This window comes from Paenarthrobacter nicotinovorans (assembly GCF_007670255.1).
In the GTDB taxonomy this organism is placed as follows: Bacteria; Actinomycetota; Actinomycetes; order Actinomycetales; family Micrococcaceae; genus Arthrobacter; species Arthrobacter nicotinovorans_B.
In genome coordinates, this window is sequence record NZ_SZVS01000007.1 from 111824 (window position 1) to 222506 (window position 110683).

The 110683-nt window shown below is 63.9% G+C and carries 110 protein-coding genes, 4 tRNA genes and 1 riboswitch (2 of these 115 cut by a window edge); of the genes, 58 read left to right on the forward strand and 56 right to left on the reverse strand.

Going from position 1 to position 110683, the window contains the following annotated elements:
* Positions 1-375 carry the 3' portion of a 5-oxoprolinase subunit C family protein gene (locus FDP28_RS12470; protein ID WP_144661759.1) on the forward strand. It extends 399 nt beyond the left edge of the window, so only the last 375 of its 774 coding nucleotides appear in the window; its start codon lies beyond the left edge, outside the window; its stop codon occupies positions 373-375.
* Between the two features lie 10 nt (positions 376-385).
* Here FDP28_RS12470 and FDP28_RS12475 read toward each other — a convergent pair whose 3' ends face one another.
* Entirely contained in the window at positions 386-820 is a 435-nt protein-coding gene (locus FDP28_RS12475) for a VOC family protein (RefSeq protein WP_144661760.1), read from the reverse strand.
* 46 nt (positions 821-866) lie between these two features.
* Positions 867-2222, reverse strand: a complete 1356-nt coding sequence (locus FDP28_RS12480) for a DUF445 domain-containing protein (RefSeq protein WP_144661761.1) — start codon at positions 2220-2222, stop codon at positions 867-869.
* 50 nt (positions 2223-2272) lie between these two features.
* Here FDP28_RS12480 and FDP28_RS12485 point away from each other — a divergent pair, with 50 nt between their 5' ends.
* From FDP28_RS12485 to FDP28_RS12500, 4 genes are read left to right on the forward strand one after another with little or no spacing between them, the layout of a single operon-like run.
* A complete protein-coding gene (locus FDP28_RS12485; protein WP_144661762.1) occupies positions 2273-3160 on the forward strand; it encodes a glycerophosphodiester phosphodiesterase family protein in 888 nt (295 codons plus the stop codon).
* A gap of 43 nt (positions 3161-3203) precedes the next feature.
* Positions 3204-3638 carry a DoxX family protein gene (locus tag FDP28_RS12490; protein ID WP_144661763.1) on the forward strand — a complete coding sequence of 145 codons (435 nt, stop codon included), beginning with the start codon at positions 3204-3206 and terminating at the stop codon, positions 3636-3638.
* The gene (locus FDP28_RS12495) at positions 3635-4393 is read left to right on the forward strand and encodes an AzlC family ABC transporter permease (protein ID WP_144661764.1); all 759 of its coding nucleotides are present in this window, start codon (positions 3635-3637) and stop codon (positions 4391-4393) included. Before FDP28_RS12490 ends, FDP28_RS12495 begins: the two co-directional genes overlap by 4 nt.
* On the forward strand, positions 4390-4701 hold the full coding sequence (locus FDP28_RS12500; RefSeq protein WP_144661765.1) for an AzlD domain-containing protein: 312 nt from the start codon (positions 4390-4392) through the stop codon (positions 4699-4701). Before FDP28_RS12495 ends, FDP28_RS12500 begins: the two co-directional genes overlap by 4 nt.
* A 30-nt stretch (positions 4702-4731) precedes the next feature.
* On the opposite strand, the gene FDP28_RS12505 is transcribed toward FDP28_RS12500, so the two are convergent.
* A complete protein-coding gene (locus FDP28_RS12505; RefSeq protein ID WP_144661766.1) occupies positions 4732-5361 on the reverse strand; it encodes a TetR/AcrR family transcriptional regulator in 630 nt (209 codons plus the stop codon).
* A 91-nt stretch (positions 5362-5452) separates the two neighbouring features.
* Here FDP28_RS12505 and FDP28_RS12510 point away from each other — a divergent pair, with 91 nt between their 5' ends.
* From FDP28_RS12510 to FDP28_RS12520, 3 genes are read left to right on the forward strand one after another with little or no spacing between them, the layout of a single operon-like run.
* Entirely contained in the window at positions 5453-5785 is a 333-nt protein-coding gene (locus tag FDP28_RS12510; RefSeq protein ID WP_144661767.1) for a thiamine-binding protein, read from the forward strand.
* Positions 5786-5825: 40 nt separating this feature from the next.
* Positions 5826-6497: an O-methyltransferase gene (locus tag FDP28_RS12515; RefSeq protein ID WP_144661768.1), complete on the forward strand. Its 672-nt coding sequence runs from the start codon at positions 5826-5828 to the stop codon at positions 6495-6497.
* Entirely contained in the window at positions 6498-7001 is a 504-nt protein-coding gene (locus tag FDP28_RS12520; protein WP_144661769.1) for a GNAT family N-acetyltransferase, read from the forward strand.
* Between the two features lies 1 nt (position 7002).
* On the opposite strand, the gene FDP28_RS12525 is transcribed toward FDP28_RS12520, so the two are convergent.
* A complete protein-coding gene (locus tag FDP28_RS12525) occupies positions 7003-7221 on the reverse strand; it encodes a hypothetical protein (protein ID WP_144661770.1) in 219 nt (72 codons plus the stop codon).
* 117 nt (positions 7222-7338) lie between these two features.
* Here FDP28_RS12525 and FDP28_RS12530 point away from each other — a divergent pair, with 117 nt between their 5' ends.
* Positions 7339-8214: a spermidine synthase gene (locus FDP28_RS12530; RefSeq protein ID WP_144661771.1), complete on the forward strand. Its 876-nt coding sequence runs from the start codon at positions 7339-7341 to the stop codon at positions 8212-8214.
* An 81-nt stretch (positions 8215-8295) separates the two neighbouring features.
* Here FDP28_RS12530 and FDP28_RS12535 read toward each other — a convergent pair whose 3' ends face one another.
* The gene (locus FDP28_RS12535) at positions 8296-9192 is read right to left on the reverse strand and encodes a LysR family transcriptional regulator (protein ID WP_144661772.1); all 897 of its coding nucleotides are present in this window, start codon (positions 9190-9192) and stop codon (positions 8296-8298) included.
* Between the two features lie 137 nt (positions 9193-9329).
* Here FDP28_RS12535 and FDP28_RS12540 point away from each other — a divergent pair, with 137 nt between their 5' ends.
* A complete protein-coding gene (locus tag FDP28_RS12540) occupies positions 9330-10709 on the forward strand; it encodes an MFS transporter (RefSeq protein ID WP_144661773.1) in 1380 nt (459 codons plus the stop codon).
* A gap of 4 nt (positions 10710-10713) precedes the next feature.
* Positions 10714-11463, forward strand: a complete 750-nt coding sequence (locus FDP28_RS12545; protein WP_144661774.1) for a 3-hydroxybutyrate dehydrogenase — start codon at positions 10714-10716, stop codon at positions 11461-11463.
* 90 nt (positions 11464-11553) lie between these two features.
* On the opposite strand, the gene FDP28_RS12550 is transcribed toward FDP28_RS12545, so the two are convergent.
* A complete protein-coding gene (locus tag FDP28_RS12550) occupies positions 11554-12990 on the reverse strand; it encodes an amino acid permease (RefSeq protein WP_144661775.1) in 1437 nt (478 codons plus the stop codon).
* 259 nt (positions 12991-13249) lie between these two features.
* Between FDP28_RS12550 and FDP28_RS12555 the strand changes: the two genes are divergently transcribed.
* A complete protein-coding gene (locus FDP28_RS12555; RefSeq protein WP_144661776.1) occupies positions 13250-15295 on the forward strand; it encodes an ALF repeat-containing protein in 2046 nt (681 codons plus the stop codon).
* A 156-nt stretch (positions 15296-15451) separates the two neighbouring features.
* A complete protein-coding gene (locus FDP28_RS12560) occupies positions 15452-16261 on the forward strand; it encodes an IclR family transcriptional regulator (RefSeq protein ID WP_144661777.1) in 810 nt (269 codons plus the stop codon).
* A 38-nt stretch (positions 16262-16299) separates the two neighbouring features.
* Here FDP28_RS12560 and FDP28_RS12565 read toward each other — a convergent pair whose 3' ends face one another.
* Entirely contained in the window at positions 16300-16743 is a 444-nt protein-coding gene (locus FDP28_RS12565; RefSeq protein ID WP_144661778.1) for an SRPBCC family protein, read from the reverse strand.
* Positions 16744-16906: 163 nt separating this feature from the next.
* Between FDP28_RS12565 and FDP28_RS12570 the strand changes: the two genes are divergently transcribed.
* From FDP28_RS12570 to FDP28_RS12580, 3 genes are all read left to right on the forward strand, one after another.
* Positions 16907-18637 (forward strand): urocanate hydratase, encoded by a 1731-nt coding sequence (locus FDP28_RS12570; protein ID WP_144661779.1) that lies wholly within the window; start codon positions 16907-16909, stop codon positions 18635-18637.
* A complete protein-coding gene (gene hutH, locus FDP28_RS12575; protein WP_144661780.1) occupies positions 18638-20230 on the forward strand; it encodes a histidine ammonia-lyase in 1593 nt (530 codons plus the stop codon).
* A gap of 197 nt (positions 20231-20427) precedes the next feature.
* Entirely contained in the window at positions 20428-20676 is a 249-nt protein-coding gene (locus FDP28_RS12580) for a hypothetical protein (protein WP_144661781.1), read from the forward strand.
* A gap of 89 nt (positions 20677-20765) precedes the next feature.
* On the opposite strand, the gene FDP28_RS12585 is transcribed toward FDP28_RS12580, so the two are convergent.
* The 5 genes from FDP28_RS12585 to FDP28_RS12605 form a co-directional block, all read right to left on the reverse strand.
* A complete protein-coding gene (locus tag FDP28_RS12585) occupies positions 20766-20987 on the reverse strand; it encodes a hypothetical protein (RefSeq protein WP_144661782.1) in 222 nt (73 codons plus the stop codon).
* A 218-nt stretch (positions 20988-21205) separates the two neighbouring features.
* Positions 21206-21276: transfer RNA gene (locus tag FDP28_RS12590), tRNA-Cys, on the reverse strand.
* A 64-nt stretch (positions 21277-21340) separates the two neighbouring features.
* A complete protein-coding gene (locus FDP28_RS12595) occupies positions 21341-21820 on the reverse strand; it encodes a hypothetical protein (protein WP_144661783.1) in 480 nt (159 codons plus the stop codon).
* 52 nt (positions 21821-21872) lie between these two features.
* On the reverse strand, positions 21873-22823 hold the full coding sequence (hutG, locus tag FDP28_RS12600; protein ID WP_144661784.1) for a formimidoylglutamase: 951 nt from the start codon (positions 22821-22823) through the stop codon (positions 21873-21875).
* An 87-nt stretch (positions 22824-22910) separates the two neighbouring features.
* The gene (locus FDP28_RS12605; RefSeq protein ID WP_144661785.1) at positions 22911-24353 is read right to left on the reverse strand and encodes an NCS2 family permease; all 1443 of its coding nucleotides are present in this window, start codon (positions 24351-24353) and stop codon (positions 22911-22913) included.
* 114 nt (positions 24354-24467) lie between these two features.
* Between FDP28_RS12605 and FDP28_RS12610 the strand changes: the two genes are divergently transcribed.
* Both FDP28_RS12610 and FDP28_RS12615 read left to right on the forward strand, forming a co-directional pair.
* Positions 24468-25100: a copper resistance CopC family protein gene (locus tag FDP28_RS12610; protein WP_144661786.1), complete on the forward strand. Its 633-nt coding sequence runs from the start codon at positions 24468-24470 to the stop codon at positions 25098-25100.
* Between the two features lie 174 nt (positions 25101-25274).
* A riboswitch (cyclic di-AMP (ydaO/yuaA leader) is annotated at positions 25275-25439 on the forward strand.
* 3 nt (positions 25440-25442) lie between these two features.
* The gene (locus tag FDP28_RS12615) at positions 25443-26228 is read left to right on the forward strand and encodes an NlpC/P60 family protein (RefSeq protein ID WP_144661787.1); all 786 of its coding nucleotides are present in this window, start codon (positions 25443-25445) and stop codon (positions 26226-26228) included.
* A 113-nt stretch (positions 26229-26341) separates the two neighbouring features.
* Here FDP28_RS12615 and FDP28_RS12620 read toward each other — a convergent pair whose 3' ends face one another.
* The gene (locus FDP28_RS12620; protein ID WP_144661788.1) at positions 26342-27022 is read right to left on the reverse strand and encodes an FAD-dependent monooxygenase; all 681 of its coding nucleotides are present in this window, start codon (positions 27020-27022) and stop codon (positions 26342-26344) included.
* 416 nt (positions 27023-27438) lie between these two features.
* On the opposite strand from FDP28_RS12620, the gene FDP28_RS12625 reads away from it, so the two are divergent.
* Together FDP28_RS12625 and FDP28_RS12630 are read left to right on the forward strand one after the other, a co-directional pair.
* On the forward strand, positions 27439-28476 hold the full coding sequence (locus tag FDP28_RS12625; RefSeq protein ID WP_144661789.1) for a universal stress protein: 1038 nt from the start codon (positions 27439-27441) through the stop codon (positions 28474-28476).
* Between the two features lie 50 nt (positions 28477-28526).
* Positions 28527-31178 carry a PEP/pyruvate-binding domain-containing protein gene (locus FDP28_RS12630; RefSeq protein WP_144661889.1) on the forward strand — a complete coding sequence of 884 codons (2652 nt, stop codon included), beginning with the start codon at positions 28527-28529 and terminating at the stop codon, positions 31176-31178.
* On the opposite strand, the gene FDP28_RS12635 is transcribed toward FDP28_RS12630, so the two are convergent.
* The gene (locus tag FDP28_RS12635; RefSeq protein WP_144661790.1) at positions 31175-32095 is read right to left on the reverse strand and encodes a cation diffusion facilitator family transporter; all 921 of its coding nucleotides are present in this window, start codon (positions 32093-32095) and stop codon (positions 31175-31177) included. The genes FDP28_RS12630 and FDP28_RS12635 overlap by 4 nt on opposite strands.
* 10 nt (positions 32096-32105) lie before the next feature.
* Entirely contained in the window at positions 32106-32567 is a 462-nt protein-coding gene (locus FDP28_RS12640; RefSeq protein ID WP_144661791.1) for a metallopeptidase family protein, read from the reverse strand.
* Positions 32568-32659: 92 nt separating this feature from the next.
* Between FDP28_RS12640 and FDP28_RS12645 the strand changes: the two genes are divergently transcribed.
* Positions 32660-33583, forward strand: a complete 924-nt coding sequence (locus FDP28_RS12645; RefSeq protein ID WP_144661792.1) for a PfkB family carbohydrate kinase — start codon at positions 32660-32662, stop codon at positions 33581-33583.
* A gap of 40 nt (positions 33584-33623) precedes the next feature.
* On the opposite strand, the gene FDP28_RS12650 is transcribed toward FDP28_RS12645, so the two are convergent.
* Positions 33624-34565, reverse strand: a complete 942-nt coding sequence (locus tag FDP28_RS12650; RefSeq protein WP_144661793.1) for a DMT family transporter — start codon at positions 34563-34565, stop codon at positions 33624-33626.
* 245 nt (positions 34566-34810) lie between these two features.
* Here FDP28_RS12650 and FDP28_RS12655 point away from each other — a divergent pair.
* From FDP28_RS12655 to FDP28_RS12665, 3 genes are all read left to right on the forward strand, one after another.
* A tRNA-Glu gene (locus tag FDP28_RS12655) sits at positions 34811-34883 on the forward strand.
* Between the two features lie 84 nt (positions 34884-34967).
* Positions 34968-35041 (forward strand) — tRNA-Asp (locus FDP28_RS12660).
* Between the two features lie 46 nt (positions 35042-35087).
* Positions 35088-35163: transfer RNA gene (locus FDP28_RS12665), tRNA-Phe, on the forward strand.
* Positions 35164-35445: 282 nt separating this feature from the next.
* Here the strand turns inward: FDP28_RS12665 and FDP28_RS12670 are convergent.
* Both FDP28_RS12670 and FDP28_RS12675 read right to left on the reverse strand, forming a co-directional pair.
* A complete protein-coding gene (locus tag FDP28_RS12670) occupies positions 35446-36174 on the reverse strand; it encodes a hypothetical protein (protein WP_144661794.1) in 729 nt (242 codons plus the stop codon).
* Between the two features lie 241 nt (positions 36175-36415).
* Positions 36416-37051 carry a DUF6318 family protein gene (locus tag FDP28_RS12675; RefSeq protein WP_144661795.1) on the reverse strand — a complete coding sequence of 212 codons (636 nt, stop codon included), beginning with the start codon at positions 37049-37051 and terminating at the stop codon, positions 36416-36418.
* A gap of 169 nt (positions 37052-37220) precedes the next feature.
* Between FDP28_RS12675 and FDP28_RS12680 the strand changes: the two genes are divergently transcribed.
* The 7 genes from FDP28_RS12680 (at position 37221) to FDP28_RS12710 (ending at position 40774) form a co-directional block, all read left to right on the forward strand.
* Positions 37221-37739 (forward strand): hypothetical protein, encoded by a 519-nt coding sequence (locus FDP28_RS12680; protein ID WP_260842459.1) that lies wholly within the window; start codon positions 37221-37223, stop codon positions 37737-37739.
* Between the two features lie 77 nt (positions 37740-37816).
* On the forward strand, positions 37817-38263 hold the full coding sequence (locus tag FDP28_RS12685; RefSeq protein WP_144661796.1) for an Asp23/Gls24 family envelope stress response protein: 447 nt from the start codon (positions 37817-37819) through the stop codon (positions 38261-38263).
* Positions 38260-38451, forward strand: a complete 192-nt coding sequence (locus tag FDP28_RS12690) for a DUF2273 domain-containing protein (RefSeq protein ID WP_144661797.1) — start codon at positions 38260-38262, stop codon at positions 38449-38451. The genes FDP28_RS12685 and FDP28_RS12690 overlap by 4 nt, the downstream gene beginning before the upstream one ends.
* Positions 38448-38828, forward strand: a complete 381-nt coding sequence (locus FDP28_RS12695) for a hypothetical protein (RefSeq protein WP_144661798.1) — start codon at positions 38448-38450, stop codon at positions 38826-38828. Before FDP28_RS12690 ends, FDP28_RS12695 begins: the two co-directional genes overlap by 4 nt.
* Positions 38825-39478, forward strand: a complete 654-nt coding sequence (locus tag FDP28_RS12700; protein ID WP_144661799.1) for a DUF6286 domain-containing protein — start codon at positions 38825-38827, stop codon at positions 39476-39478. The genes FDP28_RS12695 and FDP28_RS12700 overlap by 4 nt, the downstream gene beginning before the upstream one ends.
* Positions 39475-40086, forward strand: a complete 612-nt coding sequence (locus FDP28_RS12705; RefSeq protein WP_144661800.1) for a hypothetical protein — start codon at positions 39475-39477, stop codon at positions 40084-40086. Before FDP28_RS12700 ends, FDP28_RS12705 begins: the two co-directional genes overlap by 4 nt.
* 1 nt (position 40087) lies before the next feature.
* Positions 40088-40774, forward strand: a complete 687-nt coding sequence (locus FDP28_RS12710; RefSeq protein WP_144661801.1) for a DNA alkylation repair protein — start codon at positions 40088-40090, stop codon at positions 40772-40774.
* A gap of 4 nt (positions 40775-40778) precedes the next feature.
* On the opposite strand, the gene FDP28_RS12715 is transcribed toward FDP28_RS12710, so the two are convergent.
* Complete coding sequence (locus FDP28_RS12715) at positions 40779-41180, reverse strand: helix-turn-helix domain-containing protein (RefSeq protein WP_144661802.1); 402 nt, start codon at positions 41178-41180, stop codon at positions 40779-40781.
* A 290-nt stretch (positions 41181-41470) separates the two neighbouring features.
* Here FDP28_RS12715 and FDP28_RS12720 point away from each other — a divergent pair, with 290 nt between their 5' ends.
* The 5 genes from FDP28_RS12720 (at position 41471) to FDP28_RS12740 (ending at position 46213) form a co-directional block, all read left to right on the forward strand.
* Positions 41471-42763 carry an ABC transporter substrate-binding protein gene (locus tag FDP28_RS12720; RefSeq protein ID WP_144661803.1) on the forward strand — a complete coding sequence of 431 codons (1293 nt, stop codon included), beginning with the start codon at positions 41471-41473 and terminating at the stop codon, positions 42761-42763.
* An 86-nt stretch (positions 42764-42849) separates the two neighbouring features.
* Positions 42850-43869: a carbohydrate ABC transporter permease gene (locus tag FDP28_RS12725; protein WP_373458807.1), complete on the forward strand. Its 1020-nt coding sequence runs from the start codon at positions 42850-42852 to the stop codon at positions 43867-43869.
* A 1-nt stretch (position 43870) separates the two neighbouring features.
* Positions 43871-44755, forward strand: a complete 885-nt coding sequence (locus FDP28_RS12730; protein WP_144661804.1) for a carbohydrate ABC transporter permease — start codon at positions 43871-43873, stop codon at positions 44753-44755.
* Positions 44752-45021: a hypothetical protein gene (locus tag FDP28_RS12735; RefSeq protein WP_144661805.1), complete on the forward strand. Its 270-nt coding sequence runs from the start codon at positions 44752-44754 to the stop codon at positions 45019-45021. Before FDP28_RS12730 ends, FDP28_RS12735 begins: the two co-directional genes overlap by 4 nt.
* Before the next feature lie 133 nt (positions 45022-45154).
* The gene (locus FDP28_RS12740) at positions 45155-46213 is read left to right on the forward strand and encodes a LacI family DNA-binding transcriptional regulator (protein WP_144661806.1); all 1059 of its coding nucleotides are present in this window, start codon (positions 45155-45157) and stop codon (positions 46211-46213) included.
* On the opposite strand, the gene FDP28_RS12745 is transcribed toward FDP28_RS12740, so the two are convergent.
* From FDP28_RS12745 to FDP28_RS12765, 5 genes are all read right to left on the reverse strand, one after another.
* The gene (locus FDP28_RS12745; RefSeq protein WP_144661807.1) at positions 46210-47094 is read right to left on the reverse strand and encodes a DUF8083 family protein; all 885 of its coding nucleotides are present in this window, start codon (positions 47092-47094) and stop codon (positions 46210-46212) included. The genes FDP28_RS12740 and FDP28_RS12745 overlap by 4 nt on opposite strands.
* Before the next feature lie 36 nt (positions 47095-47130).
* The gene (locus FDP28_RS12750; protein WP_144661808.1) at positions 47131-47937 is read right to left on the reverse strand and encodes an exodeoxyribonuclease III; all 807 of its coding nucleotides are present in this window, start codon (positions 47935-47937) and stop codon (positions 47131-47133) included.
* 81 nt (positions 47938-48018) lie between these two features.
* A complete protein-coding gene (locus tag FDP28_RS12755; RefSeq protein ID WP_144661809.1) occupies positions 48019-48585 on the reverse strand; it encodes an HdeD family acid-resistance protein in 567 nt (188 codons plus the stop codon).
* 26 nt (positions 48586-48611) lie between these two features.
* Positions 48612-49238 (reverse strand): response regulator, encoded by a 627-nt coding sequence (locus tag FDP28_RS12760; RefSeq protein ID WP_144661810.1) that lies wholly within the window; start codon positions 49236-49238, stop codon positions 48612-48614.
* On the reverse strand, positions 49235-50440 hold the full coding sequence (locus FDP28_RS12765; protein ID WP_144661811.1) for a sensor histidine kinase: 1206 nt from the start codon (positions 50438-50440) through the stop codon (positions 49235-49237). Before FDP28_RS12765 ends, FDP28_RS12760 begins: the two co-directional genes overlap by 4 nt.
* 185 nt (positions 50441-50625) lie before the next feature.
* On the opposite strand from FDP28_RS12765, the gene FDP28_RS12770 reads away from it, so the two are divergent.
* Both FDP28_RS12770 and FDP28_RS12775 read left to right on the forward strand, forming a co-directional pair.
* The gene (locus tag FDP28_RS12770) at positions 50626-51198 is read left to right on the forward strand and encodes a GlcG/HbpS family heme-binding protein (RefSeq protein WP_144661812.1); all 573 of its coding nucleotides are present in this window, start codon (positions 50626-50628) and stop codon (positions 51196-51198) included.
* A gap of 10 nt (positions 51199-51208) precedes the next feature.
* Positions 51209-51940 (forward strand): ankyrin repeat domain-containing protein, encoded by a 732-nt coding sequence (locus FDP28_RS12775; protein WP_260842460.1) that lies wholly within the window; start codon positions 51209-51211, stop codon positions 51938-51940.
* Positions 51941-52019: 79 nt separating this feature from the next.
* Here FDP28_RS12775 and FDP28_RS12780 read toward each other — a convergent pair whose 3' ends face one another.
* From FDP28_RS12780 to FDP28_RS12790, 3 genes are read right to left on the reverse strand one after another with little or no spacing between them, the layout of a single operon-like run.
* Positions 52020-53234, reverse strand: coding sequence for an acetyl-CoA acetyltransferase (locus FDP28_RS12780; RefSeq protein WP_144661813.1), 1215 nt, complete (start codon positions 53232-53234; stop codon positions 52020-52022).
* Entirely contained in the window at positions 53231-53935 is a 705-nt protein-coding gene (locus FDP28_RS12785; RefSeq protein WP_144661814.1) for a CoA transferase subunit B, read from the reverse strand. The genes FDP28_RS12780 and FDP28_RS12785 overlap by 4 nt, the downstream gene beginning before the upstream one ends.
* Before the next feature lie 33 nt (positions 53936-53968).
* Positions 53969-54685 (reverse strand): CoA transferase subunit A, encoded by a 717-nt coding sequence (locus FDP28_RS12790; protein ID WP_144661815.1) that lies wholly within the window; start codon positions 54683-54685, stop codon positions 53969-53971.
* 174 nt (positions 54686-54859) lie between these two features.
* Here FDP28_RS12790 and FDP28_RS12795 point away from each other — a divergent pair, with 174 nt between their 5' ends.
* Positions 54860-55624, forward strand: coding sequence for an IclR family transcriptional regulator (locus FDP28_RS12795; RefSeq protein WP_144661816.1), 765 nt, complete (start codon positions 54860-54862; stop codon positions 55622-55624).
* A gap of 9 nt (positions 55625-55633) precedes the next feature.
* On the opposite strand, the gene FDP28_RS12800 is transcribed toward FDP28_RS12795, so the two are convergent.
* The gene (locus FDP28_RS12800; protein ID WP_144661817.1) at positions 55634-56206 is read right to left on the reverse strand and encodes a GNAT family N-acetyltransferase; all 573 of its coding nucleotides are present in this window, start codon (positions 56204-56206) and stop codon (positions 55634-55636) included.
* Between the two features lie 480 nt (positions 56207-56686).
* On the opposite strand from FDP28_RS12800, the gene FDP28_RS12805 reads away from it, so the two are divergent.
* Positions 56687-57382 carry a fasciclin domain-containing protein gene (locus FDP28_RS12805; protein ID WP_144661818.1) on the forward strand — a complete coding sequence of 232 codons (696 nt, stop codon included), beginning with the start codon at positions 56687-56689 and terminating at the stop codon, positions 57380-57382.
* Between the two features lie 82 nt (positions 57383-57464).
* Here FDP28_RS12805 and FDP28_RS20570 read toward each other — a convergent pair whose 3' ends face one another.
* The 10 genes from FDP28_RS20570 to purU all read right to left on the reverse strand — a co-directional run bounded on the left by FDP28_RS20570 (position 57465) and on the right by purU (position 71075).
* Positions 57465-57638, reverse strand: a complete 174-nt coding sequence (locus tag FDP28_RS20570) for a hypothetical protein (protein WP_186313620.1) — start codon at positions 57636-57638, stop codon at positions 57465-57467.
* Positions 57639-57684: 46 nt separating this feature from the next.
* Positions 57685-59703, reverse strand: coding sequence for a BCCT family transporter (locus FDP28_RS12810; protein ID WP_260842461.1), 2019 nt, complete (start codon positions 59701-59703; stop codon positions 57685-57687).
* A 347-nt stretch (positions 59704-60050) separates the two neighbouring features.
* Positions 60051-60851 (reverse strand): IclR family transcriptional regulator, encoded by an 801-nt coding sequence (locus FDP28_RS12815; protein WP_144661820.1) that lies wholly within the window; start codon positions 60849-60851, stop codon positions 60051-60053.
* A gap of 76 nt (positions 60852-60927) precedes the next feature.
* Positions 60928-62163 carry a molybdopterin molybdotransferase MoeA gene (locus FDP28_RS12820; RefSeq protein ID WP_144661821.1) on the reverse strand — a complete coding sequence of 412 codons (1236 nt, stop codon included), beginning with the start codon at positions 62161-62163 and terminating at the stop codon, positions 60928-60930.
* Between the two features lie 122 nt (positions 62164-62285).
* Positions 62286-63503 (reverse strand): formaldehyde dehydrogenase, glutathione-independent, encoded by a 1218-nt coding sequence (gene fdhA / locus FDP28_RS12825; RefSeq protein ID WP_144661822.1) that lies wholly within the window; start codon positions 63501-63503, stop codon positions 62286-62288.
* A gap of 160 nt (positions 63504-63663) precedes the next feature.
* Entirely contained in the window at positions 63664-65982 is a 2319-nt protein-coding gene (locus FDP28_RS12830) for an FdhF/YdeP family oxidoreductase (protein ID WP_144661823.1), read from the reverse strand.
* 11 nt (positions 65983-65993) lie between these two features.
* The gene (locus tag FDP28_RS12835) at positions 65994-66881 is read right to left on the reverse strand and encodes a bifunctional 5,10-methylenetetrahydrofolate dehydrogenase/5,10-methenyltetrahydrofolate cyclohydrolase (protein ID WP_144661824.1); all 888 of its coding nucleotides are present in this window, start codon (positions 66879-66881) and stop codon (positions 65994-65996) included.
* Positions 66878-67504, reverse strand: coding sequence for a cyclodeaminase/cyclohydrolase family protein (locus tag FDP28_RS12840; protein WP_144661825.1), 627 nt, complete (start codon positions 67502-67504; stop codon positions 66878-66880). Before FDP28_RS12840 ends, FDP28_RS12835 begins: the two co-directional genes overlap by 4 nt.
* A 116-nt stretch (positions 67505-67620) precedes the next feature.
* On the reverse strand, positions 67621-70113 hold the full coding sequence (locus FDP28_RS12845) for a GcvT family protein (RefSeq protein ID WP_144661826.1): 2493 nt from the start codon (positions 70111-70113) through the stop codon (positions 67621-67623).
* Between the two features lie 44 nt (positions 70114-70157).
* Complete coding sequence (gene purU / locus FDP28_RS12850) at positions 70158-71075, reverse strand: formyltetrahydrofolate deformylase (protein ID WP_144661827.1); 918 nt, start codon at positions 71073-71075, stop codon at positions 70158-70160.
* Between the two features lie 131 nt (positions 71076-71206).
* Here purU and FDP28_RS12855 point away from each other — a divergent pair, with 131 nt between their 5' ends.
* The 3 genes from FDP28_RS12855 to FDP28_RS12865 all read left to right on the forward strand — a co-directional run bounded on the left by FDP28_RS12855 (position 71207) and on the right by FDP28_RS12865 (position 73213).
* The gene (locus FDP28_RS12855) at positions 71207-71887 is read left to right on the forward strand and encodes a GntR family transcriptional regulator (RefSeq protein ID WP_144661828.1); all 681 of its coding nucleotides are present in this window, start codon (positions 71207-71209) and stop codon (positions 71885-71887) included.
* A 181-nt stretch (positions 71888-72068) separates the two neighbouring features.
* Entirely contained in the window at positions 72069-72983 is a 915-nt protein-coding gene (pdxS, locus tag FDP28_RS12860; RefSeq protein WP_144661829.1) for a pyridoxal 5'-phosphate synthase lyase subunit PdxS, read from the forward strand.
* Between the two features lie 2 nt (positions 72984-72985).
* A complete protein-coding gene (locus FDP28_RS12865; protein WP_144661830.1) occupies positions 72986-73213 on the forward strand; it encodes a hypothetical protein in 228 nt (75 codons plus the stop codon).
* A 21-nt stretch (positions 73214-73234) separates the two neighbouring features.
* On the opposite strand, the gene FDP28_RS12870 is transcribed toward FDP28_RS12865, so the two are convergent.
* Positions 73235-74167: a LysR family transcriptional regulator gene (locus tag FDP28_RS12870; protein ID WP_144661831.1), complete on the reverse strand. Its 933-nt coding sequence runs from the start codon at positions 74165-74167 to the stop codon at positions 73235-73237.
* 169 nt (positions 74168-74336) lie between these two features.
* Between FDP28_RS12870 and FDP28_RS12875 the strand changes: the two genes are divergently transcribed.
* Both FDP28_RS12875 and FDP28_RS12880 read left to right on the forward strand, forming a co-directional pair.
* Entirely contained in the window at positions 74337-75641 is a 1305-nt protein-coding gene (locus FDP28_RS12875) for an aromatic ring-hydroxylating oxygenase subunit alpha (RefSeq protein ID WP_144661832.1), read from the forward strand.
* Entirely contained in the window at positions 75638-77056 is a 1419-nt protein-coding gene (locus FDP28_RS12880) for a ferredoxin reductase (RefSeq protein WP_144661833.1), read from the forward strand. Before FDP28_RS12875 ends, FDP28_RS12880 begins: the two co-directional genes overlap by 4 nt.
* Before the next feature lie 72 nt (positions 77057-77128).
* Here FDP28_RS12880 and FDP28_RS12885 read toward each other — a convergent pair whose 3' ends face one another.
* Positions 77129-78394: a helix-turn-helix transcriptional regulator gene (locus FDP28_RS12885; protein ID WP_144661834.1), complete on the reverse strand. Its 1266-nt coding sequence runs from the start codon at positions 78392-78394 to the stop codon at positions 77129-77131.
* Between the two features lie 149 nt (positions 78395-78543).
* Here FDP28_RS12885 and hxlB point away from each other — a divergent pair, with 149 nt between their 5' ends.
* Together hxlB and hxlA are read left to right on the forward strand one after the other, a co-directional pair.
* A complete protein-coding gene (gene hxlB, locus FDP28_RS12890) occupies positions 78544-79134 on the forward strand; it encodes a 6-phospho-3-hexuloisomerase (protein ID WP_144661835.1) in 591 nt (196 codons plus the stop codon).
* Positions 79135-79201: 67 nt separating this feature from the next.
* Positions 79202-79825 (forward strand): 3-hexulose-6-phosphate synthase, encoded by a 624-nt coding sequence (gene hxlA, locus FDP28_RS12895; protein ID WP_144661836.1) that lies wholly within the window; start codon positions 79202-79204, stop codon positions 79823-79825.
* A 39-nt stretch (positions 79826-79864) separates the two neighbouring features.
* Here the strand turns inward: hxlA and FDP28_RS12900 are convergent, their stop codons facing one another.
* Complete coding sequence (locus FDP28_RS12900; protein WP_144661837.1) at positions 79865-82036, reverse strand: amylo-alpha-1,6-glucosidase; 2172 nt, start codon at positions 82034-82036, stop codon at positions 79865-79867.
* 245 nt (positions 82037-82281) lie between these two features.
* On the opposite strand from FDP28_RS12900, the gene FDP28_RS12905 reads away from it, so the two are divergent.
* From FDP28_RS12905 to FDP28_RS12930, 6 genes are all read left to right on the forward strand, one after another.
* A complete protein-coding gene (locus FDP28_RS12905) occupies positions 82282-82626 on the forward strand; it encodes a hypothetical protein (protein ID WP_144661838.1) in 345 nt (114 codons plus the stop codon).
* Positions 82627-82743: 117 nt separating this feature from the next.
* A complete protein-coding gene (locus FDP28_RS12910) occupies positions 82744-84135 on the forward strand; it encodes a cryptochrome/photolyase family protein (protein ID WP_144661839.1) in 1392 nt (463 codons plus the stop codon).
* 139 nt (positions 84136-84274) lie between these two features.
* A complete protein-coding gene (locus FDP28_RS12915; protein ID WP_144661840.1) occupies positions 84275-85774 on the forward strand; it encodes a CoA-acylating methylmalonate-semialdehyde dehydrogenase in 1500 nt (499 codons plus the stop codon).
* Positions 85774-86850, forward strand: coding sequence for an enoyl-CoA hydratase/isomerase family protein (locus FDP28_RS12920; protein WP_144661841.1), 1077 nt, complete (start codon positions 85774-85776; stop codon positions 86848-86850). Before FDP28_RS12915 ends, FDP28_RS12920 begins: the two co-directional genes overlap by 1 nt.
* Positions 86851-86860: 10 nt before the next feature.
* On the forward strand, positions 86861-87784 hold the full coding sequence (gene mmsB / locus FDP28_RS12925) for a 3-hydroxyisobutyrate dehydrogenase (protein WP_144661842.1): 924 nt from the start codon (positions 86861-86863) through the stop codon (positions 87782-87784).
* A 45-nt stretch (positions 87785-87829) separates the two neighbouring features.
* On the forward strand, positions 87830-88609 hold the full coding sequence (locus FDP28_RS12930) for an enoyl-CoA hydratase (protein ID WP_144661843.1): 780 nt from the start codon (positions 87830-87832) through the stop codon (positions 88607-88609).
* A gap of 23 nt (positions 88610-88632) precedes the next feature.
* On the opposite strand, the gene FDP28_RS12935 is transcribed toward FDP28_RS12930, so the two are convergent.
* The 4 genes from FDP28_RS12935 to FDP28_RS12945 form a co-directional block, all read right to left on the reverse strand.
* Positions 88633-89829: an MFS transporter gene (locus FDP28_RS12935; protein ID WP_144661844.1), complete on the reverse strand. Its 1197-nt coding sequence runs from the start codon at positions 89827-89829 to the stop codon at positions 88633-88635.
* A 167-nt stretch (positions 89830-89996) separates the two neighbouring features.
* Entirely contained in the window at positions 89997-90662 is a 666-nt protein-coding gene (locus FDP28_RS12940; RefSeq protein ID WP_144661845.1) for a TenA family protein, read from the reverse strand.
* A 129-nt stretch (positions 90663-90791) separates the two neighbouring features.
* A complete protein-coding gene (locus FDP28_RS20790) occupies positions 90792-90926 on the reverse strand; it encodes a hypothetical protein (protein WP_260842462.1) in 135 nt (44 codons plus the stop codon).
* Between the two features lie 76 nt (positions 90927-91002).
* Positions 91003-91884: a hypothetical protein gene (locus tag FDP28_RS12945; protein WP_144661846.1), complete on the reverse strand. Its 882-nt coding sequence runs from the start codon at positions 91882-91884 to the stop codon at positions 91003-91005.
* A gap of 287 nt (positions 91885-92171) precedes the next feature.
* Between FDP28_RS12945 and FDP28_RS12950 the strand changes: the two genes are divergently transcribed.
* The gene (locus tag FDP28_RS12950; RefSeq protein WP_144661847.1) at positions 92172-93515 is read left to right on the forward strand and encodes an HNH endonuclease; all 1344 of its coding nucleotides are present in this window, start codon (positions 92172-92174) and stop codon (positions 93513-93515) included.
* Between the two features lie 17 nt (positions 93516-93532).
* On the opposite strand, the gene FDP28_RS12955 is transcribed toward FDP28_RS12950, so the two are convergent.
* Both FDP28_RS12955 and FDP28_RS12960 read right to left on the reverse strand, forming a co-directional pair.
* Complete coding sequence (locus FDP28_RS12955) at positions 93533-94039, reverse strand: MarR family winged helix-turn-helix transcriptional regulator (protein ID WP_144661848.1); 507 nt, start codon at positions 94037-94039, stop codon at positions 93533-93535.
* A 39-nt stretch (positions 94040-94078) separates the two neighbouring features.
* Positions 94079-95797 (reverse strand): AMP-binding protein, encoded by a 1719-nt coding sequence (locus FDP28_RS12960; RefSeq protein WP_144661849.1) that lies wholly within the window; start codon positions 95795-95797, stop codon positions 94079-94081.
* Positions 95798-95929: 132 nt separating this feature from the next.
* On the opposite strand from FDP28_RS12960, the gene FDP28_RS12965 reads away from it, so the two are divergent.
* A complete protein-coding gene (locus FDP28_RS12965; RefSeq protein WP_144661850.1) occupies positions 95930-97147 on the forward strand; it encodes an acyl-CoA dehydrogenase family protein in 1218 nt (405 codons plus the stop codon).
* On the opposite strand, the gene FDP28_RS12970 is transcribed toward FDP28_RS12965, so the two are convergent.
* Complete coding sequence (locus tag FDP28_RS12970; RefSeq protein WP_144661851.1) at positions 97144-97977, reverse strand: oxidoreductase; 834 nt, start codon at positions 97975-97977, stop codon at positions 97144-97146. The genes FDP28_RS12965 and FDP28_RS12970 overlap by 4 nt on opposite strands.
* A 92-nt stretch (positions 97978-98069) precedes the next feature.
* Here FDP28_RS12970 and FDP28_RS12975 point away from each other — a divergent pair, with 92 nt between their 5' ends.
* Complete coding sequence (locus FDP28_RS12975; RefSeq protein WP_144661852.1) at positions 98070-98642, forward strand: TetR/AcrR family transcriptional regulator; 573 nt, start codon at positions 98070-98072, stop codon at positions 98640-98642.
* 82 nt (positions 98643-98724) lie between these two features.
* On the opposite strand, the gene FDP28_RS12980 is transcribed toward FDP28_RS12975, so the two are convergent.
* From FDP28_RS12980 to FDP28_RS12990, 3 genes are all read right to left on the reverse strand, one after another.
* Positions 98725-100350: an APC family permease gene (locus tag FDP28_RS12980; RefSeq protein ID WP_144661853.1), complete on the reverse strand. Its 1626-nt coding sequence runs from the start codon at positions 100348-100350 to the stop codon at positions 98725-98727.
* A gap of 279 nt (positions 100351-100629) precedes the next feature.
* A complete protein-coding gene (locus FDP28_RS12985; protein ID WP_144661854.1) occupies positions 100630-102270 on the reverse strand; it encodes a GMC family oxidoreductase in 1641 nt (546 codons plus the stop codon).
* Entirely contained in the window at positions 102271-103782 is a 1512-nt protein-coding gene (locus tag FDP28_RS12990; protein WP_144661855.1) for an aldehyde dehydrogenase family protein, read from the reverse strand. It lies immediately after the preceding gene.
* Between the two features lie 124 nt (positions 103783-103906).
* On the opposite strand from FDP28_RS12990, the gene FDP28_RS12995 reads away from it, so the two are divergent.
* Complete coding sequence (locus tag FDP28_RS12995) at positions 103907-105508, forward strand: molybdopterin-dependent oxidoreductase (RefSeq protein WP_186313621.1); 1602 nt, start codon at positions 103907-103909, stop codon at positions 105506-105508.
* A gap of 62 nt (positions 105509-105570) precedes the next feature.
* Here FDP28_RS12995 and FDP28_RS13000 read toward each other — a convergent pair whose 3' ends face one another.
* From FDP28_RS13000 to FDP28_RS13020, 5 genes are all read right to left on the reverse strand, one after another.
* Positions 105571-106173, reverse strand: a complete 603-nt coding sequence (locus FDP28_RS13000) for a TetR/AcrR family transcriptional regulator (RefSeq protein ID WP_144661857.1) — start codon at positions 106171-106173, stop codon at positions 105571-105573.
* Between the two features lie 44 nt (positions 106174-106217).
* Positions 106218-106976 (reverse strand): MerR family transcriptional regulator, encoded by a 759-nt coding sequence (locus tag FDP28_RS13005; RefSeq protein WP_144661858.1) that lies wholly within the window; start codon positions 106974-106976, stop codon positions 106218-106220.
* A 77-nt stretch (positions 106977-107053) separates the two neighbouring features.
* The gene (locus tag FDP28_RS13010) at positions 107054-107701 is read right to left on the reverse strand and encodes a PadR family transcriptional regulator (protein WP_144661859.1); all 648 of its coding nucleotides are present in this window, start codon (positions 107699-107701) and stop codon (positions 107054-107056) included.
* Between the two features lie 209 nt (positions 107702-107910).
* Positions 107911-108732 (reverse strand): ammonia-dependent NAD(+) synthetase, encoded by an 822-nt coding sequence (gene nadE, locus FDP28_RS13015; protein ID WP_144661860.1) that lies wholly within the window; start codon positions 108730-108732, stop codon positions 107911-107913.
* A 70-nt stretch (positions 108733-108802) separates the two neighbouring features.
* Positions 108803-109816, reverse strand: coding sequence for a LacI family DNA-binding transcriptional regulator (locus tag FDP28_RS13020; RefSeq protein ID WP_144661861.1), 1014 nt, complete (start codon positions 109814-109816; stop codon positions 108803-108805).
* Positions 109817-109945: 129 nt separating this feature from the next.
* On the opposite strand from FDP28_RS13020, the gene FDP28_RS13025 reads away from it, so the two are divergent.
* Positions 109946-110683, forward strand: partial view of an ABC transporter substrate-binding protein gene (locus FDP28_RS13025; protein WP_144661862.1) — the 5' portion only. The gene runs 627 nt beyond the window's last position; the window shows 738 of its 1365 coding nt (coding positions 1-738); it begins with the start codon at positions 109946-109948; the stop codon falls past the right edge of the window.

A 110683-nucleotide genomic window follows, 5' to 3' on the forward strand; every position in this document is an offset into this window, starting at 1 on the left:
CATCAGCCTGCCCGCCGCGCACTCGACCCCGAACGGCCGGTGGTCGCCCGGATTACCCGCGGACCGCGGGTGCCAAATTACGACGCCGGATTGTGGCTTCGCTTGACCACGGAACCTTGGACTCTCTCACCCGAGTCCGACCGCGTCGGTGCGCGGCTGGCGGGCCGGCCGCTTGAGGTGGCCTCGGCTCCAGCACCCCAGGCCCAACCGTTGGCGGCAGGTTCTGTGGTTTTGCCGGCGTCGGGCCTTCCCGTCATCGCCCTCGCAGACCGACCGGCCACCGCCAAGTCGCCCGTGATTGCGCTGGTCCGCGACGACGACCTCGACTTGATCGGACAGGCCAGGCCGGGGCAGATGGTGCATTTGCTGGGCTAAAGCGGTGCCGTCAGCCTTGGAGCTTCTGGGCCAGCATGACAAGGATGCCGCTGGGACCGCGAAGGTACGTCAGCTTGTAGACGTCCTGATAGTTGGCCACTCCACGCAGCGGGGTGCATCCGTGTTTTGCGGCAATCTCCAAGGCGGCGTCGATGTCGTCAACCGAGAAAGCCACGCGGTGCATGCCGATCTCGTTGGGAAGGGTAGGGCTCGTTTCGATCGCATCGGGATGAAGGTACTCGAAGAGCTCCAGTTGGCCCTGGCCGTCCGGGGTTTGGAGGACCGCAATCTTCGCGTGGTTTCCGTCGAGTCCAACGGCGGTGTCGGCCCAGTCACCGCTGACAGTGTCCCGGCCCAGCACCGTCAGGCCCAGGTCGGTGAAGAAGGCGATGGTTTCTTCGAGGTCCCGGACAGCTATTCCGACGTTCTCAAGCTTGATAGGCATGCGTTGACGGTACCAAGGCCCATCCGCCAGCTCCAGGGTGCCGGGCTCAGCCGAAGAGCAGGTGGGCCACGGTGAAGATCGCCAAACCGGCCAACGCGCCCACCACCGTTCCGTTGATGCGGATGTACTGGAGGTCCTTGCCCACCTGCAGCTCGATCTTCTGCGACGTCTCCTCGGCATCCCAGCGCGCCACCGTGTCAGAGATGACACCGGCGATATCCGAGCGGTACGTGTTCACCAAATACCCGGCGGCATCACCGATCCAGGTGTTGACCTTGCTGGCCAGTTCCTCGTCGTTGACCAGGCGCGTACCAAAGTCCCGCACGGCGCTCTTGAAGCGCTGGCTCAGTTCGCTGTCGGGATCGTCGACGGCGTTGAGCAGCGCGGTCTTGACTGTTCCCCAGGTGCGGGAGGCCAGTTCGCGGACCTCCGGATCGCCGAGGATCTGCGCCTTGATCCCCTCAGCGCGCTCGATCATCGCCGGATCATGCTGGAGGTCTTGTGCAAGATCGGTGAGGTAGGCGTCAATCGACTGCCGGACCTGGTGGTTCGGGTCGGCCTGGACCGCGCGGACAAACTTGGAGAGCTCAACGTGCACGCGGTCACCCACCAGTCCATCGACGAACGTCGGCACCCACAGCGGAGACCGGTCCGACACCAGCCGGTTCACCGTTGCGTGGTTGGCATCCACCCAGTCGGCGGCGCGGTCCACCAGCAGGTCCACCAGCCTGTGATGATGACCGTCGGCGAAGATCCGTTCGGCCATCCGGCCTACGGGCGGCCCCCACGGAGGTGTGAGGAGGTGCTTGCGGACCATGCCCTCGATGACTGCCTGCACGTCGTCGTCGTTGAGGACCGTGAACACGCCGCGGATCGCCGCGCCACCCTCCTTGGCCACACGTTCGGCACCGCCGGGTCCCGATAGCCAGTGCCCGGCCTTGCGGGCGATGTCGATGCTGGCCAACTTCTCCTGCACAACCTCCTGCGAGAGGAAATTGCTCTCCACGAACTCGCTGAGCGACTCACCGATCTGGTCTTTGCGCCGCGGAATGATGGCCGTGTGCGGAATCCGCAGTCCCATCGGGTACTTGAACAGGGCCGTCACGGCGAACCAGTCAGCCAAAGCACCCACCATGCCGCCCTCGGCGGCAGCGCGAACATATTCCAGCCACGGGTACTGCTTCTGCAGTGCAAAGGCCACCGTGAAAATCACGGCCATGGCAATCAGGAGGCCCAGCGCCAAGCGCTTCATACGGAGGAGCGCTGCCGCTTTCTCCCGCTCACCGGCGGAAAAGTCGACGACGGCGGAACGGCCCCGCGCGTCTGCGTCACCGCGCCGTGTGGGTTGCGGGTCCGGCGTGGCGACATCGTCAGTTGGGGTTCGCTCAGAGTTCACCTGCATTAGCCCAGCGTAGTCCCCGTTCGTACAGCGGTGTGGGCTACCGTGTCTGCATGACCACCGACGACTTCACCCCGCTCCGACCCAAGGTTTACGCCCACCGCGGCGCCAGTGCCGCGTACGCGGAGCACACGCGGGCGGCCTATCTGAAGGCGATTGCCGACGGCGCGGACGGGGTTGAGTGCGACGTCCACCTGACCCGGGACCAGCACGTGGTCCTTCTGCATGATGCCAACCTGGACCGCACCTCCACGGGGACCGGGCCTGTTTCCGAGCACACCCTTGAGCAGCTCAGGTCCTTGGACTTCTCGTCGTGGAAGGGAGCCCGCATCCCCGACGCCTACGGGGGAGTGGCTGACCAATTCCTGACATTGCCGGAACTGCTGGACATCCTCCGCGGAGCCGGCCGGGACATCGGGTTGGCGATCGAACTCAAGCACCCAAGTCCTTACGGCCTCAAACTCGAGGAGCGGGTCCTGGCCCTCTTGGAGGAGGAGGGATGGTCGCCGGAAGAATCCCGGCTGGAGAATATACAGATCTCCTTCATGAGCTTTGACTCGGACTCCGTCCAGAAGTTGCTTGAGTCAGTCCCCGGGCAGCACATCTGCCAATTGGTGGATGACTTCACCGTCCAGGAAATCCGCCAGGAGCTTGGCCTGGGATTCCTCACCGGCGGTGCAGTAGCAAACGTCATGAAGGCTGCCCAGGAAGACGCGGAACGCGTGCTCGACGAAGGGCAAGTGGGCATCGCTGGTCCGGGCATTGACTATGTGCGTGAACATGCCCGAAATGTCCAGCGCTGGCTGGAGGCCGGGCGTATATTCCGCGTGTGGACTGTTGACTCTGAGAAGGACGTTGCCCTGTGCCAAGGGTTGGGCATCCACGAGATCACCACCAACCGGCCAGCGCAGGTGCTCGCCCAACTGATGGTCTCCAACTAGCACGCAGCTTTGGGGGCCACCCCGCTTGTGATTGAGTGGTCTCATGTCTTTTCGCTGGTCAGTCCAAGCACGCCGCACCACCTCCGCAGTTGCCCTGAGCGCTTTGCTCCTGGCCAGCGCTGCGAAGCACTTCCGCACGCCGTCCTTCTACAACCCCGTGGTACCGGACTATCTGTGCCGCAACGATGAGCCCGGCTCCGGTTCCAATGGTCCCTTGGCAGTCATGTCCCGCGAGGAATGGATTGCTTCTTCGGGCCTGCTTGAGGCCGCTGCCGCCGTCGGACTTCTGATCCCCGCCACGCGTAAGGTAGCCGCCGACGCGACCACCGCGATGTTCACTGCATTCCTTGCGGGACATATTGATGCCCTGAGACGTGCTTACGGGCCGGACGGCACAGAAAAAGAGCGACGAATCCACACCGTCCGGCTGCCTTTGCAGCTGCCCCTCATCCTGTGGTCCTGGAGTCTCCGGAAATGAGCAGCAGTTCCGCTCCCATGAAGCTGAGGGAGTCGCCGGCCTTCAAGATCGCTCTGTCCCTGAGTATTGCAACGGGCCTCTATGGAGTTTCCTTCGGCGCGTTGTCGGTGGCGTCCGGCTTTGACTTCTGGCAGACGATGGCGCTGAGTCTCCTGCTGTTCAGCGGGGGGTCGCAATTCGCGTTCATCGGTGTCGTGGCAGGCGGCGGTTCAGGTGTCGCGGCCATGACGGCCAGTGCTCTGCTGGGTATGCGCAACGGCATCTACGGGATGCAGATCAATGCCATGCTGCGCCCGATGGGCTGGAAGCGCTATGTCTCGGCCCACGTCACCATCGACGAGTCGACTGCCACCGCCTCCGGCCAATCCGATCCCGGTGAGCAGAGCCGAGGCTTCTGGACCGCAGGCACTGGAATATTCATTTTGTGGAATATCTTCACTGCCGTCGGAGCCTTGGCCGGCGATGCCATGGGAGACCCCAAGCAGTGGGGGCTGGATGGAGCTGCCGTCGCGGCGTTCCTTGCACTGTTGTGGCCGCGACTCAAAGGCCGTGAACCATGGGCCATCGCAGCAGCCTGCGCGTTGGCCACAATCCTGGCCGTACCCTTCGTGCCGTCAGGCGTCCCCATCCTGGTGGCCGCAGTGGTTGCCGGAGTCATCGGCTGGTTCAGCCACGCCCGCATGGACGAAGGCCTGGAGCCGGACGTCGATCCCTACGCGGAGAAGCACCGGCACGGGAATGAGGGCGGGAAATGAACCTTTGGCTGTGGATCCTCATTGCCTGCGCGCTGGCCTACCTCACCAAGCTGGTTGGCTACTTCGTGCCTGCGAAGCTGCTGGACAATCCCCGCATCATGCATGTGGCCGGGACCATGACGATTGGGCTGCTCGCGTCCCTGACGGTAGTGAACGCTGTGGCGTCCGGGCAGGGGCTGGTTCTCGATGCCCGGATCGGCGCTTTGGTGGCTGCCGCCGTCGCACTGTTGCTTCGCGCGCCGTTCCTGGTGGTCGTCATTGCGGGCGCGGCAGCCGCAGCATTGCTGCGTCTGCTGGGTTGGGGCTGAGGACAGAACTGAACGCGGGCCGCGGCGGGTTCAGGCGCTTTCGCTAAGGGTCACTCCCGGGATGCCCGACTGCTCAGGAAGGGGGCGCGAGGGCCGTTCGGTCCGGATAGCGTCCTCGATCAAAGCCACGGGGCGCTTCCAGGCCTCGGAGCCCGGTTCCATGGTGTCGACGGCGCCAATCAGCATGGCAACCAGCCGGACCATGTCCTCGATGGTTATATCGCGGCGCAGGGTTCCTTGGCCCTGCCCGCGTTCCAGAAGGGTGGCCATGGCTCCGATGAGACCACCGGTGATTCCCATGAGAAGCCCGCGGCGGCCGGCAACGGCATCCAGCAGGTTGGCGTCTTCGCTGGCAACCCGCATCACGGCGTCGATGACGTTGATGAGTCCTTCGGCGGCATCCATGCCGTCGGTTGCCGCAGCTGCCACAGGGTCCACGTGCTGGCGCAGTTGCCGCGACAGTGCGGCGAGGACCAGCTGTTCCTTGTCGGAGAAGTTGCGGAACAACGTTGCGGGGCCAACTCCAGCGGTGGCGGCGATGGTCTGCAAGGGTACGTCCGGTCCAAATTCGCGGAAGCACTGCCGGGCGGCGGTAATGATCTTGTCCACATTGCGTGCGGCGTCTGCCCTGAGGGGCTTGCGTTCAGAGGGCTGTTCCATGTTTGTCAGAGTAGCAACGCAGGCGTTCCGGCCTGTTGTTACGCGGGAGTACGTTCTTATATGACAAACCGGCACATGAAACACTGGATTCATGTTGCTTGCATTCTCAGTCGCCCCTTCAGGCCAGCCCGCGTCCGCCACCAGCGGGGGACCAGCCCCCGACGCTTCCGTGCACGATGCTGTTGCCGCCGCCGTCAAGATCGTCCGTGAGTCGGGGCTGCCCAACCAGACCGACTCCATGTTCACCACCATTGAGGGCGAATGGGACGAGGTTTTCGACGTTGTCAAGCGCGCCACTGAGGCGGTTGGGCGCTATGGCAGCCGCGTCTCACTGGTGATCAAGGCGGACATCCGGCCTGGCTACAGCGGCGAGCTGACCGGCAAGGTGGAACGCCTGGAAGACGCGATCTCCGCCTCGGAGTAGAAGCTTTCCCCAGCAGGCCACGAGTGCCAGACTGGGGGCCATGATTGAACACGTGGCTAAGCCCGGCTGGGTTGACGTCGAGCGTTACCTGACTGACGTCGTCGTGCGTCCTGAGCCTGCCCACCGACGCGCGGTGGATTCCGCGCTTGAGGCGGGCATGCCGGCTATCGAGGTGGCACCCAATGCGGGCAAGCTGCTGCGGATGCTCGTGCAGCTGTCCGGGGCCAGGCGCGTCCTGGAGATCGGCACCCTGGCCGGCTTCAGCAGCATCTGGATGGCTCAGGGACTGCCCGACGACGGCAGGATCGTCACGTGCGAATACCTCCAGAAGCACGCCGACGTGGCCCGTGCCAACCTCGATGCTGCCGGCATGGGACACAAAGTGGACATCCGGGTGGGGGCTGCCCTGGACACGCTTCCGACGCTGGCTGGCCAAGAACCGTTCGACCTTGTCTTCATCGACGCAGACAAGGAAAACGATGCCAACTACCTTGATTGGGCCATCAGGCTGGGCCACCCTGGCACGGTGATCGTGATGGACAACGTGATCTGGGACGGGGCCATCCTGGAGCCGGGGCGGGATGAAACGAACGCGCCGGGGATCGTCAAGGCTTTGGAAATGATGGGCCAGGACCCGCGCTTGGATGCCACGGCCATCCAGACGGTGGGCAGCAAGGGCTGGGACGGCTTCGCGATCGCGCGGGTGCGGTAGATGGATTTCACGCTTCGCCCTGCAACGGTGGAAGACGCCGGGGCCATGGCCGCCATGCATTTGCAGTCCTGGCGGGAAAGCTACGGACACCTGCTGCCGCGGGAATTCTTCGAGCGGCAGGAAGTGGGGCTGCCCCAACGCGCCGACAAATACCGGGAGTTCATCGCGGCAGGTCATACCCGGATGCTGGCCTTCGGTCCCGATGGTGAGCTGGTGGGACTTGGCGCAGCCGGTGAAGGCCGGGATGAGGACCGCCCGTGCGACGTGGAGTTGTTCATGCTCTACACCCTGGAACACATCCACGGCAGGGGAGTCGGGCAGGCTTTGGTGGATGCCCTGATCGGCGAGGGTCCGGCGTACCTGTGGGTCCTGGACGACAACCCGCGGGCGCAGGCCTTCTACCGGCGCAACGGCTTCGTTCCCGACGGCAAGCGCCAACTGTGCGACCCGTCCTGGTACTCGCTGCCCGAACACCGGATGGTGCGTCCCGGCGTCGTGTCCTGACTCAACGTTCGCTGTCCTCCGGCTGGCCGATGTCTACGGGCGCATCCAGCGGCGCGTCGGCGTCCAGCGGCGCGTCGGGATCCGCCGGCGGTTCGAGAACCGGCGGCGAGTCGAGCAGGCTGGGCGGTTTGGGCACCCTCGTCAGCAGCAGGCAGACCACCGTGAGCCACGCGACTGCGGCAGTCAGTACCTCCGCCCACACCGATGCTCCAACATTCATGATGCGATCATATGGCTCAACCAGGCCAACTGTAAGTATCCTTACTAATTATGTGACTGAACCGGGTAATACGACATTCCACTAGGCTGGGAGCATGGATCAGGCGGGGCGGAAATAGTGGCACGACGCGGAAAGAGGTCGACGGCGGGAGTCGTCGAGGTGCCTTCCGGCACCCGCCCCGGAGGTCCGGCTGAAGGCGTCTACTACATTGATACCGGCGATTGTGAGCTGCTCCAGGACCAGGACAATTCCAACGGGTGGCTCCTGAAGATCAACGGCGTCATGAGCTCGCACATCGACCTGGCGGATCCGCTCTTCCTGGACTTCGAGTACATGCGCTGGATCGCGGCCCTGGTGGAATCACGATGGCCCCGGGAGCATAAACCGAAGCTGCGCGCGCTGCATTTGGGCGGAGGTGCGTGTTCGATGGCGCGGTACTTCCACTCCGCGTACCCGGAAGCCCGGCAGGTCGTCGTCGAACTGGATGGCAAGCTGGCCGACTACGTCCGCGGCTGGTTCGACCTGCCGAAAGCGCCCTTGCTGCGGATCCGCGTGGGTGAAGCGCGGGAGGTCACCGAGTCCCTCACGCCGGATACCCGGGATCTCATCATCCGTGACGTCTTCGCCGGCGCCTTCACTCCGCGCGCCCTGACTACGCGGGAATTCACGGCTCACGCCGACGCCGTGCTGGCCGCGGACGGGCTGTATGTGGTCAATTCCGGAGACGCGCCCGACCTGAAGAATGCCCGGGCGGATGCCGCCACCATCGCCGACACCTTCGAGCACACCATGATCATCGCCGACCCCGCCATGCTTAAGGGGCGTCGTTACGGCAACATGATCATGGCCGGAAGCCACGTCCCGTTCGGCGATGATCCAACACTGGCGCGGAGGCTCCTGGGCGGGGGCGTCCCAGCCCATATCTGGGACGACGCCAAGGTCCGGGCCTTCGCAGCCGGCACCCCCGTCCGCCACGATCCCCCCACCAACTGACCCACCCCCTTTGGAGTTTTTGTACACATAACGCGCTTGTGAGGGCTTTTAGGCGCATTAGCTGTACAAGCACTCCGGGGGTTAGGGGGCGCCGAGCAGCTCCTCCCGGCGGCTCTCCGTCTCCTCGCGCAAAGCCTGCACGACGGCGGCTACCGCGGGGCGGCGCATGGAGTCGGGGCGGAGGACCATCCAATAGGGTAGTAGCTCCGCGAAATCCGACGGCAAAAGCCTCACGAGGTCCGGGTGCCGGTCCGCCATGAAGCATGGCAGGAAGCCAACACCGGCCCCGGCCCTTGTCGCCTCCACGTGCACGAACACATTCGTGGAGCTCAGGCCGTCGCGCATGGTGGGAACCAGCCTGCGGGGCGCGTCGAGATCGTCCACCTGCAGCATCGAATCCACAAAGTAGACCAACTGATGCCGTGTGAGCTCCTCAATGCTGGAGGGAGTCCCGTGGTCCGCCAGATACTGCCGTGAGGCGTACATCCCCAGCCTGTACTCGCCCAGCCGGAGCGCCTCGGCCCGGTGTACCTGCGGCGTCCCCACCACCACCTCGATATCGAGGCCGGACCTCTGCTGCAGCGCCCGACGTGTAACGGTCACGATCTCCACGCTCAGCCCAGGATGCTCCCGTCGAAGCCGGGCAACAGCGGGCGCCGCGATGTAGGCGCTGAAGCCATCGGTCGCGGTCATGCGTACGACGCCGGTAATCGGGTCGGGTGCGCGGTCGCTGGGTCCCAGGGCGCTCACCGCAGCTTCGATGCGTTCGGCGACCAGCACGGCTTCGGCGCCGAGATCCGTCACTTCCCAACCACCGGCCGCACGCGCGAGGACCCGGCCGCCCAGCGCCTTCTCCAGCGCCGCTATCCTGCGGGAAACGGTGGTGTGGTTCAGTCCCAAGGCTTGGGCCGCCGTCGTGAATTTACCTGAACGTGAGACGGCGAGGAAGATGAGGAGGTCGTCGGGGTTGGGATTCATATCTGCAATTCTGCACACCTAAGGTGTCTTATTGGTCATTGAGGCATAACAAATCTGCGGCAATACTCAGTGGAGCATGTCGTGTTGTGGTTCACATCACGTTCAAAAGGGTCGAAGAAGACACTGAGGAGATGGATATGAGCGTAGAGCAGCGCTCCGCATCAAGGGCCGGGAAAGACTCCGGCAAGGGCTCCGGCCTGAAGAAGATCGTCGCGGCCTCGATGGTGGGCACCGTGGTGGAGTGGTACGAGTTCTTCCTGTACGCCACCGCCGCCACCTTGGTTTTCGGCAAGTACTTCTTCCCGAGCACCGGCAACGAACTGGACGGCATCATCCAGGCCTTCATCACCTACGCCGTCGGCTTCGTCGCCCGGCCCCTGGGCGGCATCGTGTTTGGCCAGATCGGCGACAAGCTCGGCCGCAAGCCCACGCTGCAGCTGACGATCGTGATCGTGGGCGTCTCCACCTTCTTGATGGGCTGCCTCCCGGGCTTCGTGGACATCGGATACTGGGCGCCGGCCATGCTGGTGGCCCTCCGCTTCATCCAGGGCTTCGCGCTCGGTGGCGAGTGGGGCGGCGCGGTTCTGTTGGTCGCTGAGCACAGCCCCAACACGTCACGCGGTTTCTGGTCCTCCTGGCCGCAGGCAGCCGTGCCGGTTGGCAACCTGCTGGCCACTCTGGTCCTGTTCGTTATGTCCACTACGCTCAGCAGTGAAGCCTTCCTCGGCTGGGGTTGGCGCGTAGCGTTCTGGCTCTCCGCAGTGATCGTGTTCGTCGGCTACTACATTCGTACCCACGTCACCGAAGCCCCGATCTTCCTCGAAGCCAAGGCACAGGTGGAGGAATCCAAGGCCATCAGCTACGGCGTCGGCGAAGTCATCCGCAAGTACCCCAAGGGCATCCTCCAGGCCATGGGACTCCGTTTCGCCGAGAACATCATGTACTACCTGGTGGTCAGCTTCGCGATCGTCTACCTCAAGAGCGTCCACAAGTACGACACCTCCTCGCTCCTTCTGGCACTCCTGATCGCCCACGTGATCCACTTCCTGGTGATCCCGCAGGTCGGCCGCCTGGTTGATTCCTGGGGTCGCAAGCCGGTCTACCTGATCGGTGCCATCACCGGTGCGGTCTGGCCGTTCTTCGCCTTCCCGATGTTCGACACCAAGAACGCCGTGATCATCGTGCTCGCCGTAACCATCGGTCTGTGCTTGCACGCCTTCATGTACGCCGGACAACCGGCCATCATGTCAGAGCTCTTCCCCACCCGGATGCGCTACTCCGGTGTCTCACTGGGCTCCCAGGTCACGTCGATCTTCGCAGGATCACTGGCACCGCTGCTGGCCACCCAGTGGCTCAAGGACACCGGATCCTGGGTTCCCACCGCGATCTACCTTGTGGTCGCCTGTGCGATTACCGCCGTCGCCGTCGTTTCCTTGAAGGAAACCAAGGGTATTGCCCTAGAGTCCGTGGACGAAGCGGACGCAGAGCGTCATGGACTGACCACCGCGAAAGGCTAATGAGATGGACAACTCCTTGAACGGACGCAAAGCGCTGGTGACCGGAGGCGCGAGCGGAATCGGGGCCGCCTGTGCCCGTGCGCTCGCCTCCCGCGGGGCGAAGGTAGCAGTGGCCGACGTCGATGCCTCCGGAGCGGCGGCCCTCGCCGATGAGCTGGGCGGCACTGCCTGGACCGTGGATCTGTTGGATGTTGATGCTTTGGCGGCGCTGAGCCTCGACTGCGACATCCTGGTCAACAATGCCGGCATCCAGAAAGTCGCGCCGATCGAGGAGTTCGATCCTTCCGAGTTCCGGCGGATCCTGGCCCTGATGCTGGAGGCCCCGTTCCTCCTCATCAGGGCTGCCCTCCCGCACATGTACGCCAACGGGTTCGGCCGCATCATCAACGTCTCGTCAGTGCACGGGATTCGGGCCTCGGCCTACAAGAGCGCGTACGTTTCGGCGAAGCATGGGCTTGAGGGGCTCAGCAAGGTGACAGCCCTGGAGGGTGGCGAGCACGGGGTTACGTCCAACTGCATCAACCCCGGTTACGTCCGCACGCCGCTGGTGGAGAAGCAGATCGCCGACCAGGCCCGGCTCCACGGCATCCCCGAGGCCGAGGTGCTCGCCAAGGTGATGCTGACGGAGTCGGCGGTGAAGCGGCTGGTGGAGCCTTCCGAGGTTGCGTCCCTGGCTGCCTGGCTGGCCTCCGACGACGCCGGCATGGTCACCGGCGCGAGCTACACCATGGACGGTGGGTGGTCGGCGAGGTAGTCCCGCGCCCCCTCGTGCCCCGCCGAGGTGACAGTTAATGACAATGTTCGGCGCTCGGATTGTCATTAACTGCCAACTCGGCGGGGCTGATCAGGCCGTTTCGTCGACCAACTCGGCCCGGCGCAGCCCGTCACCGCGGACCCACAGCTTGTAGGCCACAAACAGGAGCGCCAGCCAGGCCCCGCCCACATACAGGGCGATGCGTGTGTCCTCGAAAACGCCGAGGATCACGATCACCATCGCCATGAATGCCATGGTGAGGATGGACGCCGTCGGCCACAGCGGTGAACCGAATTCCGACGCCGGCAGGCCCTTGCGCTTGATCTCCCGCTTCATGGCAACGTGCGAGGCGAGGATCATCACCCACACCCACACGGTGGCGAAGGTGGCAATGGAAGCGATGACCACGAAGACGTCTTCGGGAATCACTGCGTTCAGCACGACGCCCACCAGCAAAATGCCGCCCATCATCACCACGGTCATCCACGGGACGCCATGGCGGGAGATCTTGCCAAAGCTCTTTGGCGCGTGCCCCTGCTGCGCCAGGCCAAACAGGATGCGGCCGGCACCGAAGATGTCGCTGTTGATGGCGGACAACGCTGCCGTGATCACCACTGCGTTGAGAATGTGCGGTGCTGCCGGAATTCCCAGGCCATCGAAGATCTGCACGAACGGACTGCCGTTGCTGCCGATTTCATTCCACGGGAAGATGCTCATCAGCACGCCCAGGGTCAGTACGTAGAACAGCAGCACGCGAACGGGCACAGTATTAACAGCCTGCGGAATGACCTTCTTGGGATCGGCAGCTTCGCCTGCGGTGATGCCAATCGTTTCGATGCCGCCAAAGGCAAACATCACGACGGCGAACGCGGCCAAGAGCCCCTCGAAACCGTTAGGGAACAGACCGCCGTGGTTCACAAGGTTCCCCAGCCCCGGTGCCACGCCGCCGCCGTCGGCCGTTTGGAAACCGAACACGACGATCGCTGCACCGCCGACGATCATGGCGATAATCGCCACCACTTTGATCAGCGAGAACCAGAACTCAAGCTCGCCGAACACCTTCACGCTGAGCAGGTTCATGGCCCCCAGGAACAGGATGATCGCGAGCACCCAGATCCATCTGTCCACCTGCGGGAACCAGAAGCCCATGTAGATGCTGAAAGCAGTGACGTCGGCGATTGCCACGATTGCCATCTCGAAGACATACGTCCACCCGGTCACAAAACCGGCGAAAGGGCCGAGGTAGCGGCTGGCGTACTGCCCGAAGGAGCCGGAAACGGGGTGCCGCACTGCCATTTCGCCGAGTGCGCGCATCACCATGAAGACGGCGGCGCCGCCGATGATGTAGGCGAGGAGAACGGCCGGGCCGGCTTTTTGGATGGCCGACGCGGAGCCGTAGAAGAGGCCCGTGCCGATCGCTGATCCGAGTGCCATGAAGCGGATGTGTCGGACGTTGAGGCCCCGGCTAAGTGCCGTACCTGCGGCTTGGAGGACAGAGCTCTCCTCAGCCAGCTTGGTTTGTTGCATGGTAAAACCTTCTCGTCTTTGGGAGGGGATCGCTATCCAGCAGATCACTTTTGGCGGCTCTGTGATCGGACTCACGGGTGTTTGGTGTCTTTGATCGCAGACACTCCGGAGCGCTGCCAGTTACACGGTGGTAAAAGTCATAGTTCCCGGTCGGATAGGATGACCGCGGACAGGACTTCAACACGGTCAGGCATCCCTCGCACTCGCGTCGCCCCCAATTGAACTCTGTGCTGACTCGCATCTGTTATCTGGGGGACTCATGATTTCCGTAATCCGCGCTACCCGACGCCGTTGGGCCGCTGCCGTTGTTGCCGTCGTGGCCGGGGCTTCCTTGCTTTTCGCTGCTCCTGCCCAGGCCTATGAAATACCGACATTCGAGGTCCCGAACGCGTCCCAGGCGCCCGTGCCGTTTGTGGAGCGGGTGAGTGACGCCGCCGGTGTCGTTGAACTGTGGAAGACCGGCGGTCCCGCGACACGCACCGCCGCAGCTGCAGCCCTGGTGGGTGGCGCTGATGCGATCCAGGCATTTCTCGACGGCGGACAGGACGTCGCGCTGGCGGCTGACCGGAAGCAGTTGGTCACCGAGCTGACGACGCGGGGGAGCGAGCATGTACGGGAGAGCGCGGTCCGGGTACTGGCTACCAATGACCCAGCTGCGATCGCGAGCTTCCTCTCAAATGGCTGGGCAAAGTCCTGGGATCTCGATCTGCGCATCACTGCTACGAGGTTCCTTAACTACTCGGGTCCCATCCGGACGGGTGCATCCAAGAGCTTGGATCAAGGCAGCGAAGCCGTGGAGCGGTACGTTCTTTCAGGCTGGCTGGACGCCGCTGAGATAAGCGACCGCCAAACCGCGTTCCAGCTTTTTGACTCACCTTCTGCCGGCGTTCGCGCTGCGGCCAAGGCGGCCGTGATCACCGATGACCGGGACGTAGTCGCTGATTTCCTTCGCTACGGCCAGTTCGTGGCAGCGGCTCAGGATGCTGAGTCGGCGACTGTTGCGGCTCTCCTCGATGGGGTCAAGGCAGATATCAGCTCGAACCCCAACGGAACGGCTGCTGTGGCAGAACGTGCGAACGCCGCGGTCGAGAAGGCGCGGAGCGCTGCCGCAGCCGCAAGGACCGCGCACGGCTCACGGCTTGCATCAGACCGGGACTTCCTCTCATCCCAAGCCACGAAGGGGCAGGTTGCAGACAATGCCCAGGAGTCATCTGAGGAGGATGCGAAGACTGCCTTTGCCAAGGCCGCCCAGGAGATCCCGGGTCTCCTGAGCAGACTTGAAGCACCCGGAGCTGACCTTGATGCTTTGATCGACGATGCCCGCCAAGCCACTCTTGATCTTTCGCTGGTGGGGACGCCAGCGGTCCGGACCGCCGCTGAAGCGGCTCTCGGGACCGGGGATGCCGCAATCAAGGAATTCATCGTAAGCGGTCACCGCGCAGCCAGAGAGCTCAACAGCCGTGAATTCGTCGCAGACCGGCAGCGTGCCTATCAGCTTCTGGCAGTCGGCGGGGAGTTTGTGGAGAAGGCCGCCACGCGTGCGCTCGAATCGCTCAGTCACGCTGACGTTCGGTATTTCCTGGAATATGGTTTCGATCAGGCTCGGAACCTGGACAACCGCATCCAGACGACATTTGCATTGGAATCAACGCCCGAGGTCCGCGCGGCCGCGAGCGTGGCCCTCGATGGCAGCCGCGCAGACCGTGAGGGCTTCATCTCGGAAGGTCGGGCCGCAGCCGCTGACCGGGACGCCGCGACCGCAACCCACGTTGCATCCATCGACGCCATGATCACCGAGCTCGCCGCTCTGGCGAATCAGGCAACGGTCGACGCCGGCAAGGCGGCAGACGCTGCAAAGGCGGCCGAAGCTGCCGCGGAAGCTGCCCGTCAGGCCGAGGCCGCCCGCCAAGCCGAAGCAGCGCGACAGGCTACCGGAGCGGGGAACTCCCCGTTTGCAGCCGGAAACGTCGACGCATCGCAGGGATTTGCAACGGGAGCAGCCCCGATCGTCGTTCCGTGGCCGCGCGACTCTTCCGCCGCCGTCGTACTGGGTGAAACGGGAGCCGCACCCGCGGCCGCATCAACGCCGTCGGCAGCCCCGAGCATTTCCGTGCCCCCGGCAGCATCCGCGGCCCAGGGTTCCACGTCGGTGGATTCACAGTCACAGGAAGCGGCTGCTCCCTTGGCTGCGTCCTCTCCGGGCATGAATTGGTGGACCATCGGGCTGATTGTGGTGCTGGTCCTGGCGGCGGCCGGAGCCATCACCCTCCTGCTGAGGCGTAAGGGCGCGGCGGGGAAGGGCTAGCCACAGCCACCGCTGAGCGCACCGCCGTCCGTACGGGATCCCAGACACCGATCCCCGCCAACCCGCTGGTGTTCCCTCCCTAAAAGGTGCACGCTTGAGTACGGGATACCGGACAGCTCCTGCGGTAGCCCTTCAGGACCACAGCAGCGAGGAACAATGACCACCACGCCAACCGCGCCCGGCAAAGCCACGTCCAAAGTCCCGGCTGCCGAAAATACCCTGCGCATCCTGAAGCTGTTGGCTTCGCGGCGGGGGCCGATGGCGGCGTCGAACATTGCCACTGCGTTGGGCCTGCCGCGGTCCAGTGTCTACCACCTGCTCGGCGTGATGGAGGCCAACGGCTTCGTCCTGCACCTCCACGAGGAACAGCGCTACGGCCTGGGCATCAGCGCCTTCGAACTCAGCTCCGCGTACTCGCGCCAGGAGCCGCTGTCCCGCTTGGGCCGGCCCATGCTGGCTTCGCTCGTCGACGTGATCGGCGAGAGCGCACACTTGGCGGTGCTCCACGGCCGGGACGTCCTCTACATTGTGGAGGAACGCGCCAAGAACCGCCCAAGTCTGGTGACCGACGTCGGCGTCCGCCTTCCCAGCCACCTCACCGCCAGCGGCCGCGCCATCCTCGCCGCCCTGCCCAAATCGCAGGTCCGTGCGCTGTACCCCAACGCTGCCGCCTTCACCTCACGCAACGAGGTCGAATTTCCCATCATGAAGTACTCGGCCCTGTCGTCCCACCTCGACCAGGTGCGGCAGCGCGGTTACGCCACCGAAAACGGCGAAATTACGCCTGGATTCGGCTCCATCGCAGTGCCCGTGACGGATCACGTTGGATGGCCGACGGCGGCAGTCGCCGTCACCTTCCTGGAGGACAAAGTGCCTGCTGAGCAGTGGCCGGTACTGGCCGCGCGCATCAGGAAGGCTGCGGACGAACTTTCCGTCCGGATCCACGGGCGTCCGACGGCGGGCTGACGCGGCTCGCGGTCTTGGCGCGCCCTGCGTGTCGTCCGCTAATTGCCGTCGGCCTGCGGTGAATCGCGCTCAACCATCGCGCGGAAGGTTTCCAGCTCGCCCCGGAAACTGCCCCGGTACGATCCCGTGGCAAACAGCCTGCCGACCACCGTGGCCACCAAACCCCGCGTCTCGAACACCTGCTGGATGCGGGTTCCACCGCCTTCGGGTGTGAACGTGACATCCGATTCCCCTTTGAGGATCGCGTTGCCGAACTTCGTCCGGATATGCCGTGGCCGTTCCGCTGCGATGACTTCCGTGGGGCTCGCCATCCGGCCAAACCACACCGTATAGCTGCTCCCGGCCTGGTCGGTGGAACCGACGCGATCCGTCACCCGGGTGACGCCGCCGATCCACTCGGTGAACCGGCCCGGGTCGGTCCAGGCCTCGAAAACCCGCTCCGGTGGCGCTGCGACGAACGTGGACACTCGATACGTTGCCATGGGTCCAGCATGCGCGTGATGGCGTCCGAAAGCGAGACCCTGCGCATGTCTGTAATACCGGACAGCACCCGTCCAAAAGGCATTCCAGGCAACTGTCGAACAGGCTCTACTGGATACAGAAGATCTTTCACCCAGACACTTTTCGAGAGATGAAGGAGCCATCATGGCACCCGCCGATTTCACTACTGGAGCCCGCCCGGTCAAAGCCGCCCGTGGTACTGAGCTTTCTGCCAAGTCGTGGCAGACCGAAGCGCCGTTGCGTATGTTGATGAACAATTTGGATCCTGAGGTTGCCGAGCGTCCGGATGACTTGGTGGTGTACGGCGGCACGGGCCGCGCAGTGCGGTCGTGGGATGCGTTTGATGCGATCACCCGGACGTTGGAGTCCATGGAGAAGGACGAGACCCTCCTGGTGCAGTCGGGGAAGCCGGTGGGTGTGTTCCGCACGAATGAGTGGGCGCCGCGGGTGTTGCTGGCGAACTCGAATCTGGTGGGGGACTGGGCGACGTGGCCTGAGTTCCGCCGCTTGGAGGCTGAGGGCCTGACGATGTATGGGCAGATGACGGCTGGTTCGTGGATTTACATCGGCACGCAGGGCATTCTGCAGGGCACGTACGAAACCTTTGCCGCTGTCGGGCGCAAGCTTGCTGCTGAGGGCCGTCACCCGGCGCCCGCGGCGGAGGGCTCGGAGGAGGGTTCCCTGGCCGGGACCCTGACCCTGACCGGTGGGTGCGGTGGCATGGGCGGGGCCCAGCCGCTGGCGGTGACCTTGAATGATGGTGCGTGCCTGATCGTGGATGTGGACGAGACCCGGCTGCGCCGCCGTGCCGGGAAGCGTTACCTGGACGAGGTCGAAACGGACCTGGACACCGCGATCGCGAAGGTGAACAAGGCCAAGGCTGAGCGTCGCGGCTGGTCGGTGGGGTATGTGGGTAACGCCGCCGAGGTGTTCCCGGAGCTCCTCCGCCGCCACAAGGCAGGGGAGTTGACCATTGATGTGGTCACGGACCAGACCTCCGCCCACGACCCCCTGTCCTACCTGCCCGAAGGCATCACCGTCGCTGAGTGGCACACCGAAGCCGAAGCCGATCCGGAAGGCTTCACGAAGAAAGCCCAGGCTTCCATGGCCCGCCACGTACAGGCGATGGTGGAGTTCCAGGACGCCGGGGCCGAGGTGTTCGATTACGGCAACTCGATCCGGGATGAGGCCCGCAAGGGCGGCTATGACCGGGCGTTCGAGTTCCCCGGCTTCGTCCCGGCGTATATCCGTCCCCTGTTCTGTGAGGGTCTGGGCCCGTTCCGCTGGGTCGCCCTCTCGGGGGACCCGGAAGACATCCGTGTGACGGATGAGGCGATCAAGGAGTTGTTCCCGGAGAACAAGCACCTGCACAAGTGGTTGGATGCCGCCGCGGAGCGGGTCGAGTTCGAAGGCCTGCCGGCGCGTATTTGCTGGCTCGGCTACGGCGAACGCCACAAGGCCGGCCTGCTCTTCAACAAGCTCGTGGCCGAGGGCAAGGTCAAGGCCCCGATCGTGATCGGCCGTGACCACCTGGACTCCGGTTCCGTCGCGTCCCCGTACCGGGAGACCGAGGCCATGAAGGACGGCTCGGACGCTATCGCTGACTGGCCGCTGCTGAACGCCCTCACCGCAGCGTCGTCCGGGGCCACCTGGGTGTCGATCCACCACGGTGGCGGGGTCGGGATCGGCCGGTCCATCCACACCGGCCAGGTCTCCGTCGCCGACGGCACCGAACTCGCCGCAGCGAAACTGACCGCACTGCTGACCAACGACCCCGGCATGGGCGTCATCCGCCACGCCGACGCCGGCTACGAACGCGCCATCGACGTCGCCCACGAACGCGGCGTCCGCATCCCCATGAACGAAGGCAAGTAAATGACTCTGACAACACACGAACCGCTGACCGTCACCCTCGGCTCCAGCGGCGTGACCCCGGAAGACGTCGTCGCCGTCGCACGCCACGACGCCAAGGTGACCATCTCCCAGGACGCCCTGGACACCGTTGCCAAGGTCCGCGCCCACATCGACGGCCTGGCTACCAGCGAGGTTCCGGCGTACGGCATTTCAACGGGTTTCGGTGCCCTGGCCAACCGCCACATCCCGAACGAACTCCGCACCCAGCTGCAGAAGTCACTGATCCGCAGCCACGCGGCAGGCATGGGTCCGGCCGTGGAACGCGAAGTCATCCGCGGCATCATGTTCCTCCGTGCCAAGACTCTGGCCTCCGGCCGCACGGGCGTCCGGCCCGTGGTCCTGCAGACCATGGTGGATGTCCTCAACGCCGGCATCACCCCGGTGGTCCGCGAGTTCGGCTCGCTCGGCTGCTCCGGCGACCTCGCTCCGTTGTCCCACTGCGCGCTGGTCCTCATGGGTGAGGGTGAGGCAACAGGGCCCGACGGCGAACTGTACGGGGCCGCAGGCAAGGCACCTGTTGCTGAGCTGCTCGCGCAGCACGGCATTGAACCCGTGACCCTGGCTGAGAAGGAAGGCCTGGCGCTCGTCAACGGCACCGAGGGCATGCTCGGCATGCTGCTCATGGCCATCGCGGACCTGCGCATGCTGCTGGCGACCGCCGATGTCACCGCCGCGCTCAGCGTGGAGGCCCTCCTCGGCACGGACCAGGTGTTCCTGCCCGAGCTGCACGCTGCACTGCGTCCGCACCCGGGCCAGGCCGCCAGCGCCGACAACATGCTGCGCGTGCTGTCCAACTCGCCGATTGTCGCATCCCACCGGATCAACGACACGAAGGTCCAGGACGCCTACTCCCTGCGCTGCGCACCCCAGGTTGCCGGTGCCGTCCGCGACACCGTTGACCACGCAGCCCTGGTCGCTTCCCGCGAACTGGCCGCAGCCATCGACAACCCGGTGGTCCTGCCCGACGGCCGCGTCACCTCCAATGGCAACTTCCACGGCGCCCCCGTCGCGTATGTGCTGGACTTCCTGGCCATCGCGGTCGCCGACCTCAGCTCCATTGCCGAGCGTCGTACGGACCGCATGCTGGATCCTGCCCGCTCGCACGGACTTCCGGCGTTCCTGGCTGCCGATCCGGGCGTGGACTCGGGCCTCATGATCGCCCAGTACACCCAGGCCGGCCTGGTCTCGGACAACAAGCGCCTCGCGGTTCCGGCGTCGGTGGACTCGATCCCGAGCTCCGCCATGCAGGAAGACCACGTGTCCATGGGCTGGCACGCGGCCCGGAAGCTGCGCAAGGCCGTTGAGAACCTGCGGCGCGTGCTCGCCGTCGAGCTTGTCACCAGCGCCCGCGCGATCGACATGCGCACGCAGCTGTCCGACGGCGAACTCACCCCGGGTCCTGCCGGCGCGGCGGTGCTTGAGGTGCTTCGTGAAGTGGTCCAGGGGCCGGGGACGGACCGGTTCCTGTCGCCCGAACTCGAAGCGGCTGACCGCTTGGTCGGCTCCGGTGCGGTCCGCGCGGCCGCCGAATCCGCCGTCGGGATTTTGGCCTGACGTCGAATAAGTGCCTCATTTGAGGCGAAAATTTGTCACGCCCCGGTCTTTGTACGCAACGCAGGCACCGGGGCGTGGCAAATGTAGTAGAACTTATGGTGTACGTCACGTCCACGCCGAAGATGTCGTGGGCTTGACGGTCAACCGTCCACAACTCAATACACAACAGAGAACATCCACAAAGGGGTAGAAGTTCAATGAAGGCACGCGGAGCAGTCCTGTCCAGTCGAAACGCTCACTCGGCAACGGTTTCGGATTGGAAGATGCTGAAAGTCGGCGACACGGTGGAAGTGGTCAAGTACGCCCACGTCATCGCAGCCGGTCGGGTCGAGGAAGTCTCCGGCAGCGGGAACGTGGTGTGGCTTGAGCATTCCGGCCCGGGTGTCACCGAAGAGGGCAAGGAACTGTTCATGAAGTCCGACGGCGTGGTTCTCCGCCGCGCCTAGGTGTGGCTTAAACAGAAACCGGGGCCCGTTCCCTTCCGCAGGTAGTAGTGGCGGAAGGGAACGGGCCCCGGTTTTTGTCGCTGCCGTGATCAGGCAGCGAGTGCTTCGTGGGTCTGACCGAAGGGAACGGATTCGTCCAGCGCCACGGTGTAGGTGCCGGGTTCGTGCCTGGTCACCAGAATGCCGCAGTTGGCGTCTGCCGCTGCGTTCTTGATCAGTGCATCCACGGCTTGCTCGAGTCCGTCGTGGATTTCGTCCGCCCGGGAAAAGGACAGACGGATTTCGCGTTCTGCAGTCATTGCAGGGGTCATGGGGGGCCTCCTATTACTTGCCGCATGCGAGGGCGACCCATCAATCATAGTCGGTGAAGGCCGAATATTTGTAAGATGACTGGCAAGGGAGTGACCTGTGTCTCAGGCGCACCGAGTTGGCATTTAATGCCAATGTTTGGACAAAACACTGTCATTAAGTGCCAACTCGGCGGGGGGCAGGCCGGGAGACACGGCGATGACCGAGGCGAGCCCAGCAGACGTGGTGGCGGGATTCGAACCCGCGTCCGCTGCTTTGCAGGCAGCTCCCTGGCCTCTCGGGCACACCACGTGCAAACGACACTAGGCGCCCCGCAGCGGCAGGTTCAACGTTGGTTTCCCGAGCTTTCTCCGCGCTACGCGGTGTTGCTTTTGGTTGCGGCTGGTGACGCATGACGGGCCACCGACGCGCGCCGGGCCAGCGCGGACACGCCTGCGGCCGCAATGAGGGTCAGGATGGCTGCCGCCGTGTGCGTGTAGAGCATGATGTGTGGCGACCCCCCGTTCGAGGCCCCCACTCCCGTCAGATCACCCGGAGCCTGCCCGGCGCCGTGGAGGTGCTCAAACCATCCATTGCCGGGGAAGTATCCTCCGAAGGCGGTAAAGCCTAAGTGCAAGAGCTGCTGGGCCACGCCGGAGATGAGCAGCAGGATCAAGGGCCCATGCACCCAGCGCGCCAGGAGTTCCGCCGCCAGGCAACACAACGCGGCGAGTCCGAGGAGCACAGGGAAGGCAGGCGAACTGCCGCCTGCCGCCATGTGGGCCGCCAGGCCCAGTCCAACCGCGATCAGCCCGGATACCCAAGCCCACTTCTCCTGCACAGGAACTGAGCGCATCGCCATCCTTTCCTCCACACAGGCTAAGCGGAGGATGGCGCCAGCAACAGGCCTACGCGAGCAAAGTGTTGACCAACCGGGCCGCAACTTTGGCGGTCCGGGAATCGATGTCGAATGACGGGTTCAACTCAGCCACGTCCAGATGCAGCAGCTTTCCGCTGGCTGCAACCTGGCGGCACACTGCGCTGATGACGGGCAGTGGCACGCCATACGCCGCAGGCGCGCTGACTCCCGGAGCCACCGAAGCCGGCATCACATCAAGGTCAATGGTCAGATAAAGCACATCGATGCCGCCCAGGAAGTCCGCAACGAATGCCTCGACGGCTTCGGAGGAGCAGTCCTCGTCCAGCAGGTACTTCACGCCGAGGCGGTGCGCGGTGTCGAAGAGCGTGGGCGTGTTGTTCGGCTGCGAAATTCCGACGACGGCGTACTGCAGCTCGCGCCCGGCGGCAGCTTCCGCCTGGGCCATCTGAAGGAACGGCGTGCCCGAACTCGGTACCGGCTCGTCCCTCAGGTCAAAGTGGGCATCCAGGTTCAGAACACCGAGTCGCTGGCCACTTTGCACGGCCCCCGATCCCGCCACCCCCAGGTAGCTGGCAAACGCGGTCTCGTGCCCGCCGCCCAGCACCACGGTGAGATTACCGGCGTCGAGCAATTCCGAAATGGCGCGGCCGGCACGCTCCTGTCCCGCTTCCAGTGAGTCGTCCTCCACAACTACGTCACCGGCGTCGAACACGTCACGGTCGAGGTGGTAGGCCAGCGGGCCAAGCGCCGAGCGGATGGCGGCCGGAGCCGCGGCGGCCCCCACGCGTCCTTTGTTGCGGAGGACGCCGGCGTCGCTGCAGAAGCCAAGCACGACGGCGGGACGCGAGGCTGCGTCGGCAGCTTCGGGCGTGTGCGGGGTGATGGCCTGCCACCAGCGGCGATGTTCCGCGCCGTCGCCGTCGAAACGGCCGGTCCACGGAGTAGGGCTGACATCTACGGTGATGTGGCTGGTTTGCATACTTAAAGCACACCGGACCCGGACTGCTTAAAACAGCAGTTCCGGGTCCGGAGTGTCTGAAATACCGGAATGCCAACCGGCGCAGGGCTATTTGACGCCCAACAACTCCTCCACAGTTCCAATGCCGAAGAACAGCAGGAACGCCGCAGCCACAGCCCACATCAGGGGGTGGACTTCGCGGGCACGGCCCTGGAAAGTGCGGATGAGGACGAAGGAGATGAAGCCAGCGCCCAGGCCGTTGGCGATGGAGTAGGTGAACGGCATCAGGGCAATGGTCAGGAACGCGGGAATGCCGACGCCCCAGTCCTGCCAATCGATCTTGCCCACCTGGGACACCATCATGAAGCCCACAACCACCAGTGCGGGAGCTACGGCTTCAAAGGGCACCAGGTTAATCAGCGGCGTGAAGAACATGGCAATGAGGAAGAGAACGCCGGTGACGATCGAGGCGAGCCCGGTCCGTGCGCCTTCACCGATGCCCGCGCCGGACTCCACGAAGATCTGGTTGGAGGAAACCGATGCTCCACCGCCGACAATCGCGCCGAGGGCATCCACCTGAAGTACCCGGTCAACATTGGGAATGTTGCCGTCCTTGTCCACGGTCCCGGCCTCGTTTGCCAAGCCGACCATGGTGCCCATGGCGTCAAAGAAGATGCTGAGCAGGATCACGAAGGCCAGCAGCGCGGCGGCGATGAAGCCCAGGTGTTGGAAGGCTCCGAACGGGTTTGCCTTGCCGATCAGGGAAAGGTCCGGAGCTCCCCATTCGGACAGGGTGGGCGCCACGAGGGACCAGCCGCGGGGATTGACGTTCTTGCCGTCGAAGCTGGGCCCGATGTGAAGGGTGAACTCGAGGATGGCGGCCAGCGCCGTGGAGACGACAATGCCGATCAGGATCGCGCCACGGACCTTGCGGACCACCAGGGCGATGGTCAGGATCAAACCGACGGCGAACACCAGCGTGGGCCAGCCCATGAGTTTGCCGTCAACGCCCAGGCCCAACGGAACGGTGGTGCCCGCGGCGTCCGGGATGCGGCGGACGAAGCCTGCGTTCACAAGGCCGATCAGGGCGATGAACAGGCCGATGCCCACCACGATCGCGGTCTTGAGGGCCTCGGGCACTGCCTTGAACACGGCGGTACGGAACCCTGTGAGGACCAGGATCAGCATGGTGACGCCCGAGAGGACCACCAGGCCCATCATGTCCGGCCAGGTCAGCTGGGGATGCGAGGCGACGGTGACCGCTACGAAGGCGTTGACACCCAACCCGGTGGCCACGGCGAAGGGGTGCTTGGCCCAGGCGCCCATGAGGATGGTCAGGATGCCGGCAACGAACGCCGTGGTGGCCGCCACCGCGGTGAAGCCCAGGGACGCGCCGCTGGAATCGGCGCCCGAGAGGATCAGCGGGTTCAGCACAACGATGTAGCTCATGGCGAAGAATGTCGCGAAACCGCCGCGGATTTCCCTTGAGTACGTGGATCCACGTTCGGAAATCTTGAAGTAGCGGTCCACTGCAGAACCTTGTTTAAGCATGAAGGTCTCCGGGTTTTGGGGGGAGTGTGCTATCAAATCCTATGCCGTGGAATGTGGGGGCTGCGGACCATTCCCCTAGTCTGTAAGGAAGCCAACACTAGGAGAAACCGCCCCATGCGTACCATCCGTCCGCTTCTGGCCGCCGTCGTCGCCGCCTTTGCCTTCGCCTCTGCCCTGCTGTTTTCCGCGGCACCGGCGTCCGCGCACGACGTCGCGGAATCCACGGCGCCGGCGAACGGTGCCACCGTGGCTGAAGTACCGGCGTCGGTCTCCATTACGTTCAACAACCGGCCCCTGGCCATCGGCTCGGGCGTCACCGTAACCACCGGCGGCGAAAACTGGGCCGACGGACCCGTGGAAATCATCGACAGCCAAGCTGTGCAGAAACTGCGTCCGGGTGCGCCTGCGGGGGAGTACACGGTCGTTTGGCGTGTCGTCAGCTCCGATTCGCACCCGATCGAGGGGACCTTCAAGTTCACGGCCACCGCGGGAAGCACGACGGCGGCGAGCGGCACGGCGGCTGCCTCACCGTCCGGATCGGCGACGTCGGCCACGGTCCCGTCGGTGGGTTCGGCACCTCCTGGAACGGGGAGCAGCGCACCTGCGGCGGACGCGTCCCAGCCGTTCCCGTGGAGCATCGTGGTGATCGCAGCAGTGGCAGTTGGGCTCGTGATCTTCCTCGCTGTGACAGCACGGAAGAAACTGGCTGCTTCCGATGACCCGGAAGGCCCCGCATCCGCGGAATGACGGGCTTTTCTACATAGCTGCGAATATCTCGGTTCGGTCACTGCGACACGCCAAAGCAACGGTTCCCGTTACTTAAATGTGACTTCGCCGCGATCATCGCGTACGGTGGTACCTGTGCCTGTTCCACGTAGCAGGCACTTCCGGCCTGATTGCCTAGCTCTGCCGCAGTCCGGAATCCGTTCGCAGACAAACCTACGGCAGAGACGGGGAACCCAATTTGGGCCGCTTACGAGCGTGCCTTGGGGTGAAGTCACGAAGCTTCCGCTCAGCGGGAGATAGTGGCCGGGTGACTCCCATCCGAATCCGACAGCTAACCTCGCAGGCATCGGGAGAGGCTCTTTCATGTCTTCACGCATTCTTCGCGGCCGTCGTAAGGCGGACAGCGTACGTCCTAATCCGTTCATCTCCATCTCCAAGGCCGTTGCCAGCAACGCTTCAGGCGCTGGCCGCCAGGCAGCCGTTATCGCAGCAGCTTCCGGACTCGTTCTGACCGGCTCCGTAGCTGCCCACGCAGCCGAGGCTCCGGCCCAGCGCGACTCCAGCCCCGCCACGGTCGCCGAGACCGCTTCCGAGGCTCCCACCAAGGTTGTCACCGCCCTTTCGACGGCGACCATCAACTTTGAGCGTCCCGCAGTTGCTTCCGTTGCAGCCCCGGTCATCGAAAAGCCGGCTCCGGTCGTTGAGGCACCTGCCCCCAAGACCGCTACCGTCGCTGCTGCTGCGGCTCCTGTTGCCGCCCAGGCCGCAGTTGCTGCTCCCGCCGCTGTCGCTCCTGCTGCCGCTCCGGTGGCTGCTGCTCCTGCAGCCGGTGGCGTCAACGCTGCCATGGTTGCCTCGGCTTACGCCCAGATCGGCATCATGCAGGACTGCACCGCCATGGTTGAGCGGGCCCTCGGCTCCGCCGGCATCCCTGTTGGCGACCTGGCACCCATGCAGTTCCTGAACTACGGCAAGGTTGTCAGCGACCCCCAGCCCGGCGACATGATCGTCCAGTCCGGCCACGTTGCCATCTACATCGGCAACGGCCAGGCCATCAGCGGTGGCATCAACGGCAACCAGACGGGCATCCACCCGATCAGCTGGCTGACCGCGACGGGTCCCATCACCTACGTACGCGCTGGCGCATAAGCCTCACGCTTCAACGCAAAGGCCGGTGTCTTCCGAAGATTGATTCTTCGAAAGACACCGGCCTTTGGGCTTTAAGTATCGGTTTTGCAGCGCCAGCGCCAGCGCCTGCGCAGCTAGGCGATGGCGATTCCCGGGCCGCCGGGCAGCGCAACCTTTGAAGAGATTGCCTGGCCTACTGCCTTGGCTTGGCGAAGTACTTCCTTGGGCGTGGGCGTGATGAGTTCTCCCACGCCCACCAGGTGCATCCCCAGAGCACGCATGGCGGCTACGAGGTTCTGTCCCACGGCGATTCCCAGTTCGGCCAGCATCCGCCGCAGTTGACTCTGCGCGCAACGCGTCACCACCACATGGTCTGCCAGGAGGATTCCATTGGCTGTGTGGACTGCCCATTGGCGGGGTGCTGATTCAAGGGGACCTGAAGCACCGAGTCCGTTCCGGGTCATGCTCGCCGCCAGTCCGTAGCCGATGTGCTGGGATGCGTCTGCGCCCAGGAAATCGAGGCGCACGGCCCTCGTCGTGTTGCGGACGTCCAGATGGTGGCTGGCCGCGTAGTTACGCAGGTGGCGGAGGATTTCATTGCGTTCCTGGATGGAGGCGGGATCGGTCACCTCGCAGCGTTGCAACATACCCGTATGGACGGCGGGGCCGGTGGCCGACAAGGCGCCGAAGCCATCCACCACGATGGACCCCACGCCGTAGCGGCTAAGTTCACTGGCAACTGCCAAGCCGGACAGGCCGGCACCTATGACCACGGTGGTAGTGCGTTCCGTGCCGGAATCAGGCGCGTGTGACACTGCTTGGTTCCTCCTTGACGTGTGTGCCTTCCGGCAGCGCGTGGGATCGCGTCCGAGTTCCCCAAGCGGCCGCAAACAAATGGCCGGATTGTGTTGTTGGACACGTTGGCCGGCCATTCGGTGACTCGAACATTACCTAACTTTTTCGGCCGTGGATAGCCCGCCGCGGTGGCGTGTTTTGAGTGTTCGTTGGGAGCCTGGGATCGGCCCCCTAAACCGAGCCCCGACCGTTATACACATAGCGTCAACCCACCTTGATTCGACCCTTCGGACCGAGAATAGTGGGCATTGGAGGGAGAAATTTCGCATTAATCCAGCCCCGGCCATTGACAATGGAGCCATCTGGGAATCCGATTCGGAGAACCTCTGGCAGAATGGCCGGAACATCAAGCAGTAGGTGGAGAGGCGGGCCCCAAATGGACCAGCACGGCAGACACAGTGAAGAGCCACAGGACGGCGAGGGCCTGACGGTAGCGCCGGGCGGAATCGTCGTTGGAGTGGACGGTTCAGAACACGGGCAGTGTGCCTTGGTGTGGGCCGCACGCGAGGCAGAACGCAGGCAGCTTCCACTGCACATCGTCACTGCCTACTCGGTGCCCATCTTTGCCGCCTCGGGGCTGGACGGCGGTTACGCTACCGTGGACGACTCGGTCATACGCGAAGGTGCGGAAGCCATTGTCCGGCAGGCAATGGATAAGGTAGCCAAGTACTCCATCGACGTCGATGCTTCCGTCGAAAACGGCGACGCCGCCGGCGTGCTGCTGGATCTCTCAGCGGATGCCGCACTCCTGGTTTTCGGCAGCCGCGGACGCGGTGGTTTCGTTGGCCGCTTGCTGGGATCGGTGAGCAGCGCACTGCCTGCCCACGCCAAGTGCCCCACAGTTACTGTCCCCCTCTACTGCGCCGACCGGCTGGGAGAGAATACCGAGGACAAACACATCAAGGCCGAGCACGCCAAGGCCGGTCCCCGTGTCGTGGAAAACGTCATCGCCGTGGGCGTGGACGGCTCCGAACAAGCGCGTGTTGCTGTCCTCGAAGCCGCCGAACAGGCACAGCGCATGGGAGCCAAGCTCCGCGTTATTTGTGCCGTCCCCCAGTACAGCGGTTCGTTGGCCTGGGTGCCCGCCCCCTTGGACCGGGACGCCCTGTTTGCAGATATCAAGGTCCAGCTTGAAGCAGGCGTCGCGTGGCTGAGGAGCCATTTCCCGCAGCTGCCCATCGAAACGGACCTCAGGGACGGCTCGCCCGTAGACGTCCTTGTGGAAGCAAGCCGCAGCGTGGAGTTGGTGGTGTTGGGTACACGCGGACGCGGTGGGTTTGCGGGCATGCTCCTCGGCTCTACCTCCGACGGCGTCCTTCACCATGCCAAGGGACCGGTGCTGGTAGTTCCGGACCGTGAGGATCCCCGGTTGGCGGACCGCGACAAGTTTGGCCCGATGCTCGGCGCGGCATAGGAAACGGGCCGTCGGTGTTCACGCTGGACCTCAGGGATATTCGTGGACCCATGCTCCCCGACGTGGGTGGCAAGGCAGCCAATCTGGGGGAGTTGGCAAGTGCCGGCCTGCCCGTGCCGCCGGGCTTTTGCCTGACCACAGAGGCCTATCGCCGGGCTCTCTCCGCCAGCGGCCTCGATGAAGTCTGCGAGGCTCTGAAGTCCACCAGCACGGCCGACCTCCCGGGGTTGAACCTGCTCGCAGGACGGGCCCGTTCACTGGTGCTCGAGGCAGGGCTGCCATCCGATGTCGCTGCCGCGGTGCGGTCGGCCTACCAAGGGCTGGGGAACGAAGCCCCCGTGGCCGTCAGGTCATCGGCCACCGCCGAAGACCTGCCCTTCGCCAGTTTCGCCGGTCAACAGGACACCTACCTGAACGTCGTGGGCGTGGATTCGGTTCTCGACGCCGTGGGCCGCTGCTGGGCTTCCCTCTGGACTGACCGCGCAGTGACTTACCGGGCCACCAACGGCATCGACCATGCATCAGCGGCCTTGGCTGTCGTCGTCCAGGTGATGGTGGATTCCGTCGCGGCGGGCGTAATGTTCACAGCCAATCCGGTGACGGGCAAGAGGTCCGAGGCCGTGATCGATGCCAGCCCGGGTTTGGGGGAGGCAGTGGTGTCCGGGGCCGTGAACCCGGACCAGTACGTTGTGGACCTGACCAACAGCGCCATTTTGAAACGTACAGTCGGCGACAGGGAGGTGGAGATCCGTTCGGTCCCGGGAGGCGGGACTGAGCGGAGGGAAAGGGCCCGCGCGGAAACGGGCATTCAACCTTGCCTCAGTGATCGGCAGATCCGCGAGCTGGCGGGGCTGGGCCGCTTGGTGGAGGAACACTACGGAGCCCCGCAGGATACCGAGTGGGCCCTCGATGCCGACGGGAAACTGTGGTTGACCCAGGCACGGCCCATCACCACCTTGTACCCCCTGACAACCCGCACCCCTCCCGTGCCCGGTGTCCATGCCTTCCTGAATTTCAGCCTCGCTCAAGGGCTCACCCGGCCACTGACACCCATGGGCCTGGCCGGAATCCGTCTCATAGCTTCGTGTGTTGCCGGAACCGCGGGCTTTGCCGTCCCGGATCCGCGGTCTGGCCCACCCCCCTATTACGAGGCAGGCCAGCGCATTTTCTTCGATCTGACGTCGGTGTTGCGGAGCCGGGTCGGGCGGACGATTGTGGCCCGGGTCTTTGATGTCATGGAAGCCCGGTCCGCAAAACTGATGCGGGGCTTGTTCGAAGACCCACGCTTTTCAGTAACCATCAAGACTCCGCTGAAACTCATCCGCCACGTTGCACCCGTGGCGGCCAAGTACCGTGTTCCGGAATCGATTTTTCGGGGTCTGTTCCGTCCGGATGCTGCAATGCGAAGGGTGGAGCGACTCGACTCAGACCTGCGGAAGGCGCTGGCCGTCCCCGCCCAGGCCACAGCACATCAACGGATCGCGCACGTGCAGAGAATTCTCGGACGGGAACTCTTTGCCACAGTGCCCCAGCTCTTGCCGCTTCCCCTTCTCGGCTTTGCGCTGCTGGCATTGGTGGGACGGATGCTGGGCGAGCGGGCCTCCTACGATGAACTTCAGACCGTGATCCGTGGCCTGCCGAACAATGTCACCACTGAGATGGACCTGGCGCTGTGGCAGCTTGCCTCGCAGATCCGGGAAGATCCCGACGCCGTCGCCTCCATGCTGGGACAAACGGCGGAAGCCTTGGCCGGCCAGTACAGGGACGGCGAGCTGCCTGTCGTCGCCCAATCCGGCCTGGAAGCGTTCCTTCACACATACGGTCACCGTGCCGTGGCTGAGATCGATCTTGGCATGCCCCGGTGGCGCGATGATCCAACCCATATCCTCGGAGTCCTGGCCAACTATCTGAGGCTCCAGCCCGGTGCCGGCGTCCCCGACGGGCAGTTCCGGAAGGCAGCAGCGGACGCCGAGCAGCAAGTGGCAAAGTTCGTGGCGCGGGCCCGGACAATCAGCCCGCTTCACGCGTGGGTGGCGCGCTTAGCCCTGGACCGTACACGGAGATTTGCCGGCTTACGGGAGTCGCCCAAATACAACTTGGTCCTTGGGCTGGCCGCCGCGCGGGAGCAGTTGCTGCTGGTCGGAAACGAATTGGCCGCATCGCAGCGGATCGAACGGCCCGAGGATATTTTCTTCCTGGACTTGGACGCGGTGGAAAACGCCTTGGCCGGCGAGGACTTGCGCGGCGCAGCAGCTGAACACAGGGCTGCCTACGAACAAGAACTTCGCCGGAGGCACATACCCCGGATGCTCTTGTCCGACGGCACGGAACCCGAGGCGACAGCCACAGCCGCGGCCAACGCGGGTCAGCGCCCGGGCACTTTGTCCGGCAGTCCGGCGTCGTCGGGTCTCATCACCGCGCCTGCGCGGGTGGTCATGGATCCTGTAGGAGCCCATCTGGAACCGGGGGAGATCCTCGTTGCGCCGTCCACGGACCCGGGCTGGACGCCGCTGTTCCTCACAGCCGGAGGCCTGGTCATGGAGATGGGAGGACCCAACTCGCATGGCGCCGTGGTGGCCCGTGAATATGGCATCCCTGCGGTGGTGGGCGTCGCGGACGCGACCACGAGACTACGGACCGGCCAGCTCATCACCGTGGACGGCGGGGCGGGGACGGTCACTGCGGAAGGGGAAACCGCTTAGGCGTGTTGGTGGGATTCGTGCTCGGAATGGCTGACGGGCTCCAACTGGAATGTGCAGTGCTCGGTGTCGAAGTGGCGGCCAAGGCAGGATCCCAACTGGTCCAGGATGCTGTCGGCTCCCGTGGCGTTCAGGACATCGTCCTCAACCACCACATGGGCTGAGAACACAGGTACGCCGGAGGTGATGGTCCAGATGTGGATGTCGTGGGCTTCCACCACACCGTCAACGGCCATGATGTGTTCGCGGATCATGTTCACATCCACGCCCTTGGGAGTTGCCTCAAGGAGCACGTCCACTACGTCGCGGAGCAGGTGCCATGCGCGCGGAATGATCATCAGGGCGATCAGGACGGAAGCGATGGGGTCGGCAGCGGAGAAGCCGGTGGTCATGATCACGACGGCGGCCACAATGACGGCGATGGAGCCCAGAAGGTCGCCCAGGACCTCAAGGTAGGCGCCGCGGACGTTGAGGCTCTCTTTTTGCGCTCCTTGGAGGATCAGCAGGGAAACCAGGTTGGCGACAGCGCCCAGGATGGCGGCCCACAGCATCACGTCGGTATGGATCTCGGTGGTTTCGCCGAATCGCCTAATTGCCTCGATCATGATCACGACGGCGATCACAAGGAGGATCAGCGCGTTGGCCAAGGCAGCGAGCACTTCCGCGCGCTGGTAGCCGTACGTCCGCTGGTCACTGGCCGGCCGGGTGGCGATCCATGCCGCCATCAGCGCTATGAAGACGCCTGCGGCGTCGGAAAGCATATGTCCGGCGTCCGCCAGCAGTGCGAGGGAGCCGGAGACGACGGCGCCAATCACCTGGATGCCCACCACGCCCAAGGTGATGCACAGGACAGCGATCAGGCGTTTCCGGTGCTTGCCGGTTGCAGTGACGCCATGCGAGTGGTTGTGATCATGCCCCATGGTTAAAAGGCTAGCCCCAGCCGAGCTCGTGCAGGCGGTCGTCGTCTATCCCGAAGTGGTGCGCGATCTCGTGGACAACGGTGATGGCCACCTCGTCTATGACCTCTTGGCGGCTGGTGCAGATATTCAGGATGGGCTGGCGGAAGATCGTGATCCGATCCGGCAGCGACCCTGCATCCCACCACGAGTCGCGCTCCGTCAGCGGCACGCCCTCATAGAGACCCAGCAGCACGGTGGCCGGGTCCTCACCTGGCTGGGGCGTGTAATCGTCCTCAATGAAGATGGCCACGTTGTCCATGGCGCGGGCGGCCTTCGCGGGAATCAGCTGCAAGGCATCACTGACAGCTTCCTCGAAATCCTCGGGCGACATCTCGAATGGCGGCCGGTGCGCGGCGCTTCGGTCCGGCAACGGCGAAAACGGGCGCTCGCCGTCGGGAATTATGGGAAGTCCGGGAGGAAGATTCGCGGGCATGACTCGACTTTAGTCTGCTGTGGCAGTATTGGGGCCCTGTCTGTGATGAGGGATACTGAACTCAGTCCCTTCCGCATAGACACAGGAACCGCATGACTTCCACCGCTTCCCCCATGTCTGAACCCCTCGACGTCGTCGTGGTGGGTGAGGCGCTGATCGATATCGTGCAGTCGCCCGACGGGCAGGCCGAGTACCCCGGCGGATCGCCCACCAACGTTGCCTATGGCTTGGGTCGGCTGGACGTGAAAGCCGGCTTGCTGACGGCTATCGGCAGGGACCAGCGCGGAGACGCCATCGCCGCGCACCTGCAGAGCGCCGGCGTGGTGCTGCTGCCCGGGTCCCAGTCGATGGGGAAGACCGCGACGGCGACAGCCCGTATAGCTGCCGACGGCTCGGCCGCCTATACCTTCGACATTGAGTGGGCGCTGGCTCCACTTGCCCTGCCGTATGCGCCGAGGATTCTGCACACAGGGTCCATCGCGACGTTCCTGGAACCAGGGGCGGGGTCGGTCCGGAGCTTGCTGGAACAGGCGCAGGGCGGGTGCATGGTCACCTACGATCCCAACATCCGCACTGATCTGCTGGGCAGCCACCACGAGGCACTCACCACGTTCGAAGAGATTGTTCCACTGACCGACGTTGTCAGGATGAGTGCCTCGGATGCGCACTGGCTCTATCCGGGCAAGGCGCTGGAAGACATCGCGAGCCATCTTCTGACGCTGGGCACCACCTTGGCAGTGATGACCGAGGGTGCCAAGGGTTCGTTGATGGCAACCCGCCACATACAGATCCGGGTCCGCGCCGTGCCGTCCACCGTGGCCGACACCATTGGTGCCGGTGATTCCTACATGTCAGCACTGATCATGGGGTTGTTGCTCCGAGGCAGTGACGGACTCGCGCCTACCGTGCTCGAACGCATCGGCAACATTGCGTCGATGGCTGCGGCCATTACCGTAGGGCGTCGGGGAGCCAACCCTCCCACGCACCGGGAACTCTTGGCAGAGATGGCCCGCTAGCTGTTGCCGCGCCGGGCTGGCGGCGGACCGATGCGCCCCGTCAGCGCGAGCGGCGCCGGGTCAGCCCGACGCCCACCAGGCACACCACGCCACCGATCAATCCCCAGATGGTGGGAACTTCCTGGAGGACAGCCCACGAAATCAGGATGGTCGTGCCCGGAACCAGGTATGTGGTGGCTGCCAGCTTGCCGGCCGAGATGAGCGAGAGCGCATAGGCCCACGTGGTGAAGGCGATGGCCGTGGGGAAAACGCCCAGGTACACCAGGCCGAGCGTGGCCGGAAGCGGCGCAGCTTGGACCTCGGCCACCAGCTGGCCCGCCCAAGGCAGGCAGCACAACGCACCAATCATGATGCCGAACCAGGTTGCCTGGCCTGCGGAGAACTTGCGGAGCACGGGTTTCTGCAGGATCGCGCTCACGGAGGCGAGCACAGCGGCCAGGAGGCACAACAACACCCCGGCGACATCCGCCGTCGAACGCTGTCCCGAACCCAAGGCGATCATCGCGACACCGCAGAAGGCCACTGCGCTGCCGATCAACAGCCAGCGGGGAAAGCCCTCCTTGAGTACGACGCCGGCGAGGATGGCGATGAGGATGGGCGAGACGTTGATCAGCATGGCGCTGGTGCCGGCGTCGAGCATGTGTTCGGCGGCGTTCAGGGCCACGTTGTAGCCGCCGAACCACATCACCCCGTAAGCCACGATGGGCAGCCACTCCCGCCCGCGCGGCCAGACTTTCAGGGTCGGCAGGACGACGATGCCAAGCACGACGGCGGCAACCGCCAACCGTCCCAGGGTCAAGGACCCGGGGGAGAAGCTTGGGCCGACCGCCCGGATGCCGACGAAGGCCGAAGCCCAGAGCACGACCGTGACTACGACCGCTGCGATGCCGGCTTTGCTGATGGCTGCTCCTGGCGCGGGGGTGGTGCGCGGAGGCAAGCCCGGGGACGGTTGGCTGGGTTCGGCCGGGGAAGTGGTTGTCATGAGCCAAATCTATCCGGGCATCGCCTTGGCAGGCTGGCGGTTTTCGGACGCGTCAGGGCAAGATCCTGCCAAAGTTTGCCCGCGGCCTTCCGGTGCCTGCGCGGGGGTCTACGAGCGCCCGCAGAGCTCGATTTGGGAATATCGGCATCTATGCTCTAAAGTTTTAGAGTCCAGTTCGGACGAGCGAGACACGGAAAGAACGCATAAAGCGTCCCTTTTCTTTGCAAAATCCGAATTGAGTTCAGGCCCCCATCGTCTAGCGGCCTAGGACACCGCCCTTTCACGGCGGCGGCACGGGTTCGAATCCCGTTGGGGGTACGCAAGGAAGTGGTAAATCGGACGAAAAAAGTCTGGTAAGCTAGAAGCCTTGAAAAAAACGCAGTAGAGATACTGCAAACGCAAGGCCCTGTAGCGCAGTTGGTTAGCGCGCCGCCCTGTCACGGCGGAGGTCGCGGGTTCAAGTCCCGTCAGGGTCGCTCTGAGCGCCGAAGCAATTCGGTTCTCAAGGTGACATGTCACCTAGGCTCTGTAGCTCAGTTGGTAGAGCGTTCGACTGAAAATCGAAAGGTCACCGGATCGACGCCGGTCGGAGCCACCACTGGGAAGCATCGGTTCTTCGGAACTGGTGCTTTTCTTCTTTTAACCCGTGGTTCCCGTCTTTGCGCGTGCCGTCAGCACCGACTTTGGAACTGTGATGGCCTGGACGCGCCGTTGGAGTGGAGTGTCACCGGAGGTTTCGTGATCAAAGTGGGTGGTGGCGGCCCGCGGCTGGGCCTTTGTGTGGCTTCCGGACCTTGTTTGAGGTGGGATGACGTGATTTTCCGGCGGGTTCGAGCTGTTTCGGGTTCAAAACGGGTCAGGAAGCGGCGGTGTCGAGGCCTTAGTGGGTTGGTTCGGTGCCGGGGCAGCCCCAGGATTGGGGATTTTGTTCGCAGGTGTCGGCGACGAGGGCTCGTTCTGTTTTCCAGACCTGGATGGTGATGGCCGGAGTGGTGAGGTTCAGGGTTCCGTTGATGGGCAGGGGTGGGCCGTTGTTGACCGAGTAGGTGCCGGTAAAAGTGGTGGCGGCGGTGGCTGGGTAGTTGCCGGTGTTTGTGTAGGTGTGGCTGGTGCGGGTGTCGGTGGTGAGCCATTCGCTTTGGGGGATGGGGTAGCCGGTGGCTGGTGTGGGGCCGAGGGCGGTGCCGTCGCCGAAGGTGTAGGTGTAGCTGGTCGGGGTGGCGGTGAGCTGGACTGCTTGGCCGAGGATGGTGACGTCGAAGGTCTGTGCCGTTGTGCTGGTGTAAAAGTTGGTAGGTGCGCCTTTGAGGGTGTGGGGGAACGGCTGGGCTTGAAGTGTTCCGGGGTTGACGGGGAGTTGCCGGAAATCGGTGAGGATCCGGGCAGCGATGTCGGCCAGGACGTTCCCGGGTTGGGCGCCGTACAAGCAAGTGGGGCCGCTGACGGGGATCCAGTCTGTCCAGCCGGGATTTGTAATGGCCTTCGGCGCTTCTTTCCAGATGACTGGCGTCCCTGACTGCCCGCCAGTGGCTTGGGCAGGGCATTCGAGCGCATCACAGGCGGGATCTTTAGTGTCGGGCCCATCGGCGCGGCAATGGGTGTCGGCCATGTACTGATTCGGGTCTGCAACTGTGGGCATATTTGTCGACTGTCCGAGGGCGGGGTTTAGCAGTCCTGTCGAAGGATCGATTCGGAACCGGCTTGTAATATCGAGCGCGTCGCGTTCGTTGTTATATCCCGCCCACTCGGCTTCCGCGTTAGCCTGCACGATCGGCATCAGAAAGAGCATGCAGACGAATGCAAGAAGAACTGGTGCTGAATTATTCAAGGCGCTGGCACAGCGGCGTGGGCTAGTCGATGACGCCAAGGTCGACCACCATCCACCCAGCCGTTTTGTGTGTGGCGAGTAAGGCGAATGCTGAGTTGCTGGCTGGCTCTGAAGGCCTTCCAACTGTCCCATCGGGGTTGAAGTACTCGATCTGTTTCTGCACCACTTGGACCTTTGATTGCTGTACGTTGGCGTCCATTACCCAAATTGGCTCAATAGCAGGGAGCGAGATGTTGCCGCCCACAGACCAGCGGCCGTTGATATAGCTGTCATTGATCCCCTTTTCGATTCGTTTACAGGTCGAACACCCTGGGGAGCTGAGTTTTGACCACTCGGTCTGATCTCCCGTTTCCATCGCGTAATTTTGCTGCGCGTACCAGTACCCAATAAACGCCTCCAACCCCGCCTTCGAGTTCTCCTTCGCCAGCTCCGGCATCACGGGAACCGGCACGTTCTCGGCTTTTCCCTTCGCATCCGCGGGCTTGTAGACGCCGGTAGAAGTAGGAGTAGCCGAGGCCGCCGGAACCGAGACGCTCAAGGTGGGCGCCGGCGTCGTGCCCGGTCCTGAAGGCGAAGCGCTGGGACCGGGCCCGCCCTGGCAGCCGGTGAGAATCACTGCAGCCGCGATGAATAAAGCGGCAATCGTAACGCGTGACATGACGTGCTCCCCAACAGCTGTTCGACGGTGTGGCGGCCAGTCTAAGCAGGGCATTCGGTCGGCTCCCAGCCGGAAACCGGTGCCTGTGGATAACGTCTTTGGCCCCCGCTGCATCCTCGACGTATTCTTAGCCTATCGAATTGTCTTTTCATCATCCTTGGGGGAAATCATGGAACGTTCACGCCTGTCTGCTTCCGGTCGCTTCGCTGCCGCTGCCGGTCTCGTCGCAATGCTGACGCTCAGCGCTTGCTCTGCTCCGGCGCCAGCCGCTCAAAGCACGCCGTCGGCATCGAACGCAGCCTCATCCAAGGCGCCGGCCGCGGAAGATGGGTCAAGCTCCGCTTCGGCCAGCCCGAGCACATCTACCAGCACGTCCACGGGAACCGGCGGCGCCTACGGACAATACGCGTCCATGTCGGAGGCTTGTATCGCGGTGAGTGCATCGCTGCTCAGCGTCACCATCCTCCCCATGGCGGCCATTACCGGCGGCGACCCTGCGGAAGTCCAAAAGGCCAAGGACGAGTTGTCCAAGGCGCAAGGCAAGGTGCCCGAAGAGCTGAAGCCGGCCTTCGAAAAACTCCGCAACTTTACCGAGTCCGCGGGATCGGATCTCACCAAGTACGGCGACGGCCAGTTCGAGGAACTGATGAAGCCCATCCCGGCCTGGGTGGAGAAGAACTGCGCCTAGGCGCCGCGCGCATCCCTTTGTCTCCAAAGCGTCGCAGCTAGACGCTAGGGTGGTACTCAAGAGAAGGGGAGTGCTCCATGGAAGTCCAGAACGTGCAGCCGGATCCTGTGCCCGGGGGCGAAATTCCCGGGACGGGACGCACCATCATCTCGGAAGCGGCCGTGGCGAAAGTGGCGGGCATCGCCGCCCGGGCAGTGCCGGGAGTCTACTCCCTCGGATCAGGTCCTTCCCGTGCTCTTGGCGCGATCCGTGACGCCGTAGGAAGTTCAGACCACGCAGCGGGCGTCCGCGCCGAGGTGGGCGAAACCCAGGTTGCCGTGGACATCACGCTGGTTGCCCTCTACGGTCATCCCTTGCATGGCGTCGCCAACCAGGTCAGGGCCGCGGTGTACCGCGCCGTCGAGGAACTTGTTGGCCTCCAAGTGATCGAAGTAAACATCGAGATCACCGATGTCTTCATTGCGCCGCCGGCCAAACAGGCCGGAGCCAAGACCGTCGTGGTGGAAAGGGAGGCACTTCAATGAGCATGACCGTAGTCGGAATCGCAATTGGAGCCTTCGTAGCGTTCATGTCGTTCTCGTTCGGGCTGTGGGGCTTCGTAATCTCGCTGCTCTTCATGGGAATCGGAGCGCTCCTGGGCCGGGCCGCCGACGGGAAACTGGATCTGCGAAGCGTCCTCGACGCCATTACGGGCCGGCGCTCCTCATCATGAGCGTGGCTGAGGCTGTGGAACACACCACCAGCCTGGCCGGCCACAACCGGATCAGTACCCAGGCTTTGACTTCCCTTGCCCGAGCCGCCGCCGCTGAGGCGCTCGGTGTCGAGGCCAGTGACATCCGCGCTGATTGGACGGACGACGACGGCCTGCTGGCTTTGTCGATCGTGGCACCCATCAGCGTCCCGGCTTTGACGGAAGTATTGCGGGATCCCCGACGCGTTCAGGGCTTCGGTGGCTCCATTTGGGACCGGGCCGTTGCTGCAAAAGCTGTTGTCCTTGAGTCGGTGACCCGGCTGAGCGGATCCCAATTAAGCAGGGTGGATATCAGGATCAGTGGGGCCCACGTCAGGGAGGGAGGCCGCGTTCAATGACGCAGGATCAGGAAACGGAGAAGTTCCTGGCTGTCGGCCCGGACCAAAACCACGGGGCTACCCCTGTGGCGGGGGAAGACCCTGAAATGAGTCGTATTCTGCGCCGGGAGACCCATTCGTCCCGGGCCGCCGCAGCCGTCATTGCAGCGGTGCTGGTCATCGTCCTCTGCGTGTACGCGTTGCTGGAAGCAGGGGTCCGTGCCGTCGGGCAGCCGCCGTGGCTGGTTGACCCCACAACTGCAGCCGAACGGATCATCGCCCTTCCAGAGGGCATTTCGCCTCTCTTACTGGGAGCGAGCGGAGCCGTGATCGCCATGGCAGGCCTCTTCTTCCTCCTCCAAGCTGTACTGCCCGGGCGTCGGGCACGCCATCTGCTCCGCGACCCGCGTACCGCCGTCGTGGTTGATGACGAAGTGCTGGCCTCGGCGCTGGCCCGTCGAGCACGGACGGCCGCCAACGTCACCCAGGAACAAGTCATGGTGGTGGTTTCCCGCCAAACCGTGGTGGTCAACGTCCGGCCAACGTCCGGGAGCAGGGTGAGCCGCGAGGCTGTACTCGCCGCGGTCCAGGCTGAGCTCGAAGAGATGTCGCCGGTGCCCATGCCAACAGTGCGGGTCAACCTGGCGACTTCGGGGGTGATCGGAGCTTGAACGGGACACCTCGGGCACTGAACCGCGTATTGCTGTTCATCATCGGGTTCAAACTCCTGGCTGTCGGCCTATTGCTCCTGCTGCTGGCTACCGTTCCCGCGGTGGCGGCTTGGTGGCACGGTTGGGCGGCCGGGGTTTGGGCCGAAGCGGAAAATGCGTTCCGGCAGACCCGCTTCCCGGGCCGTGAAGAGAGCTGGCTCTGGATCGTGGCCGGCGTGGTCCTGGTGGTCGTCATCGTCGCCATGATTGCGTGGCTGTCGCAGCAAGGCAAGGGTCGGGCTAACCTGCTGGTGGCCAGCAGCGATGACAGCGACGTCGACGGCGAAGTAAGGATAGGCGGTGGCGTCGCCGAACAAGCACTCCGGTCAGCATTGGCGGAGCGGACCGACCTTGCAGGTGCGTCCGTTGCAACCTACGAGTTCAGGGGCCGGCCGGGCCTTCGCATACGGGTTCAACCCCGGCAAGGCGTGGCACCGCACCTTCTGGCCGCGGAAATCTCGCAACTGGTTGAGGCCTTGGATCTTGTCATCGGCCGGAAGACCCCCGTTCTGGTGCATATGGTTTCCGGGGCTCGGTCACGGTTCACCAAGGCCGAGCGGGTGCGCTGACATGGAAACAGTCAGTGCGCTGGAGGCTTCCGTCGCAGACATCCGCGCGGAGCTTGCCGCGCTGGAGGATCCCCGGGCCCGCGAAATAAACGAAAAGCACGGCGACGATCACGGTGTAAATCTCGGAAAACTGCGGGCCATAGCCAAGCGGCTCAAGGTCCAACCCGACTTGGCCCGTGAACTGTGGTCCACGGGAGATACCGCGGCCCGACTGCTTTCCCTCCTGATCTGCCGGCCAAAGTCTTACGACCAAAACGAGCTGGATGCAATGCTGCGGGAGGCCCGCGCACCAAAGGTGCACGACTGGCTGGTGAATTACGTGGTCAAGAAGAATCCAGCAGCCGAAGATCTGCGGGTGGCTTGGTTTTCCGACCCCGATCCTGTGGTGGCCAGCGCGGGCTGGGCATTGACCTCGGAGCGCATCGTCAAAAAGCCTGAGGGCCTGGACCTGGGGAAATTGCTGGACATTATTGAAGCAGAAATGAAGGAGGCTCCGGAGCGTTTGCAGTGGGCAATGAACAATTGCCTGGCACAAATCGGAATTGAGCACCCGGAATATCGCGACCGTGCACTGGATATTGGTGAGCGTCTGGAAGTGCTGAAGGATTATCCGACGCCGCCGAACTGCACTTCACCCTTCGCCCCGGTTTGGATCACTGAAATGGTCAGACGCAAAGCCGGTGCCTAGCTCATCAGTCCCTGTTGCGCTGCATCATCCGGTAGGTGAGCTCGGCCAGGAGTTCTTCGTCGGACAGGTGCGAAGCCCGCGCGATGGGGGCAGCGGGAACCGCAACATGGGGCCCTGCTTGCCGCGAAACGTCGCTTGAGCGCATGTCGTCCGGTGTGATCATGTCCGGCGCGAAATTCGACTTGCCCTTGAGTACCTCGGACACGGACCCCGCCCGCCAACCCAGCGCATGCTCAAGCTTGCGCTGGTTGATTTCCTGGGTGCGCCGCGTACCTGATTCCAGCGTCCGCACCGTCTTGATGGCAGTCCCGGCCTGTTTGGCCAACTGCACCTGGCTCAGACCCTGGGCAAGGCGTTCCTCTTTGATGAGCCGTCCGATGGTCTGTAGTGCTTCGAGTTCATCCACGCTTCCCACTGTTCCATAGGCAATACTGGGCAATCAAATCGAAACAGGATGAAAACGCCCGGGAAAGGGCCTTCCGCGAAGGCGGCCTGCCCGAGGAATATGTGGGCGGCTTGACTCGAAAACACCCCACCTTAGGGCCCCGCCACGGCAAATAATCAGACTACTTTGTATCGTTGCGGTCACGGCGCGTGTAAGCGCTTGCATTTTTTGCAATCACATGACTATTGTGATGCTCACCACATCAACCGCACCGCGGAAAAACCTGGTCCACTCACCGAGGAGTTCCCAGCATGAAATCCAAAAAGTTCCTGCTCCCGGCAGCTGTCGCCGGAGTCCTGGCTCTGTCCCTTACCGCCTGTGGTGGCGGAGGTGGCGGCGGCGGCACCAACTCCGGAGGTGCCAGCGGCGATGCAGCCAACAACCTTGACGGCCGTGGGCCGATCACCTACGTCCAAGGCAAGGACAACAGCAACGTTGTCCGGCCGCTTATTGAAAAGTGGAATGCTGCGCACCCGAACGAGAAAGTAACGTTCAAGGAGCAGTCCGACCAGGCCGACCAGCAGCACGATGACCTGGTGCAGAACTTCCAGGCCAAGAACGCCAACTACGACGTCATGAGCGTTGACCTCATCTGGGTGGCGGAATTCGCCGCCAAGGGATGGCTCCAGCCGCTGAAGGACAAGACAGCGATCTCCACGGACGGCATGCTCGAGTCCACGGTCAAGAGCGCCACGTACAACAACACCCTCTACGCGGCTCCACAGAGCTCGGACGGTGGCATCCTCTACTACCGCGGCGACTTGGTGCCCAACCCGCCCAAGACGTGGGACGAGATGATGAAGATGTGCGACATCGCCAAGCAGAACAACATCGGCTGCTACGCAGGCCAGTTCCAGAAGTATGAAGGCCTCACGGTCAACGCGGCCGAAGCCATCAACTCCGCAGGCGGCAAGATTGTTGATGAGTCCGGCAAGGCTGCCGTGAACTCCAGTGAAGCCAAGGCGGGCCTCACCAACCTGGTCAACGCCTACAAGGATGGCAACATCCCGACCGAGGCAATAACCTTCCAGGAAGAGCAGGGACGCCAGGCCTTCGAAGCCGGCAAGCTCCTCTTCCACCGCAACTGGCCGTACGTGTACAACCTGGCCAAGACCGACGGCTCGTCCACTGTGAAGGACACCTTCAAGATGGCTCCCCTCCCGGGCAAGGATGGCCCCGGTGCCTCCTCGCTGGGTGGCCACAACATCGCCATGAGCGTGTACTCCAAGAACAAGGCAACGGTTGCGGACTTCATCAAGTTCATCACCAGCGAGGAAACGCAGCGCTTCTACGCTACCCAGGGTTCGCTGGCCCCTGTCCTGACCAAGCTCTATGACGATCAGGAACTCGTGACCAAGCTGCCGTACCTCCCGGTGCTGAAGACGTCCATCGAGAACGCGGTTCCGCGCCCCGTGACGCCGTTCTACCCCGCCGTCACCAAGGCTGTGCAGGATAACGCCTATGCCGCCCTCAAGGGAGAGAAGACCGTGGACTCGGCAATCTCCGACATGCAAGCGGCTATTGAGTCGGCCGGAGCTAAGTAACCACCCGGGCTAAGTCCGGCTGCCCGTTCCTGAGTGGCGGGCAGCCGGACTCCGGCCACGGCCTTCTCCCTGACAGGAGTCTTGACATGTCAACAGAATTACAAAAACCAGACACGGCGACCGCTTCCAAGCACACAATGCCAAGCCGTGAAAGCGCCGACCGGAAGCAACTCACGCAAGGACGCTGGGCCTACACCCTCCTGGCGCCGTCGCTCATCCTTCTGGCCATCGTGATCATCTACCCGGTGCTCAACGCAATCATCATGTCCTTCCAGAAGGACTCAGGCCTTGACCCCGCCACCGGGTTCTTCTCAGAAGGCGGCCCGGCCGGATTTGAAAACTACACACACTGGCTGTTGCAGCAGTGCACCGCCCCCGGCGGCGGATCCGTCGCCTGTCCTCCGGGAACACTCGGAGCCCAGTTCTGGGATTCAATGGGGACGACGTTCTTCTTCACGGCAGTTACGGTCGCTTTTGAGACCATCCTCGGCTTCTGGATGGCGATCATCATGGCCCGTGCTTTCCGTGGCCGCAGCCTGATCCGCGCAGCCGTCCTGGTGCCGTGGGCCATTCCAACGGCCGTCACCGCCAAGCTCTGGTTCTTCATCTTCGCCTTCGAAGGTATCGCCAACAAGCTGTTCGGAACCCAAATCCTGTGGACAGGTTCGGAATGGCCGGCCAAGTGGGCCATCATCATTGCCGACGTCTGGAAGACGACGCCGTTTATGGCGCTGTTGATCCTGGCAGGCCTGCAACTGATTCCTGATGAAGTTTACGAAGCAGCCAAAGTCGACGGCGCGTCCACATGGCAGCGCTTCCGTTTGATCACGCTTCCGTTGGTCAGGCCGGCACTGATGGTAGCCATCCTGTTCCGCGTCCTGGACGCACTGCGCATGTACGACCTTCCCGCGATCATGACCCAGGGCGCCAACGGCACCACCACGTTGTCCATCCTTGTCGTGCAACAAATCAGGCAAGGGTTCAATACAGCGGCGGCGCTATCGACCATTACATTCCTGGTGATCTTCCTTGTGGCCTTTATCTTCGTCCGCTTCCTCGGGGCGAACGCCGTGGATGCAGCCACATCTTCCGGAAAGGCCAAGTGAGATGAGCACAGCCACAGCTTCCAAAACGTCCGCCACTCCGGTTGAACGACCCAAGCGCGCCTTCAACTGGGGGTCACTGCGCACTTACATCAGTGCCGTCATCATCCTCATCTGGTGCTTGGCACCCTTCTACTGGATGGTTGTCACGGCCTTCCGGGAAGTCGGGTACACGTTCGACACTACGCCGTTCTTTACCCACGTCACGTGGGACAACTTCGCCACAGTGTTCGACGAGAGCCTGGGCAACCACTTCGGCCGGAACCTGTTGAACAGCCTCATCGTTGGCGCTGTCACGACAGTCGTTGCGCTCCTGGTCGGCGTCTTTGCCGCCTACGCGCTGGCCCGGTTGAATTTCCGGTTCAAGTTCGTGGTCCTCGGCTTCATCCTGGGCGCTTCGATGTTCCCGGGCGTCGCCTTGGTAACCCCGCTGTTCCAGCTGTTCACCAACATCGGCTGGTTCGGCACCTACCAGGCGCTGATCATTCCGAACATCTCCTTCGTTCTTCCACTGACGGTTTATACGTTGACCTCGTTCTTCCGTGAAATGCCGTGGGAGCTCGAGGAAGCGGCAAGGATCGACGGTTGCACGCAGGGGCAGGCCTTCCGGAAAGTGATCCTTCCGCTGGCAGCGCCAGCAACGTTCACCACGGCAATCCTGGCCTTCATTGCCTCCTGGAATGAATTCCTTATCGCCAGCCAGTTGTCCAATGACGCAACCAAGACGGTCACTGTAGCCATCGCCTACTTTGCCGGTGCACAGCCCCACCAGGAACCGTACACGGCTGTCATGGCAGCGGGTACCGTGGTCACCATTCCGTTGGTGGTCCTGGTATTGGTCTTCCAGCGCAAGATCGTTGCGGGTCTCACGGCGGGTGCCGTCAAGTGACAGGTTACGGTGATCGACGGCGGGCCTCGCCCACGAAACCCGATGCGGGCAACAAAAGGGTGCGTTCCGCGGAGGATTTCGACATCATCATCGGCTTCCTGGCTTTCTGGGGCCTGGTGCTCCTGATCGCCACCGTTTCGATGGAACTCACAGGACAGTCGGCCTGGGGCTGGGCGCTCGGTCTTCTGGCCGTGGTGCTGGCGCTCTGGGGCATGCTCCGGCTGCGCAGCAAGTTGCCCCGGCGCACCACGCGGCGGCTTGGTTAGGAGAGAACAGTACCTGACCGACGTCGAAACAAGCTGCACGAAGTCGGCGATCGGCAGGCAGGCGGAATAGGCTGTAAGGTGCCGTCCGGGAACGAGCCCTCGGCTTTCGGCATGCACCAAAAAGGGGGCTTCAGTGGCAAAGACGAACGAGCGGTCCCAACGCGGCGGCCATGCCGGCGTCAGTATCGAGGACGTTGCCGTTGCGGCCGGAGTCTCGACGGCGACTGTCTCACGGGCAGTGCGTGGCTTGCCACGGGTTTCTCCGGCAACGCGGGAGAAGATCCTCAGGGTCGCCGGTGAGCTGGGTTATGTGGCGTCGTCGTCGGCCTCCGGGCTGGCGACGGGCCGCACCCGCACCATTGGCGTCCTTGCTCCCTTCGTCAGCCGCTGGTTTTTCTCCAAAGCCATTGAGGGCGCCGACCGTGAACTCCATTCAAGGAAGTACAACCTCTCCTTGTTCAACCTGGGCGGCCACGGCAGCAACCGCGAGCGGCTCTTCAGTTCCACCATGGTCTACAAACAGATCGACGCCCTGTTGGTGCTCTGCATGTCCTTGACGGAGGATGAATTGGAGCACCTCCACAAGATCGACATCCCCTTGGTGGTGGTGGGTGGCCACGTTGAGGATTGCGCCTACATTGGCATCAACGACTACGACGCCGCATCCACCGCCGTGAAACACCTGCTGGATTTGGGACACAAGGACATCGCCTTGCTTCATGGCGACGACGAAACGGACTTGAACTTCGACGTTCCCCGCGTGCGTATCCGAGCCTTCCAGGAAGTCATGTCAGACGCCGGCCTGGAAGTGCGCCCTGAATGGGACCAGTGGGGCGATTTCACCGTGGCGAGTGGGCAGCAGGCCTTCAATCGGCTGTGGAGCCAGCCCGGGCGCAAGCCGACGGCGATTTTCTGCTCGTCCGACGAAATGGCCATGGGCGTGATCTTTGAGGCCGGACGGCACGGAGTCAGGGTCCCGGAGGACCTGTCCGTCATCGGCATCGATGACCACGATTTTTCGTCCTCACTCGGCCTGACCACTGTTGGTCAACGTCCCGACAACCAAGCGGAACTGGCTACCCGGATGCTGCTGGACGAGCTCGACGGCAACCCCGGCGCCGTCCACTCGGAAGTGGCGCCGCACCATCTGATCATCCGCGAGACAACGGCACCGCCCTACAGCTCAAACTAGGAAGCGCGCGCCAGCTGCCGGATGGGAATCCACCGGGAGGCAAGCCGCCTGTAGGCCGCAGCGGCGCCGGTCATGTCACCCTCCGCCAGGCATTCGATGCCCAGCCGGACGTCCATGGGCGAATCGTCGGGGTACACCTTGTCTGCCACAGCACCGTAATCCAGCTCCACCATGGACTGAACGTGGAACAGTTCAAGCCATTCGGTGAGCTGGGTCAGGTCGTCGAGCATGTCCAGGTCCGGGGCCGCCAGTGCCAGATGGGCCACGGAAAACCGCGCCCTTTCCAAAGCCTCGGTCAGCGGCGTCCACACCCGCACGGTGAGGATCCGCCCCTCCGATTCCACCACGTCCTTGCGGTCCGACTCGGCAAAAAGCGAGAACCAGCTGAACGGGATTCCCCAGGTGGAGGCCCGGGTGTGGACGCGTTTGGCATCTTCCCGGGCATTGATCCGGTCGATCCGTTGTTGGTGTTTGTCCCTCTGCGAGACAGGGATGAGCAGGTCGGCCAGCGGACTGTGCACCCCGTCCATGAGCGCGTTGGCCGCCAAGCCGGCCCGAATCACCAGTTGGCTGGGGCAGTAAAGTACCCGCCCGGCGTCGTCCTCTTCATTGGACGGCGCGGCGTGGCGCCCGATCGGGACCCGGGTCATGCGCACCAGATCGGTGCGGCCGGTCGGGAAGGGGTCACCGCCCGAGCGCGTGATGCGTCCCAGCGAGGCCTGGAGCTCCGCATTTTCGACGGCGGCCCGGGAACCTGCCTTGCTGCCCTCCGCCACGAGCTGGCGCTGCTGCTCGGGAGGGAAAGCCTCGAGGGGCTCGTAGACCCGCAGCGACGAAGAAAAGGGCAGACCGGCCTGGCCCCTGTACAGGTTTCCGCTCATGTCCGGCCAGCCCCTTTCATATCGAGTCAGTGTTGCCTAGTCTGTGAGCTCCACAATCACTGGAGCGTGATCGGATGCGCCTTTACCCTTGCGCTCCTCACGGTCAATCGACGCGCCTGTGACCCTTGCGGCGAGAGGGGCCGATGCGAGGCAGAAGTCGATCCTCATGCCTTCCTTCTTCGGGAAGCGCAACTGCGTGTAGTCCCAGTACGTGTAGACGCCGGGACCCGGCGTGTAAGGACGTACGACGTCGGTGAATCCGGCGGTTTCGAACGCGTGGAACGCTGCCCGCTCCGGTTCGCTGACGTGGGTGTAGTTGTTGTTGCGGAAGAGCTCGATGTCCCAGACGTCGTCGTCGAAGGGGGCGATGTTCCAGTCACCCATGAGTGCGATCTGGGCGTTGGGGTCGGCCTGGACCCACTCGGCAGCCTGGCCGCGCAGGACTTCGAGCCACTTGATCTTGTACGGCATGTGTTCGTCGTCCAGGGAGCGGCCGTTGGGAACGTACAGGCTCCAGATGCGGATACCGCCGCAGGTGGCTGCGATGGCGCGGGCTTCCTGGGCCGGGTCCTTGCCGGCCTTGCCGAAAGCGGGCTGGTCCACGAACGTGCGTTCCACGTCCTCCAAGCCCACGCGGGAGGCGATGGCAACGCCGTTCCACTGGTTCACGCCGAAGTGCGCTACCTCGTACCCCATGCGCTCAAAGAGTTCCCAGGGGAAGTTTTCGTCCTTGCACTTGGTCTCCTGGATGGCCAGGACATCGCAGTCGCTGCGCTCAAGCCAGGCCTCCACGCGGTCGGCTCGGGCGCGGAGGGAGTTCACATTCCAAGTAGCTATCTTCACAGCCACTAACTTACCGAACTTGGCGCTGAGCGCATCCCCCTGCGGCTTAATACCGTCGCCTTGGGCCGTGCGTCCCCGGGACTAGTACCGGTACAGCATCCGGTTGGTGGCCAACTTGCGGAGTCCGATGCCCGAAGCGATCAGCAGCAACCCCGTCACGATGGCGAAGGCTGCCAGCATGCCCGTAAGTCCCAACAGCCCTACACCTGGGTTGACCAGGACGACAATCCCGAAAACCGTAGTGATCAGGCCGGTCAGCAGCCACAGGCCCCAGCTGCGGATGAAGCTGCGGGCAGCCAGCGCCAGGATGATCTGCGAGATTCCCAGCATCAAGGCCCACAAGCCGATGAGGATGCCGATCGCGGCAGCCGTGATACCGGGCCATGCGATGGCCAGGATGCCGGCGGCGATGGAAACGAATCCACCCACCAGGCTCCAGACGGAGCGGCCGGCAGGATCGTAAAAATAGTGGGCAACGCTGGTGACGCCGTCGATGATCGCGAAGAAACCGAACACCACCACGACGGCGAACACCGCGGCATTTGGCAACACCAGCACCAAGAGCCCAAAAAGTATGGCGAGGACTCCCCGGACCAACAAAGCCGTCCCCGGAGTAGTGAACATTCTGCGACCCGTTGTGTCCGACATACGGTCAGCGTAACCAACGGCTGCCTTTACCGCATCCCCTCGCGGCGGATGGCCGTGGCTATGGCCGCCGCCCGGGTCTCGACCCCGAGCTTGGCATAGATGTGGGCCAGGTGTGTCTTGACCGTGGCTTCGGAGATGAAGAGGCGTTTGCCAAGGTCCCGGTTGCTGAGGCCCTGGGTCAGGAGGCTGAGCAGTTCCGCCTCCCGGGGCGTGAGCACTTCGTCAGGGTTCCGCATGTGCTGGAACAGCCTCGAAGCCACCGGAGCGCTCATGACGCTTTTGCCCTGGACGGCGCCGCGAACGGCCGCGAAGATCTCTTCGGGCGCGGCGTCCTTGAGCAGGTACCCCATGGCTCCGGCGTCCACTGCCCGGACGATGTCGGCGTCGGAGTCGTAGGTGGTGAACACAATCACCGCCTGCTTCGGGTTGTGTTGGCGGAGCTTTTTGATGGCCTCGATGCCGTCCATCCCGGCGCCCATTGACAGATCCATCAGCACCACAGCGGGCGCATGTTCCTGGACAGCTTCCAGCGCTTCCTCACCCGAGGAGACGTCGCCGACGACGGCGATGTCGGGCTGGGTGCCCAGCAGCGCCTTGAGTCCGCTGCGGACCACGGTGTGGTCATCCACAAGCAGCACGGAAATGGTGGTCACAAGCCCTCCCTTGATGGCCGCGTCGGCGGGGTGAGCGGCAGCTGCGCCGCGATGATCGTTCCTTCGCCCGGCGTGCTCTCCACGGACAATTCTCCACCCAGCTGTTCCACCCGTTGCCGCATGGCCCGCAGGCCGTACCCTCCGGTGGGCGACGGTGAAGGTATCGCTGCGGGATCGAAGCCGCGGCCGTCGTCGTACACGTCCAAAGTGACCGCCTCCGGGAGGTACCCGAGGGTCACGCTGGCGTGGTCCGCGTGCGCGTGGAGCTTGATGTTGGCGGCCGCACTCTGGGTCACGCGGAGCAAGGCATGGCGGACCTCGGCGGGGACGGGCCGCGCTTGCCCGGTGACGTGGACGTCGATGGACTCCACGTACTGGCGCGCGGCGTGCTGCAGGGCCTCCGGAAGGGGCTCGGATTCCAAGCCGGGGGCGGAAAGTTCGTGCACCAGGCTGCGGGTGTCGGCGAGGTTTCGCCTCAGCAGCCCGGACGCCTTGGCGACGTCCTCCCGGGCCGAACCCTCGGGCCAGGAACGCTGCGCCGCCTCAAGGAGGAGCAAACTGCTGGCGAGGCCCTGCGTGACGGTGTCGTGGATTTCCCGGGACACGCGCTCGCGTTCGGCGATGATTCCGGCTTCGCGTTCGGTGGCGGCCAACTGCTCCTGGTCGCGCTCGATCTTGTCGTAGATCAGGGTGAGCAGGGCGCCGGCGGCCAGCGGCCCGAGCAACATGGCCACGTCGGTCCAGTCGCTCATCCGGAACAGCCCGACGGCGGTGGCCGCTGCGGTCACTCCGCTGGCGGTGTAGCCCGCCCACCCGCTGAAAGCCCTGCGCGTCAGGAAGAAGATGGCGAAGGAGCACCAGGCGAAGCTCGGGGCAACGATGACAAGGGTGGACCAGGCTGCAACCAAGGCGATCATCCACGGAATCCACAGGTTCGGGCGTTGCTTGCGGGACTGGTTGGGCCCGTTCCGGCGTTGCATCCGGTCCGTGGCCGGCATGGGCCGGGCCAGCGCGGCCGTCACGGCGTAAAGCGCGCACACTGCGGCGGCCAGGGCCACGGTCCAGAGGTTGTCCGAGGGGGAGTGGCGCATGATGTACCGGACGCCGGATGCGACCATGAGCACCGCGAATCCGAGGTGCACCACCACGTCGATGCGGCCGTCCTTTTGGCCGTCGGCCGGCGGCTTGGTGCCTGCTGTCATGGATGGTTCCCGTTCGGTTGATGGCGCTCTTTCCATGCTAGGTCCCGGGCCGCTGAAGGTCTCTCCACCTTTTGGCTGATACTGGAGCCGGAAAGGCTGAGGTTGGGCGCTGCGTTGGGCCGATGTGCTTTGTTGTGCCCAGCGGAAGCATGGAGTTGTACCCCGGAACATTCCAAGGAGAACCCATGAAGAAGCCCAACAAGATGCTTGCCGCCCCCGCTGCCGGAGCACTGTTGCTCACCGGCGGGATCACAGCCGTGGCCAACGCCGTTGCACCGTCCGCGGTGCCTGAGGCCTCAGCAGCCAAGATTCCGGCGGACGTCCAGCCGGCACCGGAGAACGTCGTAGCCCAGAACCGCATCACCGTCGGTGCATCCAGCAAGGCCGTCAACGCGGCGCTCGCCAAGTGCCAGGCCGACAAGCTGCCGTTCGTGACCGTTGCCCTGGTTGACCGTTTCGGTACCGTCCAGGCACTTCTTCGCGGAGACAACGCCGCTGAGCACACCATCGAGGCCGCAAAGCAGAAGGCCTACACCGCTGCGGCCTTCGGTGCTCCCACCAGCGAGTTGGCCAAGCGCGTCAACGGCAACGGCCCATCCATCGCCGACCTGCCCGGCACCTTGTTCCTCTCCGGTGGCGTGCCGCTGAAGGTGAACGGTGTATCGGTGGCGGGTATCGGCGTCGGCGGCGCCCCCGACGGTGCCCTCGACGAAGCCTGCGCGACCGCCGGAGCCGACGCCCTGGCCGCGGCGAAGTAGTCCCGGCTTGATGAACCTGATGAAGGTTCGCGGCCCGGCCGCGGGTGCGGCACTGGTGCTCGCCGCGCTCGTGGCCGGCTGCGCGCCGGCCGCGGCGCCTGGCCCGGCAGGTTCGACGGCGGTGCCGTCGCCTCCCAGCGCGGCCACGACTCCCGGAGCTCCCAGCCCAACCGCAGCGTCCACCGCGAGCCCGGGCCCGGCGTCGTCGTCCCCTGCCGTGGTGACCCTAACGCCACTGTCTCCCGAGGCGCAAAGGGAAACCGACCGGCTCCTGATCCTCGCCGCGAAAGCCAACGATCCCGTCCGGGCCCGGGAGCTGATCGCGGCGGGCGGGAACGTGAACGCCAAAGACTCCATCCAGGACTCCGCGTTCCTCTATGCAGGGGCCGAAGGGTTCAACGAAGTCCTCCAGCTGACGTTGGAAGCAGGGGCCGACGTCCGCAGCATCAACAGGTACGGCGGCACAGCACTGATCCCCGCGAGCGAGCACGGGCATACGGACACGGTGCGGATCCTGATCGCCGCCGGTGTGCCGGTCAACCACGTGAACAACCTGGGCTGGACCGCGATGCAGGAAGCGATCCTGCTCAACAATGGCGGACCGAAGCAGCAGGACGTGGTGCGGCAGTTGCTCGAGGCCGGGGCTGATCCGGACATCCGCGACCCCGAAGGCCGAACCGCCCTGCAGAACGCAGAGCGGCTCGGATTTACGGAGATCGCGGCGCTGATCCGGAACCGCTGAGCCCCGCCTACCCAAGTAGGGGACAGCACTTGTTCCAATGAGCGCTCAGTGGAACGTTTGCTGTCCCCTAGTTGGGTTCCTACAGCGATTCGAGGATGCTCACGTAATTCGCGATGCCCACGCCGCCCATGTTTTGAACCGCTCCGCGCCGGGCATTGGGCAACTGCATGTCCCCGGCGGTGCCACTGAGCTGCATCGCCGCGATTACGTGCTGCGACACGCCCGTGGCACCAACAGGGTGGCCCTTTGCCTTCAGGCCGCCGGACACGTTGACGGGCAGCTTTCCGTCCTTGTAGACCCAGCCTTCCTTGATCGCCCGGGAACCCTCGCCGCGTGGGGCCAGGCCCATGGCCTCATACATGATGAGTTCGGCGATGGTGAAGCAGTCGTGCACCTCCGCGAAGTCCAAGTCGCCTACCTCAACGCCCGCCATGCCGAACGCCCGCTCCCACGAAGCCCGCGTGGCGGCGAACTCGGTGGGGTCGCGCTTCTCCGCCGGGAAGAAATCGTTCGCGTGGCCAAATCCGGCGAGGCGCACGGCTGCGGTTGCGCCGTGGGTCGCTTGGGTGGACAGTACGACGGCGGCAGCACCGTCGGAGACCGGCGAACAGTCGGTGCGGCGCAGGGGCTCGGCCACCATGGGATTCTTGTCCGAAATGGTGCGGCAGAACTCCTCGCCGAAGTCACGGTGCATCTGGGCGTACGGGTTGTCCATGCCGTTGCGGTGGTTCTTGGCCGAGATGGAGCCCAGGACATCTCCGAGGCCCGCTTCGTATCCCGGGCTGCTGATCGATGAGCCGTAGCGCTTGTCGTAGTGCTGGGCTACCTCCGCGAAAAGGCCCGTGAAACCGGTGGTCGAAGGCTTGCCGGCCATCTCATAGGACGCACCCAGGAGGGCCGCGCCAACCACGTCGGCACCGGCGTCGGTCATCTTTTCCGCACCGATTACCAAGACATTCCGGGCTGTGCCCGCGAGGAGTGCCTTCACTCCCTGCTGGAACGCCGCAGAACCTGAAGCGCAAGCATTCTCGGTGCGGGTGGCTGGTACGTTGGCCAGATCCGCCGAGAGCTGCAACGCCAGCGACGACGTGAAACCCAATGGCTGCATGCCGGAGTTGAACTGGCCAAGGTAGATTTCGTCGATGTCCTTGGGGTCCAGGCCTGAGTTCCGGATCGCTTCACCGGCGACCTCGACGATCAGCGTCTCCAAGGTGTCGTCGGTGAGCTTGCCGAACTTGCTGTGGCCCCAGCCCGTGAGCAGGATGTCCTTGCCGAATTGATCCTTGAGGCTCATGCCGTAGCTCCTTCCAGTGCTGTTGGTTCTGCAGCCGCGCTGTCCTCCAGTGCGACGTCGAACTCGGCCTCGGTCTTGTCCCGGATCTCCTCCACGGTGACGCCCGGGGCGAGCCTGGTCAGCAGCAGGCGCGTGCCGCCGTCGTGCGTTTCATCCGGCACGATATCGAAAACGGCGAGGTCCGTGATGATCCGGTCCACGCACTTCAGGCCCGTTAGGGGCAGCGTGCATTCGGTCACGATCTTCGCTGAGCCATCCTTGGCATTGTGCTCGGTCAGGACCACTACCCGCGGTGTTCCGGCGACCAGGTCCATGGCCCCGCCCATGCCCTTGACCATCTTGCCGGGAATGGTCCAGTTGGCCAGGTCCCCGCTGCCGGACACCTGCATGGCACCGAGGATGGCGACCTTGACGTGGCCCCCGCGGATCATGCCGAACGACGTTGCCGAGTCGAAGATGCTGCCGCCGGGAGTGATAGTGACGGTTTGTTTGCCGGCGTTGATGAGGTCGGCGTCTTCCTCGCCCTCGTAGGGGAACGGGCCCATCCCAAGCAGGCCATTCTCGCTCTGGAGGACCACCCGCACGCCGTCGGGCAGGTTGTTTGCAACGAGCGTCGGGATGCCGATGCCGAGGTTGACGTAGTCGCCGTCGTTGAGTTCTTCGGCCGCGATGGCAGCCATCTGGTCACGTGTCCATGCCATGGTGTTGCTCCTATTCTCTGCTTGGAGGGCGGCTTAGACGGCCGCGGATTCGAGGCGCTGGCGGACCGTGCGCTGTTCAATGTCCTTGACGCGGCCGGTGGCCTGCACCAACCGCTGGACGTAGACGCCCGGGGTGACGATGTGGTTCGGGTCCAGCCGGCCCGGCTCCACGATGACCTCCGCCTCGGCGATGGTCACTTTGCCCGCCGTAGCGACCACCGGGTTGAAGTTCCGCGCCGTGTAGCGGTAGACCAGGTTGCCGTCGGTGTCCGCGGTGTGGGCGTGGACCAGGGCGATATCTGCCGTGATGGCGCGCTCGCGGACGTAAGTCACGCCGTCGAACTCTTCCAGCGGCTTGCCTTCGGCAACCAGGGTGCCCACGCCGGTGCGGGTGTAGAAGGCCGGGATGCCGGCGCCGCCTGCACGGAGGCGTTCAGCGAGGGTGCCCTGCGGTGTGAACTCGACCTCCAGCTGGCCGGCCAGGTACTGCTCGGCGAACAGCTTGTTCTCGCCGACGTAGGAGGCGATGACTTTGCGGACCTGGCCCGCCTCGATAAGGACTCCCAAGCCCTTGCCGTCGACGCCCATGTTGTTCGAGACGATGGTGAGATCCTTGACGCCCGACTCGCGGACGGCGTCGATCAGGTCGGCGGGGATGCCGCTCAGGCCAAAACCGCCGACGGCGATGGTCTGGCCGTCTGCCAAAAGGTCATGGAGCGCTTGGGCTGCGCTCGCGTGGAGTTTGGACATGCTGGGCTCCTCATTGAGTGTGTATCCACTTTGTGGACGTTTTTCGTGTCTGCTTTGAAGCCTAGGTTTTGCGTCGCGGGAGCGTCAATGGCCGATTCCATTGGCTATTCACGGTGTGGACGGTACGCTGGGACTTGTCCATATTGTGGATGAATTCTTGTTGGAAGGACTGTTATGTCGGTGCAGGGAGCCCAAGTGGTTGGCCGCGTGGCGTTGCTGCTGCGCCTGGTGGGTCGCAAGCCCGAAGGGACCTCGTTGGCTGGCTTGGTGCGGGAATCCGGATTGACCAGGCCCACGGTTCACCGGCTACTGAGCTCCCTGGCTGCGGAAGGCTTGCTGGAACATGACTCCGGAACCGGAAAGTGGGTGCTGGGGCCGGAAGTTTTCCTGCTGGGCTCGGTGGCGGCGGCACGTTTTCCCATGGAGGACATTGCCCGGCCCTCCCTGCGACGCTTGGCTGCTGAGACAGGGGAGAGCGCCTTCTTTTCCATCCGCAGAGGCAACGAGACTGTCTGTGTGCTGCGCGAGGAGGGGTCGTTCCCGGTGCGCTCCTTCGTGCTCCATGAGGGGGTGCGGTTCCCTCTGGGGATAGCCTCCGCCGGCACGGCGATCATGGCGTTCTTGCCGGAGGAGGAACAGGAGTCGCTGCTGGGGGACTGGGCTGCCCACGCTGGTGACTTCGCTGCGGGGCACACTGCCGACGTCGTCCGGGGAAATCTGGAGAAGACCCGGCTGACAGGCTACTCGGTGAATCCCGGGTTGATCCTGGAAGGCAGCTGGGGGATGGGTGCGGCCGTGTTCGACACCCAGGGACGGCCGGCGTGGGCTCTTTCACTGACAGGAATCGAACCCCGCTTCCGCCCGGACCGGCAGGAGTTCCTCGGCAAGCTGTTGCTCGAGGAAGCGCACAGGATGACAGCCCGCTTGCAGTCCCCCTAGTTGGGTGGCTTAGCTGAGGTTCAGGCGCATCAGTACTCGGGGGAACCCGTTGAGCACGGACGTGGTTTCGGCGACCTTGGTGAAGCCTGCTTTCTCAAAGAGCCTTCGCGTCCCCACGTACGCCATGGTCAGGTCGACCTTCCCGCCCTTGTTGTCCACGGGATAGCCCTCGATGGCCGGGGCGCCGTGGCTCCTGGCGAACTCTATGGCGCCTTGCAGGAGTGCGTGCGAGATCCCCTTTCCACGGTGCCCAGGCCGCACGCGGATGCACCACACGGACCAGACCTCGGAGTCGTCCGCATGGGGGATCTTCCGGTTCGTTGCGAAACTGGTGTCCGCCCGAGGGTGGACGGCTGCCCACCCGACTACTTCGTCGCCGTCGTACGCCAAAACACCGGGAGGTGGGTCTTCGGCGACCAGCTTCTCGACGTACTTTCCACGCTCCTGGCGCTGCAGGCTCAGATTCAGCTTGGACGGAATCCTGTAGCTCAGGCACCAGCACACATTGGAGTCGGGGCGCTTGGGCCCCACCATCGCTTTGACGTCGTCGAACTCTGTGGCGGGACGGACTTCGATAGCCATCAGCCCATCCTGTCACCGGCGCACACGCTCCGCTAGACTGTCCAGCGTGATGACCGGATCGGGCCGCGGCCCTGCACGGATCGGCTACCCGGCCGACCACTGACGCGCTTCGCGGGTGCTGCGCGCGCACCTCCTTGTGGATCGATGAACCCATCAGACATTCCACTGAACACAGGAGACCTGCATGCCCGCACTTTTCAACCACACCATCATCGCCTCGCGTGATGCGCACCGTGTCCGCAGAGTTCTAGAACAACGCGGGGTCACTTATGGCCCCTAAATACGCCCTGAATGGGCCATAAGTGACCCCGCGTCGCACGGAGTTCAAAAAAGTTTTTCAATCCGCACCCATCCACCCCGTCCCATCCTCCGAATAGCTGGTGAGACACAAACCGGAGGTACAGCAAGAGCGGTACTTGCGGCCCGTGTCCCACCACCCGATGGATCCAACGCCCTGGTTCCGAAAACAAGGAGAATGACATGTTGTCCACAAAGCGCCCCGCCCTCGCCTTCGTTGGCCTCACTGCAGCCACCCTTCTCGGGCTCACTGCCTGTGGTGGATCCGGCTCCTCCAGCTCGGCTTCCTCTTCGTCCGCACCGGCTCCGATGAGCTCGTCCGCGGCTCCTTCGTCGATGGCGCCGTCGCCGTCGTCGTCCGCCATGAGCAGTGCGACCATGGATCCGGCCGCCAACCTTGTGGGCCCCGGCTGCGCCGGTTACGCCGCACAGGTTCCGGACGGTGCCGGTTCGGTACAGGGCATGGCCCAGGACCCGGTGGCCGTTGCGGCATCCAACAACCCGCTGCTCAAGACCTTGACCGCCGCTGTTTCCGGCAAGCTCAACCCCAAGGTGGACCTGGTCTCCACCCTTAACGGCAGCGAGTTCACGGTATTCGCACCGGTTGACGACGCTTTCGCCAAGATAGACCCCGCCACCATCGAGGCGCTGAAGACCGATGACGCTACCCTCAGCAAGATCCTCACCTACCACGTAGTCCCCGGCCAGATCACTCCGGACAAGATCGTCGGCACCCACAAGACAGTCCAGGGTGGCGAAGTGACGGTTGCCGGCACCAAGGACGCCCTCACGGTCGACGGCGCAAACGTGATCTGCGGTGGCGTCAAGACCGCCAACGCCACGGTCTACCTGATCGACTCCGTGCTGATGCCCAAGTAGGCCTTGGCCTCACGCAGCAGCCTCACGCAGCACACAAAAAAGCAGGCGCCGGGATTCCGGCGCCTGCTTTGTGGTTGAAGGACTAGCTGTTCAGCTCGCTGTCGACATAAGAGCCCGGGCGGCTGTGTTCGGACCCGCAGGGGCAGTGATCGAGCTGGATGCGGACCGTCATGGGTTTGGAAGCGTCCAAGGTGAGGGTCACATCGTTTGACTGGCTGCTGAGCCGGACTGTTCCTTCGGTGGTGACGTAGGACATGGGGGACCTATCTGTGCGTTGGGAAATTGGGACTGTTCGTGACTGGCTATTTGCTGCCGGAGTCCAGCGGAGGTTTGCCCACCAGCGGGATGGTTCCGGTAGCCGTTCCGCCGGGACAATCGGATTCGTTGCACTTACCGGCACACTCGTGCTTGGTGACGAGGTCGAATTGCACGCCGCCATGTTGCTCAACGCCGGTCCGGATGGCGCGGTCCACCACCGAAGTGGCCAGGCGCCTGTGCAGCGACAACGGATCCCGCCGAAGGTCCTTGGCCAGGGCGAAGCAGAGCAGCAGCATCACGATCACGAACGGCAGCGCCGCAACAATCGTGACTCTCTGCAATCCGGCCAGGGCTTCTGATGGTTCGTCACCACCGGCCAAGAGCATGACGGCGGCAACGGCACCTGTGAGGCTTCCCCAGAAGATGACGACGGCGCGGCGCGGGTGCTCTGCCCCGTTGGAGCTAAGCGATCCCATGACGATGGACGCGGCGTCGGCACCGGTGATGAAGAAGATTGCCACGAGCACCATGGCCAGCACGATGACAGCGGCAGTAGCCCAACCGGGCATGCCCAGGTTCTTGACCAGATCAAAGAGCGCGCCGTCGAAGTTGACGGACGGTACGCCGTTGGTGGTGGTCACCAGGCCGGGGGTGCCGGCCTTGTCAGCTTCCTGCTGGATATTGAAAGCGGCTCCGCCGAAGATTCCGAACCAGATCACGCTGACAATGCTGGGCACCAGCAGCACGCCGGTGACGAACTGGCGGATGGTGCGCCCGCGGCTGATGCGGGCGATGAAGAGGCCCACGAAGGGCGTCCATGAAATCCACCAGGCCCAGTAGAAGATGGTCCAGCTGGTCATCCAGCTGCGCAATGCTTCGTCGCCCACGGCTTCTGTCCGGGATGACATTTCAGCGAGATCGCGGGCATAGTCGCCGATCGCGGAGGGGATCAGGTTGAGGATGAACAGGGTGGGACCCGCAACGAACACGATGAGCGCCAGTACCACGGCAAGCACCATGTTGATGTTGGAGAGCCACTGGATTCCGCGGCTGATGCCGGAGACGGCCGATGCCACGAAGCAGAAGGTCAAGATGGCTACGATGACCACAAGTACCGGAGTGCCGACCTCGCCGAGCCATCCGTTCGACGTCATGCCGCTGCCGATCTGGAGGGCGCCAAGGCCCAGGGAAGCGGCGGTGCCGAAGAGCGTGGCGAAGATGGCCAGGATGTTGATGAACTTGCCGACAGGCCCTTCCACCATGCGGATGCCGAACAGGGAAGTGAACGCAGCGGACACCAACTGCCTCCGGCCCAGACGGTACGTTCCGTAGGCCATGGCGATGCCGACTACTGCGTACATGGCCCAGGGGTGGAGGGTCCAGTGGAAGATCGAGGTGGCCATTGCGGTCTGGATGGCGGCAGGTGTCCGGCCGTCAACTGTCCCTGGTGGGGGAGAGATGTAGTGGTAGAGCGGCTCGGCCACACCGTAGAACATGAGGCCGATGCCCATGCCTGCCGCGAACATCATGGCTACCCAGGAAACAGTACGGAATTCGGGCTTCTCGCCGTCCTTGCCCAGCGGGATGTTGCCGAATTTGCCCAATGCCAACCACAGGACGAAGACGACGAACAGGGAGGCGAGGACCATGAACAGCCAGCCTGTGTATTCCATTACCCAGTTCAGGGCACCTTTGGACGTTTCGGACAGGCTGTCGCGACCGACAAAGCCCCAGACCACGAAGGCGACGGCGATGGCGCCCGTGATCCCGAAGGTGACTTTGTCGAGGGTAAGTTTCTGGTTCCGGCGGGCCGTGACGGCCTGCTCGGTCTTGGCGTGGCGCAGTTCCACCAGGATTTGTTCGTATTCTTCAGCATCCGGGAGGGTTCCTGCGCCTCCGTCCTCGTCGTTGAGGGCTGCTGCCTTGCTTGCATCGGGGGAGACGCTGAGGACTTCCTCAGGAACCTCCACGTGGACGGGGTGGGCCGCTGAATTACCTGCCGGACGATCGTCAGCCGGTAACTCCTCCGGTGTTAAGGGTTTTGTGTCACTGTTTGTAGCCATGAGCGGGTCCTTTGCTCGGCGAGTCATGGTTTTTCTTGGATGAATGCCCTAACGGCCTGCATTCGAAGGGAGATTGGGTCGTTCCGCATGAATCAACAAGATTCGCGCTAAGCAACAGAGTGCGCCGCGTCACACTGCAAAGTCAAGGCTTTTCGGCTCTGTGACGGCAATTTGATATATCAATTGGCCTTGACGTGGGAGTCTGCAGACACCGGTAAGTTCACTACATGAAGTACCCATACACGGAAGCCCACGGGAAGGGCCATTTGCGGCGGCGGACAACAGTCATCTGAGGACGCTTCGTGAGCTCCTGGAACGGCCGCTAGGCGTCGGAGCTGCGACACCGCCTAGCGGTGCCTGTACCCCATCCGGGCGCTGATGATCAGCCCGGCCTCACGCAGTCCGTCGATAAGCCCCGGTTGGTCCTCTGGCGAAAAGCGGAACGCCGGACCCGAGATGCTTACTGAAGCGATAACGCTGCCCGTGTGGTTGTAAATCGGCACGGCGACAGCCGTGAGCCCTATCTCGAACTCTTCGTAGACGATGGCATACCCCTTTCGGGCCACCTCCAGCAGCTGCTTCTCCAGTTCCCCGCGGTTGGTCACTGTGCGTGGTGTCCGGGCCGGCAGTCCGACCGCCTTGAAGACCTGGGTTCTTTCGTCGGCTGTCAGCGCCGCCAAGAGGACCTTGCCGCTGGAGGTCGCGTGCAACGGCGTCAGGCTTCCCACCCAGTCGTAGGTTGCCAGCGTTGACGGCCCCATGGCCTGATCCACGTTGACCGCGTAATTGGACCTCAAAACAGCGAGGTTGACGGTTTCCTTGTATTCGTGGGCAAGGGCTTCCAGGACTTCCCGGGCCTCATGCACAACACTGAGCCTGCCGGGTATGGAGGACGCCAGCCGGAGAATGCCGAAACCCAGTTGGTACTTGCCGCGCTCGTTGTTCTGCCGGACCAAATCACGGCCCACAAGGGAGCCAACCAGCCGGGATACGGTGGATTTGTGGACGCCCATTTCCTCGGCGATCTCGCTGACTCCGGCATCGCCTTCCCGGGCCAGGATTTCCAGGATCTGCAGGGCGCGGTCCACTGACTGGACGCCTCCGCCCTGGGAATCCGCGTCCAAGTCCGGGTTGCTGCGTGCGGCCATGGTGCCTCGTGTGTCGTTGTCCTGGCGGGCGGTCCTGGGCCTAATAGCCCTGAACGGCCCGCGTCCTCGTCCTCCCTCATCCTAGACGGACTTCTCCAGGCTGCCCGGGTGTTGTCCACGGCAGAGGCAGGACAGGAACGGGTTCGCCGGCGGCTGCTCCTTCCGGTGGCACTGCCATGTACCCGTCGGCCCAGGCGAGTCCGCGCATCATCCCGGGCCCCGTATGGGAGGCGGGAAATACGAGGCCATGGACAATGCTGCAGGGCATGAGGCGTGTCTTCCCGGGGACGGGCTCGATGTCGGCGCCGGAGAGCATGGGCGTGGCTGCCCTGAATGGACGGTTTCCCAGGGCAGCGAGCAGCGGCTCTCCCAGGGTCATGAGCGCCAACATGGCCGCCAGCGGATTGCCCGGCAGCCCAATGATGAAGCGGCCGTCGGGAAGTTCGGCCATCACCGCAGGGTGGCCCGGCCGCATGGCAACGCCGTCCAGCAGGAGCCGCCCGCCGAGGGCTTCGACGGCCGCACGGAAGTGGTCCGTCCCGGATTTGCCCGTTCCGCCGGTGGTGATCGTTACGTCGGGCCGCTGCCCGGCTCCAGCGCCGGCCAGCGCTGCCAGCCATTCGTCGTACGAGTCACCGATCCGTGTCTGACCCAGCGCAATCCCTCCGAGCTGTGGAATGACGGCATTGAGCTGCGGGCCGAAGGCGTCGCGCACCTGACCTGGCGCTGGCTTACCTGAGGTGATGACTTCCGAGCCCGTCAGTACGACGGCGACCCCCGGCTTGCGCTGCACCAGGACGTTGTCGTGTCCCGCCACAGCGGCGAGGGCAAGGTGTGCCGGGTTGAGTACTGTTCCGGCAGGGATGAGGATGTCCCCGGCGGTGGCTTCTTCCCCGGCCGGACGGATGTGCCGCCCGGGAACTGTCTCGCCCGGTTTGGCGTCGGGCAGAAGGGTGAGGAGTCCGCCGTCGTCCATCCGTCCGCTTTCCTTGCGAAGCACGCCGGTGGCGCCTGCAGGAATGAGGCCGCCGGTGGCGATGACACTGGCTTGGCCGGCAGACAAACGGCGTCCGGACCCGACGACGGTCCAGGGGCCGGTGCCATTGATGGCCCAGCCGTCCATGGCCGACGACGCGTAGTGGGGGAGGTCCATGCGCGCAATGACATCCTGGGCCACGGCACAGCCGACGGCCATATCCAGGCTTGTTGTCGCCGAAGGCAGCGGAACGGCGCAGCGGTAGGCGAGTTGCCGCGCTTCTTCCCATGTAGTGGCGTGGTCCGACCGGACCGGTAACTCCTTGTGTGCAAGCATGGGTGTCCGCTTCCTGGGTGGTGCTTTGTGGTGGGGGCACAGATGCCGGGGACTGCACGGCCTTCCCGTAATTCTGCCGCGCCGTCCCCGGCATCTGTTGGTACGTACTTAAACCCGGTGTACTAGTTCTTCACGTAGCCGTTGGGGTTCAGTACGAACTTGGTTGCCGCTCCAGCGTCGAACTCTGCGTAACCGCGGGGTGCGTCTTCGAGCGGAATCGCCTTGGCGTTCACTGCCTTGGCGATCTGGACCTTGTCGTGGAGGATCGCCATCATGAGCTGGCGGTTGTACTTCATGACCGGGCATTGTCCGGTGGTGAAGGACAAGGATTTGGCCCAGCCGGTGCCCAGGGACAGCGAGAGCGATCCGTGCTTGGCGGCTTCGTCGATTCCGCCCGGGTCGCCCGTGACGTACAGGCCGGGGATGCCGAGGGCGCCGCCGGCTGCAGTGATATCCATCAGGGAGTTCAGCACGGTGGCCGGGGCCTCATGCGAAGCGTCCTTGCCGTGTCCACGTGCTTCGAAGCCCACGGCGTCGACGCCGCAGTCCACTTCGGGCACGCCGAGGATCTGCTCGATCTGGTCCTTGGGGTCGCCCTGGGAAACGTTGACGGTTTCGCAACCGAAGGACCGGGCCTGGGCCAGGCGGTCTTCGTTCATGTCGCCCACAATCACGACGGCGGCCCCCAACAGTTGGGCGCCGACGGCGGCGGCGATACCCACGGGACCGGCTCCTGCAACGTACACGGTGGAACCGACTCCGACGCCGGCGGTGACAGCGCCATGGAAGCCTGTGGGGAAGATGTCCGAGAGCATGGTCAGGTCCATGATCTTCTCAAGGGCCTGGTCGCGGTCCGGGAAGCGCAGGAGGTTCCAGTCGGCGTAGGGGACCAGGACGTATTCTGCCTGGCCGCCTACCCAGCCGCCCATGTCGACGTAGCCGTAGGCACTGCCGGGACGGTCGGGGTTGACGTTGAGGCAGATGCCGGTCTTCTGCTCCTTGCAGTTCCGGCAGCGTCCACAGGAGATGTTGAACGGCACCGAGACGATGTCACCCACTTTAATGAATTCGACGTCGGGTCCCACCTCCACTACTTCGCCGGTGATTTCGTGGCCGAGGACCAGGTTCTTGGGCGCGGTGGTGCGTCCGCGGACCATGTGCTGGTCGGAACCGCAGATGTTGGTGGTGACTGTCCGCAGAATGACACCGTGCGGGACTTTCCTGCCGACGTTGGCAGGGTTGACGCCGGGCCCATCCTTGAGCTCAAACGTTGGGTAGTCGGTGTCGATGATTTCAACGACACCGGGTTCCTTGTAGGCGACTGCTTTGTTTCCTGACATGGTTACTCCCTGTTCCTTGCTGTTGTTGAACTGCCCGCCCAACGGTCCGAAAGCGGTGCTTCGATGAGAAATACCTCCCCAGGTTTCAGGTCACCGAAGCACCATTCACGGACCATTGGACGGTTGGTTATGCGGACAAACGGACGTTTCTTTTATGCATTCAGGCCCTCTCCAGCCGGATGATCACGGATTTCGAGGTAGGCGTGCCGCTGGTATCAGCGACGGAATCCAGGGGCACCAGGACGTTGGTCTCGGGGTAGTACGCAGCGGCGCAACCCTTCGGCGTCGAGTACGAGACAATGCGGAAGTCCTCAGCGCGGCGATCGACCCCTTGGAACTCGGAGATCAGGTGAACCATGTCTCCATCGGCAAAGCCGAGTTCCTTGATGTCCTCGGCGTTGATGAGCACTACACGCCGGCCACCGTGGATTCCCCGGTAGCGGTCGTCCTTGCCGTAGATGGTGGTGTTGTACTGGTCGTGGGAGCGCAGGGTCTGAAGGACCAGCCTGCCGGGCGGGACCTTGATGTACTCAAGCTCATTGCCGGTGAAGTGGGCCTTCCCGGAGGCGGTGTGGAACGTCCTTGCGTCGCGCGGGGGGTGCGGCAGGACGAAGCCGCCGGGGTGCTGGATCCGGGCCTCGAAATCCTCGAAGCCGTCAAACACCGCCTCGATGTGTTTCCTGATCAACGTGTAGTCGTCCCTCATGGCCAACCAGGAGGCGTTGGGGGTGTTGGGCAGCCGGCTGTGCCCGTCGGTAAACAACCTGTCCGCGAGGTTGCAGACGATCGCGACTTCGGAGTGGAGGTGCTCACTTGCGGGCTTGAGCCTGCCCCGTGAGGCGTGGACTGCGCTCATGGAGTCCTCAACAGTGACCCGCTGGTCGCCCGTTCGCTGGGTGTCCTTCTCGGTCCGTCCCAGGGTCGGCAGGATCAAAGCACGTCGGCCCGTGGACAGGTGCGAGTGGTTGAGCTTGGTGGATATCTGCACCGTCAACCGGGTGTTGGCAAGGGCCTGTTCGGTAACCGCCGAATCAGGGGCCGCCCGGACGAAGTTGCCGCCCATTCCCATGAAGAAGCGGACATTTCCGTCCCGCATTGCACGGATGGCGGCCACGGTGTCAAAGCCGTGTTCCCGGGGTGAGCGGAACTCGAATTCCTGGTCCAGACGGTCGTGGAAGGTCTCCGGCATCTTTTCGAAGATACCCATGGTGCGGTCGCCTTGGACGTTTGAGTGGCCGCGAACCGGACACACGCCGGCACCGGGCTTTCCGATGTTGCCTTGGAGCAGCAGCACATTCACAACATCCCTGAGGGTGGGGACGGAGTGCTTGTGCTGGGTCAGTCCCATGGCCCAGCACACGATCGTGGCATTGGAGGCCAGGAGGCGTTCGCCGGTCGCGTGCAGCTGCTCGAGTGTGAGTCCGGTGGCTTCGACGATGTCGTCCCACTCCACCTTCTCCAGGTAGCGCAGGTATTCGTCGATGCCCACTGTGTGGTCATTAATGAACGCGTGGTCCAGCACCGTCTCCAGGCCGGGAGTTGCCCGGCCTTCCGCCTCGGCTTCCAGCAGGTATTTGCCCAAGCCCTGGAAGAGGGCCTGGTCGCCGCCGGCGCGGATCTGCAGGAAGTCGTCGGTGAGCTTTACGCCGGAAACTACGCCCTGGACGTGCTGCGGGTTTTCGAAGTGCAGGAGCCCGGCCTCAGGGAGGGGATTCACGGACACGATGACCGCGCCGTTCTTCTTGGCCTTCTCCAGTGCACTGAGCATCCGGGGGTGGTTGGTTCCCGGGTTCTGCCCCGCAACAAAGATCAGCGACGCCGTTTCAAGGTCGGTCAGGCTGACGGAACCTTTTCCGATGCCTATGGTTTCCACCAGCGCCGAGCCGGAGGACTCATGGCACATGTTGGAGCAGTCCGGCAGGTTGTTCGTGCCGAGGCCACGGACCAGGAGCTGGTAAACGAAAGCGGCTTCGTTGGAGGTCCGGCCCGAGGTGTAGAACACGGCCTGGTCAGGGCTTTCCAAGCTGCGCAGTTCCTCAGCCATCAGCTCGTAGGCTGCGTCCCATTCGATCGGGGTGTAATGGGTGGCGCCTTCTTCCAAGACCATGGGGTGGGTCAGGCGTCCCTGCTGTCCCAGCCAGTAGTCGTCGCGGGTTTTCAGCTCTGCGACGGAGTACTTGGCGAAGAATTCGGGAGTGACGCGTCGGCGGGTGGCTTCCTCCGCGACGGCTTTGGCCCCGTTCTCGCAGAACTCCGCGGCGTTGCGCTTTTCATGCTCAGGCCAGGCACAGCCCATGCAGTCGAAGCCGTCCAGCTGGTTCACGGCGAGCAGGGTCTGAACGCTGCGCACCGGACCCATCTGTTCCAGGGAGATCTTCAGCGCGTTCGCGACGGCCGGGATGCCCACGGCTTTGGTCTTGGGTTTGGTAACGGTCAGCTTTGACTCGTCGATGTTTCCGTTGGGGGCTTTCGTAGCCATGCGGTTTCCCTTCAGATCCGGGCAGCGGGTGCGGCAGCGGCCAGTTGGGCGGGTTCCTGCCGGCTCGCGGCTTCCACGGTGTGCAGGAGCAACAGGGCGGTGGTGACTGAACCAACACCGCCGGGCACCGGCGTCAGTGCGGCGGCGACACCGGTGACGCTGGCTTCGTCAACGTCCCCCACCAGAGAACCGTCGGGCAGGACGTTGGTTCCGACGTCGACCACTACAGTCTCCGGCGAGAGGTGCCCGCCCTTCAGCAGCCCGGCCCTGCCGACGGCAACCACCACGACGTCGGCGGGCTGGGTGTAGCGTTCCAGCGGCCCCGACTTGGAATGGCAGATGGTGACGGTGGCGTCCCGCTCCAGAAGGAGCAGGGACAGCGGCTTGCCCACCACTGCTGAACGCCCGACGACGGCCACGTTGCGTCCCGCTACCGGCACCTCATAGTGATCCAGGATCTCCACGACCGAGCGTGCGGTGGCCGGGGCGAACGCGGGCTGGCCGACGGCCAAGCGGCCGAGGCTGAGGGGGTTGGCGCCGTCGATGTCCTTTTCGGGGGCGATGAGGCCCACCAAGTTGTCGGCGCGAACCCCTGCAGGCAGCGGAGTTTGCAGGATGATGCCATTGACGGACGGTTCGGCGCTCAAGTCGCGCAGGACGCTCGCCACTACTTGTTCGGTGGCTTCAGAACCCAGATCGACGATCCTGCATCCAATGCCCAGGCGTTCGGCGGCGCGTTCTATGGACCGGACGTACCAGAGCGTCGACTCATCGTCCGTGGCCACCACAACGGCCAGGACGGGGTGGCGTCCGCTGCTTTCGAGGGCGCGGGCCTGTTCCTGGGCGCGTTGCTTGATCAGGTCCGCCAGCGGCTTTCCGGACAGCAGCTCCGCGCTCATGCGAGGATCCTTTCGCGGACGCGCTTGACCAGTGAATCGGCCGCGAGCACTGCTTTGTCCTCCAGTCCGTCCGTCTGCCCGGCCAGCCCGGCGCGTGCGGCGGGGTCCTTGATCGCCACCAGGTTGATGTCGATGTTGATGCGTGCGGTAGTGGCAGCCGCCCGGGCCGCGTCAGCGGCAGCAGCGACGTCGCTGATGACGTTGGGGTTGGCGACGTCAAAAAGTTCGGCAGCGAGGTCCACGATCTCGCCGGCAACCTTGATGAGCTGCGCCGGGGTTTGTGCGGCCTGGACCAGGGCAGCGTCGATGGCCGCCTTCTTCGCGGCCTTGAGCTCCTCGGTGTCGGAAGGAAGTTTGTAGGAGTCGATGACGCCCTGGAAGGCCTGCTCATCGGCGTCGGCAAGGCCCAAGGCCTCCGCTACCAGCCGGTCGGCTGCGCTGGTGATACGGGAGACCAGTCCTTCATGCTCTGCGTACTTTTCGCCGGTGGTGTACCGGGCAACCATGGCAACCAGTGCGGCACCCTGGGCTGCATGCAACGCAGCCGCCGCTCCGCCGCCTGGTGTGGGTTGGCGGGCGGCGAGCCTGGCCAGATAATCGTTGACTGTTTCTGAACTGATCATGTGTCTTCCTGGGCTGGAGAAAGATAAGGGGAAAGACAACGGCCCGGACCCGGTTGCGAGGGAAAGGGGGTCCGGGCCGTGTGTCTTGGATGCCGCGGTTGCGGCAGCAGGACTGACTAGCCCCGGAGGCGGCTCATGGTGGGGTCGTACAGCGGATCCTCGGTGACGGTCGCCTGGATACGGCGGCCGAAGTACTCGATTTCCACGGAGTCTCCCAGTGAGACAGCTGAGGGCAGGTAGGCGTAGGCGATGGGCTTGCGGACCGTGTAACCGTAGGCCGCGCTGGTGACGTAACCCACCGCCTGGTCCTTGTAGAACACCGGTTCCTTGCCCAGCACGAGGCTCCTGCCGTCGTCGACCGTCAAGCAGCGCAGGCGGCGCTTGGAGGTTTCTTCGCTGCGGCCCTCCAGGGCTGCCTTGCCGACGAAGCTCTCCTTGGCCATCTTCACGGCGAAACCGAGGCCGGATTCGTAGGGATCGTGCTCCGTGGTCATGTCCGTGCCCCACGAGCGGTAGCCCTTTTCGAGGCGAAGCGAGCTGAAGGCTGCGCGGCCGGCGGCGATGACACCGAACGGCTGGCCGGCCTTCCACAGTGCATCCCACAGGCGCTGGCCGTTGTCGGCGCTCGTGTAGAGCTCCCAGCCCAGTTCGCCAACGTAGGACAGGCGCATGGCGGTGACAGGAATGCCGCCGATGACTACCTGCTTGGAACGGAAATACTTGAGTCCGTCGTTGGTGAAATCGTCATTGCTGATGGTGCTGACAAGATCGCGGGCCAGCGGACCCCAGAGGCCGATGCAGCAGGTGCCGCCGGTGGTGTCGCGGACCTGGACCCAGTCCTCGGCGCCGCCGTTGGCGGTCTGGTGGCGGGCAGCGCGGTCAAAGTAGGCGGTGTCGATGTTGCCGTTCGCGCCGAGCTGGAAGGTATCCTCGCTCAGACGTGCCACGGTGATGTCGCTTCGGATGCCACCGGCCTCGTCCAGGAGCAGGGTGTAGGTGACGGCGCCGGGCTTCTTGGCAAGATCGCCGGTGGTCAGTTCCTGCAGGAGCTTCAGGGCTCCGGGGCCGGAAACTTCGAGGCGCTTGAGCGGGGTCATGTCGTACATGGCCACAGCGGTACGGGTCTTCCAGGCCTCTGCCGCCGCGATGGGGGAGCTGAACATTCCGGACCAGGAGTCACGGGCCGGCGGCTGCCACTCGTCCGGCATTTCCTTCAGAAGTTCGGCATTCGCTTCGAACCAGTACGGCCGTTCCCAACCGGCACCTTCAAGGAAGTAGCCACCCAGCTGCTTGTGGCGGGCGTGGAACGGGCTGACGCGAAGGTTCCGCGGGGACAGCTTGGGCTGGAGCGGGTGCAGGACGTCGTAGATCTCCACGAAGTTCTGCTGGGAAGTTTCACTGACGTACTCGGGGGTCAGCTGGACCTCTTCGAAGCGGTGGATGTCGCAGTCGCCGAGGTCGATCTTGGACTTGCCGTCCACCAGGAGCTCGGCCACGGCACGGGCGATGCCTGCGGAATGAGTGACCCACACGGCCTCGGCAACGAAGAACCCGTCCACTTCCTTGGACTCGCCCACCAGGGAGCCGCCGTCCGGGGTGAAGGAGAAGATGCCGTTGAAGCCGTCTTCGATTTCGCTTTCGCGCAGTGCCGGGAGGATCTGCTTGGTGGCCTCCCATGCCGGAAGGAAGTCCTCCAGAGTGAAGTCGAGGCGGGACGGCATGTTGTGCTCGCTGATGCTTTCCGGCTTGAAGGTGCCGAGCTCGTCGAGGTCAACGGGCATGGGGCGGTGGGCGTAAGAACCGATGCCGTAGCGCTCGCCGTGCTCGCGGTAGTAAAGATCCTGGTCCTGGTGGCGCAGGATGGGCAGCTGGGCGCCGTTGGGCAGCTCGTTCTTGCCCTTCTGGGCGGGAACCGGGGTGGTCTTGACGTACTGGTGCGCCAGCGGGAGCAGAGGAACGGACATACCGATCAATTCGCCCACCTTTGCGCCCCAGAAACCGGCGCAGGACACCACGATGTCCGCGGGGATCACGCCGTCGGCAGTTTCGACGCCGGTGACGCGGCGGTTGGACTGCTCGATACCGGTCACCTCGGTGTTGCCGATGTACTTCACGCCTGCAGCTTCAGTGCGCTTGATGAGCAACTGGACCGCACGGGCAGCCAGGGCCAGGCCATCGGTGGGTACGTGGAGGCCACCGAGGATGTCTTCCTCGTTGATGAGCGGGTAGAGCTCCTTGCACTCTTCCCGGGAGAGGATCTTGCCATCGATGCCCCACGCCTGGGCGTAGCCAAGCTTGCGCTTGAGGTCTGCCAGGCGGGTTTCCGTGGTGGCAACTTCAAGGCCGCCCACCTGGTTGAAGCAGCTCTGGCCGTCCTCGGTCAGGGACAGGAGCTTCTCCACCGTGTACTTGGCGAAGAGGGCCATGGACTTGGAAGGGTTGGTCTGGAACACCAGTCCGGGTGCGTGCGAGGTGGAACCACCAGGCATGTTGAGGGGACCCTGGTCCAGGACGGTGATGTTGTTCCAGCCACGGGTGACCAGTTCGTCGGCGAGGTTGGTGCCGACGATCCCGGCTCCGATGATGACAATGCGGGGCGTGGATGCCATGAAAGTTTCTCCTGCGTGATTCGGGCGGGGCTTGTGCGGGGCGCTTAGCGGAAGACGACGGTGCTGGTCTGGTCCAGCAGGACGCGGTGTTCGCAGTGCCAGCGGACGGCTCGGGACAGGGCGAGGGCTTCCGCGTCCTGGCCAACGGTGGAAAGGGCCGTGGGACCGTAGCTGTGGTCCACGCGGATGACTTCCTGCTCGATGATCGGGCCCTCGTCCAGGTCTGCCGTGACGTAGTGGGCCGTTGCGCCTACCTGCTTGACGCCGCGGTCGTAGGCCTGGTGGTAGGGGCGGGCACCCTTGAAGCCGGGAAGGAAGGAGTGGTGGATGTTGATGGCGCGACCTTCGAGCTTGCGGCACAGGTCGTCCGAGAGGACCTGCATGTAGCGGGCCAGGACCACCAGGTCCGCCTGGTATTCGTCCACCAGGTCCAGGAGCCTCTGCTCTGCCTCGGCCTTGGTGTCCGGGGTGACCGGAACGTGGATGAAGGGCAGTCCGGCAGCCTCTGCCATGGCGCGGTGGGTCTCGTGGTTGGAAACCACGGCCACCAGTTCGCCGCCGAGGCTTCCGCCGCGCCAGCGGAAGATGAGGTCGTTCAGGCAGTGCCCGAACTTGGAGACCATGACCAGGACGCGCGGCTTGGTCTCGTCGTGGAAGCTGAACTTCATGTCGAAGCGTTCTGCGATCGAAGCGAACTCGTCCTCCAGCCGCTCCGGGGAGAAGCTCTGGGAACCTGAGAATGCGGTGCGCAGGTGCAGCGTCTGGCGCAGGCTGTCGTCGAACTGCTGGTGTTCTTCGATGTTGAAGCCTCGGTCGAAGAGGAAGGTGGTGACTGCCTGCACGATGCCCGGCTGTTCGACGCACGACAATGTGAGTACGAACTTCTGCGCCTGCTCGCCATTGAGCTGGCCGCGTTCAGCTGGAAGAGTGCTGAGGTGTGAGTCTGAAGCCACGAGGGTCATGTGTCCTCCTTAGAAGTTTGCCTAGATATATTCCTGGGATATGAACTGATATATTAGGATTGGAAATCAGCGTATACTGGTGTCCCGGGCAGGTCAATAGATTTCCCGGTTTTGAAGAAGGAGTTGGCGCTGTGGCTACTGGAACTCTTGCAAACATCGGCGATGCCACCAGGAAATCTCTGGCTGACGTGGCCTACGAACGCTTGCGCGACCGGCTCCTCATGCTTGACATCAAGCCCGGCGACATCCTCAATGACGATCAGCTTGCCAAGGAACTGGAGGTCGGGCGGACGCCTGTCCGCGAGGCGCTGAAGCGTTTGGAACTCGATCGCCTGGTGATCACCTATCCGCGGCGCGGGACGTTCGCTACCCGGGTGGAAGTGACTGACCTGGCCTTTATCTCCGAAATCCGGGCCCAGTTGGAGCCACTTGCGGCCGCACGTGCCGCGAGGGTCGCTTCCGCTGACACCAGGGAACACCTGCGAAGCGTGATGAGGGCTGTCGAGGGTTTCGACGTCAATGCGGCCTCGGTTGTCGAGACGTTGCGCCTGGACGCAAGCGTCCACCAGGGCATCTACGCCGCGGCCGCAAATCCGCATCTGGAGGACGTCCTGATTCGCTACGACAACCTGGCTACGCGTATCTGGTGCATGGTGCTGGACCGCTTGCCGAACCTGGAACACCATGTGCGCGAGCACTTGGACCTGCTGCGTGCAGTCATCGACGGCAATGAAGAAGAGGCTGCAGAGCTTGCCCGGGTTCACGTCAGCGGATTCGAGCAGGCGGTTCGTCAGGCGCTGTTCGCGGCCTAGGTATTACACCCTCCGCCACGAGCCGCAGGATCGCAGGGCCGGGATGGTTGACGCCGACGCGGGGCGATTGCATACTTGACCTCACTAATATATCACCCGGATATCAGGGCTTCCCTGGCAACAGGCCAGGGGCCGATCCGGCGATTTTGATGCGATCACCCCCAAGTCTCCGGAGTATCACGTGACTACACGACACCCTCTTTTCGAACACATTCCGCTCACGGGCAGCAGCCGCGTTAAGCGGGGCATGGCGGAGATGCTCAAGGGCGGCGTCATAATGGACGTCGTTAACGTCGAGCAGGCCCGCATCGCCGAGGACGCCGGTGCCGTGGCTGTCATGGCGCTGGAGCGTGTTCCGGCTGATATCCGCGCCCAGGGTGGCGTGTCCCGCATGTCCGATCCCGACATGATCGATCAGATCATTGCCGCGGTGTCCATCCCGGTGATGGCCAAGGCCCGTATCGGCCACTTCGTCGAGGCCCAGGTCCTTCAGTCGTTGGGTGTGGACTACATCGATGAGTCCGAGGTGTTGACCCCGGCGGACTACATCAACCACATCGACAAGTGGAACTTCACTGTTCCCTTCGTTTGTGGTGCCACGAACTTGGGTGAGGCGCTGCGCCGCATCAACGAAGGTGCTGCGATGATCCGCTCCAAGGGCGAGGCCGGTACCGGGGATGTGTCCAACGCGACCGGTCACATGCGCAAGATCCGTGCTGAGATCGCGAAGCTTTCGGCTCTTCCCGAGGACGAACTCTACGTTGCGGCCAAGGAGCTGCAGGCCCCGTACGAACTGGTCAAGGAAGTCGCTGCCACGGGCAAGCTTCCGGTGGTGCTGTTCACCGCCGGTGGCATTGCGACCCCGGCTGATGCTGCGATGATGATGCAGCTCGGCGCTGATGGTGTGTTCGTAGGTTCCGGTATCTTCAAGTCCGGCAACCCCGCAGAGCGTGCGGCCGCCGTCGTCAAGGCCACTGCCTACTACGACGATCCTGACGTGATCGCCAAGGTCTCCCGCGGCCTGGGCGAAGCCATGGTCGGCATCAACGTCGACGAAATCCCCGAGCCGCACCGCCTCGCAGAGCGGGGGTGGTAGCCGTGTTCGGACAGACAAAGCCGGCCAGGACCGTGGAAGGACGGGCCTTGCGCAAGGACTGGGCCCAGCTGACCGGCCACGTGGTCGAAGTGTGGTTGAAGGGCGACCGGGTCATGACCGGGGTGGTGGAGCAGGCGGCGGCCGATGACTCCGTCCTCTGGATCGCGGCTCACGGGGCGGACCGGCGGAAGCTTTTCGATCAGTCCACGGGGTACGAGGTGTGGGTGTAGGCCCCGGCGCACCTGCCAAACTCAGGCCTCGTCCTCCGGCCTGGCAGTGAGGATGCGTTGGGCCCTCTTCTGCAGGATGTCCAATGACTCCTTGATAAGGGGCGAAGCGATGCTGCCCCTGCGTACGGCCGCCACGATGCGGCGGGCCGGTCTTCCTTTGCCGGTTATGCGCAACCGGACCACATTTTCGGCGTTGTGCAGCGGCGCCAACCGCGGCAGCAGGCCGACGCCGAGCCCTGCCCCCACAAAGGCGATCTGCGTTTCCCACTCAACGGCCTCGTGCGCGATCCGTGGTGTCACGCCGACGGCGGTGAAGGCCGCGGTGAACAGTGAGTGGTAGGTGGACCCTGCGGCCTCCGTGATCCAGGGCTCCGATGCCAACTCTTCAAGCGTCACGGTTTGGCGTGCTGCCAAGGGGTGGTCTCCGGGAATTATGACATCCAAGGGGTCATCGAGCAGGACGGTTTGTTCGAACCGGGGGTCGTCTTCGCCGTATGTGTCGGACTGCATGGCAACTATGACGGCGAGGTCGATGCGCTCTGCCACCAGCAAGTCGAAGCAACGTGACGGATTTGCCTCCAGGACCTGCACCTCCAGAAGAGGGCGGCTGGCGCGCAGCGTAGCGGCGAGGGGCGCGAGCAACTGGGCCGCCGCCGTCGAGAATCCACCCAGGCCGAAGTGCGACTGCACCTGGTCGCCGGCTTCCATGGCCGCTGCCCGAAGGCTCTCCCATTCGGCGATCAGGCTGTCAGAACCGTTGACCAGAAAGCGTCCAGTGGCCGTGAGCCGCACGCCCCGGCCGTCCTTGGTGAGCAGCTGCATTCCCAGCACGCGCTGGAGTTCACGGAGCTGCGCGGAGACGGCGGAAGGGGAGTATCCCGTGAGTTCGGCTGTGGCGCCGACTGTGCCGCAGCGGGCGAACACGCGCAGGGTAATCAGCCTCTGATCGATCATGAGAACATCATGCACCTAAAGTGCAGGGTTATCTCCTAAATATTGCGCTTTTGTTGCAGTTCAATCGTCCCTAATCTCTTACTACGAAGACTTCGATAACGCCGCTTGCGACGATGCATCCGCGGTCCCCACGAATCAGACATTTACCCAGCCTCCCGGGAGGAAACCCATGACTGCTCAAGTGAACGCGCCCCTGAATTCACGCGGAAAACTCGCCTCGACGTTGCCTGCGGAGCAGCTGGCCGAGATCAGCGCACTGTTCGAGTTCCGGCGCACCGGCTACTCCCTCGACGCCCCCTTCTACACGGACCCCACGATCTTCAAGATCGACATGGAAGCCATCTTCGGCCAGCACTGGATCTTCGCCGGAAGCGTTGCCGAACTGCCGGAGCCGGGCGACTACATCACGGTGGACTACGGCCCGTACTCGCTGATCGTCCTCCGTAACGACGACGGCGACGTCAACGTCCTGCACAACGTATGCCGCCACCGCGGTGCCCGCGTCCTTACCGAAGCCGCCGGTTCCACCGGAAACCTGGTCTGTGGCTACCACTCCTGGACCTACTCGCCGGAAGGCAACCTGATCCACGCTTCCGCCCCGGGAGAAGCCAAGTTCGACAAGAACTGCTTCGCCCTCAAGCGCGCCCACAGCCGTGAGGTTGCCGGACTCATCTTTGTCTGCATCGCGGACGAGCCGCCCACCGATTTCGACGAGACCTCCAAGATCTTCGAGCCTTACCTGGCACCCCACGATCTCGCCAAGACGAAGATTGCCTACCAGCAGAACATCATCGAAGAGGGCAACTGGAAGCTCGTCATGGAGAACAACCGTGAGTGCTACCACTGCGACGGGCACCCGGAGCTCGCTTGTTCCCTCTTCCCCACCTGGGGCCTGACCGAGGGACTGATCCCGGCACACCTTGAAGAGGTGTGGGACCGCAACAAGGAAGCCCAGTCCTCCCTGGAAGAGCGCTGCCGCCGCTACGGCCTGCCCTACGAGGTGGTTGAGGAACTGGACACCCGCATCGCCGGAATCCGTATCTCACGCGAATCCCTGGACGGCGAGGGCGAATCGTTCTCCGCCGACGGCCGCCGCCTCTCCAAGAAGTTGCTCGGCGACCTGCCCGACTTCCGCCTTGGCCGTTGCTCCATGCACCTGCAGCCCAACAGCTGGTTCCACTTCCTGGGCGACCACGTCATCACCTTCGGCGTCTTCCCCATCAACGAACACCAGTCCCTGGTCCGCACCACCTGGCTCGTTGCCGACGACGCAGTTGAAGGCGTGGACTACGACCTCGACAAGCTCACCTACACCTGGAAGCAGACCAACATCCAGGACAAGGCATTCGTCGAACTGTGCCAGACCGGCGCGGGCAGCCCTGCCTACGAGCCCGGCCCGTACATGAAGAGCGAATACCAGGTTGAAGCCTTCATCAACTGGTACGTGCAGCGCGTGCAGGAGCACTTGGCATGATTGAACTCCTCACTGAAACGGCCATCCAGGAGCCACAGCGCATCCGCGGCCTTGAGATGCCATGGAACCGGGTCATGGGCAGCACAGAGGCACCCGCCCGCGCTGCCCGCGCCCTGGGCCCGTGGCACCCGCAGGAGTTCATGGCCGAATGCGTGGAGACCGTACCCGAAGCCGGTGGGCTCATGACGTTCGTGTTCCGCCGCTGCGACGGAGCTCCCCTTGCGTTCCGTGCAGGGCAGTACGTCAACATCGCCTTCCCCGTGAACGGCGAGGACCAGGACCCGGTGGACCGCAGCTACTCGCTGTCCAGCTCGCCCACTGAACCCTGGACCTTCAGCATCAGCGTCAAGCGCGACGCCGGCGGCCTGGTGTCGCCGTGGGTACATGAGAACGTCAAGCCCGGTACGGTCCTGGAGATGCTCGGGCCGGTGGGAGCCTTCCACCTGCCCGACGCCGACCGGCGCGCGCGGTACCTCCTGCTGGCTGCCGGCGCGGGCATCACGCCCATCATGTCCATGGTGCGGACCATCCACTCGCTGCCCGGGCACGCCGACGTCGTAGTCCTCTACCACGGGGCGGAGGCAGGCGGCTTCGCCTTCCACCGCGAGCTGGCCTACATCGCCTCCGTGGATTCGCGCATCCGGGTGTTCTACTCATTGGGTGACCGCAACAAGCCCGAAGACTGGGAAGGTCTCAGCGGCCGTTTGACCGCGGCCATGATCGACGAAGTGGCGCCGGACGCCAACGGACGCCAGGTCTACGCCTGCGGTCCCGAGGGATACCTGAATACGGCCACGGAGCTGCTTAAGAAGGTAGGGGTGGACGACACCTCGATCTACATGGAGTTCTTCTCGGGTGACCGCCAGACTCTCCTCGAATACGCGGCCGAGGTGGCCCTGGCCGCCGACATTGCCGAAGAAATCGCGGAAGAGATTGCCGATTCGGCCGAGGACTACTTCGAGAGCCAGCCCGCGGCGTTCGGGCTGTACGAGCCCGGCTACGACGCCGACGGAACCTTGGAAGCCACAGGACTGCCGCTCGAAGCGCTCGACGCCGAACCGTCAGGTTCCGCCGCCGACGCCGGCCCGGTTGCCTCGCCGGAGCCAGAAGCCGCAACTCCTGATGCCTCGAGTTTCGACACCGTGGGAACAGGCAGCCTCACCCTGTCCTTCCTGCGCACCGGCGTTAATGTGCGGATCGACCCCAGCGAGCACATCCTCGAGGTGGCCCAGCGGGCCGGCGTCCGGATCGGCGCCAACTGCAAGGAAGGGATGTGCGGTTCCTGCAAGGTGGTCAAGCTGTCAGGCGAGGTTGAGATGAACCACCAAGGCGGTATCCGGAAAAGGGAAATCGACGCCGGCAAGTTCCTGCCGTGCTGCTCCACGGCAACCACGGACATGGTGATCGACGCCTGAAACCCCACCAACCCAGTCACAGAAGAGCGCGTTTTGACTCGTCAAAACGCGCTCTTCTGCTGTTCGGTTGGCTTAGCGGAGGCCCGCACTGTGGGCCAAGGCAATGGCCTCGGTGCGGGAACGGACATCCAATTTTCGGAAGAGGTTCCGGAGGTGGAATTTCACGGTGTTTTCGCTGATGTTCAGCTCTGCGGCGATGGCACGGTTGCGTTGTCCGGCAGCCAGGGACTGGAGGACTTCCAGTTCCCTTGAGGCCAGGCCCCACGCCGCAACGTCCCCGGCCGGCGCAGATGGAGGATCCAGTGGCAATACCACGGATATGTCGGCTCCCCACCCTTGCATGACGTCCACGCTCATCTTGCCGTTGAGTGCCTGCACCTTCTGGCGGAGCCGCTCCATGTTGGTGGCATCGGGCGACAGCTCGCCCCGGCCGTCGTCCCGGACGTTGATTAACAGGTTCTCGCCGTCGCAGTCCCACTGGGCCCGGACCCGGTGTACGTCCGGTTGCTCGGCGATCGCCAGGACCAGGCCGCGCACCACGGCCCTGGCTGCGTGGGCCACTTCTCCGGGGAGGGCCCGTCCGTTGGCTGGCGGCTCTATGAACTGGAAATCGATGTTGCTGAAGTGCATCAGCGGCCGGAGGTCCTCACGAAGCCTTTCGAACGCTGAGCTGACGGGTTCTTCCACCAGGTCGCTGGTGCGGTCGTTCAGGGTCCGGAGACTGATCAGCGCCTTGACGGTCAGGTCTGTGACGAATGTCCGGGCTGCATGGTCATCCATGGAGTTGGAGCGCAATGCTGCAAGCACTGTTTCGAGGGTGGTGGAGTGCTGGTCCACCAGTTCGGCCGTCACGCGGATCCGTTCCGCTGACGCGGCCCGGGATTCCAAAAGATACGACGGCGGTGCGTCACTGACCTTCTCTTGGATTCGGGCCGCTGTGAGTTCCCAAAGGTAGGTGAGGACCCGCAGCCCTTCGTCGTCCAGCGTGGGCTGGGGATCCGTCAAAACCAAGAGGGCGTTGCTGGGCGGGTAGGTGAGGGCCAGGATGTCGCGTTCCTGTCCGGCGATCACGGCGCGGGTACGCCACGGCCCTTTCCCGTCAATGGCAGCCCGGACGTCGTCCAGTTCGGGGATGGACACGCGGCTGACGATGTCCTCGGCACCGGCCTTCTTTTGCGGCCTGCCCGTGCAGTCTTCGGTGAAGATCACCAGTGCGCTGGTGCCTGCGTATGGCGAAAGAGCGGTCCGCAGGCTGTCGGCTATTCGTGACAGCGGTGCCTGGGAGAGGTCCGCAATGGCGTCCAGGAGGTGCCATGGGATGGCGGATGGCTGCGACATGCATCCAAGCCTAAGGGAGAACTCCATCACTGCCTACCCAAAAGGATAGTCAACACTGCACTTTTTTGGCGTTACGCCTACCCTTCCCGGTCGGAAGAATTGTCGTATCGCCGCTGATGCCCGGGATACCTACCGCAAAGGAGTGAGAGTTGCACGTCATCGCAGAACCATCCACAACCTCAAGCGACAGCGTTGCCGACAACGCTTCCCTGATCCTCGATGAGCTATCCCGCGTCGCCTCCGGCCTGGATTACGGACAGCTCGCACGCCTTGCAGAGGAGGTCAGCGCGGCCGAACGGGTCTTCCTGGCAGGAGCCGGCCGGAGCGGGCTTGTCCTCCGCATGGCCGCGATGCGGCTGATGCATCTGGGCTTGACGGTCCACGTGGCCGGCGACACCACGACACCGGCCATTACCGAGGGTGACGTGCTTGTAGTGGCCTCCGGTTCAGGAACCACGTCCAGCGTGGTCAAAGCAGCCGAAACCGCACTCGCGGCCGGCGCAGGAGTTGCTGCGGTGACCACCAATCCCTCGTCCGCCCTGGCAGCCCTGGCCGATGCTCTGGTGGTTATCCCTGCAGCGCAGAAGACCGACCACGGTTCAGCAGTCTCAAGACAGTACTCGGGCAGCCTTTTTGAACAGTCCCTTTTCCTCGTGACCGAGTCGGTCTTCCAGGCCCTGTGGGAAGCCACGGCCGAACCGGCCGAAAAGCTTTGGCTGCGTCACGCCAACCTCGAGTAAGCGCACTTGGTCTTTCCCCTGTAAACCACACCACAACGGACCACACCACAAAAGAAAGCAGAACACCATGAAACTGCAGGTTGCACTGGATCTCCTCACCATCGACGATGCCCTGGAACTGGCCGGCAAGGTAGCCGAGCACGTGGACATCATCGAACTGGGGACGCCCCTGATCAAGGCTGAGGGCCTGGCCGCCGTCACTGCCATCAAGGAAGCCCACCCCGGCAAGATCGTGTTCGCAGACATGAAGACCATGGACGCGGGAGAACTCGAAGCGGACATCGCCTTCAAGGCCGGCGCCGATCTGGTGTCTGTCCTGGGAACTGCGGATGACTCCACGATCGCCGGTGCCGTCAAGGCCGCACAGTCCCACAACAAGGGCATCGTGGTGGATCTGATCGGCGTGGCGGACAAGGTTTCCCGTGCCAAGGAAGCCAGGGCCCTGGGTGCGAAGTTCATCGAATTCCACGCCGGCCTGGATGAGCAAGCACAGCCGGGTTATGACCTGCGCGGACTCCTGAACGCCGGGGAAGAGGCCCGCGTGCCGTTCTCCGTTGCCGGTGGCGTCAATGCATTCACCATCTCGGCGGTGCAGTTGGCCGGGGCCGATGTAGCTGTGGCAGGAAGCGCAATTTACGGTGCCTCGGATCCCGAAGTGGCTGCCAAGGAACTCAAGGCCGCCATCCAGTAACTGCCGGCTCCCAACGCCAGATAGCCCGGGAAAGGGTCCTCACGAGGGCGTTTTCCCGGGCTCCTTGCTGTGATGCGCCCGCTCGACCAACTCCGACATCCACGGACGTTGCCCGTGGTGGACTGTCAGGCCCTCGGGGATGCCCGTCACCGAGGCTTCGGTACCGGAGGCGTCTATCGTGATCCGTGCACTGCCCATGGGGGCGTTGCTGATGTGCAGGTCCCCGAACGAGGCTGGCAGCACGGGGTCGAGCCAGATGCCGCCCAGGGAGATGTGGGTGTCGTAGCGCATCAGGCTCATGACCAGGTGAATGGGCGTGGTGGCGGCCCATGCCTGGGGCGAACAGGCTGTTGGGTAGGGGACAGGCTCGCGGAACTGCGAGCGGTCAAAGCCGCAGAAGAGCTCAGGCAGCCTGTCGCCCGAGATTTCCGCTGCTTCAAGCATCGCCGTGGCAATCCGCTGCGCTTCCTCCACGAAGCCGTACCGCAGCAGCCCCGAAACAATAAGGGCGTTGTCGTGCGGCCATACAGAACCGTTGTGATAGCTGGCGGGGTTATAGGCGCCCATGTCCTTGGCCAGGGTGCGGACACCCCAGCCGCTGAACATTTCGGGAGACATCAGCCGCTCCACCACAGCAGGCGCCTTGTCCTCGTCGATCAACCCAAACCACAAGCAATGGCCCATGTTGGAGGCACACGCGTCCACCGGCCTCTTGTCCCGGTCGAGGGCCACCGCGTAGTAGCCCTTGTCCGGCAACCAGAACTGCTCGTTGAATTTTCTCTTCAAGTCTTCCGCGCGTTGCCGCAGGCTTTCCGCCAAGGCGAGGTCGCCGTCGTCGTACGCCATCCAGGCGCGCGCCACATAGGCGCCGTGCACGTAGGCCTGGACCTCGCAGAGCGCCAGCGGTGGTTGGGCGAGCGTGCCGTCCGCGAAGTTGATGCCGTCCCAGGAGTCCTTCCAGCCTTGGTTGATGAGCCCGTGTTCGTTGGGCCGGCCGTACTCCACAAAACCGTCGCCGTCGCGGTCCCCGTAGTCCTGGATCCACTGCAGGGCGCGGTCGGCGTGGGGGAGCAGGGACGCAATGGCGTCCTTGCCGAAACCCCAACGGCTGACCGAGCCAAGGACCACCACAAACAGTGGCGTGGCGTCCACGCTGCCGTAATACGCCGACTTGCCGCCCAAGGCCAGGCCTCCGGAGACGCCGAGCCGGACTTCGTGGAGGATCTTGCCTGGTTCTTCCTCGGTGGCCTCATCCACCACCGTGCCCTGGCGATCGGCCAGTGTGCGCAAAGTGCCCAAAGCCAGGGACGGGTCCACAGGCAGCGCCATTTCCGAGGCCCACAGGGAATCGCGGCCGAACAACGTCATGAACCACGGCGCACCTGCGGCGACCACCACCCTCTCAGGGTGGTCCGGGTCTTGGATCCGGAGTGCTCCCAGGTCCTCGTAGCTTCGGCGGAGGGTGTCTTCGACCGACCGGTTGCTCAGCTGGACAACAGGGATCCGCGCCACCCAATCCTGCCGGCGTTGGTCGCTGGGCGAGAGTCCGCCCTGGTCCTGGTGGGTGAACGTGGCCCCGGCTCCGGTGCCTTGCGGTTTCGGCACCACGCTGGCGCGGGTGCTCCAACTCCCGTAGGCGGGTATTTTGGCCGTGAAGCCCAATGCTTTTGCCCCGGCCCCGGCACCATCGGCACGAATGACGACGCTTTTCCGGATGTCCTCCCATTTTCCCCGGATTTCTATGGAGTCGCCGTCGGGCAGGTGCGTTTCGGTCCATTGGCGGGTAATCCGTGCTTCCTTGACTTCAAAAAGGTCGGCAAAATCCGAGTCCGCGGAGAGCAGGATGCGGCATTGAGCCACTTGGTTTGAGTAATTCCGCACGGTAATTTCTTCGCGGATCCCATTTCCCACTTCCCGCAGCCTCTCCACCAGTAAAGGGCTGTCCGCGTGGCCGTCGGGGCGGGGTACCCGGCCCACAAAGAAGGCGCGGTAGGGCTCCCTGGTTTCTGCCGCCAGGGGTTCGATGACCTGTCCGTTAACGGTGAGCTCCCAGGTGGACAGGATCCGCGTGTCGAGGTGGAACACACCGTGGGGTACGTCGGAATGGATGTCCCCGTTTGCCGCGGAAATACAGAAGGATGAGCCTTCAACCAAAGTCACCGTGCCCGAGCCAAGAGGGCCGGCTGCCGTGTCAGCATTCCATCCAGCCACGTGATGCTCCTTATCCGTGCGCCTGAGCCGTGCCGGACGCCGCGCGCCCGTCCACTTGTGGGGATGGATACGACGGTACGCCCGCAGGCATACCGGCGCCAGAGCCGGCCAGGGCAAGCGGCCGCCCTTGAGAGTTAACCTGGTTTTCTCTTCCGGGAACCGTAAAGGGGTCTATAGTGAGGGAATAGGACATTCGCTGATGCAGCCCGGCGGCCCTAACTTCTGTAAGAAGAGGCCCCAAAAAAATGACCGACACTCAAATCAGCTCTTTTCTGCGTGACTCCGTGGTGTTCGAGGACGATACCGAGAAGGGCCTGGACTTTGACACTCTCTATGGCCTGTACATCAGTTGGTGCGTTCTTGGCCGCAAAGTCCCCGTCCCCGATTCCGCTTTCAAAACTGCCCTGGTCTTGCATGGACTGAAGCCTGTCAAGGAAAACGGCCAGCGGATCTACCCTGGTATGGCCATGGTGGGTCCTGCAGCCAGGGATTACGTTGTCAACAACGTCCCGATGTGGACCGGCTCTGCCAATGCCACCGCCCCGGCGCTCTTGGGCGACGACGAGGAATCAGTCCCAGCCATCGCTTAAGCCGCGTACCCGCTGATCCGGCACGGCCAATAACAGCTTTTCAGCTCATGCCCCTAGGATGCGAAGAGGGGCATGGGCTGTTCCTGTTTTCGGGGGTCGTCGTCTGAGAGGGGTTACGTGAAGCCGTCCATTGTGTGGTTCCGGGATGATCTGAGGGTTGCCGACAACCCTGCCTTGCGTGCCGCGGTGGACGACGGCGCCGCCGTCGCCTTATACGTCCTCGACGAGGAATCGCCCGGAATCCGCCCCCACGGCGGAGCTTCCCGCTGGTGGCTGCACCATTCGCTGGCCGCGCTCCGCGAAGACCTCGCCGCGCTCGGTATCCCCTTGCTGTTGCGCCGCGGCGATGCCGGTTCCGTTGTCCGAAGGACCACGACGACGCTCGGTGCGGGCGCGCTGTACTGGAACCGGCGGTACGGTGCGGCTGAGCGGACGGTCGACGCCGGGATCAAGGCTTGGGCGGGCGAAGCCGGCTTGCACGTTGCCAGCTTCCAGGCGTCACTGCTGCATGAGCCCTGGGAAGTCACCACCAAGACCGGCGGCCAGTACAAGGTGTTCACGCCCTTCTGGCGGGCGGTGTCGGCGCAGGAATTTCGCGAACCTTTGGCCGTACCGGAAAAGGGGCATGGCTTCACCGGTAAGCTGCCGGCCTACGATGAGCTGGACTCCTGGGATCTGGTGCCCAGCAAGCCGGACTGGTCCGGCGGGCTCGCTGAGAGCTGGACGCCCGGTTCAGCGGCAGGCCACAAGGTGCTGGAGAAGTTCGTGGCGGGGGGCCTGTCCCACTACAGCGAGGGCAGGAACCGTCCGGATACCGAGGGCAGCAGCCGCCTGTCTCCCTATTTGCGCTGGGGCGAGCTGAGCCCGTTCGAGGTATGGCATGCGTTGGGCTCCAAGCGGTCTGAAAGCGTCTCGATCTTCGCGTCCGAGTTGGGGTGGCGGGAATTTTGCTGGCACCAGTACTTCCACAACCCGAACCTGGCCACGGCCAACCTTCGTCCGGAATTCGACCGCTTCCCGTGGGCATGGCCCGGCAGCAACGGAAGGGGTGGCCGGCATCCGGGCCACGAATCCGCCCCCGAAGAACTGCGTGCCTGGCAGAAGGGCAACACCGGGTTCCCCATGGTGGACGCAGGCCAGCGCCAGTTGTGGCATTCAGGTTGGATGCACAACCGTGTGCGCATGGTTGCCGCCAGTTTCCTGGTGAAGAACCTTGGTATCCATTGGCAGCTGGGCGAGCAATGGTTCTGGGACACGCTCGTGGACGCTGATCCGGCGTCGAATCCCGCCAATTGGCAGTGGGTGGCCGGGTCCGGCGCCGATGCCTCGCCCTTCTTCAGGATCTTCAACCCGGAAGCCCAGCGCGTGAAGTTCGATCCGCAGGGGAAGTACATCGCCCACTGGATTCCTGAGTTCGGAACTCCCGATTACCCGGAGGAGATCGTTGACCTCAAGACCACCCGTGCCGAGGCGTTGGAAGCGTACAAGGGGATGAGAGAGGTTCACTGAGGCCCCTCTGGAAATTAGTAGGAAGTCCGAGTATATTCGGGTCTAGAGATGACCTGGATCACAGTTCCTTAGGTGTTCCCGCCGATTCCCAGGACTCCGGGAAGGTCAGTCATTCACGATGCAAAGGAGCATTTCCACCATGGTGCGCGAGCTTTCACACTACGTAGACGGCCAAAGGGTTGAGGGTACATCCGGCCGCTTCAGCGACGTCTACGATCCCTGCACGGGAGAAGTCCAGGCCCGGCTTCCGTTGGCCAGCGCGGACGAGGTCCGCAACGCCGTCGCAAATGCCGAGAAGGGGCAGCTCGAATGGGCGGCCATGAACCCGCAGCGGCGAGCCAGGATCCTCCTCAAGTTCGTGGACCTGGTGAACGACAACATGGACGAGCTCGCCAAGCTGCTGTCCTCGGAGCACGGCAAGACCTTCGCCGATGCCAAGGGCGACATCCAGCGCGGCATTGAGGTGGTCGAATTCTCCGCGGGAGCGCCGCACCTGCTCAAGGGCGAGTTCTCGGACAACGCCGGTGCCGGTATTGACGTGCATTCCCTGCGGCAGCCCCTGGGCGTCGTCGCGGGCATCACCCCGTTCAACTTCCCGGCCATGATTCCGCTCTGGAAGTCCGGCCCGGCGCTCGCCGCGGGAAACGCGTTCATCCTCAAGCCGTCAGAACGGGACCCTTCCGTCCCGCTCCGGCTCGCCGAGCTCTACAGCGAAGCAGGCGTGCCCAACGGCGTCTTCAACGTCATCAACGGCGACAAAGAAGCCGTGGATGCCCTGCTGGAGGACCCGCGCGTCAAGGCGATCGGCTTCGTCGGTTCAACTCCTATCGCCCAGTACATCTACGCCACCGCCGCGGCGCACGGCAAGAGGGCGCAATGCTTTGGCGGTGCCAAGAACCACATGGTGATCATGCCCGACGCCGACCTGGACATGGCCGCCGACGCCCTGATTGGTGCAGGGTACGGTTCCGCAGGCGAACGCTGCATGGCTATCTCAGTGGCTGTGCCGGTGGGCCAGGAGACCGCAGACGCCTTGGTGGCCAAGCTGACGGAGCGAGTCAAGGAGCTCAAAGTCGGCCACAGTCTCGACAAGGACTCGGATTTCGGTCCCGTCGTGGCGCAGTCCGCGAAGGAGCGCATCGAGGGCTACATCCAGTCCGGCGTCGACGAGGGCGCAACGCTGGTCACTGACGGCCGCGGGCTGACCGTGGAGGGCTACGACGGCGGCTTCTGGGTGGGTCCCACGCTCTTCGACAACGTCACCAAGGACATGAAGATCTATAAGGAAGAGATCTTCGGACCGGTCCTCAGCGTGCTGCGTGCCGCCGACTACGACGAAGCGCTCAGGCTCTGCAGCGAGCACGAGTTTGGCAACGGCGTCGCGATTTTCACCCGCGACGGCGACTCCGCCCGCGACTTCGCCAGCCGCGTCGAAGTGGGCATGGTGGGCATCAACGTCCCGATTCCCGTGCCGATCGCGTATTACACCTTCGGCGGCTGGAAGGCCTCCGGTTTCGGTGACCTCAACCAGCACGGCGCCGATGCTTTCCGCTTCTACACCAAGACCAAGACCGTCACCTCGCGGTGGCCCTCCGGCATCCGCCAGGGCGCTAGCTTCGTGATGCCGGCGGGCAGCTGATGGGGGCTTTGGACACAGCAGACGTTCTTTTCGAGCGCCGCGGCCACCTGGGTACCGTGACGCTCAACCGACCGAAAGCGGTTAACGCCCTGAACGCGGGGATGGTCACGGCCATGCTCGAACAGTTGCTTGCCTGGGCGGACGACGAGTCCGTGGAAACCGTGCTGGTGCGGGGCGCCGGGGACCGGGGCCTGTGTGCCGGTGGCGATATAGTGGCCATCTACAAGGACATGCTCCACGGTGGCTCGGAGACCGCGGATTTCTGGGCGGACGAGTACCGGCTCAATGCCCTGATCGCCAACTATCCCAAGCCCTACGTCGCTTTCATGGACGGCCTGGTGCTGGGCGGTGGAGTGGGCATTTCCGCGCACGGTTCCCACCGCGTAGTCACCGAACGGACCCGCAGCGGGATGCCCGAAACGACCATCGGTTTCGTACCCGACGTCGGTGGCACGCTGTTGCTGTCCCGCGCACCCGGGGAGACCGGCACCCACGCCGCGCTGACGGGCGCACACCTCGGCGGTGCGGACGCCCTTTACCTCGGGCTCGCGGACTACTACGTCCCGTCCGAAAGCCTCCCCGCGCTGGCGGAAGCGCTGGAAAGCTCGACGGCGGAGGCCGCCGTCGAGCGTTTTGCCCAAGCCGCGCCGGACTCGGCTTTGGCGGCCCAGCGGGGGTGGATCGACGACTGCTACGCGGGCGACGACGCCGAAGAGATTGTGCACCGCCTGCGCGACGCCGGGGGTGAGGCCGCCGAGGCCGCGGACACCATCACGGCAAAATCCCCGACGTCGGTCAAAGTCACCCTGGAGTCGTTGCGCCGTGTCCGCGGGCTGTCGTTGGAGGAAGCGCTGGACCAGGAATACCGGGTGGGGCTCCGATGCCTGTCCCAGCCTGATTTCCGCGAGGGGATCCGTGCGCAGGTGGTGGACAAGGACCGGAACCCGCAGTGGAAGCCCGCCACTCTCGCCGAGGTGACGGCGTCCGACGTCGAGGGCTATTTTGCGCCGCTGGGCGGGCGCGAACTGGGCCTTTCGGCAAACCCGGTCCAATCAAGTCCAGTCCAGTCGAGTTGAAGGAGACGACATGACAGAGAACGCAGCATCGGCAACGGGGCTCATCGCTTTCCTCGGCCTGGGCCATATGGGTGGGCCCATGGCCGCCAACCTGATCAAGGCGGGCCACGACGTCATTGGCTATGACCCGGTTCCGGCCGCCGCGGAGGCCGCCAAAGCCCACGGGATCCCCATGGCGTCATCGGCGCACGAGGCTGCCGCGGAGGCCGCCGTCGTGCTGACCATGCTGCCCAGCGGCAAGCATGTGCTGGACGCGTACCGGGGCGTGGACGGGCCGGGCTTGCTCGCCGTAGCCAAGCCGGACACCCTGTTCCTTGACTGCTCCACGATCAATGTGGACGAGGCCCGTCAAGCTGCGGAGATAGCGTTGGAAGCCGGACACCGATCCGTGGACGCGCCTGTTTCCGGCGGCGTGGTGGGAGCCGAAGCCGGCACGCTCACGTTCATGGTGGGGGCGCTGCCGGAGGACTTCGAGACCGTCAAGCCGATCCTTGAACTGATGGGCAAACGGATTGTCCACTGCGGCGACCACGGTGCCGGGCAGGCGGCGAAGGTCTGCAACAACATGATCCTCGGTGTGTCCATGATCGCCGTTGCGGAGGCCTTCGTACTCGGCGAGAAGCTGGGGCTGACGCATCAGGCGCTGTTCGACGTCGCGTCCAATGCTTCCGGCCAGTGCTGGGCGCTGACCACCAACTGTCCTGTTCCCGGGCCGGTCCCCACCAGCCCGGCGAACCGTGACTACCAGCCCGGCTTTGCCGGAGCCTTGATGGCCAAGGACCTGCGGTTGGCCGTGAATGCGCTGGAGAGCACGGGCGTCGCTGCCGAGATGGGGCCGTTGGCGTCCAGGATCTACGATGCTTTTGCCGCCGGCGAAGGTGCCGGACGGGACTTCTCCGGCATCATCACGGACATCCGCGATAAATCGCTGTGAGAGGTTGGAACTGAACTGATGACGAGCTTGGTGGAGAGGGAGAACATGACGGAGCAGTACAACAACATTCAGGTGGAACGGCGTGGGCGCGTGGGCTTGGTGACCCTGGACCGGCCGTCGGCGTTGAATGCGCTCAATACTGCCCTGATGAATGAACTCGTTGACGCCGTGCGGGCCATGGATACAGATCCGGAAGTTGGAGCCGTGGTGATCACAGGCTCTGCCAAGGCATTCGCGGCCGGTGCCGACATCAAGGAAATGTCGTCCAACAGCTACATGGAGATGTACGCGGCGGACTGGTTCCGGCACTGGGAGGACCTGACCCGTCTGCGGATCCCCGTGATCGCCGCGGTGTCAGGATTTGCCCTGGGAGGTGGGTGTGAGCTGGCGATGATGGCCGACTTCATCATCGCCGGGGACAACGCAAAATTCGGCCAGCCCGAAATCAACCTGGGCGTCATCCCCGGCATGGGCGGCTCGCAGCGACTCACCCGGGCTGTGGGTAAATCCAAGGCCATGGACATGGTGCTCACCGGCCGTTTCATGGATGCCGAAGAGGCTGAGCGCGCCGGTCTGGTCTCCCGGATTGTGCCCGCGGCAGAGGTCATCGACGAAGCCGTCAAGGCCGCCGAGGTCATCGCGTCCAAGTCCAAGCCGGTGGCGATGATGGCCAAGGAAGCGGTCAACGCGGCCTTCGAAACCGGCCTGGCGCAGGGCGTGCTGTTTGAACGCAGGATCTTCCACTCGCTCTTCGCCACGGAGGACCAGAAGGAAGGCATGGCAGCGTTCAGCGAGAAGCGCCAGCCGGAGTTCAAGCACCGGTAACGCCGAGGGTTAGGCATGGGGGCCTAGCTCACTGTCAGGTCCTCACGGGTACGCTTCTGGATTTTTTTGCTTGCACGGTTCGCGAGAGCAATTAGTGCCAGGCCTGCAAGCGTGAGGGCGGCACAGGCAAAGAAGATCCCCCGTTGGCCCAAGATTGTCATTGACCCGACCGCGATAATGGGTCCTGAAACGATCGCCCCGAGTCTTCTGGTGTTCATGTAGAGCCCGGTGGATAACCCTGGTCTGGGGATCATGTCTTGAAAAAGAGTCATGCCAATCCCGGCGATGCCTGCGAATGACCAAGCATTGAAAATTTGGATGGCCAAGAGACCGATGGGGTCAGTAACCAGCATCAATGCTGAAAAGTAGGCTATCCCGGCGATGCAGCTGGTGGTGATCAGGCCGAGCGCGGAAAACCGTTCGCTTAGTCGGCCGCATAGCAGTAGAGCCGGGATCTCGAGTGCTGCGGCAACTCCGAGGGCGATGCCTGCCCAGATGACATCCAGCCCCAGGGTTTGGGGAACGAAGAGAGTCATGATTGTCATGGCCGTGGCGTTTGTGGCCTGCAGGAGTACGAACGCGAAAGTAACTGGTACAACCATCCGGAGCCCCACCGGAGTTTCCCCGGGGCCGGAAGACTGCGGTGTGGTTTGAGGGTCTGTGTCAGCGTTGGTGCTTGTTGCTGTGCGTTGCCGTATCAAGAGCGCTGTGGTGATGATGTTCAAGACGGCAATCGCGGCGACGGCCAAGAGGATGGCACGGGTGCCAAGCGAGCCGATGATGAAGGTCGCCAGCGGGGGACCGGCAACCCATGCCACGGAAACGATGGCGCGGGCATTGATGACATCGGAGGGCCGGCCACCGGAGTGGCGGAGATGCGCGAACAGCAGCGTGCTGCCGACCCCTGCTGGACCTCCCAGCACCACGAGGGCGACGGTGGCCATGGGCAGGGCCGTAACTGCCGAGAGGACGCCCGCCAGCAGTATCGTCAGGCCGCCGCACACCAGCATTGGTACCAGGTAGTCCTTTGTCTTGTCGGCGCGTGCCGGTATCAGCAACGCCGCGAGGAACCCGCCTGCGTTATAGATCCCGAGGACCCATCCGAGGTCAGCTGTGGTGGCACCGTAGAGGTTGACGAGAATCAGCGCCAGAGCAGGACTCAGAAAGGCCAGCTGCAGGCCCCAGAGCAGCGCAGATCCGGGCAAGAGAAGTTTTTTCATTCGGTCCTCAGGGTGACTGTCGTTCCGCTGGCCCTGGGCTCTTGAGGAATTCGCGGACATCGTTCGTGTTGGCCATGGCTTTTAGGCTACGTCCGGGTGTGGTCCTCTAACAGGTACTGTCAGTACACCTCACAACAGACACTCCCGCGATGTGTAGTTTTCACGCCTCAGGCCGGAACGGACGACGCGTCCTGGGCGGCATCAAAGAACGCCAGTTCCAGCCGGACCGCCTCGCGGAACGTCTCTGTGACGCGCGCGCGGATCGCCGGCGATTCGGGTTCGACGGCGTTGAACTCCTCCCGGAGCCACGTCACCCAAGCGTTGTACTCGGGATTGTTGTGGAGGCGGATCCATTCCGCGTGCTTCTGCGCGGCCGGCCACGAGGCAGGATCCCCGGCCCGTGCTGCCCAGTCTCCGTAAAGCCACTCGGCAACAAGGAGGACTGCGAGGACATCCGGGTAGGAGCGGCTGGTCAGGGCGGCGCGCATGAGGGCATCGAAGTCGCGGGTCACAATTCCGAGCGCCGGTTGGACCCGGTCAGCCTCAGGGATGTCCAGTTCATCGAAGCAGTCCTGGAAGTAGGTGTTTTCATCCGAAGCGAAGGCTCCCAGGACCCGTGCGAAAACCAAGCGTGAGGACAACGATGGTGCGGAGGCCACGGCCTGTCCCAGGAGCGCAGTGAACGCATCGCAAAACTGGTAATCCTGAACAAGGTAGCGCCGCAGGGCGTCGTCGGAAAGAGTCCCGGCGAGCAAGCCATCCACAAACGGATGGTTGATCGCTGCGTCCCAGTTGCTGATGCTGTCGTGCTTGAGTTCTTCGGCAAAGCCCACGTGTTTCCTCCTGGAGTTTCAGAACCGCACCCTAGCAGCCACCATCGGACTTCAGACAGTACGACGCCGGCCGGTCAGTCGGGTTGACTGGCCGGCCGGCGTCGTTGGTGTTTTGTGGGCGTCGTGCCTTCAGCAGGCCCTGGGACCCCTTCCCGCGTTCATCGGGTCCGGCCAGTTGCCGACGAAGTCGGGCCAATAGCCGATGCGTTGGCTGGCGGATGCCTTTGCGTTGTTGCGGGCGGGGGACTGGATCGTGCGAAGCATGGGTGCCTCCTGACTGATGAAATGCCTGCGACGGTTGTCGCAGGTGGTGGTGCCTGCCGCTGCAGGGACCACCGAATCAGTCAGGGCGGGATCCGGGATCGAACGAAGGTTGCAACGCTGGTCTTCGCTCCTGGTTCGTCACGGGTCCGTCCCGTGGCGGAGGAAGGTTGGAGAGGACATCCGGAACGTCACAGGACCCGGTAGCGGGAGTGCTTGGGCCACGGGCTTCAGACGAGCCCGGAGCAGCTGGCGTCACCACAGGGTGCAGGGGCGGCGCCGGAGCCGGGTTCACGGGCCCGGGCACTGCAGCGGGCGGAACCACCCCCGGGTCAAGCAGGGAAAAGGGCGCGGGAAGCGTGTTCCCTGCCAGTTCTCGCGCCCCAGGTTGCGGCTGGAGTACGACGGCGGGGGTCGGGAAAGCTTCGCTCGCCGGCACTGCTGCGTCCACCAGAGGCGTGGGTGCGGCCAGTGAAACAGCGCCGTCGACCAGAATTTGAGGGGCAGTGATTAACGCGGGCAGCTCAGGGAGCGCTGGAATCCCGGGAAGCGCTGGAACCTCCGGCAGGAGGGCCGGGATATCTTCCATCGCGGGAAGTTCGGGAAGCACGGCCTCGGGCGGCGCCTCCGGGAGGGACACTGCCGGGAGATCCGGAACGAGCGGCGCGGAAGGGATGGCCGGAGCGGGCGGCGCCTCAAGAGGCGCGGGGACTGCAGGCACGTCCGGAATGCCCGGCAGCTGATCAGGGGCGGAATCCACAGCGTCGGAGCTCGGGACGACCGGGGGCGTTTTCAGAGGCTGGGTGAGCGTCGTAAGGGGCGCCGGGGGTACAGCGGGAACGACATCCGTCGCAGCGGCGGGCGACCCCGCCAGCCACATCATCCATGCGGAGGAGCCCAGCGCAGCCAACAGCAGCCGGCGCAGAAGTACGCTGCGGCGTTGTTCCGGATCCTTGGCCATGCTCCACTCCCCATTGCGGCAATGGAATCTCAGGATACGCCCGGCGGGGTGCAGGGGTACAGCCGGGTCCGGATCTTCCACTCGCTCTTCGCCACCGAGGACCTGAGGATAGCGCCGAGGGGTTTGGTTAGGTTCCCGGCATGTGGATGGCCACGGCCGTTTCCTTCAGATCGGCGCCGGTGGCAGGGAGGGGGCCAGGGAGTTCTCCTTCGTGCCGTCCATGGGCGGTCGGGTCAGCCCGCGATCACCAAGGTTATATTGTCAGTGCCTCCTGCCAGAGTTAGGTCATGGAGCTAATCGCGGACAGGCAAACGGGCGCAGAAGCGGCGCTTGGGCGCCCTCCAGTTGCCAAGGATTCCGTTCACTACAGCGGTGGTTCAGCCAGCACCGTCAGCGCGGACCTCATCGATCAGCTGCGTGTCTTGGAGGAGATGAAGTCGGCCATCTGCGGTTTGCAGGCGCGGGTTGCCGTCGCTTTCGATCTTGCCCGGCGCGCCGAACAAGCCGAAGCCGGTGTCCCTGCTTCGGAGCGTGGCCAGGGCATCGGAGCTCAAGTTGCGTTGGCTCGGCGTGAGTCACCGAACCGAGGATCGCGACTCCTTGGTTTGGCGAAAGCCTTGGTCATGGAGATGCCGCGAACCTTGGCAGCGTTGAACTCCGGCCAGTTAAACGAATGGCGGGCCACGCTGCTCGTCAAGGAGACAGCCTGCCTCAGTGTGGAGGATCGTGCCGCGGTGGATGAGGAACTCGCAGCGGACAACGGAACCTTCGAAGGCAAAGGTGGCAAGGCAGTCGTTGCGGCGGCCAAAGCTGCCGCGTACCGTCGGGATCCGCGGTCGGTCGTTGGTCGGGCCAGTCGCGCTGCCTCCGAGCGGACCGTCAGCCTGCGACCGGCGCCGGACACGATGACCTACCTGACCGCCCTGCTACCTGTCGCCCAAGGAGTGGCGGTGTACGCCGCGCTGAACCGCGCGGCAGATTCGGCCTGTTCCACCGGGACTGTGGAGTCTGGCGGGGTTGTCCCCACTCGCGGTCAGATCATGGCTGACACGCTCGTTGAACGCGTCACCGGAACACCGGGCGGAATCTCAGGGATCAATCTGGACCTGGTTATGACCGACCGGACCCTTTTGCAGGGCGATAGTGAACCAGCACGCCTTAGCGGTTACGGAATCGTACCTGCCGAGTGGGCCAGATCAGTGGTTGCCAAGGGCCAAGCAGAACAGGATCAACCTGAACAGAACCAGGACAACGAGCTCACTGTTTGGCTTCGCCGCCTCTACACCGCGCCGGCCACGGGAGAGCTCCTGGCCACTGATTCCAAGGCGCGGCTCTTTACCGGGCGGCTCCGTCGCTTCATCGAAACCCGCGACGATACCTGCCGGACTCCCTATTGCGACGCGCCCATCAGGCACATCGACCACATTGTGCCCTGGCGTTCCGGGGGCAAAACCAACTTCGCAAATGGTGCAGGACTGTGTGAGGCGTGCAACCACACCAAGGAACAGCCGGGGTGGACTAGCCGAGCCGTCCAGGCTGATGTCCACACCTTGGAAATCAGGACCCCCACCGGGCATAGCTACCTGTCAAAGGCTCCGCCCCTTCCGGGCCACCGCCCTTCCAGAACGTAGAACGCTCGTCCAGCGTCTCAGTCCTCGAAGTCCCCGGCATCCCGCCGGAAGGCGCTGAGTACGCGGATGAGGTGATCGACGTCGTCGTCCCTGAAGCCGGACTTGCCGAAAACCTCGGCGTTCAGCGCCGCCGTCGCCTTCTTTGCCACGGTGCGGCCTTCAGGGGTGAGCTCGATCAGTGTGGTGCGCCCGTCGGTGGGGTGCGGGGAGCGGGCAACGAGCGCGGCCTTTTCCAGACGGTCGACGGCGTTGGTCACCGAGGTGGGATGCACCTGCAGGAGCGCACTGGCTTTGTTCATGGGCAGCGCGCCGCTGCGGGCGAAACTCAGCAGGGCCAGGAGTTCGTAGCGGGCGAAGGTGAGGCCGAAGGGCTTGAGCACCGTTTCGATGCGGGCCAGCAGGATCTGCTGTGTGCGCATGATGGCCGTGATGGCAGCCATGGGCGCCGCGACGTCACCCCAACCGTGCCGTTCCCAGTTGCGTTGGGCGTCGGCGATGGGATCGCGGGGGAGTGGGGTGCCCATGGGCCTCCTTGGTTGCTCGGGTGCCGGTTGTCCGGGGGCCTAGTCTTTCAGATTCGGGAACTCTTCTTCGGTATATTCCACGCCCAAACCTGAAGGCAGTGGACCATCTCCATGCCGCTGGACTTCAGATCCGCGGAGCTCGACGCGCCGGATCTTGCCCGAAATCGTCTTGGGCAGTTCGCCGAATTCGAGCCTCCGGATCCGCTTGAAGGGGGCCAGGTGTTGGCGGCAGTAGCGCAGGATGTCTTCGGCCACGCCAGGACCGGGTTCGTAACCTGCAGCCAGCACCACAAAGGCCTTCGGAACCGACAGCTTCACCGCGTCAGGCGAAGGTACGACGGCGGCCTCCGCCACTGCGGGGTGTTCGATCAGTACGCTTTCGAGCTCGAAAGGTGACAAGCGGTAATCCGAGGACTTGAAGACGTCGTCGTCACGGCCAACGTAGGTGATCACGCCGTCTGCGTCCCGGCTGGCCATGTCGCCTGTGTGGTAGTAGCCATTCCGGAAGGCATCGGCGGTTTTCGCCTCGTCGCCAAAGTAGCTCTTCATGAGCCCTACAGGCCGGGGGTCCAAGCGCAAGCAGAGTTCGCCGTCGTCGGCTTCTTCACCGGTGAGCGGGTCCACCAGGACGACGTCGTACCCGGGGAGCGGGCGCCCCATCGAGCCGATCTTCACCGGCTGCGCGGGGGTGTTGGCGATCTGGACCGTGGACTCGGTCTGGCCGAAACCGTCCCGGATTGTCACACCCCAGGCTTCCTCCACTTGGCCGATGACCTCCGCGTTCAGCGGCTCTCCTGCCGAAACCACTTTCCGGGGAGGGCTGGTCAGTTGCTTCAGGTCAGCCTGGATGAGCATGCGCCACACGGTAGGCGGGGCGCAGAAGCTGGTGACGCCTTCGCGGCCCATCTGTGCCATGAGGGCGGCTGCGTCGAAGCGGTCGTAGTTGTAAATGAAGACGGTTGCCTCGGCGATCCACGGCGTGAAGACGTTGGACCACGCGTGCTTGGCCCAGCCCGGGGAAGCGACGTTCAGGTGCACGTCGCCCGGTTCCAGGCCGATCCAATACATGGTGGACAGGTGGCCCACTGGATAGGACGTGTGGGTGTGTTCCACCAGCTTGGCACGCGAGGTGGTGCCGGAGGTGAAGTACAGCAGGAGCGTCTCATCCGCGCGGGTGGGGGCGTCGGGCGTGAAGTCCGTGCCGGCGTCGTAAGAATCTGCGTAGTGTTTGGCGTCCGGGTTGGTGCGTTCCGCGCCCACCTCAAGCAGTTGGTAGTTACCCTCGACGGCGGCAAACTTGCCGATGTTGGCGCTGCCGACCGCCACCCAGGCAGCTCCGCCGCGCTCAACCCGGTCCTGCAGGTCCCGGGCGCCCATGAGCGTGGTGGTGGGGATCATGACGATGCCCAGCTTGATGCCGGCCAGCATGAGTTCCCAGAGCTCAACTTGGTTGCCGAGCATGATGATCATGTGGTCGCCGCGTCGGACGCCTTGTTCCCGCAGCCAGTTGGCGAGCTGGGAGGACCGCTCAGAGAGTTCCTTGAACGTGCGCCGCGTGGAGCTGCCGTCCTGTTCGACTATCACGAGGGCGGGTTGCTCGCCCCTCTCCGGATCCGCTGCCAGCTGGTCGAACCAGTCGAGCGCAAAGTTGAACTCCTCGAAGCGCGGCCATTGGAATTCAGCGTGGGCCGTCGCGTAGTCCTCGCGCAGTTCCAGCAGCCTGTCACGGGCCGCACGGAAGTCCTCTGTGACTGTCATAGTCCGCCTTTCGCCTTCGGGTTGACCGGCACCATTGCCCTGGCATCCCGCCTAGTGATCCACATCACCTTGCAATATACTAGGACATCCAAGGGTTTGGAAGAGCCTCCCGGCACATGACGAAGGGGTCTAATGCTCGATCAAAAAGCTGCCGCCACCGTTACCAACGGTCCAGCGACGGAACGCGTCCTCCCTCCTTACCCGGAGGTGGACCTCATGCACGTGGTTGATCTGCTGCCCGAGGGTGAGCGCGGGCGGTATCTGCGGACGAGGGACTTCCTGCAGGCGCGGATCCGGAAAGACAGCATCGCCTACTGGAACAGGGAGGAATTCCCCTTCGGCTTGCTCGCGGAAATGGCCGAACATGGGCTGGGTGGGCTGCAAACCGACGGCTCGTCCCAGCTGTTCAAGGGCCTGATGTACACCGAGGTGGCCCGCGCCGATGTCTCGCTTTCGGCTTTGGTGGGTATCCACAATGAACTCATCGTCGGCATGATCCACGAGCTCGGCTCCCCGGAGCAGAAGCGCAAGTGGCTCCCCGGCTTGGAGGCCTTCACGCAGTTGGGCGCCTTCGCGTTGACCGAACCGGACCACGGTTCCGACATCGCCGGAGGACTTTCGACGACGGCGCGGCGCGACGGCGGCGAGTGGGTCATCAACGGTGCCAAGCGCTGGATCGGTGCCGCCACGATTGCCGACTTCGCCCTGGTATGGGCCCGTGACCTCTCCGACGGCCATATCAAAGGCTTCATCGTGGAATCCGACCGCCCCGGCTACTCCGCGACGAAAATTTCGAACAAGATCGGCCTGCGCATCATGCAGAATGCCGACATCGTGCTGGACGAGGTCCGCATCCCGGCGTCGAATTTACTGCCCGGCGCAACCGAGTTCTCCCGCGCCAACGACCTTCTGCGGGATTCCCGTGCGTGGGTTGGCTGGCAGGCTGCGGGCATCCAGTTGGCCGCCTTTGATATTGCCCGGGCCTACGCCTTGGAGCGGAAGCAGTTCGGCAAGGAACTCGCTCGGTTCCAGCTGGTGCAGCAACAGTTGGCCGATATCCTGGGCAACGCCAATGCGTCCTTGTCGATGATGGTTGAATTGGCGCGCATCCAGCAGGCAGGCAAGCTTGAGATGGTCCAGGCCGCCATGTGCAAGGCCACCACCACCCGCTTGGCGCGCTCCTCCGTGGCGATGGGCCGCTCCCTCCTTGGTGGAAACGGGATCACCACCGATTACGAGATGGGCAAGCTCTTCGGAGACGCCGAAATCCTCTACACGTATGAGGGCAGCTACGAGATCAATTCGATGATCGTGGCCAGGGCCGTGACGGGAAAGTCGGCGTTCGTCTAAGAGCTGGGTATGCCGATGGCCCGGCTGATGAGCGCGTCGAACTGGCGGTCGGTCAGCAACCCTCGGGCCGCGATGAGCGGCTGGGCTCCGAACCCGACGGCGTAACGGGTCTTGGGTTTCGACGCCGTCACCGCCTTTGCGACGGCATCGGCGACGACCGACGGCGGAGAGTTGCGGTTGACGTTCGCCTCGGACCTCAGCGACTTGGCAACTGCGTGCGCCTGGGCGGCATAGGCGCCGTTTCCGGAGGTCTCTTCAACGAAGTCTGCCGCGATCCCGCCCCACTCCGTCGCGATGCCGCCGGGCTCGATGACAACGACGTCGATGCCGAAGGGCTTGACCTCCAGCCGAAGGCAGTCGCTCAGTGCTTCGAGGGCGAATTTGGTGCCGTGGTACCAGCCGCCCAAGGGCGTGTAGATCTTTCCGCCCATGGACGTGATGTTCACAATGGTTCCCGAGCGTTGGGCGCGCATGTGGGGCAAGGCCAGCTGGGCCAGTCGCATGGCGCCGAAAACGTTCACCTCGAACTGGCGGCGACCTTCATCGATGTCGACGTCTTCCAAGGCGCCGTAGGAGCCGTAGCCGGCGTTGTTCACCAGGACATCGATCCGTCCGGTGTCGGCGATGATGTGGTCGATGCCGGCCCGCATGGAGTCGTCATCGGTGACGTCCATGGCCAGCGTGCGGATGCCGTCGGCGGCCAGGCTCTGGAGGCGATCGGTGCGCCGTGCAGCGCCGTAAACGGTAAAACCCAGGGCTTGGAGTTTTCTGGCGGTAGCTTCCCCGATTCCGGAAGAAGCCCCTGTGACGAGCGCGGTTTTGGTGGTCATGGCTGTTCTCCTGCCGTAAGATGAATCGTGGTTCACTTAAATCATGAACCAGCATTCACTTTCGTGCAAGTCGTGGCAGGAGAAATTTTTTGGTGACTAACCAGCGCCCCATGCGCGCCGACGCGATCCGGAACCGGGCGAAGATCCTTGAGGCCGCGCGGACGGAAATCGCGGAACACGGGCCTGACGTGGGGATGGAGGTTATCGCAGGTACTGCCGGTGTTGCCGTCGGTACTTTGTACCGGCATTTTCCGACGAAGACAGATCTCGTGGGTGCCGTGCTGGCTGAGTATGTCGAGCAAATAACTGTTGAGGCTGAGTCGGCCCGGGACCATGCCAGGGAAGGGGGCGGATCTCCTTTGGCGGTTTTGGTCTCGTTCCTGCGCGAGGTCATTCGGATTTCCGCGCTGAATGCCGCCGCGAAATCTGCGGCTCCTGCCCTCGGCGCGGCCGCGGACATTGACGAAACACGTGCGGCGGCGGCGTTGTCCGAGCTCATCGACATGGGCATAGCAGCCGGACAGGTCCGTCGGGATCTCAGTGTCACTGATATCTACATGCTCATTTCGGCGGCGCCCCTGGACCAGCCGGAGCCTGTACGCGAGCGATGGGCCGCGTTGGTTCTGCCATGCCTTACCGTCGACGCCGCACGATCTTTTCCTTAAATGGCTGAGGGCATCCCCGCGCCGGTAGTGCGTTGGCGGGAGGATGCCCTCAATGGTTGTGCCTGCACCCGAAGGGCCTTCGCTAGGAAATTCGGGCCGCAGACAGGGTGGAACCGGATGGCCCTGGTTCCGAGGTGCTGGGGTCGGCCGGTTCCGCGGTGGCGGACGGAGCAGGTGCTGCAGCGTGTTCGGCGAGCACTCCTGTGTTGTGCCTGATGCGCAGGCGGTAGAGCAGCGTGCCACCCACCACGACGGCGGCAACAAAGATCACGCCACCCCACTGCAGGTACCACTCGAACGGCGGGACGGAGTTGTAGATCTCCGGCCGTGGCCACACCAGGTTCAGTGTCATGGCTCCGCCCCAGAGGACCGCAAGGATGTTGATGGGCAGGCCCCACTTGCCAAGGCTGAATCCGGCTTCGGAGCCGTCGTCCTTCAGGGGCCACTTCTTGAGGAACCGGCGCCGCAGCATCGGTACCGTGACCAGCAGGTAGGAGAGGTAGATCAACACGATGCTGATGCTGGAGAGGATGGTGAAGATTGCAGGCTGGGAAATGTTGACGATGAGTGGAATGACAGCGACGACGCCGATGACGATTGCGGCCACTGTGGGGGTTTTCCGGGTGGGGTGCACTTTGCTGAGCTGGCGGCTGAAAGGAAGGTTGTTGTCCCTCGCCATGGCAAACATCATGCGGATGGCCGCCGCGTGGACGGCCAGGGTGCAGACGACGACGGCCACCACGATGCAGACCAGGAAGGCCTTGCCGAAGGGTCCGCCGAGTACGGAGAGCACGATGTACTGCAGCCCGCCGTCGGCAGCTCCGATCTTGGGATCGGACAGGTCCGGAGCGGCCAGGATTCCGCCCAGCAGGAGCAGGCCGCCCAGCAGGAAGGACGCTGTCACCGCACGCAGGATCGCCTTGGGAGCTGTGCGCTTGGGGTCCTTGGTTTCTTCCCCCAGAGAGCTTGCGGTGTCGAACCCGTACATGACGTAACCGGACGCCATGGCCGCGATAAGGAAGACCCCGAAGAAGCCGAGCGGGTGTCCTTCGCCGAAGCCCGCGGTGTCCAAGAGGACTTCCGGTCCGCGCACTGCGTGCCAAATGAGTGCCACGATGAGCAGGACGGCCGCAACGAGTTCCACGAACACGCCCACGCTGTTGATCATGGTCATGAGCTTCACGCCGAAAGCGTTGATGAGAGTGGAGATGGCGATCATGATGCTGGCCAGGATGACGCCGTTGACGGCGAAGTCGTATGGACCAGTTCCATCGCCAACCATTTGGAAGCCGCTCCAAATCTGCGGCAGGGTGATTTGGAGGGCCAGGGCCACGGAGCCCAGGGCCATGATGGAGGACAGCAGCAACAGCCATCCCGCCAGCCATGCCCACGTTCCCGTGGAGAGCCTCTTGGCCCAGTTGTAGACCGAACCGGCCACTGGGTAGCGTCCTGCGAGTTCCGCGAAACACAGCGCGACCATCAGCTGGCCGACAAAGACAATGGGCCAGGACCACGCATACGCAGGGCCGGCCGTGGAGAAGCCGAAGTAAAACAGTTGAAAAACGCCGGTGAGGATGGAGATGTAGCTGACGCCGGCTGCGAAGCTGGCAAACTTACCGATGCTGCGGTCGAGGGTCTGGGCATAGCCAAACTCGTCCATTCCGCTCGTATCGCTCTTGCTGGGTCCTGATTTGCTGGGTTCTGACATTCGAACTCCTAACTCAGACATGCACGAATGGTGATGACTTGCGGCCACCATTGGTCGCAGTCGAATCAAAAGGCCGGGCACCACGGTGTGCCTCCGGCTGTTTCCCCCGTTGATGTTGCGTGCCGGGCCGGGCGCTCGATGTAGTCGGCGCCCGGGCCAGGTCCGCCAGGCCAGCACCCTGTAGGTGTGGCGTGGGTCATAAAAAGCAGGTTAGTTCAGTTTGAACAGCCGTTCAAGAGCCTGCATGAACAAATGTTCAAAAGTTTCCGGTGTTACGACTCAGGCAAGCGACAAGCTGAAGTCCGCATCCGCCGTCGTGGTTTCTTCCTGGCGGCTGGCGCGGATGAGGTCAGCGCAACGCTCACCGATCATCATGACAGTGATGTTCGGGTTAACCGTGACGTGCTCCGGCATGACGGACGCATCTGCAACCCGCAGGCCGGTGACTCCCTTGACCCGCAACTCCGGATCCAAAGGCGACATCCCGTCGTCGTAAGCTCCCAACCTGACGGTTCCCACCGGGTGGTAGACCGTGTTGTGGGTCTTGCGGATGTACTCCTGCAATTCCTCATCGGTCTGCGCTTCGACGCCGGGGGAGAGCTCGCGGCCGGTCCACTCCGCCATGGCGGGCTGCGCGGCGATCTCGCGGGCTTTGCGGATGCCTGCCACCATGACGCGCATGTCGTGGCCCTCCGGATCCGTGAAGTAGCGCGGGTCCACCATGGGCTTGTCGCGGAAGTCGCGGCTGCGCAGGCGCACCGTGCCCCGGGAGCGGGCGTGCGTGACGTTCGGCGTGAGGCTGAAGCCGTTCTCGGTGGTGGGGTAGCCGTGCCGGAGCGTGTTCATGTCGAAGGGGACCGAGCCGTAGTGCATCATGAGGTCCGGACGGTCCAGGCCGTCCTCGGTGGGCGTGAAGATGCCGATCTCCCACCACTGGGTGGAGGACTGGGCCATCGGCTGCTTCGCCTCGAACTGCACCACGCCCTCGGGGTGGTCCTGCAGGTTCTCACCCACGCCGGGTGAGTCGACAATCGCCTCGATGCCGTGCTCCGCGAGGTGCGCTGCCGGGCCGATGCCGGACAGCATGAGCAGCTTCGGCGAATCGATGGCCCCGGTCGACAGGACAACCTCGTGGCGGGCGGACAGGCGGTGGGTGCGGCCGAAGGCCGAATCGACGACGTCGACGCCGGTGCAGCGCTTGTCGGCGTCGAACACCAGTTGGCGGGCCCTCAGGCCCGTCAGGAGCGTGAAGTTCGGGCGGTCAACGATGGGGTGGATATAGGACACCGAGCTGGAGGAGCGGGTTCCGTCGGCGCGGCGGTTGATCTGGAAGAAGTTGGCGCCGTTGACCACGGTGGTGCCCGTGTTGAACTTCGCCCGCGGAATGCCCGACTGTTCGCAGGCGTCCAGCAGTGCGACGCCGGCGGGGTCGGCCGGGGGCACGTTCATGAGGTGCACGGGACCCGAGTCGCCATGGTGCGGAGCATCCGGGCCGGCGTCTTCGTTGGTCTCCAGGCGCTTGTACAGCGGCCAGGCGGCATCGGCGTTCCATCCCGTTGCGCCGTACTTGGATTCCCACTCGTCCAGGTCCTCGCGGGGAGCCCAAAAAGCAATGCAGGAGTTGTGGCTTGAACAGCCGCCCATGACTTTTGCCCGGGCGTGGCGCATGAAGGAGTTGCCGTTTTCCTGCGGTTCGATCGGGTAGTCCCAGTCGTAGCCGGATTCCAGGAGTTCCATCCAGCGATCCAACTGCAGGATTTCGGGCAGGTTGCGGTCATCAGGGCCGGCCTCCACGAGGGCGACGGTGACGTCTGGATCCTCGCTCAGCCGGGCGGCTACAGCTGCGCCCGCCGACCCGCCGCCGATGACGACGTAATCGAAGGCGCGCTCGCCGAGGTCCTCAATGTTGTCGTAGTGCATCTAGTTCTCCTTGCCGTGGTCAGCGAACCAACCAGTGACCTGGGGGTTGGTGTTCTGGTAGATGTGCTTGGCTTCCTGGTACTCGGCCAGTCCGGTGGGGCCGAGCTCCCGGCCCACTCCCGATGCGCCGAACCCGCCCCACTCCGCCTGCGGGAGGTAGGGGTGGTAGTCGTTGATCCAGATGGTGCCGTGGCGGAGCCGGCCCGCCACGCGCTGTGCCTTGCCTGCGTCCTGGGTCCAGACAGCTCCGGCCAGGCCGTAGATGGTGTCGTTGGCAATGGCCACGGCTTCGTCCTCGGTGCTGAACGTTTCCACCGTCACCACCGGACCGAAGGCCTCGTCGGTGACCACGGACATCCCGCGGGTGACGCGGTCCAGGATGGTCGGCTGGTAGTAGAAGCCGGCGTCGTACTTTCCGCCTTCAGGTGCCGAACCGCCGGTCCGCAGCCGCGCGCCCTCGGCAACGCCGCGCTGGACGTACTCGTGGACCTTGGCGCGGTGCTCTGCGGAGATCAGCGGGCCGGTTTCGGCGTCCTCATCGAAGGGGCCGCCGAGGCGGATGGCTTCGGCGCGGCGGACCAGCTCATCGACGAAACGCTCGGCGATGGACTCCTCCACCACAAGGCGGGCACCTGCCGAGCAGACCTGGCCGGAGTGGAGGAAGGCGCCGTTGAGGGCGTTGTCGACGGCGGCATCGAAGTCGGCGTCGGCGAAGATAACGTTGGGGTTCTTGCCGCCCAGTTCCAGCGCCACCTTCTTGACGGTGGCGGCCGCGGCGGCCGCGATGCTCTTGCCGGTTTCCAGGCCGCCGGTGAAGGAGACGAGGTCGACGTCGGGATGTTCCGTCAGCGGTGCGCCCACCTTCCGGCCGGGGCCGGTGAGAAGGTTCGCGACGCCGTCGGGCAGGCCGAGATCCTTCAGGAGTTGCATCGCGAGGATGGCGGTGGATGGTGTCAGCTCGGCGGGTTTGAGGACGAAGGAGCAGCCTGCGGCCAGTGCGGGGGCGATCTTCCAGGCTGCCTGCAGCAGCGGGTAGTTCCACGGGGTGATGAGGCCGCAAACGCCAACGGGTTCGTAGACGATCCGGCTGACGACGTCGGGGTTGCCGGCGTCGACGACCCGACCCGGTTGCTGGCCTGCGAGCCTGCCGAAGTATTCGAAGCAGGCGGCGATGTCGTCGATGTCGATCCGGCTTTCGACGATGCGCTTGCCGGTGTCGAGGGATTCTGCGCGGGCGAACTTCTCGCGGCGTTCACGCAGCCCGGCGGCAACCTTGAGCAGGAACGCGCCACGCTCGGGCGCAGGCACCGAGGACCATACGCTGGAGTCGAAGGCTGCGCGGGCAGCGGCGATGGCGCGTTCGGCGTCCTCTGGGCCGGCCTCGGACACTGTGGCGACCAGCTCGCCGTCGGCCGGGTTGTGGATGTGGCGGACCGTGCCGGACGCGGACGGCTCCCAGGAGCCGTTGATGAAAAGCGTGGCAGCGGAGTCGGAAAATGTGGCTTGGGTCATACGAAGCAGAGTAGTTCATCTTGAACATCTGTTCAAGGAAAATTATGAACAGATGTTCAAATCTCGGTTTATGTGGCGGACGTGTGGCACCCATCCCTGCTCCCGGCGGCTCCGAATCAGTTGCATGGAAAAGCTTGGATCCCGGACCAGAGGTACCCACAGCATGGCGGCGCTGGCAGGAGTGGTGTCGGCAGGCGTCGTGCTCGCCGTAGCGGAGCTGATCGGCGCGTTCTTTACTGCCAGGGCAACGCCCTTTTTTGCGCTGGGATCGACCTTCATCGACTTCACGCCGCCGTGGCTGAAGGACTTTGCGATCGCGACGTTCGGTACCAACGACAAGGCCGCCCTGTTTGTCGGGATGGGCGTGACGATCGCCGTTCTTGCCTGCGTGCTGGGCATCGTGGCCTACCGCAAATGGGCTTTGGGCGTGCTGGGTGTGCTCTTCATGGGTGCGGTGATTGTGGCCTGCGTCCTGACCCGTGCCGGCGTGGGACCCCTCAACGCCATCCCGTCCATTTTGGGAACCCTTGCCGGCTTGTTCGTCCTGCGCCGCCTGATGGTTCCGTTGTGGGGGCTGAAGCCATGGCCTGAGGCTCCCGCCGATCAAGCGGCCGACGCCGGCGACCACCTCGGGAGCGCCGGCGCCGGAACCGTTGGTACCAGCCGACGTCGTTTTTTTGCTGCTGCCGGCATTACTGCGGTGGCCGCGGGAATCGCGGCAACCGGTGGGCGGCTGCTGAGTTCGGCGCGAAACAACGTGGCCCAGGCCAGGGATGCGCTCCGCTTGCCCTCCCCCGTGAAGGCGGCGCCCCCCGTACCAGCCGGCGTCCAGTCTCCTGTGCCGGGCGTCTTTCCCTGGCTGACGCCGAACAGCGAGTTCTACCGCATTGACACGGCCCTCAGCGTCCCCGAAATCAACGTCAACGACTGGGAACTGCGCGTGCACGGCATGGTTGAGCAGGAAGTCACCATGAACTTCCAGGACCTTCTCGACGCCGAGCTGATCGAGTCGCACGTGACCCTCACCTGCGTGTCCAACCCGGTGGGTGGAAAACTGGCGGGCAACGCCAAATGGCTCGGCCTGCCCATCCGTGAAGTCCTCGCCAAGGCCAAGCCGAAGGAGGGGGCCGACATGGTGCTCTCCAAGTCCATCGACGGCTTCAGCGCCTCCACGCCGCTTGAAGTCCTGCAGGATGACCGCGACGCCATGCTGGCAATCGGCATGAACGGTGAGCCGCTCCCTGTGGAGCACGGCTACCCAGTACGCATGGTGGTTCCCGGGCTGTACGGGTTCGTCTCAGCCACCAAATGGGTGGTGGAACTCGAGGTCACCCGCTTCGCGGACGCCAAGGCCTACTGGACTGAACGCGGTTGGTCCGAACGCGGCCCCATCAAGACCATGGCGCGCGTGGATGTCCCGAAATCCTTCGCGAAGTTCCCTCCCGGGAAGGTTGCCGTCGGCGGCACCGCTTGGGCGCAAACGCGGGGCATCACCAAGGTGGAAGTCCAGATCGACGACGGCGAATGGATGGAAGCAACCCTCTCCGACGAAGCATCCACCATCACGTGGCGTCAGTGGTCCTTTGAATGGGATGCCACGCCCGGCATCCACTACGTCAAGGCCAGGGCCACCGATGGCACCGGCGAAGTCCAAACGGAAAAGCGGGCCGATCCGGTGCCGGACGGTGCCTCGGGGTGGCCGTCGGTGATGGTGACGGTGGAGTGAGTGCAGCGCGTCAGAGGGCCTGAAATTTCTGACAAAGCCCTCTTGAACGGCCCGGGTGTGCCTTAGCGGTGTCCGTCCGGTGTCTGGCCAAAAGCAATCTGTTCCGTACGGGCGATACCCCGCTCGATGGCTGCCTTGTCGATGCCGAGGAGGGTGGTGAGCCACATGCCGTTTTGCACGACCACGACGTCGGCCGCCCGATCCTTGCACTCTTCGGGCGAGAGCCCAGGGACGGCATTCCCGATCAGCGCCGCGAGCCCCTGAAGGTACCGGTCAAAGGCTGCGGCATTGATTTCTGCGAATTCCTCATTTGCCTGAGCCAGGGCCCACAAGTGGAGGCGAAGGGAGAGGTACGGGGTGGTCAGGAGGCCGGGGTCGGCGACGCGCCGCAGGGATTCCCGGAGTCGTTCGTCGGGACCCATGGAGGGGGAGGGCTCCACCAGCAGGAGGTCATGCTCTTCGATTTGGTGCAGCACCGCGCGGATCAGGCTGGGTTTGTCTTCGTAGTAGTAGTTCACGAGCCCCAGTGCAACGCCGGCTTCACGGGCCACTGCACGCATATTGATGCCCGAGATTCCGTGGCGGGACAGAAGTTCCAGGGCCGCTTCGAGAATGCGTGTTTGCCTGTCAGCCTGTTCGCCGGTTTTAGCGGTGCTTGTACCCATTTGGCCAGACTATTGCCAAACCAAGGCCAGCGCATCTTGGCTGCCTAGAGGTTTCCTTCCGCGTAGATCCTCAGGGCGTCGCGCACAAAGGTGGCCCCTGACTCCCCGCCGTAATTCGCGGCGAAGCGTGGGTCCGCCACGTACATGTCGCCGAGTCCCGTGACGTAACCTTTGAGGTCCCCGCCAGGTGCCGCCGTCGGCGTTCCCGGGATGCCGCGGAGCCACTCGACGTGACGTTTCGCGAGGTCCTGCGCCTCGGCGCTGTCAGGGGCGGCGCCGGATTCTGCGGCCGCGATCCAGTCGGCGCCCAGCTTCTGGACGCGTTCCTTCCATTGCTGCTTTTCGTCGGCGCTCATGCCGCGCCACCAGGAGTCGCCGGCGGCGTAGGCGTCCTTGCCCCAGCGCTCCTCGACCTCGTCCTTGTACTGCGTGTGGTCGAAGCCATCGAACATGTCCTGTGCCATGTACTTTCCATCCCCTTGCATTGTGTCGATTGTTTGCCGAACAGAGGCGATTTGCCGGGCCAGCCGGTCCTGTTCATGCGCAAGCCACTCCAAGTGGCTTTTCAGGGCTTTGACGGTGTCGGTCTCGCGGTGGAGCACCTCGGCGATCGCCGGGAGGCCGAGCCCCAGTTCGCGGAGCAGGAGGATGCGCTGGAGCTGAACCAGTGCCGGACCGTCATAGTAGCGATAGCCGTTATGACCGGTCCGGCTCGGTTTGAGCAGCCCAATGTCGTCATAGTGACGCAGTGTGCGGCTGGTGGTTCCCGCGATCCTTGCGATTTCCTGGATTGACCAGTCCATCCGTCCTCCGTCCCTTTGCTTGTTCTTCGACAGTAAAGGTTGACGTTACGTCAAGGTCAAGGGGAAGGCGGGAGCCATTAGTCGGCCAGGATCAGGTAGAGAGCGCGGCGTGTCTCGTCGAGCTTCTCGATGGCGGCCCGGCGTTGTTCGTCGGTTGCCGCGCCACGGAACTGGTGGATCACGCCCATCAGCTTGCCGATGCTTTGGTGGAATTCCTGCATGTTTCCGTCAGCCTCGGTGTTCCAGGCGTTGGCGAGCTCTTCTTCATGCTCAGCTACGTAGGCGCGGCCGTCGTCGGTCAGTGTGAATTCCGTGCGACGTCCTTCTCCCACGGCTGTGATGAGTTCTTCATCAACCAGCTGCTGCAGGGTGGGGTAAACGGATCCGGGGCTGGGCCGCCATGCGCCGGACGTCTTCTCCGCGATGGTCTTGATCAGTCCATAGCCGTTTGATGGAGCTTCGGCCAGCAGCGAGAGGATCGCCGCGCGGACATCGCCGCGGTTGCGGCGCGGACCGCCAGGACCGAAGCCGCGGGGACCGAATCCGCCGGGGCCAAAGCCGCCGGGGCCGAATCCCGGGCCGAAGCCTGGGCCGCGGCCCGGTCCGAACCCACCATGTCCGCCGGGACCACGACGACCTTTGCCTCGGTTGAAGCGGCCGTGAGCGTGGGGTCCTTCGCTGTGTTCCGGGAAGGGGTGTTCTTCGTGATTGTGGATGCCTTTCATAACAGCATCGTCCTTTCGATAGTTTTCACCGATGGAGTATCGGCGATACTTAACGATATATCGGTGAATATCGAAGCGTCAAGGGGATGTGAGTGAGGGTTGGGTTGAAGGGGGTGGGATGTGAGTGAGGGTTAAAGCACGACGGCGGGTGCGGACTTATCGCTAAGTCCGCACCCGCCGTCGTTAAAAAGCGTTGCTCTAAGGGGTGGCTACTTCCACCACGTATCGAAGATTGTGACCGGGACCGTGCGCTTGTGGCGGGTGCGCAGGAACTTCTGTTCGATGGTCTCGGCGACTCCTTCGGGGACCTCGCGGCCCTCAAGGTAGTCGTCGATCTGGTCGTAGGTGATGCCGAGCTCGTCCTCGTCCGTGCGGCCGGGCTTGTCGTCCAGGAGATCGGCTGTGGGAACCTTCTTCCACAGACGTTCGGCGGCGCCCAACTCTGCCAGGACTTGCCGGTTTTGGCGCTTGTCGAGGCCAAACAGCGGAAGGATGTCGGCACCGCCGTCGCCGTATTTCGTGAAGAAGCCGGTGACGGACTCGGCGCCGTGGTCGGTGCCGATCACCAGGTAGTTGTGTTCCCCGGCCAGGGCGTACTGCGCGATCATGCGGGCGCGGGCCTTGGTGTTGCCCTTGTGGAAGTCCGAAATTTCGGCACCGGTGGTCTTGAGGAACTCGTCCTCGAAACCGTCGACGGCGCGGGAGATGTTGAAGGTCCACTCGGTTTTGGCCCGGATGAAGTCCAAGGCGGCCTGGGCGTCCTCTTCGTCGTGTTGGACGCCGTAAGGGAGGCGGACCGCCACGAAGTTCGCATCCACGCCGTCGGCCTCCAGCTCCTCAACCGCCAACTGGGCCAGGCGGCCCGCGAGCGTGGAGTCGAGGCCGCCGGAGATGCCCAGCACGAAGCCCTTGGTCCCTGTTGCCTTCAAGTAATCCTTCAGGAAGGCGACCCGATTGCGGATCTCCTCCGCAGGATCGATCCGGGGCTGGACGCCCATTTCCTCAATGATCTTGGCTTGGAGTTCGCGCATGTGTTCCACAGTAGTCAGCCGCGTCACAAAGGCTCAACCATATTGCGTGGTGATTCAGCTATTCGGGACGTTAATCCGGGGCAGGGCCGGTTGAGCCGCGAACCGTCAGATGGGTGGGCATGACGGCGAGGCGCCGGCTGGATCCGGCGTTCAGGGGGTCCAGCTGTGCCAGCAGCATGGAAACCGCCACCCGTCCGGCCTGCTCGATCGGGGAGGCCATGGTGGTCAGGGGCGGGTTGCAGAAGTCGGCGCCGAAGATGTCGTCGCACCCCACGATGCTCATGTCCTCGGGGACGCGGATGCCACGCTCGCGGAGGCGCTGCAGCATGCCGATCGCCAGGAGGTCGTTGAAAACGATGCACGCCGTTGCCCCGGTTCGTGCTGCGGCGTCGGCGGCAGCTGCTCCGGATGTGGTCTTGGGTGTGAAGGGACCCACGCGGGAGGTCGTTAGTCCACGGTCGCGGCTTTCCTCCTCAAAGGTCTTCCAGCGTTTGGCGTTCGACCAGGAGGAAGCCGGCCCGCCGACGTAACAGATCTTGGAGTGGCCCAGCGACGTCAGGTGTTCCAGTGCCTGGACAACGGCGCCCGGGGTGTCGATGACCACGGTGGGAGCGTTGGCCGAGGAGCGGTTGATGGTGACGATTGCCTGCGACGATGCCGCCTCGAGAATCTGGGTGTCGGTGAGGCGGGAAGCGGCGAGGATGAAGCCGTCGGCCGTTCGTTGCATCTTCTGCAGGGCATCGGCCTCCATCTCGGCCGACTCTTCGGTGTCAACCAGCAACTGGGTATAGCCGGCTGCCTTCAGCTGGTTCTGGGTGCCCCTGATGATGTCGAAGTAGAACGGGTTGGTGACGTCGGGGACCAGGAGCGCAATGGCATTGGTCCGCCCGGAGCTGAGGCTGCGGGCCTGCGAACTGGGGACGTAGTTGAGCTCGGCGGCCACTTTCTCGATGCGTTCACGGGTTGCCCTGTTCACGCGGTCCGGGTTGGAAAGGGCCCTGGAGACAGTGGATGTGGCCACTCCCGCCAAGGCGGCAACATCCTTGATTGTGGGTGCGGATCCCCGCCCGTTTGTCTCAGCCATAAAAAGATTGCACCATCTCATGGCAACTTTTGGCAACCGCTTGCCGCACAGTTGCCGGACTCGTAGACTCGTTGCCGAAAGCCCCTGTGACGTAGACCACTACCGGGCTGTGTATCCAAGGAGGAAACAATGAGGTTTGCACCATCTGCCAAGCTTGCCGCCGTCGCTTTGACTGCTGCACTGGCATTGACGGCCTGTGGGGGGAGCGGCAACAGCGGCACATCTGCCAGCTCCGGGGGTGCCGTCGACGGAACAGGCAAGACACTGAATGTACTGACCGGCGTCAACAACCAGTACCCGGAAGAGCAGAAGAAGTGGCAGAGCGACATCGCCGCCAAGTTCAAGGCAAAGACGGGTGCGGAAGTAAAGTTCGAAACCTTCGCCTCAGCCAACGATGAACTGACCCGCATCCAGACTTCCGTTGTTTCCGGCCAGGGCCCGGACGTCTACAGCCTGGGCACCACCTTCACGCCCACCGCCTACGCCACCAAGGCCTTTGTGACCCTTTCCGACGACGATTGGAAGAAGGTCGGCGGGAAGGACCGGTTCAACCCGGCCGCGTTGGGCATCTCCGGTCCCGACTCGGAGCACCAGGCCGGCATCCCGTTCGTCAGCCGTCCATTCGTCATGGCCTACAACAAGGACATCCTGGCCGCCGCGGGCATCGACAAGCCCGCCACCACCTGGGATGAGCTGGCCGAGCAGGCCAAGAAGATGACCAACGCCGGCACGGGTACCTACGGCCTTGCCACTGGCTACAAGGACAACTTCGATCCCTGGAAGTTCATTTGGGCCATGTCCGTGCAGGCAGGCAACCCGCTGGTTGACGGCAACAAGCTGAAGCTGGACGATCCCACGGTCAAGAAG

What these genes read in the sequence shown, in the direction of transcription:
- FDP28_RS12475 (WP_144661760.1), bottom strand. Translation starts at nt 820, where the DNA reads ATGCCTATCAAGCTTGAGAACGTCGGAATAGCTGTCCGGGACCTCGAA.
- FDP28_RS12480 (WP_144661761.1), bottom strand. Translation starts at nt 2,222, where the DNA reads ATGCAGGTGAACTCTGAGCGAACCCCAACTGACGATGTCGCCACGCCG.
- FDP28_RS12485 (WP_144661762.1), top strand. Translation starts at nt 2,273, where the DNA reads ATGACCACCGACGACTTCACCCCGCTCCGACCCAAGGTTTACGCCCAC.
- FDP28_RS12490 (WP_144661763.1), top strand. Translation starts at nt 3,204, where the DNA reads ATGTCTTTTCGCTGGTCAGTCCAAGCACGCCGCACCACCTCCGCAGTT.
- FDP28_RS12495 (WP_144661764.1), top strand. Translation starts at nt 3,635, where the DNA reads ATGAGCAGCAGTTCCGCTCCCATGAAGCTGAGGGAGTCGCCGGCCTTC.
- FDP28_RS12500 (WP_144661765.1), top strand. Translation starts at nt 4,390, where the DNA reads ATGAACCTTTGGCTGTGGATCCTCATTGCCTGCGCGCTGGCCTACCTC.
- FDP28_RS12505 (WP_144661766.1), bottom strand. Translation starts at nt 5,361, where the DNA reads ATGGAACAGCCCTCTGAACGCAAGCCCCTCAGGGCAGACGCCGCACGC.
- FDP28_RS12510 (WP_144661767.1), top strand. Translation starts at nt 5,453, where the DNA reads ATGTTGCTTGCATTCTCAGTCGCCCCTTCAGGCCAGCCCGCGTCCGCC.
- FDP28_RS12515 (WP_144661768.1), top strand. Translation starts at nt 5,826, where the DNA reads ATGATTGAACACGTGGCTAAGCCCGGCTGGGTTGACGTCGAGCGTTAC.
- FDP28_RS12520 (WP_144661769.1), top strand. Translation starts at nt 6,498, where the DNA reads ATGGATTTCACGCTTCGCCCTGCAACGGTGGAAGACGCCGGGGCCATG.
- FDP28_RS12525 (WP_144661770.1), bottom strand. Translation starts at nt 7,221, where the DNA reads ATGAATGTTGGAGCATCGGTGTGGGCGGAGGTACTGACTGCCGCAGTC.
- FDP28_RS12535 (WP_144661772.1), bottom strand. Translation starts at nt 9,192, where the DNA reads ATGAATCCCAACCCCGACGACCTCCTCATCTTCCTCGCCGTCTCACGT.
- FDP28_RS12540 (WP_144661773.1), top strand. Translation starts at nt 9,330, where the DNA reads ATGAGCGTAGAGCAGCGCTCCGCATCAAGGGCCGGGAAAGACTCCGGC.
- FDP28_RS12545 (WP_144661774.1), top strand. Translation starts at nt 10,714, where the DNA reads ATGGACAACTCCTTGAACGGACGCAAAGCGCTGGTGACCGGAGGCGCG.
- FDP28_RS12550 (WP_144661775.1), bottom strand. Translation starts at nt 12,990, where the DNA reads ATGCAACAAACCAAGCTGGCTGAGGAGAGCTCTGTCCTCCAAGCCGCA.
- FDP28_RS12555 (WP_144661776.1), top strand. Translation starts at nt 13,250, where the DNA reads ATGATTTCCGTAATCCGCGCTACCCGACGCCGTTGGGCCGCTGCCGTT.
- FDP28_RS12560 (WP_144661777.1), top strand. Translation starts at nt 15,452, where the DNA reads ATGACCACCACGCCAACCGCGCCCGGCAAAGCCACGTCCAAAGTCCCG.
- FDP28_RS12565 (WP_144661778.1), bottom strand. Translation starts at nt 16,743, where the DNA reads ATGGCAACGTATCGAGTGTCCACGTTCGTCGCAGCGCCACCGGAGCGG.
- FDP28_RS12570 (WP_144661779.1), top strand. Translation starts at nt 16,907, where the DNA reads ATGGCACCCGCCGATTTCACTACTGGAGCCCGCCCGGTCAAAGCCGCC.
- hutH (WP_144661780.1), top strand. Translation starts at nt 18,638, where the DNA reads ATGACTCTGACAACACACGAACCGCTGACCGTCACCCTCGGCTCCAGC.
- FDP28_RS12580 (WP_144661781.1), top strand. Translation starts at nt 20,428, where the DNA reads ATGAAGGCACGCGGAGCAGTCCTGTCCAGTCGAAACGCTCACTCGGCA.
- FDP28_RS12585 (WP_144661782.1), bottom strand. Translation starts at nt 20,987, where the DNA reads ATGACCCCTGCAATGACTGCAGAACGCGAAATCCGTCTGTCCTTTTCC.
- FDP28_RS12595 (WP_144661783.1), bottom strand. Translation starts at nt 21,820, where the DNA reads ATGCGCTCAGTTCCTGTGCAGGAGAAGTGGGCTTGGGTATCCGGGCTG.
- hutG (WP_144661784.1), bottom strand. Translation starts at nt 22,823, where the DNA reads ATGCAAACCAGCCACATCACCGTAGATGTCAGCCCTACTCCGTGGACC.
- FDP28_RS12605 (WP_144661785.1), bottom strand. Translation starts at nt 24,353, where the DNA reads ATGCTTAAACAAGGTTCTGCAGTGGACCGCTACTTCAAGATTTCCGAA.
- FDP28_RS12610 (WP_144661786.1), top strand. Translation starts at nt 24,468, where the DNA reads ATGCGTACCATCCGTCCGCTTCTGGCCGCCGTCGTCGCCGCCTTTGCC.
- FDP28_RS12615 (WP_144661787.1), top strand. Translation starts at nt 25,443, where the DNA reads ATGTCTTCACGCATTCTTCGCGGCCGTCGTAAGGCGGACAGCGTACGT.
- FDP28_RS12625 (WP_144661789.1), top strand. Translation starts at nt 27,439, where the DNA reads ATGGACCAGCACGGCAGACACAGTGAAGAGCCACAGGACGGCGAGGGC.
- FDP28_RS12630 (WP_144661889.1), top strand. Translation starts at nt 28,527, where the DNA reads ATGCTCCCCGACGTGGGTGGCAAGGCAGCCAATCTGGGGGAGTTGGCA.
- FDP28_RS12635 (WP_144661790.1), bottom strand. Translation starts at nt 32,095, where the DNA reads ATGGGGCATGATCACAACCACTCGCATGGCGTCACTGCAACCGGCAAG.
- FDP28_RS12640 (WP_144661791.1), bottom strand. Translation starts at nt 32,567, where the DNA reads ATGCCCGCGAATCTTCCTCCCGGACTTCCCATAATTCCCGACGGCGAG.
- FDP28_RS12645 (WP_144661792.1), top strand. Translation starts at nt 32,660, where the DNA reads ATGACTTCCACCGCTTCCCCCATGTCTGAACCCCTCGACGTCGTCGTG.
- FDP28_RS12650 (WP_144661793.1), bottom strand. Translation starts at nt 34,565, where the DNA reads ATGACAACCACTTCCCCGGCCGAACCCAGCCAACCGTCCCCGGGCTTG.
- FDP28_RS12670 (WP_144661794.1), bottom strand. Translation starts at nt 36,174, where the DNA reads ATGGCCGACACCCATTGCCGCGCCGATGGGCCCGACACTAAAGATCCC.
- FDP28_RS12675 (WP_144661795.1), bottom strand. Translation starts at nt 37,051, where the DNA reads ATGTCACGCGTTACGATTGCCGCTTTATTCATCGCGGCTGCAGTGATT.
- FDP28_RS12680 (WP_260842459.1), top strand. Translation starts at nt 37,221, where the DNA reads ATGGAACGTTCACGCCTGTCTGCTTCCGGTCGCTTCGCTGCCGCTGCC.
- FDP28_RS12685 (WP_144661796.1), top strand. Translation starts at nt 37,817, where the DNA reads ATGGAAGTCCAGAACGTGCAGCCGGATCCTGTGCCCGGGGGCGAAATT.
- FDP28_RS12690 (WP_144661797.1), top strand. Translation starts at nt 38,260, where the DNA reads ATGAGCATGACCGTAGTCGGAATCGCAATTGGAGCCTTCGTAGCGTTC.
- FDP28_RS12695 (WP_144661798.1), top strand. Translation starts at nt 38,448, where the DNA reads ATGAGCGTGGCTGAGGCTGTGGAACACACCACCAGCCTGGCCGGCCAC.
- FDP28_RS12700 (WP_144661799.1), top strand. Translation starts at nt 38,825, where the DNA reads ATGACGCAGGATCAGGAAACGGAGAAGTTCCTGGCTGTCGGCCCGGAC.
- FDP28_RS12710 (WP_144661801.1), top strand. Translation starts at nt 40,088, where the DNA reads ATGGAAACAGTCAGTGCGCTGGAGGCTTCCGTCGCAGACATCCGCGCG.
- FDP28_RS12720 (WP_144661803.1), top strand. Translation starts at nt 41,471, where the DNA reads ATGAAATCCAAAAAGTTCCTGCTCCCGGCAGCTGTCGCCGGAGTCCTG.
- FDP28_RS12725 (WP_373458807.1), top strand. Translation starts at nt 42,850, where the DNA reads ATGTCAACAGAATTACAAAAACCAGACACGGCGACCGCTTCCAAGCAC.
- FDP28_RS12730 (WP_144661804.1), top strand. Translation starts at nt 43,871, where the DNA reads ATGAGCACAGCCACAGCTTCCAAAACGTCCGCCACTCCGGTTGAACGA.
- FDP28_RS12745 (WP_144661807.1), bottom strand. Translation starts at nt 47,094, where the DNA reads ATGAGCGGAAACCTGTACAGGGGCCAGGCCGGTCTGCCCTTTTCTTCG.
- FDP28_RS12755 (WP_144661809.1), bottom strand. Translation starts at nt 48,585, where the DNA reads ATGTCGGACACAACGGGTCGCAGAATGTTCACTACTCCGGGGACGGCT.
- FDP28_RS12765 (WP_144661811.1), bottom strand. Translation starts at nt 50,440, where the DNA reads ATGACAGCAGGCACCAAGCCGCCGGCCGACGGCCAAAAGGACGGCCGC.
- FDP28_RS12770 (WP_144661812.1), top strand. Translation starts at nt 50,626, where the DNA reads ATGAAGAAGCCCAACAAGATGCTTGCCGCCCCCGCTGCCGGAGCACTG.
- FDP28_RS12775 (WP_260842460.1), top strand. Translation starts at nt 51,209, where the DNA reads ATGAACCTGATGAAGGTTCGCGGCCCGGCCGCGGGTGCGGCACTGGTG.
- FDP28_RS12780 (WP_144661813.1), bottom strand. Translation starts at nt 53,234, where the DNA reads ATGAGCCTCAAGGATCAATTCGGCAAGGACATCCTGCTCACGGGCTGG.
- FDP28_RS12785 (WP_144661814.1), bottom strand. Translation starts at nt 53,935, where the DNA reads ATGGCATGGACACGTGACCAGATGGCTGCCATCGCGGCCGAAGAACTC.
- FDP28_RS12790 (WP_144661815.1), bottom strand. Translation starts at nt 54,685, where the DNA reads ATGTCCAAACTCCACGCGAGCGCAGCCCAAGCGCTCCATGACCTTTTG.
- FDP28_RS12795 (WP_144661816.1), top strand. Translation starts at nt 54,860, where the DNA reads ATGTCGGTGCAGGGAGCCCAAGTGGTTGGCCGCGTGGCGTTGCTGCTG.
- FDP28_RS12800 (WP_144661817.1), bottom strand. Translation starts at nt 56,206, where the DNA reads ATGGCTATCGAAGTCCGTCCCGCCACAGAGTTCGACGACGTCAAAGCG.
- FDP28_RS12805 (WP_144661818.1), top strand. Translation starts at nt 56,687, where the DNA reads ATGTTGTCCACAAAGCGCCCCGCCCTCGCCTTCGTTGGCCTCACTGCA.
- FDP28_RS20570 (WP_186313620.1), bottom strand. Translation starts at nt 57,638, where the DNA reads ATGTCCTACGTCACCACCGAAGGAACAGTCCGGCTCAGCAGCCAGTCA.
- FDP28_RS12810 (WP_260842461.1), bottom strand. Translation starts at nt 59,703, where the DNA reads ATGGCTACAAACAGTGACACAAAACCCTTAACACCGGAGGAGTTACCG.
- FDP28_RS12815 (WP_144661820.1), bottom strand. Translation starts at nt 60,851, where the DNA reads ATGGCCGCACGCAGCAACCCGGACTTGGACGCGGATTCCCAGGGCGGA.
- FDP28_RS12820 (WP_144661821.1), bottom strand. Translation starts at nt 62,163, where the DNA reads ATGCTTGCACACAAGGAGTTACCGGTCCGGTCGGACCACGCCACTACA.
- fdhA (WP_144661822.1), bottom strand. Translation starts at nt 63,503, where the DNA reads ATGTCAGGAAACAAAGCAGTCGCCTACAAGGAACCCGGTGTCGTTGAA.
- FDP28_RS12830 (WP_144661823.1), bottom strand. Translation starts at nt 65,982, where the DNA reads ATGGCTACGAAAGCCCCCAACGGAAACATCGACGAGTCAAAGCTGACC.
- FDP28_RS12835 (WP_144661824.1), bottom strand. Translation starts at nt 66,881, where the DNA reads ATGAGCGCGGAGCTGCTGTCCGGAAAGCCGCTGGCGGACCTGATCAAG.
- FDP28_RS12840 (WP_144661825.1), bottom strand. Translation starts at nt 67,504, where the DNA reads ATGATCAGTTCAGAAACAGTCAACGATTATCTGGCCAGGCTCGCCGCC.
- FDP28_RS12845 (WP_144661826.1), bottom strand. Translation starts at nt 70,113, where the DNA reads ATGGCATCCACGCCCCGCATTGTCATCATCGGAGCCGGGATCGTCGGC.
- purU (WP_144661827.1), bottom strand. Translation starts at nt 71,075, where the DNA reads ATGACCCTCGTGGCTTCAGACTCACACCTCAGCACTCTTCCAGCTGAA.
- FDP28_RS12870 (WP_144661831.1), bottom strand. Translation starts at nt 74,167, where the DNA reads ATGATCGATCAGAGGCTGATTACCCTGCGCGTGTTCGCCCGCTGCGGC.
- FDP28_RS12875 (WP_144661832.1), top strand. Translation starts at nt 74,337, where the DNA reads ATGACTGCTCAAGTGAACGCGCCCCTGAATTCACGCGGAAAACTCGCC.
- FDP28_RS12880 (WP_144661833.1), top strand. Translation starts at nt 75,638, where the DNA reads ATGATTGAACTCCTCACTGAAACGGCCATCCAGGAGCCACAGCGCATC.
- FDP28_RS12885 (WP_144661834.1), bottom strand. Translation starts at nt 78,394, where the DNA reads ATGTCGCAGCCATCCGCCATCCCATGGCACCTCCTGGACGCCATTGCG.
- hxlA (WP_144661836.1), top strand. Translation starts at nt 79,202, where the DNA reads ATGAAACTGCAGGTTGCACTGGATCTCCTCACCATCGACGATGCCCTG.
- FDP28_RS12905 (WP_144661838.1), top strand. Translation starts at nt 82,282, where the DNA reads ATGACCGACACTCAAATCAGCTCTTTTCTGCGTGACTCCGTGGTGTTC.
- FDP28_RS12915 (WP_144661840.1), top strand. Translation starts at nt 84,275, where the DNA reads ATGGTGCGCGAGCTTTCACACTACGTAGACGGCCAAAGGGTTGAGGGT.
- FDP28_RS12920 (WP_144661841.1), top strand. Translation starts at nt 85,774, where the DNA reads ATGGGGGCTTTGGACACAGCAGACGTTCTTTTCGAGCGCCGCGGCCAC.
- mmsB (WP_144661842.1), top strand. Translation starts at nt 86,861, where the DNA reads ATGACAGAGAACGCAGCATCGGCAACGGGGCTCATCGCTTTCCTCGGC.
- FDP28_RS12930 (WP_144661843.1), top strand. Translation starts at nt 87,830, where the DNA reads ATGACGGAGCAGTACAACAACATTCAGGTGGAACGGCGTGGGCGCGTG.
- FDP28_RS12935 (WP_144661844.1), bottom strand. Translation starts at nt 89,829, where the DNA reads ATGAAAAAACTTCTCTTGCCCGGATCTGCGCTGCTCTGGGGCCTGCAG.
- FDP28_RS20790 (WP_260842462.1), bottom strand. Translation starts at nt 90,926, where the DNA reads ATGCTTCGCACGATCCAGTCCCCCGCCCGCAACAACGCAAAGGCATCC.
- FDP28_RS12945 (WP_144661846.1), bottom strand. Translation starts at nt 91,884, where the DNA reads ATGGCCAAGGATCCGGAACAACGCCGCAGCGTACTTCTGCGCCGGCTG.
- FDP28_RS12950 (WP_144661847.1), top strand. Translation starts at nt 92,172, where the DNA reads ATGGAGCTAATCGCGGACAGGCAAACGGGCGCAGAAGCGGCGCTTGGG.
- FDP28_RS12955 (WP_144661848.1), bottom strand. Translation starts at nt 94,039, where the DNA reads ATGGGCACCCCACTCCCCCGCGATCCCATCGCCGACGCCCAACGCAAC.
- FDP28_RS12960 (WP_144661849.1), bottom strand. Translation starts at nt 95,797, where the DNA reads ATGACAGTCACAGAGGACTTCCGTGCGGCCCGTGACAGGCTGCTGGAA.
- FDP28_RS12965 (WP_144661850.1), top strand. Translation starts at nt 95,930, where the DNA reads ATGCTCGATCAAAAAGCTGCCGCCACCGTTACCAACGGTCCAGCGACG.
- FDP28_RS12970 (WP_144661851.1), bottom strand. Translation starts at nt 97,977, where the DNA reads ATGACCACCAAAACCGCGCTCGTCACAGGGGCTTCTTCCGGAATCGGG.
- FDP28_RS12980 (WP_144661853.1), bottom strand. Translation starts at nt 100,350, where the DNA reads ATGTCAGAACCCAGCAAATCAGGACCCAGCAAGAGCGATACGAGCGGA.
- FDP28_RS12985 (WP_144661854.1), bottom strand. Translation starts at nt 102,270, where the DNA reads ATGCACTACGACAACATTGAGGACCTCGGCGAGCGCGCCTTCGATTAC.
- FDP28_RS12990 (WP_144661855.1), bottom strand. Translation starts at nt 103,782, where the DNA reads ATGACCCAAGCCACATTTTCCGACTCCGCTGCCACGCTTTTCATCAAC.
- FDP28_RS12995 (WP_186313621.1), top strand. Translation starts at nt 103,907, where the DNA reads ATGGAAAAGCTTGGATCCCGGACCAGAGGTACCCACAGCATGGCGGCG.
- FDP28_RS13000 (WP_144661857.1), bottom strand. Translation starts at nt 106,173, where the DNA reads ATGGGTACAAGCACCGCTAAAACCGGCGAACAGGCTGACAGGCAAACA.
- FDP28_RS13005 (WP_144661858.1), bottom strand. Translation starts at nt 106,976, where the DNA reads ATGGACTGGTCAATCCAGGAAATCGCAAGGATCGCGGGAACCACCAGC.
- FDP28_RS13010 (WP_144661859.1), bottom strand. Translation starts at nt 107,701, where the DNA reads ATGAAAGGCATCCACAATCACGAAGAACACCCCTTCCCGGAACACAGC.
- nadE (WP_144661860.1), bottom strand. Translation starts at nt 108,732, where the DNA reads ATGCGCGAACTCCAAGCCAAGATCATTGAGGAAATGGGCGTCCAGCCC.
- FDP28_RS13020 (WP_144661861.1), bottom strand. Translation starts at nt 109,816, where the DNA reads ATGGCTGAGACAAACGGGCGGGGATCCGCACCCACAATCAAGGATGTT.